The sequence below is a fragment of the Janibacter terrae genome (assembly GCF_039636765.1).
In the GTDB taxonomy this organism is placed as follows: Bacteria; Actinomycetota; Actinomycetes; order Actinomycetales; family Dermatophilaceae; genus Janibacter; species Janibacter terrae.
Window position 1 is genome coordinate 3259815 of the sequence record NZ_CP144167.1, and the last position, 112772, is coordinate 3372586.

The window sequence follows — 112772 nt, forward strand, 5'->3', positions numbered from 1 at the left end:
GTGACGCAGGTCGCGGTGCCCTGCCGGCAGCCCGAGGACCTCGATGCGGCCGGAGTCGACCTGCTGGACGCCGACGACAGCTCGCATGACCGTGGACTTGCCCCCACCACTCGGTCCGAGGAGCCCGACGACCTGCCCCTCCGGGACGTGCAGGTCGAGGCCGGGGATGACGAGGCGGCCGCCCCGCGTGACCCGGAGGTCGGTGATCTCGATCGCTGAATTCACCATGTGATGAATTGTGGACCTCGTCGCGAGCGGGCGGCAACCCCCTTCGCCCCGCTCTGCGCCGAACGGCCCCCGGACCCCGCATTCCCCTAGGGCAATGCAGACGAGCGGTCGCCCGAGGGCGCATTGCCCTAGGGGAATGCGGATTCAGGTCGGGGGTGCGAGGAGGCGCTGGACGGCGGGGCCGACGACGGCGACGAGGTCCTCCGGGTCGGCCTCGACCATCGCCGGCAGGCGGACGACGTAGCGCAGCATCCCGAGGCCGACCATCTGCGCACCGACGGCGGCGACCGCGAGCTCGTCGACATCCTCCCCATCGGCGAAGTTGGCGGCGATCCGGACGAAGACGGTGCGCACGACGAAGTCCTGCAGCAGCCGGGCCGCTCCCTCGTGCGTCGCGACCGCGCCGATCATCGCCTGGAAGTGGGCCCGCCCCTGGGGGCTGTCCCAGACCGCGAGGAAGGTGCGCACGATGCGTTCCCCCGCGCCCTCGCGCGGGCCCTCGACCGCGGCGACGATCTCGTCCTCGAAGCCCGGCGGGACCCCGACGACCTCGGCGAAGAGGCTGGCCTTGCCGGCGAAGTAGTGGTGGACGAGTGCCGGGTCGACCTCCGCCTCACGGGCCACGGCGCGCACGGAGGTGCCGTCGAACCCCTTCGTCGCGAAGAGACCGCGCGCCGCGACGAGGATGTCGGCCCGGGTGTCGCGCTCGCCGGGGCGCCGGCCGCGTGCCATCAGGACGCCGGGTCGTCGACGTCCGCGACCGGTTCGTCGCCTGCCTGGCCGAGATGACGACGCGCGAAGTCCAACGACTCGCGCAGGTCGGCCTCGCGCTCGCGCGGCCGCTTGCGGGTGCCGACCTCCAGCACCACCGACCCGGCGAAGTCGCTCCCGGCGACATGGGCGAGGACCTCGGCACACGGCTGGGACCCCCGGCCCGGGACGAGGTGGTCGTCCTTGTGCGTCGTGGGCAGCCCGTCGGCGAGGTGGACGTGCGAGAGCCGGCTGCCGAGGTCGGTGACCATCTGCATCGCGTCGCTGCCGGCCGTCGCGGTGTGCGACAGGTCGATCGTCACGTGGTCGTAGGGCTGGGCCACCGGGTCCCAGTGCGGCAGGTAGGCCTGCACCTGCCGGCCGCGGGCCGCCCAGGGGAACATGTTCTCCACCGCCAGGACGATGCCGCTGTCGTGCTCGCGCTCCGCGACGCCGTCGGCGAAGGTGCGGGCGTACTCCTTCTGCCAGCGGAAGGGCGGGTGGAGCACGACCGTCGGCGCGCCCACCTCGTGCGCGAGCTCGATCGACCCGTCGACCTTGCCCCACGGGTCCGGTCCGAGGACGCGCTGGGTGAGCAGCAGCGTCGGAGCGTGGATCGAGACGATGTCGAGGCCGTGGTGGTCGGCGAGGGCGCGCAGGGCACGGGAGTTCTGGGAGATCGGGTCGGTCCACACCATGATCTCGACGCCGTCGTAGCCGAGGGTCGCCGCGATCTCGAAGGCCGCCGCCGCCCCCTCGGGGTACACCGAGGCCGAGGACAGGGCCACGGGGACGTGGCGCAGAGCAGGCATGGATACGAGCGTAGACCGCGGCCGGGATCAGCTCATGAGGTCGAGGTAGCGCAGGAGCACGCCCTCGCGCAGCGCCCACGGGCAGATCTTCAGCTCCTGCACCCCGAGGAGGTCCATCGCGGCCTCGGCGACGATGCCACCGGCGAGCAGCTGGTGGGCGCGCGAGGAGGACACCCCGGGCAGCTCGACCCGCTCGTGGGCGGTCATCGGGGTGATCCGCGCGATGGTCGAGGTGACATCGGCCAGCCGCAGCCGCCGGGGGACGTAGGGACCGTCGGCGCTCGGCGCGGCGCCGGCCACGCGCGCGAGCGAGCGCATCGTCTTGCTCGTGCCGAGCACCGTGTCGGGGGCACTCGCCTTGGCGTAGGGCCGGATCTCCTTGGCGAGCGTGGCCCGCACGTGGCGCCGCGCCTCCTTGATCTCCCTCGCCGTCGGGGGGTCGCCGGCGAGCAGCTCGCGGGTCACCCGGCCGGCGCCGAGCATCAGGGACTTGGCGATGTCGGGGTCCTCGTCGTCGCCGAGGGTCAGCTCGAGCGAGCCGCCGCCGATGTCGATGACGAGCAGCTTGCCCGCGGACCAGCCGGCCCAGCGGCGGGCGGCGAGGAAGGTCAGCCGCGCCTCGTCCTCACCGCTCAGGACGCGCAGGTCGACCCCGGTCTCCGCGCGGACCCGGGCGAGCACCTGCTCGCCGTTGGGGGCCTCGCGGACCGCGCTCGTGGCGAAGGCGAGGATCTCCTCGGCGCCCTGGTTCTCCGCGACCTCGAGGCACTCGGCGACGAAGCGCGCGAGGTCACGGGCGCCGGTCTCGTCGATGCAGCCCTCGTCGTCGACGTGCTCGGAGAGCCGCAGCAGGATCTTGTGGGAGGTCGCCGGGATGGGCGCCGCACCGTGGTGGGCGTCCACGATCAGCAGGTGGACGGTGTTGGAACCGACGTCGATGACACCAAGGCGCACGGGGCAACAGTAGACGCACGCCGTCGTCCGGCCGCACGGGCAGCGACATAGGCTGGCGGGCGTGAGTGACGAGACCCCGCAGCACGCGGGCGAGACCGGCCTGCAGGTGGCCCGCACGTGGGTCGAGTTCGAGGACCCGGCGGACGACGGCCAGCGCTTCCGCTGCGACCTGACCTGGCTCACGTCGAGGTGGACGTGCGTCTTCGGCTCCGGCTGCCACGGCATCGACGCGGACAAGCCGGACTTCGGCTGCTGCGTCCTCGGCGCGCACTTCACTGACAAGGACGACGTCGCGCGCGTCAAGGCGGTCGTCGACGAGCTCGGCGAGGACGAGTGGGAGCTGCACCCCGGCTCCACCCGCAGGTCCGCGTGGACGGAGAAGGAGGACGGCGACCTCAAGACCAAGGTCGTCGACGGCGCCTGCATCTTCCTGAACCGCCCGGGCTTCCCCGCCGGCGCCGGCTGCGCCCTCCACCAGCACGCGGTGCTCACCGGGGTCGAGCCGCACACGGTCAAGCCCGACGTGTGCTGGCAGCTGCCGATCCGCCGCACCTACCGCACCGTCGAGCTGCCGGACCAGAGCAGCTACCTCGAGGTCAGCATCGGCGAGTACGACCGCCGCGGGTGGGGGCCCGGCGGGCACGATCTCGACTGGTACTGCTCGGGCAGCCCCGACGCGCACGTCGCCGCCGACCCCGTCTACGTCACCGAGGGTCCCGGGCTCGTCGAGCTCATGGGCCAGGAGGGCTACGACGAGCTCGCCGCCCGCTGCGAGGCCCACCTCGCCCTCGTCGAGGCGGCCACGACGACGGAGGGGAGGTCCCGCCCTTCGCCCTCCGGCCGGGCGCTGCTGCCGCTCCTCGTCCACCCCGCCACGCTCGCCGCTCGAGAGGCCTGACCATGTCCCCCTTCGTCACGGCCGACACCGTGCGGGCCGAGCTCGGCCCGCTGCTCGGGGAGGGGGTCCTCGCCACCGACCCGGACGTGGTCGCCGGGCACTCGCGGGACCAGGCCCTGTGGTGCCCCGGCGAGGGCGCCGTCGCGCTCGTCCGGGCCCGGACGGTGTCGGACGTGCAGGAGACGATGCGCTTCGCGACCCGCCACCGTGTGCCGGTCGTGCCGCAGGGCGCACGCACGGGCCTGTCCGGCGGCGCCAACGCCGTGCCCGGCTGCCTGCTGCTCTCGCTCGAGCGGATGACGCGGGTGCTCGACGTCGACACCTCCGAGCGCACGGTCACCGTGGAGCCGGGGATCATCAACCAGGACCTCAAGGACGCGCTCGCCCCCCACGGACTGTCCTACCCGCCGGACCCGGGGTCGGTCGCGATCTCGTCGATCGGCGGCAACGTCGCGACCGACGCCGGTGGCCTGTGCTGCGTCAAGTACGGGGTGACCCGTGACTACGTGCGGCAGCTGAGGGTCGTGCTCGCGGACGGCACCCTGACGACGATCGGCACGACGACGACGAAGGGGGTTGCCGGGCTCGACCTGCGCGGTCTCTTCGTCGGGTCGGAGGGGACGCTCGGCGTGGTCGTCGAGGTCACGCTGCGCCTCGTGCCGGTGCTGCCGGAGCCGCTCACGGCGGTGGCGACCTTCGCCGACGTGCGGCACGCCGCGGCGACCGTCGCGGCCCTCATGGCCTCGGGCGCCCAACCCTCCCTCGTGGAGTCGATGGACCGCACGACGCTACGGATGATCAACGCCTACCGCGACGTCGGGCTCGACGACGGGGCCGGGGCGATGCTGCTCGTGCAGTCCGACGGGAGCGGCAGCCCGGACGCGGCCCGGGCGGAGGTGGAGGCCTTCGCCGGCTTCGCCGAGGCGCACGAGGCGATCGACGTCGTCCTCTCCGAGGACCCCACGGACAGCGCGGCGCTCGTCGCCGCCCGCCGCATGGCGCAGCCCGCGTACGAGCACCACGCCCAGACCCACGGCGGCGGGCAGCTGCTCGACGACGTCTGCCTGCCGCGGCACCGGCTGCCCGAGTTCTACGACCGGCTCGACGAGATCGCCGCCGAGTCCGGTCTGACGATCGCCGTCGTCGCGCACGCGGGTGACGGCAACACCCACCCGTCGATCTTCTTCGACGCCTCCGACCCCGCGGACGTGGCGCGCGCCGACGCCGCCTTCGACCGGATCATGGAGGTCGGGCTCGCGCTCGGCGGCACGATCACCGGCGAGCACGGTGTCGGCTACCTCAAGCGGCAGTGGCTGGCGCGCGAGCTCGACGAGGGCAGCCGGCGGGTGCACCGCGCGGTCAAGGCGGCGCTCGACCCGCTGGGGATCCTCAACCCGGGCAAGATGCTCGACGCGCTGTGAGCGCGAGGCTGTCGGACCCGCCACGTAGGTTCTGACCCATGGCGACGAAGAAGGGCGGACCGAGCTACCGCTGCAGCGAGTGCGGCTGGACGAGCGTCAAGTGGGTCGGCCGCTGCGGCGAGTGCCAGGCCTGGGGCACCATCGAGGAGATCGGCGGGGTCACCGCCCGGACCACCGCGGCTCCCTTCGTCGAGCGACCGGCCGTCCCGATCCGTGAGGTCGACGGCGCGCAGGCGACCCATCGCAGCACGGGGGTCCCGGAGTTCGACCGGGTCCTCGGCGGCGGGCTCGTGCCCGGGTCGGTCGTCCTCGTCGCCGGCGAGCCCGGCATCGGCAAGTCGACGCTGCTCCTGGACGTGGCTGCCCGCGTCGGTGAGGCCTCGCGGGTGCTCTACGTCTCCGGGGAGGAGTCGGCCGCCCAGGTGCGGGGCCGGGCCGAGCGCATCGACGCCGTGACCGACGGCCTCTACCTCGCGGCCGAGACCGACCTCGCGAGCGTCCTCGCCCAGATCGCCCAGGTGAAGCCCGACCTCGTCGTCGTCGACTCGGTGCAGACCGTCGCCTCGAGCGAGGTCGACGGCGCCCCGGGCAATGTCGGCCAGGTCCGCGAGGTCGCCGGTGCGCTCATCAAGGCCGCCAAGAGCGGCGGGTTCGCGATGCTCCTCGTCGGCCACGTGACCAAGGACGGGTCGATCGCCGGCCCGCGCGTCCTCGAGCACCTCGTCGACGTCGTCGTCGCCTTCGACGGCGACCGCCACACGCGCCTGCGCATGGTGCGCGCGGTCAAGAACCGTTTCGGGCCGACCGACGAGGTCGGGTGCTTCGACCTCTCCGACGTGGGCATCGTCGGCCTGAGCGACCCGAGCGGTCTCTTCCTCTCCAGCCGCCACATCAACGTCCCGGGCACGTGCGCCACCGTGACGCTCGAAGGGAGGCGACCGCTCGTCGTCGAGGTCCAGGCGCTCGTCGCGCCGTCGGCGATCCCCACGCCGCGACGGGCCAACGTCGGCCTCGACAGCGGGCGCCTGTCCATGGTCATCGCCGTCCTGGACAAGCGCGCCGGCGCCCCGATCGGCAACCAGGACACCTACGTCTCGACGGTAGGCGGCGTGAAGATCACCGAGCCGTCCAGCGACCTCGCGGTCGCCGTCGCGATCGCGAGCGCCGTCCTGGACGAGCCGGTCCCCCACGACCTCCTCGCCCTCGGCGAGGTGGGCCTGAGCGGCGAGGTGCGGCCGGCCGTCGGGGTCTCCCGGCGGCTCACCGAGGCCGCGAGGTTGGGCTTCCGCACGGCGCTCGTGCCGAAGGGGGTGCTCGCGGACGCGGCCGCCCCGAGCGGCATGGACGTCGTCGAGGTGCCCGACGTGGCCTCGGCGATCGCGCAGATGCGACGTCGCCGCCCGGCACCGGGCCGTCACCTGCGCTCCACCACCTAGACTCACCCTCGTGTCAGAGCCCGACGACGAACTCTTCCGGACGACCCTCGCCGCGGTCGCGCCGGGCACGGTGCTGCGCGACGGGCTCGAGCGCATCCTGCGGGGCAACACCGGTGCCCTCGTGGTCCTCGGCCACGACAAGCTCGTCGAGTCGCTGAGCACCGGCGGGTTCGACATCAACATCGAGTTCTCCGCCACCCGCCTGCGCGAGCTGGCCAAGATGGACGGCGCCGTCGTCGTCGACGGCTCGGTCTCGCGGATCATCAAGGCCGCCGTGCAGCTCGTGCCCGACCCGAGCATCGAGACCCTCGAGAGCGGCACCCGGCACCGCACGGCCGAGCGGGTCGCGCGTCAGACCGGCTACCCCGTCGTCTCGGTCAGCCAGTCGATGCACATCATCGCGCTGTACGTCGACGGCCGCCGCCACGTGCTGCGGACCACGCCCGAGCTCGTCTCCCAGGCCAACCAGGCCATGCAGACCCTCGAGCGCTACACCAACCGGCTCAACGAGGTGACCGGGTCGCTCTCCGCCCTGGAGATCGAGGACCTCGTCACCGTGCGCGACGTGGCCGTCGTCCTGCAGCGGCTCGAGATGGTCCGCCGCATCCACGCCGAGATCGCCGAGTACGTGCTCGAGCTTGGCGTCGACGGGCGCCTGCTCACGCTCCAGCTCGAGGAGCTGACCGCCGGTCTCGACGACGACCTGCACGCGGTGATCCTCGACTACCTCGACCCCGAGGGGCCGGTCGCCTCGAGCCAGAGCGTCCTCGACAACCTCTCGGCCCTGGACGCCACCGAGCTGCTCGACCTCGGGCACGTCGCCAAGTCCCTCGGGTTCCCCATCGTCGGCGAGTCCCTCGACGCCTCGGTGAGCCCGCGCGGCCTGCGCATCCTCGGCAAGATCCCGCGCCTGCCGGGCGCGATCGTCGAGCGTCTCGTCGGGCAGTTCGGCTCGCTGCAGCGCCTGCTCGCCGCCGGCATCGACGACCTGATGACCGTCGACGGCGTCGGCGAGCTGCGCGCCCGCACCGTGCGGGAGGGGCTGTCGCGCCTGGCCGAGTCCTCGATCCTCGAGCGCTACGTCTGAGATGCAGGGGTGAGTGCTGCCTCGTCCCCGGCCGCGAGCGCTCAGCTCCACGCGACGGTCCTCGCGTGGTTCGAGCGCGTGGGGCGCGACCTGCCGTGGCGTGACCCCGGCTGCTCGGCGTGGGGGGTCTACCTCTCCGAGGTGATGTCGCAGCAGACGCCCGTCGCCCGGGTGCAGCCGGTGTGGGAGCGGTGGCTCGAGCGCTGGCCCACCCCCGCCGACCTCGCCGCGGACTCCCCCAGCGAGGCGGTGCGCATGTGGGACCGGCTCGGCTACCCGCGCCGCGCGCTGCGCCTGTGGGAGTCGGCGCGCGTCATGGTCGAGCAGCACGAAGGGGAGGTCCCCCGCGACCACGAGGACCTCCTGGCGCTGCCGGGCGTCGGGCCGTACACCGCCGCGGCCGTGGCGTCCTTCGCCTTCGGTGACCCGCGCACGGTCGTCGACACCAACGTCCGGCGGGTGCTCGCCCGCACGGTGAGCGGCACCCAGTACCCGGCCCCGGCGCTCACCGCCGCCGAGATGCGCCTCGCCGAGGCGTCGATGCCCGCGGACCGTGACGACGCCAACGCCTGGAATGCCGCGTCGATGGAGCTCGGCGCGCTCGTGTGCACCGCGCGGGCGCCGCGCTGCGAGGAGTGCCCCGTCGCGCACCTGTGCGCGTGGCAGCTCGACGGCCGCCCCGACTACGCGGGACCGCCGCGACGCGGGCAGGCCTGGCACGGGACGGACCGCCAGGTGCGCGGACGGGTCGTGCAGCTGCTGCGGGAGTCGGCCGACCCCCTTCGCCGCTCCGATCTCGACGCGGCCTGGCCGCAGGACCCGGCCAAGGTCGAGCGCTGCCTCGCCGGCCTCGTCGACGACGGTCTCATCGAGCCGGTCGAGGGCGGCTTCGCCCTGCCCCGCTAGCTCAGAGCTGGCGGAGCATCCGGGTGTTGCCGAGGGTGTTGGGCTTGACCCGCTCGAGGTCGAGGAACTCGGCGACGCCTTCGTCGTAGGAGCGCAGCAGCTCGACGTAGACGTCCGGGTCGACGGCCTGGCCCTCGATCTCGGTGAAGCCGTGGCGGGTGAAGAAGTCGACCTCGAAGGTCAGGCAGAACAGGCGTCGGACGCCGAGCTCGACGGCCTCCTCGGCGAGCGCCTCGAGGAGGCGACCGCCCACGCCACGACCGAGCACGTCGTCCGCGACGGCGAGGGTGCGGATCTCCGCGAGGTCCTCCCACATGACGTGCAGGGCGCCGCACCCGACGACGCGGCCGTCGACCTCCGCGACGCGGAACTCCTGCAGTGCCTCGAAGTAGGCCACGGTGTCCTTGCTGACGAGGACCCGGCGCTCGGCGAGCGGCGTGACGAGGGCACGGATCTCGCGCACGTCGCTCGTGCGCGCGCGGCGGATGGTGACGGTCACCGGACAAACCTACGCCCCCGCCGGGGAGGCGAGGGCGCAGGTCGGGGGTGGTGCTGGGTCGTGCGGTGCGAAGGGGGTCAGCGCACCTGGTACTCCGGCTGCGACTGGACGTTGAGCTCGCCCATGCGGATCGTGTCCGCTCGCTTGACCGCCGGGTCGTGGAACTTCAGCGTGTCGAAGCCCCGCGCGATGTCCGACGAGTAGATGTGGCCGTTGTAGTAGTACGACGACCACGTGCCGCCGATGCCCTCGTCCGCGGGCAGCGGACCGCGCTCGAAGTAGCCCAGCTCGCGCGGGCTGTCCGAGTCGGTGAAGTCCCACACGCTGACGCCGCCCTGGTACCAGGACTGGACCATGAGGTCGCGGCCCGCGACCGGGATGACCGAGCCGTTGTGCGCGACGCAGTTCTCCGTCGACGTCTGGTGCCGCGGGATCTTGTAGTACGAGCGGAAGGTGAGCTCGTGGTCGGAGGACAGGTCGTAGATCGCGTTGGCCCCGCGGTTGGGCCCGGTCTCGGCGTCGCAGGTCGCGGCGCCACCGCCACCGAGCTCGTCGGTGAAGACGACCTTGGTCGCGTCGGCGTTGAAGGTCGCCGAGTGCCAGAAGGCGAAGTTCTCGTCGTCCCGCACCCGCTCGATGACCTCCGGCGCTGCCGGGTCGGAGATGTCCATGATGATGCCGTCACCCATGCAGGCGCCGGCCGCGAGGTCCTGGTGCGGCAGGGCCGTGATGTCGTGGCAGCCGGTCGTCGCCGAGCGACCCGCGATCGGGGTCGGGCCAGGACCGCCGGGGTTGCCGCCGTCCGGGAAGAGGTTGGGCGTGGCGATGACCTCGGACGCGGTCGGGTCGGCCGTGTCGACCTTGACGATCGAGATCAGGTCGTGGGGGGTCTGGCAGTCCGGGTACTGCGCCCGGGGCGAGTAGCTCGAGACGTAGAGGTAGTCGGTGCCCTTGTCGGCGCCCTTGCCCGGGACGAGCGTGTGGGTGTGCGAACCGCAGGCGGTCTCGACGGACTGGATGTACTTCGGGTTCTCCAGGTCGGAGATGTCGAAGATCTTGATGCCCTCCCAGCTCTCCTTGACGGTCGCCGACTGCGAGGTGGACGCGCACGAGTCGTCGCTGCGGGAGGAGTCGGTCGAGAGGTAGAGCAGGTCGCCGGAGACGGAGATGTCGTTCTGGCTGCCGGGGCACCTGACCTGGACGATGGTGCGCGGCGTGCGCGGGTTCTTCACGTCGATGATCGAGAACCCGTCGTAGTTGCCGACGAAGGCCTTGTCGTCCTGGAAGGCCATGTCGGTGCCGATGCCCTCGGCGAGCGCGCCCGAGGGAGCGAGGTTGGCGAGGTGCTTGAGGTTGGCGCTGCGGCCGATCTCGTCCGTCTGCAGGTCGGTGCCCGAGACGCCGATCCGGTCGCCCGGTCCGGAGGCGCTCGCGGTGCCGATGCCGGCGCCGGAGATGGCCATCGCCGCGATCGCGGCCAGGGCCAGGGTGGGTCTACGCATGTGTCCTCCCAGGTGGCTTCCGGCGGGGACGGGTGTGCCCCGCGCGGGATCCGCCCAGCCTCCCGCGCCACCGGGGCCTGGTGACCCCGGTCACTGCCCGGAGTTGGTCAGGTCTTGGTCAGCTCGCCGCGTCGTCACCCGTCCGCCCGCCGAGCACGGACGAAGGGAGATACCGTCGGGCAGATGATCCGCCGCCTCGCCCCCTTCGTCCTCGTGGCCACCCTGGGACTGGGAGCGTGCGCGTCGGACGGGTCACCGCAGGGCACGGCCACCTCCCCGGACGCGCCGGTGCTCCAGCCGGGCACCCCCGGTGAGCCCAATGCCTCGCTCTCCGGCACGTCGGCGGAGGCGACGCCCACGTCGAGCCACAACGCGGCGGACGTGGAGTTCCTCCAGGACATGGTCGTCCACCACGCGCAGGCGGTCGTCATGAGCGAGCTGGTGGGCGGTGACCTGCAGGACGCGCGGGTGAAGAAGATGGCCGAGCGCATCAAGGCGGAGCAGAAGCCGGAGATGAAGGGCATGGCGACCACGCTGCGGGCCTGGGGCGAGAAGGTGCCGATCCAGGCGACCAACCCGGGCGCCCACACCGGTCACGGCCAGCACGCGGACATGCCGGGGATGGCGACGCAGGCACAGCTCGACGAGCTCGGCGAGGCGAAGGGGGCCGCCGCCGACCGCCTGTACCTCGACCTGATGATCAAGCACCACCAGGGCGCCCTGTCGATGTGCACGACCTTGGGGGAGAAGGGGGCCGACGAGCGGACGAGCGAGCTCGGCGATGACATCTCGGTCACCCAGAGCAAGCAGATCGACCAGATGAAGGCCATGCGCACCCGCCTCTGAGAGGCACCCTTGACGTCCGTCGGCCGACAGGCCTAACCTTGTATTCAACCAATTGGTTGACTAGAGGTGACCGTCGTGCCGGACCCGACGCAGGACCAGCTGTCCAAGGCCTTCGCGGCGCTCGCCGACCCGACCCGACGCGACATCGTCGCCCGGCTCACCGTCGGGGACGCCACCGTCTCCGACCTCGCCGCCCCCTACGACGTCAGCCTCCAGGCCGTGAGCAAGCACCTGAAGGTGCTGGAGGACGCCGGGCTCGTCACCCGGCGCAGGGAGGCCCAACGACGCCCGGTCCACCTCGAGCGAGGTGCCCTCGGCCTGATGACCGACTGGATCGAGCGCCACCGACGACGGGCCGAGGCACGCATGGCCCGCCTCGAGGAGGTCCTGGCGGACCTCCCTTCGCCCGGCACGCAGGCCGGCACGCACGACACCTGAGGAGCAGGACCATGGACCAGACCACCGATCACACCACGACCGACCACATCACCACCGCCACCATCGAGGCCGACCCCGAGGTCCCCGTCATCCGCATCACGCGGGACTTCCGGGCCACCCCGGCGCAGCTCGTCACGGCCCACACCGACCCCGAGGTCTTCGCGAGGTGGGTCGGCCCCGACTCCGTGGGCACCGTCATCGACCACTGGGACGCCCGCACCGGCGGCAGCTACCGCTTCCTCAACACCCGCGGGGACGAGGAGTACGGCTTCCACGGCAGCTTCCACGAGGTCTCCCCCGAGCGGATCGTCCAGACCTTCACCTTCGAGGGGTTCCCGGAAGGGGTCTCGCTCGAGACGATGACCTTCGAGGACCTCGGCGACGGCTGGACGCGTCGGCACGGCCACTCGCTCGTCGCCACCTTCGAGGCCCGCGAGATGATGCTCGCCTCCGGCATGGAGGTCGGCGTCCACGAGGGCTACGCCGCGCTCGACCGCCTGCTCGAGGCCGGAGAGGTCGCGTGACCTCGCTGACCAGCATGTCCGTCGCGGACCGCTACCGGTCCGCGGCGGGCACCTTCTCCGAGCGGGTGGCCGGCACCCGTGACTGGGACGCCCCCACCCCGGTCGTCGAGTGGCGGGCCCGCGACGTCGTCGGGCACCTCACGACGTGGCTGCCGGCGCTCGTGTCGTCGGGGAGCCCGGTCGTCCTCGACCCGGTGCCCTCGGCGGACGAGGACCCGGTCGGCGCGTGGTCGCGGACCGACGCCCAGGTCCGCCAGCTCCTGGCGGACCCGCGGAGCGCGTCGATCACCTTCTCCCACGAGCGCATCGGCGAGCTGGCGCTGCCGGTGATGCTCGACCAGCTCTTCACCAGTGACGTCGTCTTCCACACCTGGGACCTCGCCCGGGCCACGGGGCAGGACGACCGGCTCGACGAGGACTTCATCGCCGGCGCGCTCGCGGGGATGTCCGCGCAGGCCGAGATGATCCGGGGGTCCGGGCAGTTCGGGCAGGCTCAGCCGCTCCCGCCGGACGCCACGGTGCAGGAGCGCTTCTTCGCCTTCATCGGCCGCGACCCCAGGTGGTCACCTCCGGCCTGACGACGCGACCGGGCACGACGAAGGGAGGGCCCCACCAGCTGGTGGGGCCCTCCCTTCGTCATCGTGGCTCAGTCGCCGGAGCCGTCGCCCGCCTGCACGAGGGGGACGTCGAGCTCGCCCGGCTTGTGGGCACCGGTGAAGGTGAAGACGGCTTCCTTGCCCTCGCCCTCGACGCCGACCGCGACGATGTCGCCGGAGACCAGCTCGCCGAAGAGGATCTTCTCCGAGAGCACGTCCTCGATCTCGCGCTGGATCGTGCGCTTGAGCGGACGGGCGCCGAGCACCGGGTCGTAGCCGCGCTTGGCGAGCAGCTCCTTGGCCTCGGTCGTGAGCTCCAGGCCCATGTCCTTGTCCTTGAGCCGCTTGTCGAGCTTGGCCAGCTCCAGGTCGACGATCTGGACGATCTCCTCCGGGCTCAGCTGCGGGAAGACGATGGTGTCGTCCACGCGGTTGAGGAACTCCGGGCGGAAGTGGTTCTTCAGCTCGTCGGTGACCTTGGCCTTCATCCGCTCGTAGCTGGACCGCTGGTCGTTGCCCGAGGTGAAGCCCAGCGAGCCCTTGGAGATGTCCCGGGTGCCGAGGTTGGTCGTCATGATGATGACCGTGTTCTTGAAGTCGACCATCCGACCCTGGGAGTCGGTGAGGCGGCCGTCCTCGAGCACCTGCAGCAGCGAGTTGAAGATCTCCGGGTGGGCCTTCTCGACCTCGTCGAAGAGGACCACCGAGAAGGGCTTGCGGCGCACCTTCTCCGTCAGCTGGCCACCCTCGTCGTAGCCGACGTAGCCGGGGGGCGAGCCGAAGAGACGGCTGACCGTGTGCTTCTCGGAGTACTCGGACATGTCGAGCGTGATGAGGCTGTCCTCGTCACCGAAGAGGAACTCCGCGAGGGCCTTGGCCAGCTCGGTCTTACCGACACCGGTCGGACCGGCGAAGATGAACGAGCCGCCCGGACGACGCGGGTCCTTCAGGCCGGCGCGGGTGCGACGGATGGCCTGCGAGAGCGCCTTGATCGCGTCGTCGTTGCCCACGACGCGCTTGTGCAGCTCGGCTTCCATGTTGAGCAGTCGGGTCGACTCCTCCTCGGAGAGCTTGAAGACGGGGATGCCGGTCGAGGCGGCGAGCACCTCGGCGATCAGCTCCTCGTCGACCTCGGCGACGACATCCATGTCGCCGGCCTTCCACTCCGCCTCGCGCTTGGCCTTCTCGTTGAGCAGGTTCTTCTCGTCGTCGCGCAGCCCGGCCGCCTTCTCGAAGTCCTGGCCGTCGATGGCCGACTCCTTCTCGAGGCGGACCTTGGCGATCTTCTCGTCGAACTCCTTCAGCTCCGGCGGCGCGGTCATCCGACGGATGCGCAGGCGCGCGCCGGCCTCGTCGATGAGGTCGATCGCCTTGTCCGGGAGGAAGCGGTCGTTGACGTACCGGTCGGCCATCGTGACGGCCGCGACGATCGCCGCGTCGGTGATGGTGACCTTGTGGTGGGCCTCGTAGCGGTCCCGCAGGCCCTTGAGCATCTCGATGGCGTGGGCCAGCGAGGGCTCGGCGACCTGGATCGGCTGGAAGCGACGCTCGAGCGCCGAGTCCTTCTCGATGTGCTTGCGGTACTCCTCGAGCGTCGTCGCGCCGATGGTCTGCAGCTCACCGCGCGCGAGCATCGGCTTGAGGATGCTCGCGGCGTCGATCGCGCCCTCGGCGGCACCCGCACCCACGAGGGTGTGGATCTCGTCGATGAAGAGGATGATGTCGCCGCGGGTCTTGATCTCCTTGAGCACCTTCTTCAGGCGCTCCTCGAAGTCACCGCGGTAGCGGCTGCCGGCGACGAGCGAGCCGAGGTCCAGCGTGTACAGCTGCTTGTCGCGCAGCGGCTCGGGCACGTTGTCGTCGACGATGTCCTGGGCGAGGCCCTCGACGACGGCCGACTTGCCGACGCCGGGCTCACCGATCAGGACCGGGTTGTTCTTGGTGCGTCGCGAGAGCACCTGCATGACGCGCTCGATCTCCTGCTCGCGCCCGATGACCGGGTCGAGCTGTCCCTCGCGGGCTGCCTGGGTCAGGTTGCGACCGAACTGGTCGAGCACGAGGGAGCCGGCCGGCTGCCCCTCGGCGGGACCGGCGCCGGCGCCGACGCCCGCGCCCTGCCCCTCCTTGCCGCCCTGGTAGCCGGAGATGAGCTGGATGACCGTCTGGCGCACGCGACCGAGGTCCGCGCCGAGCTTGACGAGGACCTGCGCGGCCACCCCTTCGCCCTCACGGATGAGGCCGAGCAGGATGTGCTCCGTGCCGATGTAGTTGTGGCCGAGCTGGAGGGCCTCGCGCAGCGAGAGCTCGAGGACCTTCTTGGCGCGCGGGGTGAAGGGGATGTGCCCCGAGGGCGCCTGCTGGCCGGGACCGATGATGTCCTGGACCTGCTCCCGCACGGCGTCGAGGGAGACGCCGAGGGACTCGAGGGCCTTGCTGGCGACCCCTTCGCCCTCGTGGATCAGGCCGAGCAGGATGTGCTCGGTGCCGATGTAGTTGTGGTTGAGGAGGCGTGCCTCCTCCTGGGCGAGGACGACGACCCGGCGGGCCCGGTCGGTGAACCGTTCGAACATGGGATCTTCCCCTTCACGTGGTGCTCAGACCTCGATGCTATCCGCCGCCGCCCCCTGAGCCCGGGGCGTGGCGCTTCACGGGGCACAACGCAGGCATCCCCACCCCTGTTCCATGCGGCGAAGGGAGGTGCCGCGTGTTCGCTCTCAGCGGATCGCGCTCCTCAGGCTCCGGGAGCCGGGACGTCGAGGACGACGTCGAAGCCGAGCAGCTCCGCGCCGGTGGCCACCGGCTGCTTCGCCTCCCCGGAGTGCGCGGCGCGGGCGTCGCCGTCGCGCCACGCCGCGAAGGAGTCCTCGTCGGCCCAGCGGGTGACGACGAAGTAGCGGTCGCCCCCTTCGGTCGGTCGCAGGAGCTGGAAGCCCTCGAACCCGGGCGCCCGGTCGACGGTGCCCTGCCGCGCCGCGAAGCGGCGCTCGAGCTCCTCGCGGGCCTGCTCGGGGACGCTGATGGCGTTGATCTTGACGATGCTCATGGCACGACCGTAGGGGTGGGGACGCGGGCGACCGCACACCGGGTCGCAGCGTCGGTCATCGACCGGACGACGCGGACCCACAGCGCACCGCTGACCGCCGTGGCCAGGGCGGTGACCATGGCCGCGACCAGGAAGGGCGTGGCGTCGTCGACCACGAGGAGGGCCGCGACCGCCTCACCGGCGACGACGACCTGGAGGGTGAGCCACGCCGCCCACCACCATCCGACGACGCGGGTGGGCGCCCCGACGGTCGCCGCCCCGTCGCGGACCACTTGGTAGGGGAACCACAGCGACACGATCGGGGCCACCCAGCCCAGGAACGCCCAGTACGGAGCGCGGTCGTGCCAGCCGTCGGGGTTGAGCGCACGGGCGGTGGTGACGTGCAGGTACAGCCAGACGCAGCCGAGGCCCCCGGCGAGCAGCTGGACCAGCATGGTCAGGCTCGTCAGGGCACCGACGGCCGTGACCGCGGCCGACGGCTGGTCACCGACCCACGCCAGTTGGTCTCCTCCTGCGACCACCACGGCCGCGGCTCGGACGAGCATGAGCACCGCCAGGGCGACGGTGAGGACCTGCGTCACGGTGGCGAGGCCGGTCGGTACGGACGGCGGGAGTGGCTGCGGAGCGGGGTGCACGGGTGCGTGTTCAGTCGTCATGCCGTCGAAGGTAGGCAGCCGCACGTCGCGCCGCGCGGCGATGACCGGCCTGCTGTGGACAACCTAGGCTGGCGCTCATGCGCACGGTCTTCGACACCACCGACCCGGACACCAACGCCTACGCCTTGCTCACCTCCGTCGTGGTGCCCCGGCCGATCGCGTGGATCACGAGCGTCGGGGCCGACGGGGTCGGCAACCTCGCACCGCACTCCTTCTTCAACGTCGCCTGTGCGCGCCCGCCGGTCATCAGCTTCGTCTCCGTCGGCCGCAAGGACACCCTGCGCAATGTCCTCGCGACCGGGCACTTCGTCGTCAACCTGGTCACCGAGGACCTGCGCGACGTCGCCAACGCGAGCAGCGCCCCCTTCGACCCGACCGTGGACGAGGCGGAGGCACTCGGCGTGCGGCTCGAGCCGAGCGAGAGCGTCCCGGTCCCCCGCGTCGCGGACTCACCGGTCTCCATCGAGTGCACGCTCCACTCGAGCATCAAGCTCGGCAACAGCCACCTCGTCCTCGGGGACGTCCGCACGATCACCGTCGCCGACGACGCGCTCGTCGACGGGCGCCCGGACATCGAGCTGCTGCGCCCGACGTCCCGCCTCGGCGGTGACGCATGGGGCCTCTCGCCCGAGGTCGTCCGCATGAGACGGCCCGAGCGCCCCTGACCGTCAGCTGCGCCGCTGGCAGTTGCCGCACCAGTAGAGCGTGCGGCCCGCGATGTCCTTGGCACGCACGGTCGACCCGCACACGACGCACGCCTGGTCGGTGCGCTTGTAGACATAGCTCGTCCGCTCGGTCAGGTGCACGTCCTCCCCCTTCGCCAGGGCGGACTCGACCTCCTCGACCTGGTCGTCGACGGTGACGATGCGGCTCGTCGCGACGCCGAGCGGGAGCAGGCGGCGCAGGTCCGCCCAGACGAGCTCCCACGACGCGCGCTTGAGTCGCTCCCCCGGCGTCATCGGGTTGATCCGGTGCCGGAAGAGCACCTCGCAGCGGTAGACGTTGCCCACGCCGGCGAGCACGTCCTGCTCCATCAGGAGCGCGGCGATCGACTTGCGGGAGCGGTGGATCCGCTCCCACGCGAGCCCACCGTCGGTGTCCCGCAGAGGGTCCGGGCCGAGCTTGGCGTGGACGGCGTCCTCCTGCTCCGGGGTGATGACCGCGCACGTCATCGGGCCGCGCAGGTCGGCGACGTGCTCTTCGGTCGCGATGCGGCAGCGCACCTGGCCGATGACCGGGCGCTCGCCGACGTACGCGGCGGCGTCGATGGTGAAGGTCCCGATGAGCCCCAGGTGCACGTGCAGCACCCGCTCACCCTCGAGCTCGACGAAGAGGTGCTTGCCGTGGGCGCGGGCCTCGAGGAGCTCGTGGCCGGTGAGCAGCGCTGCGCCCGCGGCGAACCGGCCCTGCGGGGAGGTCACCTCGACGACCTGTCCGGCAAAGGTGGCGTGCAGGTCGCGGGCGATGCGGTGGAGCGTGTGGCCTTCAGGCATGGCGAAGGGGGCTCAACTCGCCTTCTTCTTCGCGGCAGACTTCTTCGCGGTCGACTTCGTGGCGGCGGCCTGCTTGGCCGCGGTCTTCTTGGCCGCCGTCTTCTTGGCCGCAGTCTTCTTCGTCGTGGACTTCGCCGCCGTCTTCTTGGCCGGGGCCTTCTTCGCGCTCGCCTTCGCCGGGGCGGGTGCCTCGCCACGCGAGGCCTTGGCCTTCTCGACCGAGCGGGCGAGCGCGGCCAGCAGGTCGACGACCTCGCCGGACTCCTTCTCGTCCTCCTCGACCGCCTGGACCTCTCCCCCTTCGACCTTGGCGCGGACGAGGGCCTCGACGGCCTGCGCGTAGTCGTCCTCGTACTCGTCGGGGTCGTAGTCGCCGGCGAGCTCGTCGATGAGCATGCGCGCCATCGACATCTCGCGCTCGGAGAGGTCCTGGTCCTCGATGTCGGCGAAGTCCGCCGCCCGGATCTCGTCGGGCCACAGCATCGTCTGCATGACGATGACACCCTCGCGCACGCGCAGCACCGCCATCGTCATGCGCGTGCGGATCGAGACGGTGACGATCGCCATGCGCCCCTGCGCCTCGAGGGCCTCGCGGAGCAGGACGTAGGGCTTGGTCGCGGCCTTGTCCGGCTCGAGGTAGTAGCTCTTGTCGAGGAGCATCGGGTCGATCTGGTCCTCGGGGACGAACTTCTCGACGCTGATCTCCTTGCTGGAGCGCGTCGGCAGCTCGGCCATGTCCTCGTCCGTGAGGACGATCATCGCGCCGTCCTCGGTCTCGTAGCCCTTGGCGATGTCGTCGTAGGCGACCTCTTCGCCGTCCTTGGTGCAGAACCGCTTGTACTTGATCCGGCCGCCGTCGGTGCGGTGCACCTGCCGGAACTGGACGTCGTGGTTCTCCGTCGCCGAGTACAGGCGGACCGGGACGTTGACCAGGCCGAAGGAGACGGCACCCTTCCAGATTGCACGCATGGGTCCAGCATGCCCGTTCGGGTCGACGACGTCACGGTCGAGACCGCCGACGGGTCTGGCGGTCTCGCGGCGCCGGGAGTAGCGTCGTCACACGCTCGTCGGGCGCACCCCCTCGTGCACGGAGGACACCATGATCGGTCGACGCCTCGCCACCCTCGCCGCAGCCATCGCGACGACCGCTCTCGGACCCGGGCCGGCCCTCGCCGGGGCCGCTGCGCCGGCCACCGAACCCCCGCACGGGATCCCGGTCAACTGCGCGGCGAGGTCCTACTCCGTCAGCTCCGCCGGACGCCTCTACAAGGTGGTCATGAGGTCCGGCTACCTGCGCACGTGGGACATCGAGCAACGACCGCTGTCCGTCTGGCCCCGGCATGTCGCGCAGTCCTCGGCGACGTGGACCGGCGACGGCACAACGACCAAGCAGCTCGCCGTCGACGACCGAGGTCGCGTCTTCGTGTGGACCCAGTGGCTCAGCGACCAGGACGACACCGGCCGCTACGCGATGCGACGGGTCCCGGGCGACTGGTCGAGCACCCGTGCCCTCACCGCGAGCCGGACGTACTACTACCGCCTCGCCGGGCGGCACCTGGTCCGCTACGAGATCGCTCCCGGAGGTGCCCCTGTCAGGGGCCGGGTCATCAGGTGGTCGACCCTCGCCGACGTCAAGACGATGAGCCTGGACCGCAGCACGCCCTGGGCCGACACGGTCATCGCGACGACGACGAAGGGAGAGCTCCTCCAGGTCAAGGTCCGCCGGGACAGCACGGCGACGGTGACGCGCACGACCCTGGGCCGCACCGGCTACCAGAACTTCGTGACCTTCGCGTCAGGGCGCTGCATCGAACGACCGCGGGCGGGCGCGTACCTGGGGGTGACGCGGATCGGAGGGGTCTACGGCTACTACGACCCCGACCGCACCGACGCGAGGGCATCGTTCATCGGCGGTCGGATCGGCTCCTGGCGCCACCGGACCTACTGACCGTCCTCAGCGTCCCGAGCGACGGGCCATGGCCTCGGCCACGACGTGCTCGGCGATCGCGAGCGCCGAGGTCGCGCCGGGCGAGGGCGCGTTGCGCACGAGGACGACCCGGTCGGTCCCGGTGATGACGAAGTCGTCGACGAGGTGTCCGTCCTCGCCCATCGCCTGCGCACGCACACCCCTCGTGCCGCGGACGGCACCCGAGGTGTCGAGCCCGGGCACGTACTTGCGCGCCTCGGCGACGAACTGTCGCGAACTGAGCGCGGTGCGCGACTCCCGCACTGCCGCAGGCAGGTTCGCCGCGGCGAAGCGCCAGAACCCCGAGAACCCCACGACGTCGAGGACGTCCGCGGGCACCGGCGCGCGCCGCCCGTAGGACTCGCGCCCGAGCGAGAGGAAGGCATTGGGACCGAGCGTCAGCACACCGTCGACGCGCGGAGTGACGTGCACGCCGAGGAAGGGGTAGCGCGGGTCCGGCACCGGGTAGACCATCCCCCGCACCGCCGCGCGCTGCTCGCGCGGCAGCACGAAGTAGTCCCCGTAGAAGGGCACGATCCGCGGGCTGCGGGACTCGCCGAGCATCGCGGCGAGCCGGTCGCTCTGCAGACCGCCGCACGCGATGACGAGGTCGTACTCGGCGCCGTCGGCTGCACCCTTCGTCACCGTCTCGACCCGCACCCCGGTGCCGCGGTCGACGAGGCCGGTCACCTCGTGGCCGAGCCGCACCTCTCCCCCGGCGTCCGTGAGCTGCGCGCCGAGCGCCCGCGTCACCGCCGGGTAGTCGACGATCGCCGTCGTGGGCGAGTGCAGGGCGCGCACCCCCGTGGCGCCGGGCTCGATCTCGCGCAGACCGTCGCCGTCGACGAGCCGCGCCCCGGGCACGCCGTTGGCGACTGCGCGGGCGTGGAGCGCGTCGAGGCGCCCGGCCTGGACCTCGTCGAGCGCGACGACGACCTTGCCGCACTCGTCGTAGGCGATGTCGTGCTCGTCGACGAACTCCCGCAGCAGCCCGACACCCCTGCGGCACAACGTCGCCTTGAGGCTGCCGGGCTCGTAGTACAGGCCCGCGTGGACGACCCCGCTGTTGTGCCCGGTCTGGTGGGCTGCGAGGTGCCCCTCCTTGTCGAGCAGGGTCACCGTGGCGCCGTGCTCGCGGGCGAGCAGGCGCGCCACGGCCGTACCGATGATGCCGCCGCCGATGACGGCCACGCGCAGGGTCATGGTCGGGTCTCCTCAGGGGACGAAGGGGGGTGGCGCCGTGCGGTAGGTCGCCGGCGTCCGCGACATCGAGATCGGGTGGGACACGGTGGGCACGGGTGCCCGACCGTCCTCCCCCGGCACCTCGTGGACCGGGTCGAGGCCCAGCGTACGGGCCAGCTCGAAGGCCTGGCCGAGGTCGTTGATCGGGCCGCAGGGCACGCCCTTGGACGAGAGCAGGTCGAACCAGTGGTCCGCGCCGTGACCGGCCAGCGCGTCCTCGAGCTCCGCCGTGAGCACGGCCCGGTGGGCCACGCGCTCGGCATTGCTCGCGAAGCGCGGGTCGTCCACCAGCTCCGGCCGCCCGATGCCCTCGGCGAGGAGCCGGAAGAGCTTGTCGTTGGCCGCGGCGATCGCCACGGGGCGGTCGGCCGTGGCGAAGACCTCGTAGGGCGCGATGCTCGGGTGGAGGTTGCCCATGGCCTGCGGGACCGCTCCCGTGACGACGTGGGTCGACGCCTGGTTGGCGAGCGCCGAGAGCAGCGAGGAGAGCAGGTTGACCTCGACCCGCTGCCCCTCGCCGGTGCGCTCCCGGTGCCGCAGCGCGGCGAGGATGCCGATGGTCGCGTGCAGGCCGGTGATGATGTCGACGAGCGCGACCCCGGACTTGAGCGGGCCGGAATCCGGCGAGCCGGTGACCGACATCAGCCCGCCGACGGCCTGCGCGACGAGGTCGTAGCCGGGCAGGTCGGCGCCGGCCCCCGAGCCGAACCCCGTGATCGAGCAGTAGACGAGCCCCGGGTCCCTCGCGGACAGCTCCTCCCAGCCGAGACCGAGACGCTCCATGGTCCCGGCGCGGAAGTTCTCGACGACGACGTCGCACCCGGCGACGAGGTCGAGCGCCTCCGCCCGGTCGACCTCGGAGCGCAGGTCGAGCACCCGCGACTCCTTGTTGCGGTTGACCGAGAGGAAGTACGTCGACTCCCCGTCGTCGGACCAGGGCGGACCCCAGGCGCGCGTCTCGTCACCCCCGTCGGGGCGCTCGACCTTGATCACCTCCGCGCCGAGGTCGGCCATGAGCATGGTCGCGTACGGAGCGGCGAGGACGCGGCTGAAGTCCGCGACCCGCACGCCCGCGAGGGCACCGGGGGCGATCACCGGAAGGCGGCCTCTCCGGTGAGCGCCCGCCCGATGACGAGCTGGTGCACCTCGCTGGTGCCCTCGTAGGTGAGGACCGACTCGAGGTTGTTGGCGTGCCGCATGATCGGGTACTCGAGCGTGATGCCCGCGGCCCCGAGGATCGTGCGGCACTCGCGCGCGATGGCGATCGCCTCGCGCACGTTGTTGAGCTTGCCGAGCGAGACCTGCTCGGGCACCAGGCTCCCTTCGTCCTTGAGCCGGGAGATCTGCAGCGCGAGCAGCATCCCCTTGCCCAGCTCGAGCGACATGTCAGCGAGCTTGGCCTGCGTCAGCTGGTAGCCCGCGAGCGGCTTGTCGAAGATCTCCCGCTCCCGGCTGTACGTGATCGCCGTCTCCAGGCAGTCGCGTGCCGCGCCGAGCGCACCGAAGACGATCCCGAAGCGCGCCTCGTTGAGGCAGGACAGCGGGCCGGAGAGGCCCGCGACCTCGGGCAGCACGGCGTCGGCGGGCAGCCGCACGTCCTCGAGCACGAGCTCGCTCGTCACGGAGGCGCGCAGCGAGACCTTGCGCTTGATGAGCGGCGCGGAGAACCCGGGGGTGTCGGTCGGCACGACGAACCCGCGCACCTTGTCCTCGGTCTGCGCCCACACGACGGCCACGTCGGCGACGGAGCCGTTGGTGATCCACATCTTGTTGCCGGTGAGGACCCAGTCGTCGCCGTCCCGGCGGGCACGCGTGCGCATGCCCGCCGGGTTGGAGCCGAAGTCCGGCTCGGTCAGCCCGAAGCAGCCGATCGCCTCACCGGCGGCCATGCGCGGCAGCCACTGCTGCTTCTGCTCCTCCGACCCGTGCTTCCAGATGGCGAACATCGCAAGCGACCCCTGGACGCTGACGAGGGAGCGCAGGCCGGAGTCACCGGCCTCCAGCTCCATGCACGCCAGGCCGTAGGCCGTCGCCGACGTCCCCGCGCACCCGTAGCCCTCGAGGTGCATCCCGAGGACGCCGAGCGAGCCGAGCTCGCGCGCCAGCTCCCGGGCGGGGACCTGGCCGCTCTCGTACCAATCGGCGACCTGGGGCTTGATCTTGGACTCGACGTACTTACGGACGGTGTCGCGGATCGCGCGGTCCTCCTCCCCGATCAGGGAGTCGGTGGCGAAGAGCTCGAGCGGCGTCACTTGGTCTCCTCCAGGGCGCGCTCCGAGCCGGGGTGCAGCGGGATGGGGCCGGTCTCCTTCATCGTCTCGGGCTCGATCTCCTTGGCCGCCGGGTGGACCTGCGCGAGCGCGTCCTTCTCGTCGATCATGAGCTTGGTGATCGCGCAGGCGACGTTGTCGGGCATGTCGTTGCGGACGACGATGACATTGGGCACGGCGATGGTCTTGACGTCGGCGTCGAGGTCGTAGGTGGCCTTGGGGATCGTCGACTCCTCGTAGACCTCGTTCAGCTCCTGCATCTTGCCCAGCTGGGGCGTGACGTCGACGAACTCGACGTCGTCGCCCATCGAGGTGAAGAGGTCGGTGATCGCCGGGGTCGGCAGGCCGCCGGACCACACGAGCCCGTCGATCGAGCCGTCCTTCATCCCGTCGACGGTCTTGGTGAGGTCGAGGCGCTGGCGCTTGACGTCCTTGAGGTCCAGGCCGCTCGTCTCGATGAGGCGGTTGGCGATGACCTCGGTGCCGGACTTCGGCGAACCGGTCGAGATCGTCTTGCCCTTGAAGTCCTTGACCGAGTTGATCCCGGACTTCTTGCTGACGACGACGTGCGTGTAGTTGGAGTAGATCCGGCCGAGGGTCGAGACGTCGGCCTTCTTGTCCTTGAAGTCGCCCTTGCCGGCCACCGCGTCGGAGGCGGTGTCGGCGAGCGAGAAGCCGGCGTCGTAGTCGCCGCTCACGACCTGCTGGATGTTCTGCACGGACGCGCCGGTCTCGGCGGAGGTGGCCTGCAGGTCGGTCTTGTCGTTGACGAGCTTGGCGAGGCCTCCGCCGACGACGTAGTAGACGCCGGTGGAGTTGCCGGTGGCGATGTTGAGGCGGCCCTGACCGGCGTCACAGCTGCTCTCGTCGGCCCCGCTCTCGCCTCCGCTGCGGTCCTGCTGGCCGCCGCAGGCGGACAGGGCGAGTGCTGCGGCGAGGGAGAGTCCGGTGATGGTTGTGGTGCGGCGCATCGTCGAGCCTTTCGGTTGCGGTGTGGGTGGTGCGGTGCCCGGGCGGGCGAAGGGGGTGGAGCTCGGGTGGGTCAGGTGGTCGCCTCGACCGGGGTCGCGTCGCGGCGAACCCGGCGTCGGACGAGGTGGAGGACCACCGCGACGGCCAGCACGGCGAAGCCGATGGCGATCGAGGTGGGCACCAGGTAGAGGAGCAGGAGCGCGGCCGGGACGCAGAGCGCCCGCTCGAGCAGGGAGGTCGGGCCGAACATCCAGCCGGTGGTGGCGACGGCCAGCGCGCCGACGGCGAAGCTGGCGACGACGAAGGCCCACGCGACGTCGCGGAAGGAGCCCTCCGCGATGAGCAGCGCACCGTTGTCGGTGACGACGAAGGCGAGCGGCGCGAGGAAGGCCGGCAGCGTGTACTTGCAGGCCTGGATCATCGTCGGGATGACCCGGCCGCCGGTGATGGCGGCCGAGGCCACGGCGGCCAGGGCCGTCGGCGGCGAGACCTCCGAGAGCACGGCGTAGTAGAAGATGAACATCGCGACCTGCGGGGCCTCGACGCCGAGCGCGATGAGCGCCGGCCCGATGATCACCCAGCTGAGGATGAAGGACGCGGTGACGGGCACCGCGAGGCCGAGGATGAGGATCGCGATCGCGGAGAAGAGCGCCGACAGCACGATGAGCGAGGCGTCGTTGAAGGCCAGCGCGTCGGCCGCCTGGATGAGCACGTCCGAGAGGATCTGCCCGAGGCCGGTCTTGGCGATGACCGAGGTGATGACGCCGGCCGCGGCGCAGACCGCGATGACCGGCAGCGCCGAGCGGATGCCCGAGCTGAGCGCCGAGTACAGGCGCGTGCCGTAGTCCTTGAGCGAGTCGCCGAGCTCCATGCGCTCGAGGTCGACGTCGTGGTCGTCGAACCCGCTCACGACGCGGCGCCGGGAGAGCACCGCCTCGGCGAGCCCGAAGACCGCGGCGGTGGCCGTGGCGTAGACGACCGCCTTGAAGGGCGGCACGTCGATCGCGAGGAAGAAGACGATGACGCCGAGGCTGATGAAGTGGTAGCCCGAGCGGGCCAGCAGACGAAGGGGGTTGCCGATGGCCAGCTCGACGCGGCGGGCACCGAAGCGCCGGGCGTCGATCTCGACGGCGAGGAAGATGCCGAGGTAGTACAGCAGGGTCGGGACGATGGCCCAGATGAGCACCTCGATGTAGGAGACGCTCAGGTACTCGGCGATGATGAAGGCCGCGGCACCCATCGTCGGCGGGGAGAGGATCGCGCCGATGCCGGCCGCGGCGAGCATGCCACCGGCGGCCTCCTTGGGGTAGCCGGCCCGCTTGAGGATCGGCCAGGCGAAGGACCCGAGCGTCACCGCGGTCGCGGTGCCCGACCCGGAGACCGTGCCGAGCAGGAAGCCCGAGGTCGCGGCGGTGCGGCCGGGGGCCGAGGCGGACTTGCGGAAGAGCGAGAAGCTGAACTCGACGAAGAAGCGCCCCGCGCCCATCCGGTCGAGGACGGCGCCGTACATCGTGAAGAGCACGATGTAGGTCGCGGCGACGTCGAGCGGCACGCCGAAGAACCCGGAGGCCTCGTTGTAGAGCGCGTTGATGATCTGCTCGAGGTTGAGCCCGATGTGGCTGATCGACCAGCCGACGGGGAGGAACCCGCCGTAGTAGGCGTAGGCGAAGAAGATCAGGCAGACGATCGGCAGGACGAGGCCCGTCGTGCGCCGGGTCGCCTCGAGCACGAGCACCATGAGGACCAGGCCGGCGACGACGTCGAGCGTGAGCAGCGAGCCCTGCCGGTCCAGGAAGCCCTCGTAGCCGCCGAAACCGATGTCGCTGAGCGGCACCGGCAGCACCGGGTAGAGGCCGACGAGGAGCGCGACGAGCGCGAGGACCCAGTCGATGATCCCCGGGTTGTCCGATCGCGCGGGACGACCGGCGGTGTCGGTGACGGGGTCGATGTCGGCGGCTGCCTCCCTTCGCCCCCACATGCGGTAGGTGAGGAAGACGAGCGGGAGGGTCGTGGCGAGGAAGAAGACGAGGTAGTACTGGCTGCCCAGCTCGAGCGGGTCGAAGACCTGCCGGAGCACGAAGAGGGCGACCAGGAAGCACCAGACCCCGACGAAGAGGTCGAGGCGCGGTGAGAGCTGGCGCGAGGGCCGCTCCTCGTCGTAGTCGGCAACAAGGTTGTCGACGTCGACGGGCTCGGGGGTGAGCTTGTGCTCACGGGCGACGCTGTCCGTTGGCATGCGGGTAACGTAGGTGCGATCCACCTCCCATCCGGGCGGATCGCGTCGGACTTTACATACATCTGACGCTCGACCCACCCCCAGCTGCCACGAGGGAGACCGTGCGAGTCCTGCTCGTCGAGGACGATGACCGGGTCGTCGCGGCCCTGGAACCCGCGCTGCGCCGGGCCCAGCTGATCGTCACGCGAGCGGCGACCGCGGCCGAGGCGATCGGCCGCTACGAGGACGTCGACCTCGTGCTCCTCGACATGGGTCTGCCCGACCAGGACGGCCTGGCGCTGGCCCGCCAGATCCGCCAGCTCACCGGGGTGCCGATCATCGCCGTGACCGCCCGCCGGGACGAGGCCTCCGTCGTCTCAGCGCTGCGCGCCGGCGTCGACGACTACGTCACCAAGCCCTACCGCCTCGCCGAGCTCATGGCGCGCATCGACGCGGTGATGCGCCGCTCCGGCCATGCCGTCCCGGTGCCCGTCGAGCAGGTCGGCGACGTGCGGCTCGACCACGGCGCACGCCGCGTGTGGGCCGGGGAGGTCGAGGTCTCGTTGACCCGCAAGGAGTTCGACCTGCTGGCGGCCCTCGTGCAGGCCGGCGGTGACGCCATCACCCGCGAGGCCCTCATGGAGTCGATCTGGGACACCTCGTGGATCGGTGCCTCGCGCACCCTCGACGTGCACGTCTCCGCCCTGCGCACCAAGCTCGGCCGGCCGGGCCTCATCGAGACCGTGCGCGGCATCGGCTACCGGATCCGGGACGGGGGCTGATCCGTGCGCCGTCGCATGCTCGCCATCGCCCTGCCCCTCCTGGCGATGCTCCTCATGGCGCTCATGGTCCCGCTCCTCGCCGCCTACGCCGCGGACCGCACGCAGGACCAGTTCGTCGGTCGGCTCGGTGACGTCGCCCGCTTCGCCGTGCTTGCCGAGGACGCCATCGAGGACGACGACGTCGTCAGCCTCGAGAGCGAGCTGCGGCGCTACACCGAGGTGTACGGCGGCTCGGTCGTCGTCACCGACGCCAACCGTGAGGTCGTGACGAGTGCCGGGACCGACCCCGCCGGCCCGCGCACCGAGGCGGCGATCACCCGGGCCCTGACCGGCGCCACCACGCACCCGCCGGAGACCGCCTGGCCCTGGCACGAGGAGCAGATGCTCATCGGCTCGCCGGTCGGCCGCGACGCCCAGGTGCTCGGAGCGGTCGTCGTCGTGGCCCCGACCGACGAGGTGCGCTCCGACGTCCTCGTGCGGCTGCTCGTGCTCGGTGGGCTCGGCGCCGCGACCGTGCTGCTCGCCGCCTACGGTGTCGTCGTGCCCGCCGTCGGCTGGGTCCTGCGGCCGGTCCACGCCCTCGACGTCACCGCCAGGCGGCTGAGCTCCGGGGACATGGACGCCCGCGCCAACGAGACCGGCCCGGCCGAGCTGCGCGAGCTGGCGCACTCCTTCAACGGGATGGCCGACAGCGTGCAGGCCTCCCAGGCCCAGCAGCGCGAGCTCGTCGCCGACGCGGCCCACCAGCTCGGCAACCCACTCACCGCGCTGCGCCTACGGGTGGAGAACCTCGCCTCCGAGGGCGTCGACCCGGACGACGTCGAGCCGGTCCTCGAGGAGACCGACCGGCTCAGCGCGACCGTCGAGTCGCTGCTCCACCTCTCCCAGGTCGGTGCCGCGACCGTCACCCGCACCCGCGTCGACGTCGCCGTGGTCGTGCGCCATCGCTGCGAGATGTGGGCACCGGTCTTCGACCGGCTCACGGTCCACGCCCCGCCCGAGGCGCCCGCCCTCGCGACCGTCGCGGTCCTCGACACCGCCCTCGACGCGCTGCTCGACAATGCCGCGAAGTTCGCGCCCGGCTCACCGGTCGAGGTGACGGTGACGCAGGCGGGGGGATCCCCCTTCGCCGGACCGGTGCGGGTGCGGGTCGTCGACCACGGGCCGGGGCTCCACCCCGACGACCTGGCCAGGGTGGGGGCGCGGTTCTTCCGCGGACGGGCCCACCAGAACGTGCAGGGCACCGGCCTCGGGCTGGCCATCGTGCGCGCGCGGCTCACCGAGTGCGGCGGTGACGTCGAGGTCTCGCAGACCCCCGGGGGCGGGCTCACCGTGGACCTCACCCTGCCCGGCGCCGACTAGCGCTGCTCGCGGTAGTACCGCAGCGCGCCGGGGTGCAGCGGCAGCGGGCTGGTGTAGATCGCCGTGCCGACGTTGGGCTGGCGCAGGCCGGGCGCGAGCTCCTCGATCGCCGGCTGCTCCTCGAACATCACCCGGGTGAGCGCGTAGACGAGGTCGTCGTCGAGGTCCGGCCGCACGAGCACGTGGTTCTGCACGCTCACCGTGTCGACGGCGCGCTCGAGCCCGTAGGTCGACGCGGGGATGGAGGACCGGGAGAACTCGGCGCCGTGGTCGCGGGCCAGGCGCGGGGCCATCGTGCCGAGCGGGACGAGGCGGATCGGTACCTGCTCCGACAGCCGCAGCACGGCGGTGTTGGGCAGCCCGCTCACGAAGAAGAAGGCGTCGAGGGTGTCCTGGGCGACCGCGTCCGCGGACTCCTGCAGGGTCTCGGCGATCTGCTCGATGTCCTCGTCGCCGAGACCCGCCGCGCGCACGACCCGCCAGGCGATGCCGCGCGTACCCGAGCCGGTCGCGCCGAGGCTCACGCGGCGGCCGCGCAGGTCCTCGAGCGAGCGGATGCCGGAGTCCGCGCGCACGACGAGGTGGACGAAGCTGTCGTACGCGCGGGCCATCGCGACGATGTCGACCGGCTCACGGAACTCACCGCGCCCGCGGCGGGCGTCAGCCGCGACGTCGGCGAGGGTGAAGCCGATGTCGCTCACCCGCTGCGACACCTCGCGGACGTTGTCGATGCTCGCATTGGTCCCGCGGGTGCGGACGGTGAGGCCCAGCCGCTCGGCGAAGACCTCCGCGAGCGCCTCGCCGTAGCGGTGGAAGACCCCGCCGGGGTTGCCGGTCGCGATCGTCAGCCGGGCGTCGGGCAGGTCGTCCCAGGAGCGTCCTCCGCACGCCGTGAGCGCGGGCGTGCCGAGCAGCGGGGCGGCGAGGCCCGCGCCGAGCACGGCGCGACGGGCGGGGGGCATGCGCGCCAGCATCCCACGCGCCCGGGGTGGGTATCCCCACGGCAGGATGGGGCCATGCGCCCGATGCTCGCCACCGCGACCGAGTCCGTCCCCGCGGGTCCCGGCTGGGCGCACGAGGTCAAGTGGGACGGGATGCGGGTCATCGCCGAGGCGAAGGGCGGCGGCCTCACGCTGACGAGCCGCACCGGCCGGGACGTCACGGTCTCCTTCCCCGAGCTCGTCCCCCTCGCCGACCTCTACGACGACATGGTCCTCGACGGCGAGGTCGTCGCGCTCGAGGACGGGCGGCCCTCCTTCGGCGCGCTCGCCGAGCGCATGCACGTGACCGACGCGCGCCGGGCCGCGCGGGCGGCGGTCGCCCGACCGGTGACGTACATGGTCTTCGACGTCCTGCGGCTGCTCGGGCAGGACCTCACGGGGCAGCCGTGGACCGCACGGCGGGCCCTCCTGGAGCAGCTCGAGCTCGAGGGCACGCGCTGGCAGACGCCGCCGGTCCACGACGACGGTGCCGGCCTGCTCGCCGCCACCGCCGAGCAGGGCCTCGAGGGCATCGTCTCCAAGCGCCGCACCTCGCTCTACCACCCTGGCCGCCGGTCCACGGACTGGCTGAAGCTGCCCCACCGCGCCAGCGAGTCCGTCGTCGTCTGCGGCTGGCGCCCCGAGACCGGCGGCGTCGCCCTGGGGTCCGTGCTGGTCGGCGAGCCCGGGGCGTCCGGGTGGGAGTTCGCCGGGCGGGTCGGCTCCGGGCTCGCTGGACGTGCGGGGGCGAGTCTCCTCACGCGGCTGCGTCCGCTAGGGCGAGCGGGGTCTCCCTTCGTCACCGAGGTGCCGCGCGAGGACGCGCGCGGGACCACGTGGGTGGAGCCGGAGGTCGTCATCGACGTGGCGAGCCTGGGCCGCAGCAGCGGTGGCCGGCTGCGCCAGCCGTCCTACCTGCGCGTGCGGTCGGACCTGACCGCCGCCGACCTGAGGGAGACGAGCGGTGCCTGAGACGTCGGCGACGCGGGTCCAGGTCGCGGGGCGCACCCTGCGCCTGACCTCGCTGGACAAGGTCATGTACCCCGCGACCGAGACGACGAAGGGGGAGATCCTCGACTACTACGCCCGCGCCGGAGAGACCCTCCTCGCGCACCTCGCCGAGCGGCCGGTGACGCGGGTGCGGTGGCCGCACGGTGTGGGCGGGGAGAGCTTCTTCGAGAAGAACCTGCCCTCCGGCGCGCCCTCGTGGCTGCCGAGGGTGACGATCGACGACGTGACGTACCCGCTCGTGCAGGATCTCGCGCAGCTGACCTACCTCGTCAACCTCAACAGCGTCGAGCTGCACGTGCCGCAGTGGCGCGTGGACGCCGACGGGCAGCGGATCAACCCCGACCGCCTCGTCATCGACCTCGACCCCGGCAAGCCGGCCGGCCTGCACGAGTGCGCCCGCGTGGCGCTGCTGCTGCGCGAGCGGCTCGGCTCCCTCGGGCTCGACCTCCACCCCGTCACCTCGGGCAGCAAGGGGATGCAGCTCTACGCGGCGCTCGGTGGCGACCTCACGAGCGACCAGGTCCGCGACCTCGCGCAGCAGCTCGCCCAGGAGATGACCAAGAAGCACCCCGACCTCGTGCTGTGGAAGATGACCAAGACCCTGCGCCCGGGCAAGGTCTTCCTCGACTGGAGCCAGAACGTCGCCGCCAAGACGACGATCTGCCCCTACTCGATGCGCGGACGTGACGACCCCTGGGTCGCGGCGCCCCGCACGTGGGACGAGGTCGAGGCCGGCGCCGAGGACCCGGACGCGCTCGTCCAGCTCGACGGCGAGCAGGTCCTCGACCGGCTCGCCGAGCACGGAGACCTCCTCGCCCCCCTCCTTCCCTGACGCCCCGTCCCCCGAACCTGCATTCCCCTAGGGCAATGCAGCCTCAGGGGGCCGCGAAGCGGCGCTCGACGAAGGACCGGTGGGCCATGCCGATGTGCGCGGCCATGAGGTCGCCGGCCAGCTCGGCCTGCCCGTCGGCGACGGCGCGGGAGATCATCCGGTGGAACTGCACGCTGCGGTCGATGTCCTCGTCTTCGTAGTCGAAGAAGCTGCCCGGGGTGAGCGAGGTGCGCGCGAGGGCCGTCGTGATCCTGAACTGGCGCGGCGACTCGGCGGCCGCGAGGACGAGCTCGTGGAAGTCCCGGTTGTTGTGGTGCAGGTCGTCGAGCCGGCTGCTGCCCTCCTGGGCCGCAAGGGCGCTCATCTCCTCGACGAGCTCGGACAGCCGCGCGACGTGGTCGGCGCTGCGGTGCACCGCCGCCCGGGCGGCCGCGCGGCGCTCGAGCAGCCCCCGCAGCTCGAAGACCTCGTCCACGTCCGCCCGGGTGAACTCCGCGACGAAGGCGCCCCGTCGTGGCTCGAGGGTCACCAGCCCCTCGTCGGCGAGGCGGTGCAAGGCCGAGCGCACGGGGGTGCGGCTCACCCCGAGCGCCTCGCTCAGGGCCTCCTCGGGCAGGCGGCTGCCCGGCGCGTGCTCGCCGGAGAGGATCCGGCTGCGCAGGCTATCGTAGACGCCGTCGGCGCGGGCCACCGGCTCAGGATGCGGCGCGCGCGTCGTGCCGCGCGAGCCGCCGCAGCAGGTGGTCGACCTCCGCGCGGGCGGTCGGCGTCAGGCCGCGCGAGGGCGAGCGCTGCGCGTCGGAGGCGAGGACCCCACGGCGCTGCAGGACGTACTTGCGCACCGCGAGACCGACGCCCGGCTGCTGCTCGTAGCGCATCAGCGGCAGGTGCGCGTCGAAGAGGTCGTGCGCCGCCTCCCGCTCCCCCGCCCGCGACATCCGCACGACGTCGACGAGCAGGTCGGGGAAGCAGTAGCCGGTCATCGCGCCGTCCGCGCCGCGCTCCATCTCGTAGTCGAGGAAGAGCCCGCCGTTGCCCGTCAGCACGGACAGGCGCGGCATCTCCCCCTTCGCCTCGAGGTCACGCAGGGCGGTGATCTTCTCCAGCCCCGGCCAGTCCTCGTGCTTGAGCATCACGGCACCCGGGTTGTCGCGGGCGATGCGCGCGATGGTGCCCGGCGACATCTGCACGCTGAAGGTGAGCGGGTAGTCCTGGATGACGAAGGGGGTCCCCTCCCCGATCGCGTCCGCCGCGCCGGCGTAGTACCCGACGACCTGGTCGTCGGTCCGCAGGGTGTTGGGCGGGGCGATCATCACGCCGGCGGCACCGGCGTCCATGACCGCGGCGGTGAGCGAGCGCATCGCGGCGAAGCCGGGTGCGGAGACCCCGACGACGACCGGCAGGTCGGCCCGCTCGATGACCCGGCGCGCGATCTCGACGGCCTCGTCCTGGTCGAGCTTGGGCGCCTCGCCGAGCTGGCCGAGGACGGTGAGCCCGTCGACGCCGACCTCGCCGTAGAAGTCGACGAGCCGGTCGAGGGAGGCGTGGTCGACGCTGCCGTCGGGGGCGAAGGGGGTCGGCGCGATCGCGTAGACGCCGGCGGTGGTGCGGGAGAGGGTCATCGTGGCTCCTGGTGTGGTGGGTGGTTCAGATCGCCGGGACGTAGCCGCCGTCGACGCGCACGACCGACCCGGTGATGTAGCCGGCGGGCACGCCGGCGAGGAAGGCGACGGTCTGGGCGTACTCGCGGGGATCGCCGTAGCGGCCGGCGGGGATCGTCGCCAGGCTCGCGGCCGTGACCTCCTCGGCAGTGCGGCCCTCGCGCTCGGCCTTGGCCGCGTCGAGGAAGGCCACGCGGTCGGTCGCGATCCGTCCCGGCACGACGACATTGGCCGTGATGCCGTCGGCGGCGACCTCGCCGGCGAGGGTCTTGGACCAGCCGAGCAGCGTGCTGCGCAGGGCGTTGGACAGCCCGAGCCCGGGGATGGGCGCGACGACACCCGAGCTCGTCGAGGTGATGACCCGCCCCCAGCCGCGCTCGCGCATGCCGGGCAGCACGCGGTTGGTGATGGTGATGACGGAGAGGACCATCGAGCGGAACTGGGTCTCCCACACCGACGCGTCGGCGGCGGTGACGGCCCCCGGCGGCGGCCCGCCGGTGTTGCCCACGAGGATGTCGACACCGCCGACGGTCTCCTCGATCCAGCCGATGCGGGCGTCGACGACGTCGAGCTCGCCGAGGTCCCAGACGAGCGCATGAGCCCGGCCGCCGGCGGCGGTGATGTCGGCGACGGTCGCGTCGAGGCGCTCGCGGCTGCGGCCCGCGACGACGACGGTTGCGCCCTCCGCGGCGAGCTCGCGGGCGATGGCCCCGCCGAGCCCACCACCTCCGCCGAGGACGAGTGCGGTCCTGCCGGTGATCCCGAGATCCATGTCAGCTCCTGTCGGTCGTGCGGGTGGTCGTCGCGAGCCAGGCGAGTGCGTCGTCGAGGCTCGTGGTCGTGGGTGGGTCGCCGGCGGCGGCCTCCGCCGTGCCGGCGAAGCGCGCCTCCACCTCCCGGAGCAGCGGTGACGGACGACCGCTGTCGGCGAGCTGGTGGGCCGCGCGGGCGACCTCGTGGCGACGTCGTGCGGCGTGCTGCGGGTGGGAGCGCACGACCGCCTCGACGAAGGGGGTCAGACCACCCTCGTCGATGTCGGCCAAGACGGAGGCGAGCTCGTGGCGGACCCCGAGCTCCTCGGCCGCGAGGAGGCACTCGACACCGAGGGCCTCGAGCCCCTTGGTGAGGACGCTGCGCAGCAGCTTGAGCGCCGCCGCGTCCCCAGGCCCCGCGGCGGGGAGGTGCCGCACGGGCGCGCCGAGGTCCTCGAGCCCCTCGAGGCCGGCGGGTGGGCCGGCGACGAGGAGCGGGGTCGCGGCGCCGGTCAGGCCGACGGCTCCCATGATGACGGCATCGACGTAGCCGGTCCGGCCCGCCGCCGCGTCGGCGGAGCGGCGCTTGTCGGCCGGGGAGGCGGTCGTGAGGTCGACGACGACGGCCCCGACGAGCAGGTGGTCGACGAGTCCGCGGACGACGTCGTGGGCGAGCTCGCCGGCGACGCAGACCCAGGCGCGCTGGACCTGCGCGAGCCACGGCCCGAGGGACTCGTGGAGCGGGACGTCGTGCTCGCGGGCCCACTTCGCGAGGGCCGCTCCCGGCGCCGGGTCGCACAGCACGAGCTCGTGGGCGCCCCCGTCGACCAGAGCGCGGGCATAGGTCGTCCCGACCTCTCCGCACCCGACGACGGCGATGCGCACGGCTCCTCCTCGATACAAGATCAAGACAATCGGAGCGAGATCATCGCTGATCGTGCCCGCTGACCAACGAACCGTATCCCATGCGGTCTCCCCTGCCCCTTCCCGCCCGTCGGCCACTTCGTCTGCATTGCCCTAGGGCAATGCAGACGAACGGTCGGAAGAGGTCGCATTGCCCTAGGGCAATGCGGGGGGGGGGGCAGCGGGTCAGGCCCCGGCGGTCCGCGGGCAGCCGGCGCAGGGCAGGCAGCCCGGGAGGGCGTACATCAGGCAGCACGAGAGCCGGCGCGGTGGGGTGCGGCCGATGGTGCGGGCGAGCGCCTGCTCCCACATGTCCTCGACCATGCCGAGGCGCTGGCGGCTGCTCATCTTCGTCGGGGTCGGCAGGCCGGTCGCGAGCCCGGTCGCGGCGGCGCGGTAGGACTGCCACGCGGCCTCGTGGCGCTCCAGGTCGTCGGCGATGCGCCGGTGACCGTCGGCACGCACCTGCACCGCCACCGGGTAGGCGTACACCGGGTCCAGGTCGAGGGACCACAGCCGGGCCTCCGCCGACAGCGCGAAGGGGGTGCGCATCGCCGCCGTCGCGACGACCGTCGCGAGCGGGTCGAGCAGGTACTGCAGGACGAAGGCTGCCGGCATCCCGGGCGGCGCGACCCCGGACTGCGCGATCGTCAGCCGCTCGTAGCGCTCGATCCACTCCGGGGCGATCTGGAGCGCCTCGGCGAGGGGGACGCCGAGGTCCGGGTCACCGACGTCGGCGACCCGGACCGTGAGGAAGGCGAGGTGTCGGTCGAGCTGCGCGAGGCCCTCGCGCAGCTCGACGACCGTGGGTGACCCGCTCAGCCGTTGGCCTTGGCGTAGGCGTCGCGGACCTTCTGGCTGATCCGGCCGCGGTCGGACACGTCGTGGCCGTTGGCGCGGGCCCACTCGCGGATCTTGGTGAGCTCGCCGCTGTTGCTGCGCGAACCGGAGGGGGCGCCGCTGCTGCGGCGACCCGAGACGCGACGGCCGGCGCCGATGTAGCCCGCGAGGGCGTCACGCAACGTGGCGGCATTCTTGTCGCTGAGGTCGATCTCGTAGGTCACGCCGTCGAGGGCGAAGGTGACCGTCTCGGTGGCCTCGCCACCGTCGAGATCGTCCTCCAGCAGGATCTGGACACGCTGAGCCATGGAAGTCTCCGTAAAGGTGGTGAATGAATGTCTGTCATTCACCACCTTAGGCTATTCGCCGCCCTGCGGAGAATCCCCGGAAATGTCCTTCTTCTCGTGCGCATCCTTGCGCTGCTCCGCATTCCACTTCGCCAAGGCCTTGCGCTCGCTGCGATCGGCCTCGAGCATGTATCGGATGATCCAGTAAAAGAGGAATGCGACCCCGACGGTCGGCAGCAGGGCCGCGGCATAGGGCCAGTACTCGTTGATGAATTCCATGATCAGGCCTCGGGCTTGGTGTGCGGGAAGAGAATGGTCTCCCGGATCCCGGCACCCGTGAAGAGCATGATGAGCCGGTCGATCCCCAGACCAAGACCGCCCATCGGCGGGGCGCCGAACTCCAGGGCGCGCAGGAAGTCCTCGTCGAGCTGCATGGCCTCCTCGTCGCCGGCCGCGGCCCGCCGCGACTGGTCCTCGAGGACGCGGCGCTGGATCACCGGGTCGATGAGCTCGGAGAAGGCCGTACCCCGCTCGACGCCGCCGATGAAGAGGTCCCAGGCCTCGATGAGACCGGGCTCGTCGCGGTGCGGGCGCGCCAGAGGCTGGGCGATCGCGGGGTAGTCGCAGATGAAGGTCGGCTGCACGCACGTCGGCTCGACGAGCTCGGCGACCAGCTCCATGGCGATCTTGCCGGCGTCCTCCCACGACGGGTCGAGGTCGACCCCCTTTGCCGCCGCGATCTCGCGCAGCCGCTCCGCGGGAGTCCTGACGTCGATGCTCTCGCCCACGGCCTCGCTCAGGGCCTCGTAGAAGGGCAGCCAGCGCCACTCGCCGTCGAGGTCGACCTCTCCACGAGGCGTCTGCACCACGCGCGTCCCGGCCACATCGGCGGCGGCCAAATGCAGGTCCTTGATCAGCTCGGCCATCGTGAACTGGTCCCCCCAGGCCTCATAGGCCTCGAGCGAGGTGAATTCCGGAGAATGCGTCGAGTCGACGCCTTCGTTGCGGAAGAGGCGACCCATTTCGTACACGCGGTCGATGCCACCGACGACCGCCTTCTTGAGCGGCAGCTCGAGCGCGATCCGCAAGGACATGTCCTGACCGAAGGCATTCATGTGCGTGTTGAAAGGACGGGCCGCGGCGCCGCCGTGCACGGTCTGCAGCACCGGCGTCTCGATCTCGATGAACGAGCGCGCGTGCAGGGTCTCGCGGATGGCGCGCACGATGCCCGCGCGCAGCCGCACCATGTCACGGGCCTCCTGGCGCACGACGAGGTCGGCGTAGCGCTGACGCACCCGCGACTCCTCGGACAGCTCCTTGTGCAGGACCGGCAGCGGCCGCAGTGCCTTTGAGGCCATGACCCATGACGTCGCCATGACCGACAGCTCGCCGCGACGGGAGCGGATGACCCGGCCGGTGACGGCGACGTGGTCGCCGAGGTCGACGTCGGCCTTCCACGCCGCGAGCGCGTCCTCGCCGACCTCGGCCAGGGAGAGCATGACCTGCAGACGCGTGCCGACGCCCTCCTGGAGCGCGGCGAAGGCGAGCTTGCCGGTGTTGCGCACGAACATCACCCGGCCGGCGACGGTCACGACGTCCTGGGTCTCCTCGCCGGTCTCGAGGTACGCCCAGCCCTCGGTGACCTCGGCGAGGGAGTGGGTCCGGCCGATGCCCACCGGGTACGCCTGCCGGCCGTCGGCGAGGAGCCGGTCGCGCTTGTCGCGCCGGATGCGCATCTGCTCCGGCAGCTCGTCGTCGGCAGGGGTCTCGATGGGGGCGTCACTCACGGGAGACCACGATATCCGCGCCCCCTGCCCCGCCCCGAATCCACGTCAGTCGCGAGGGCGCAGCACCTGCCACGCGAGGAGTGCCGCGCAGACCGCGAGCGTGATCGGGCCGGCGTCGGTCGCGTCGCCGATGAGCACGAGCGCGGTCCCCGCGAGCGCCAGGTCGGTCCCGAGGACGAGCCGCTGGACGAGCCCGACGTGCAGCGCCCCGCCGGGGGTGGACAGGGCGACCCCGAGCCCGGGCGGCGGGTCGCACGCCCGCATCGCCCCGGCGAGCGCCGCGAGCGCGATCGCGGGCGGGGCCCACCACGGCAGGCCGAGCGCGCCCACGGCGACGAGGGACCCCACGAGCGCCGCGACGAAGGGGGGTCCCGCCAGGACCGCGGTCACCGCGGCAGGGTGCGCGGGCAGGGCGCGACGCAACCCGGGCGTGGTGAGCCACGTCGAGAGCCCACCGGCCGCCGTGCGCGCGACGGCGAAGACTGCCAGCGCGGCGAGGACGGCACCGGCGAGCCGACCGAGGAGGAGGCCGGCGACCAGGGCCCCCACGCAGCCGAGCAGTGCGGTGACCAGCTGGCGCGAGCGGCGGGAGAGCGCGTGCAGCTCGTGGACGAGGACGCCGGACAGCGCCCCGCCGGCCCCGGGGCGGCTCGGACGGGTGCCCCGCCGGGCGAGCCGACGACGGGCCGCCAGGACCTCGAGGGCGACGCCGTCGAGCATCAGCGTCGCCGCGGTGACCGCCTGCACGACCTGCCCGGCCCTCGCGAGCTCGACGTCGGGGACGGACCGCGAGGCCGGGCCGGGCCGCCAGGACCCGCCCTGGCGGCGCAGGGCGAGCGGCCCGAGCACCAGGCACACGAGCAGCCCGACGGCGGCGCACCCGAGGACCGGGACGACCGGCGGCGCAGCCGACCCGGACCCGCCCGCGAGCGCGAACCCGACGAGCACGCCCCACGAGGCCCCCGCCACCGCCGCGACGAGGAGCACCCGCAGCACGGTGCCGCGCAGCAGCAGCCCCCGGTCCGCGGGTGTCGACAGCAGCCACGTCGCCTGCCCGGGGTCGGCGGAGACCGGTCCGACCGCGCGCAGCCCTGCCCAGGCGGCGAGCACTGCCAGCGCGGCGGCCCCGACGGCCACGAGGTCGTGGCCACCCGGGCCGAGGCACACGGCGGTGTCGCAGTCGGGGCGCAGGATGGCCGGCCCGGTCGCCGCGAAGAGCATCGTCAGCAGCGTCGCGGCGATGAAGAGCCCGACGTACCAGTCCTGGACGACCTGCAGCGGGCTCGGTGCGCGGGAGGCGCGGCGACGCGTGCGCAGCACCTCCCGGGCGAGCACCCGGTCACCCGCACGGTCGCCGGCGCCGCCGCTCACCTCAGACATCGCCCTCGAGGGCCACGACGCGGGCACCGCTGCGCCGCACCACCTCCGGGTCGTGGCAGGCCACGAGCACCGCACGCCCTGCGGCGGCATGGCCGGCGAGCCAGTCACCGAGCCAGGCCCGTCCTGCGTCGTCGAGCCGCTGCTCCGGCTCGTCGGCGAGCAGCAGCGCCCAGGGCCGCACCATCGCCGTCGCGAGCGCGAAGCGCTGCGCCTGGCCCGACGACAGGGTCCCCGGCAGCTGGTCGGCGACGTGCTCGATGCGCGCCTCGTCGAGCGCGCCGGCGACCACGGCCTCGGGGACGTCCACGCCGTGCCCTCGTGCCAGCAGGTCCAGGTGCTCGGCGACCGTGAGGTCCGGCAGGACGCCGAGGTCCCCGAGCACCGCGCACAGCGCGCGCCGGGTCTGCGGCTGGCGGGTGTCGAGACGGTGCTCGCCGAGGAGGACCTCCCCCTCGTCCGGTGTCTCCGCGCCCACCACGCACCGCAGGGCGGTGGACTTGCCGACGCCGTTGGGCCCGACGAGGGCGACGACCTCGCCGGCGGCGACCTCGAGCTCGAGCGTGTCGAGGACGGTCCGCTCGCCGTAGGCCTTGCCCAGGCCGCGCACCGTGAGCATCAGAGCAGGTCGAGCGCGAGGTCGACGATCGGCGAGGAGTGGGTGAGGGCACCCACGCTCATCCAGTCGATTCCGGTGGCCCCGTACGCGGCCGCGACCTCGAGCGTCAGACCTCCGGTCGCCTCGATCTCGACGCGCTCGCCACGCTCGTCGGCCCACGCGCGGGCGGCGTCGACGGTCGCCCGGAGCAGGTCGACGGGCATGTTGTCGCACATGAGGAACCGAGACCCTGCCTCGAGCGCCTCGAGCGCCTGCTCGGTGCTCTCGACCTCGACCTCGATCGTCACCTCGGGGTAGCGCGCGCGGATCGCGGCGTAGGCGGCGGCCACTCCCCCGGCGGCGTGCACGTGGTTGTCCTTGACCATCGCGACGTCGTAGAGGCCCATGCGCTTGTTGGTGCCGCCGCCGCATCGGACCGCGTACTTCTCCAGCGCGCGCAGGCCCGGCGTCGTCTTGCGGGTGTCGAGGACCGTGCACCCGGTGCCCTCGAGCGCGTCGGTCCAGCGCCGCGTGTGGGTCGCCACCCCGGTGAGCCGCGACATGATGTTGAGCAGCGTCCGCTCGGCCATGAGGACCTGGCGCAACGAGCCGCGCAGCTCCGCGACGACGTCCCCGCGGGCCAGGGCGCTGCCGTCGGCGATCCGCACGTCGAGCGAAGGGGAGGTCCCCCCCGTCCTCGTGGCGACCTCGTCGAGGACGAGGGCGATGACCGGGCCCCCGGCGAGCACACCCGCCTCGCGGGCGACCACCTGACCCGCACCCACCTGGTCGGCGGGGATCGTCGCGGTGCTCGTCACGTCGAGCGCCTGCGGCCCGAGGTCCTCGTCCAGGGCCGTGGCGACGAGGCGGCGGGCGGCCTCGTCGGGGAAGACGAGCTCTCGGTCGGGCTGCTGGTCGGCGGTCACGGAGCGAGGCTAACGTGAGCGCCCGCGCGGGGAGGGGGGGGACAATGGGACCACCACGAGGAGGTGGGCGCAGTGACCGGACCCCAGCCCGACCCGGCGGAGCACGTCGAGCGCGAGGTGAAGCTCGAGGCGGAGCTCGACGCGGTGCTGCCCGATCTCGCCGGTGTGGCGACGACCGGCGAGCGACGGGTCCACGACCTGGCCGCGACCTACCTCGACACCCCCGGGCTGGCCCTGCAGCGGGCGCGGACCACCCTGCGCCGACGCACCGGCGGCGACGACGCCGGCTGGCACCTCAAGCTGCCCCGCGAGGACGGCGCACGCACCGAGCGGCATGCGCCCCTCGGCCGCACCGCCGCCCGGGTGCCGCCCGAGCTGCGCGAGCTCGTCACCGAGGTCGTCGGGGCCGCACCGCTGCTCCCGGTCGCGACCCTGCTCACCCGCCGCGCCGAGACCGACCTGCTCGACGACTCCGGTCGGGTCGTCGCCGTGCTCTGCGACGACGTCGTGCTCACCGCACCGGCGGGCGAGGGCTGGCGAGAGCTGGAGGTCGAGCTGGCCCCCGGCGCCGACGCGGCAGTGCTCGAGCGCGCGGTCGCCGCGCTCGTCGGCGACGCCCGCACCGGCATCAGCCGTTCGACCCGGGCCTCCAAGGTCGCCCGGGCCCTCGGCCCGCTGCCCGACCCGCCACCGCCCCGCTCCCCCGCCTCCTCCGCCGCCGAGGTCCTGCTCGACTACCTGCGCGTGCAGGTCGGCGTCGTCCAGGCGCGGGAGGGCGGGGTGCGCACCCACGACCCCGACGCCGTGCACAAGACCCGCGTCGCGCTCCGACGCCTCCGCAGCACCCTGCGGGTCTACCGACGGCTGCTCGACCGGGAGGTCACCGACCCCCTGCGCGAGGAGATGCGCTGGTACGCCGGCGTGCTCGGCGAGGTCCGCGACATCGACGTGGTGCGCCAGCACCTTCGCGCCATGACCACGGCCCTGCCCGGACCACGACCGGAGGCGGTCCGGGCCCGCATCGAGAGCACCCTGGACGAGGCCCACGAGAGTGCGACCGAGCAGCTCGACGAGGCCCTCGGCTCCGAGCGCCTCGACCGGCTGGCCGAGCAGCTCGCCGACCTCGCCGTCACTCCGCCCTGGCGTGGCCGTGCCCGGCGCCGTGCCCGCGCGGTCCTCCCCCGCCTGGCGGGGCAGGCGGTGCGACGGGCCGAGCAGACGGCTGCCGAGGCCGCGGCGGCCACCGACGCGGACGACCAGCAGCGGCTCGTCCACGAAACCCGCAAGCGCGCCAAGGCCGCCCGCTACGCCCACGAGGCCCTCGTCCCCGCGTGGGGCGGACCCGCCGACGCGGCGGCCGCGGGCTGGGAGCGGGTGACCGAGCTCCTCGGCTCCACCCAGGACGGCGTCACCGCCGCCTCGTGGTTAGCGCGCACCCGCTCGGCCGCCGCGGCGGACGGTGAGGAGGTCGCCCCCTTCGACGTCCTCGCGGAGCGGGTCGCCCGGGAGGCGGCCGCCGCGCAGGACGCGGGCGGTGACGCGCTCGACGGGGCGCGCTCCGTGCCCCGCCTGCGCTGACGCCTACTGCTCGCCCTCGTCCGACCCGTCGTCGACGAGGTCGTCCTCGTCCTGCGGCCACGCCAGCGCGACGTCGAGCTTGATCGTCGTGAGCTCGCGGTCGGGGTCTCCGGGGTCGACGACGTGCACGAGGTGGGCCGCCCACTGCGCGTCGTCGTGGTGCGGGTGGTCGCGCCGCACGTGCCCACCGCGGGTCTCCTCCCGCAGGTGGGCCGCGGTCGCGAGCGCCTGCCCGAGATGGAGCAGGTTGGTCGTCTCCCACGAGCGCGGGCCGGGCTCGGCCTCCTCGCTCGGGCGACCGGCGAGCTCGGCCAGCTCGGCCAGCGCCGCCCGGGTCGAGTCCTCGGAGCGCAGCGGCCCGACGCCCCTCGTCATCACCTGCTGCAGCTCGCGGCGGTGGCGGCCGTCGAGGATCCCGGTGCTGCCCGCACCCGTCGTCGTGACGAGCGGGAGCTCGCCGGCGCCGAGGCGCGCGGTGAGGTCCTCGGCGATGCGGTGGGCGAAGACGAGGCCTTCGAGCAGCGAGTTGCTCGCCAGCCGGTTGGCTCCGTGCACCCCGGTGCACGAGGCCTCGCCGCACGCGTAGAGGCCGGGCAAGTTGGTCCGACCGCGCAGGTCCGTGCGGATGCCACCGGAGGCGTAGTGCTGGGCCGGCGCGACGGGGATCGGCTGGGTCGCGGGGTCGATGCCGAGCTCGCGGCAGCGGGCGACGATCGTCGGGAAGCGCTGCTCGAGGAACCCGGCGCCGAGGTGCCGCGCGTCGAGGTACACGTGGTCGGTGCCCGTGGCCTCCATGCGCTCGAGGATCGCCCGGGCCACCACGTCGCGCGGCGCGAGGTCGGCCATCGGGTGCAGCCCGGTCATGAAGGCCTTGCCCTGCTCGTCGACGAGCACGGCGCCCTCGCCGCGCACCGCCTCGGAGACCAGCGGCTGCTGCCCGGTCGCCCCCTCGCCCAGGTGCATGACGGTCGGGTGGAACTGCACGAACTCCAGGTCCGCGAGCGCGGCACCGGCGCGCAGGGCAGCGGCCATGCCGTCGCCGGTGGCGACGGGGGGGTTGGTCGTCGCGGAGTAGATCTGGCCGAGGCCGCCGGTCGCGAGCACCACGGCCCGGGCACGGGCGGCGCCCACCCCGTCGACCTCACCCTCGCCGATGACGTGCACGGTGGCCCCGCCGACGGTTCCCTCCTCGTCGGTGAGCAGGTCGACGACGAGCGCGTGCTCGATGACCTCGATGCCGGGGTCGGCGCGCACTGCCTCGAGCTGCGCGATGAGCGCCCGCGAGATCTCGGCGCCGGTGGCGTCGCCGCCGGCGTGGGCGATGCGGTCGCGGTGGTGGCCCCCTTCGCGAGTGAGGGTGATCTCGCCGTCGGCCCCGCGGTCGAAGCGCGCACCGAGGCCGATGAGCTCACGCACCCGGGCGGGACCCTCGGTGACGAGGACCTCGACGGCCGTCTCGTCGCAGAGGCCGACGCCCGCGACGAGGGTGTCGTCGAGGTGCTCCTGGGCTGAGTCCTCGGGGGCGAGGGCGGCGGCGATCCCGCCCTGCGCCCACTGGGTCGACCCCTCGGACAGCCGCGTCTTGGTCACGAGGAGCACGCGGTCGACGTGCTCGCGCAGCCGCAGGGCGCAGGTGAGCCCGGCGATGCCCGAGCCGACGACGAGGACGTCTGCCTCGGCGGCCCACCCGGGCGCCGGGGAGGTCAGGAACCTCGGCAGGACGACCGGCGCGGGGTCACGCACCGACGGAGCCACCGCCCGGGTGCTCTCGGTGGGTGACCGCCGAGGTCTTCAGGCCGAAGCCGTCGGGCACGTCGCCCGCGTCGTGGTACTGCTCGACGATCCGGTTGTCCCCGTCGACGAAGACGACATTGGGCTCGAAGGTCCGCGCCTCGTCGTCGTCCATCGCGGCGTAGGCGATGATGATGACGAGGTCGCCGGGCGAGACGAGCCGCGCGGCCGCGCCGTTGATGCAGACGATGCCGCTGCCCCGCTCGCCCTCGATGGCGTAGGTGGTCAGGCGGTTGCCGTTGTCGATGTCGACGACGTCGACCTGCTGGCCGGGGAGCATGCCCGCGGCGTCCATGAGGTCCATGTCGATCGTCAACGACCCGACGTAGTGCAGGTCGGCCTGGGTGACGGTGGCCCGGTGGATCTTGCTGTGGAGCATGAAGCGCTGCACGAGGATGTCCTTCGTCCGATGCGGATGACCGCCGGACAGTCTCTCAGACCGCTGGCCCCGCCCCGATGTGACGCCGCTCGCGGTCAGTCCGAGAAGACCTGCTGTGCGCCGCCCCCCGGCCCGACGAGCACCGGGGTGTTGTCGATGAGCCGGGTCGTGCCGACGCGCGCCGCGACGGCGAGCAGGGCCTCGCCCTTGTACCACTCGGGCACGTCCTCGAGCGTCGTCGGGTGGACGAGCACGAGGTAGTCGACGAGGGCGAGCGGCTCCTCGATGAGCACCTCGCGGGCAGCGCGCCGGATGGCGGACGGCCCCTCGGCGGCGCGGGCGGCACCGGCCCACAGGGCGCGGGAGAGCGTCAGCGCGGTCTCCCGGTCGCTCGGTGAGAGGTAGGTGTTGCGGCTGCTCATCGCGAGCCCGTCCTCCTCGCGGACGGTCGGCACGGCGACGACCTGCGCGGGGAAGTCGATGTCGCGCACCATGCGACGGATGAGGAGCAGCTGCTGCGCGTCCTTCTGCCCGTAGTAGAAGAGGTCGCCGGCGGTCAGGTGCATGAGCTTGGCGACGACGGTGAGCATCCCGTCGAAGTGGCCCGGGCGCGACTGCCCCTCGAGGACGTCACCGAGCGGCCCGGCGGAGATGCGCACGCCCGGGTCGCCGTCGGGGTAGACGACGTCGGGCGTCGGCGCGAAGACGACGTCGACGCCCTCGCGTGTGCAGATCGCGAGGTCGTCGTCGAAGGTCCGCGGGTAGCGCGAGAGGTCCTCCTTGGGCCCGAACTGCAAGGGGTTGAGGAAGATCGTGACGAGCACGTGGCGGGCGCGCTCGCGGGCGGTGCGGATGAGCCGGGCGTGGCCCTCGTGGAGGGCACCCATCGTCATGACGACGGCGACGTCACCGTCGGTGAGCTCCGCGCGGGCGGCGGCCAGCTCGTCGCGGCTGCGGGCGACGACGGGGGCGGTGGTCATCGGGTCTCCTCGTCGAGGACGGTCAGGACGGCGCGGGCGGCGTCCGGGCGCAGGCGTCCGGCGCGCTCGGCCCGCAGGGCGGTGGCGCGCGCCTGCGCGAGGTACGCCGGTCGGAGGTCCTCCGCGAGTCCGGCGAGCTCGTCCAGGTGCGCGGCCACCGTACCGGCATCGCCGCGGGCGACCGGACCGGTGAGTGCGGCGTCACCCGAGGAGAGCGCATTGTCCAGGCTGGCCTGCAGGAGCGGGCGCAGCACCCGGTCGGCGGGCTCGATGCCGGCCGAGCGCAGGATCTCCATCGCCTGGGCGACGAGGGTGACCATGTGGTTGCTGCCGTGGGCGAGGGCCGCGTGGTACCGCCCTCGGGCCTCCTCGGCGACCCACACGGGCTCTCCGCCCATCTCGACGACGAGCGCCTCGGCGACCGGACGCAGCGCCTGCGGCGTCGTGATCCCGAAGCAGCACTCGGACAGCCGCGCCAGGTCCAGGCTGGTCCCGGTGAAGGTCATGGCCGGGTGGATGGCCATCGGCAGCAGGTCCGCGGCCACGGGGGCGAAGGGAGCCAGACCGTGCCGGCCGGAGGTGTGGGCCACGAGCTGGCCCGGTCGCCACGTGCCGGTCGCGTGCAGCCCGGCGACGAGATCGGTCAGGGCGTCGTCGGGCACGGCGAGCAGCACCAGCTGGGCGGCCTCGACGACCTGGGGCACGGGGGCGACGGGGACGCCGGGGAGCAGCATCTCGGCGCGCTCGACGGACTCCTCCGAGACCGCGGAGACCGCGACGACCTCGTGGCCGGCGGCGCGCAGCGCGGCGCCGAGGACCGCGCCGACCCGGCCTGCGCCGACGACCCCGATCCGCAGGGTCGGGCGGGAGGGTGCACGGGGGTGCTCGGGACTGCTCACCGGCCCGACGCTACCCGGGCGCGGGTCGCCCCCTTCGCACGTCCCTAGGGTTGACCCATGGACCGGACGTGGGAGCAGGCGTGGGCGCACGCCCTGTACGGCGAAGGGGGCTTCTACCGTCGCCCCGAGGGCCCGGCGGGGCACTTCGGCACGTCGGCGCAGGGACCGGCGGCCGATGTCCTCGCCGCGGCGCTGCTCGAGCTGGCGCGACGCGAGTCGCTCACGACGATCGTCGACATCGGCTGCGGCCGGGGTGAGTTGCTGGGCGCCCTTGCGGCACAGGCCGACCCGACGACCACCCTCGTCGGTGTCGACGTCGTCCCGCGCCCTGCCGACCTGCCCGGCCGCGTCGGCTGGGTCGTCTCCCCCGGCGGCGCCGACCTGCCCGACCTCGGCGGCCCAGGCGACGCCCTCGTCCTCGCGCACGAGTGGCTCGACGTCGTCCCGTGCCCGGTGGCGCGCGCGGACGAGCGCGGTGAGCTGCGGGTCCTGCACGTCGATGCCGGGGGTCTCGAGAGCACTGGTGGGCCGCTCCCTCCGGCCGACGCGGACTGGGTCGAGCGGTGGTGGCCCGGTCCGCACCCGCCCGGCACCCGCGTCGAGGTCGGGCGCACCCGCGACGAGGCCCATGCCGCGCTCGTGGCGCAGGTGCGCACGGGCCTCGTCGTCGCCGTCGACTACGGGCACCTGCGCGGGCAGCGACCGCCGGCCGGCAGCCTCCTCGGCTACGCGGACGGCGCGCTCTGCGCCCCCGTGCCCGACGGGTCCTGCGACCTCACCGCGCACGTCGCGATGGACTCGCTCGGCGCCGACGAGGTCCGGACCCAGCGCGAGGTGCTGCGCGGGCTCGGGGTCGACGGCACGCGACCGCCGCTCGAGCTGGCGCGCACCGACCCCGCCGGCTATCTCGCCGCCCTCGCCCGCGCCTCCCGGGCCGCGGCGCTCACGGGGGCGGGACCCGGCGACTTCCTGTGGGCGTTCACCCGGGTGGCTCGTCCGACGTCCCCACCGACCGCGGCACCAGCACCTCGATGAGCGCGTCGGCGATCAGCTGGTGGCCGACGTCGGAGGGGTGCAGCGCGTCGATGTAGGCGCCCGTCGCGGGGTCGGCCCGGGGCAGGACGACGGACAGGTCGACGTAGCTCACGCCCGCGTGCCGGGTGCGGGCCCGCATCTGGGCCAGGTAGTCCGGCCACGACGGCCCGACGCTGCCGATCCCGGGGTTGAACCAGCCGACGAGCAGCACCGGCCCGTCGTACCCCTCATCGCGCACCTGCCCGAGCAGCTCGTCGAGGCTGCGCCCGAAGTCCTCCGGTGCGATCTCCGCCCGCCGGTCGTTGAACCCGAGCGGCACGAGCAGCAGGTCGGGGTCGAGCGAGAGCGCGTCGGCCACGTACCCGGGGCTCTGGGTGATCGTGCGCACCGAGACCCCGGAGCGCGACGCGTCGAGCACGTGGACGCACCGGCCGCGGTCCCCGCGGAAGGGGGTGAGGTCCGTGACCGTCGCGGTGAGGTCGCTGCCGGCGGGCATCGCGTTGCGGACGGTGACCGTGTGCGTGCCCGGGGCGAGGTCGGGCGAGGACCACACGCGGCGCTCCCCCTGACCCGAGCCCCCAGCCCCCGCGGCGGAGTCGGTCGAGACGGCCACGCCGTTGAGGGGTACCCGACCGTCGACGCTCACCTGCAGGGGTCCACCGCCCGCGGTCGTGCGGTAGCCGACGTCGAAGGAGTGCGCGTCCACCCGCCAGGTGATCTCCGCGCCCGGCTCGAGGATGAGCGCACGGCCGCCGGGACCCACGTCGCCGGCGGGCCGGGTCGGGCCCTGCACCTGCGGGTCCGGCAGGCTCGGCGCGCGGTAGTCCGCGGGGACGAGCGACGTCGTGCCGTGCCAGCCGCCTGGTGTCCTCGGGCAGGCCGGCGCGCCGGCCCGCTGGCGCAGCCGCGACTGGACCCGATCGCCCCACCGGCGCTCGAGCCGACCCTCGAGCCCGTACCCCTCGCTCACCGAGTCCCCGAGCACGACCAGGTTGGCCGCGGCGCCGTCGGACCCGCGGGCCGCCTCGTACCAGGGGTCGAGCACGCTGCGGTCACCGACGCTCGCGGTGCCGGTGAGGTGCGGACGGGGCTCGTCGCCGTCGTCGGTGCACCCGGACAGGCTCGTGGCGCCGAGCACGAGGGCCACCAGCCCGGCGCGCACGGCCCTCGATCCCCGGGGTCGCCTCACCCGGCCATCGTGCCAAAGCGGCGGGACTCCCCTTCCCTGGCGCATACTGGCGGGCATGACGAGCACCCCGGGGACCCGGACCCTCGACGTGGGGGTCGGCGACGGGTCGCTCGCGAGCGCGGACATGGTGCTCAACATCGGCCCCCAGCACCCCGCGACCCACGGCGTCCTGCGGCTGCGTGTCGTCCTCGACGGCGAGCGCATCGTCTCCGCGGACCCGGTCGTCGGCTACATGCACCGGGGCGCCGAAAAGCTCTTCGAGGTGCGCGACTACCGGCAGATCACCGTGCTCGCCAACCGGCACGACTGGCTCTCGGCCTTCGGCAACGAGCTCGGCGTGGTCCTCGGCGTCGAGGCCATGCTCGGCATGGAGGTCCCCGAGCGGGCGACGTGGGCGCGCACGCTCCTCGCGGAGCTCAACCGGGTGCTCAACCACCTGATGTTCCTCGGCTCCTACCCGCTCGAGCTGGGCGCGATCACGCCGATCTTCTACAGCTTCCGTGAGCGCGAGGAGATCCAGGCCGTCATGGAGGAGATCTCCGGCGGCCGCATGCACTTCATGTTCAACCGCGTCGGCGGCCTCAAGGAGGACCTGCCCGCCGGCTGGCTCGACCGGGTCGGCGCCGCGGTCGCCGCCGTGCGCGCCCGCATGCCGCAGCTGGAGAGCCTGATCTCCGGCAACGAGATCCTCGAGGGCCGGACGCGGGGCGTCGGGGTCCTCCCCCCTTCGCTCGCCGAGGCGTACGGCGTGTCCGGGCCGATCGCCCGGGCCAGCGGCGTCGACCTGGACCTGCGTCGCGATGCGCCGTACCTCGCGTACGGCGAGCTCTTCGGCGAAGGGGGTCCCGGCCGGGTCGTCACCCGCACCGCCGGCGACTCGCTCGCTCGCCTCGAGGTGCTGCTCGAGCAGACCCACGTCAGCCTCGACCTGGCCGACGCGTGCGTCGAACGGCTGCGGGCCCTGCCCCGGGGCCCGGTCAACCAGCGCCTGCCCAAGGTGCTCAAGGTCCCCGAGGGCGAGCGCTACACCGCCACGGAGAACCCGTTGGGGCTCAACGGCTACCACCTGGTTTCCCGCGGCGAGAAGACACCGTGGCGGCTGAAGCTGCGCTCCGCGTCCTTCAACAACGTGCAGGTGCTCCGGGAGCTGCTGCCCGGCTGCCTCGTCGCCGACATGGTCTCGGTGCTCGGCTCGATGTTCTTCGTGGTCGGGGACGTCGACAAGTGACCGGCCGGCAGGTGACCCGCGGGTAAGGAAACCTGACAAAAGGTTGTGAGGGCTCCCAGCGGCCGGTAAGTTGCGGGCGAAGGCGCCGTCGTCTCGGGGGGCGCGACACGACTCACAGGGGAACCACACATGGCCAAGCGCCGCACCACACGTCTGTCCGCAGGGGCCGCTCTCGTCACGGGTCTGGGGATGATCGGCCTCGCCGCTGCCGTCCCGGCCCACGCCGACACGGACCTGGTCTACAGCTGCACGACGCCGATCGGCCCGCAGAGCTTCGACATCTCGCTCAGCGCCACCGACACCGACACCGCGACCGTCGGCGACACCGTCACGCTGACCCCCTCCGGCACGCTGACCCTCAACGACGGCGTCTCCAACGCCATGGCCGGCGCACTCGGCTGGCACTACGTCGAGGGCGACGTCGACGACATCGAGGCGACCGTCTCCAACGGCAGCGACCAGGCGCCCGTGACGACCGACCTGTCGATCACCCGCACGCACATCTGGACCGGCACCTCGTGGGTCCAGGACTCCACCCCGGACCTGCCGATCACCGGCACCGGCGGCGAGGTCGTCGCCGACCAGGCAGGCACCTACACGGTCAGCGCACCGACCACCTTCAGCGCCACCTTCCGCGGCTACGACGCCGACCAGGTGCAGGTGGGCGAGGCGATCGACTCCACCTGCACCTATGTCTCCGGCGTCCGGGTCATCGACAGCATCAGCGTCTCCGACGAGCCGACCACCCCGCCGAGCACGACCTCCAGCACGACGAGCTCGACCTCCAGCACCACGACCTCGCGCACCTCCGAGCCGACGGCCGAGACCAACGACTGGTTCTCCGAGCCCAGCACCCTGCCCATCACCGAGGACGGCAAGCGCTTCACCGTCGCGGGCACCGCCGAGCAGGCCGGCACCGTCCAGGTCCTCCTGCTCGACGGCGACAAGCAGGTCCTGCGCACGATCACGTGGGAGGTCACGCGGGGCAGCAACACCCGCGACTTCGCCTTCGCCGAGGGCACGGACTACGTCCGCCTCGTCTCGCAGGACTGCGTCGACTCTGAGGGTCGCGACGAGTCCGTCGCCGGCGGCTGCAACGTCGAGTACTACGCCCCCTGGACCAACCCGGACTCCTCGACCACGGACGACGGTGAGACCCCGGCCGGTGGCCCCGAGACCCCGGGCGTCGTCCAGACCGACGGCTTCACCCGCGCCGAGGCCCCGACCAGCGACAGCACCGCCGCCGTCCTGCTCGGTGGGGCCCTCTTCGCCGGGGCCGGCGCCGGCACGGTCGTCCTGGCGCGCCGCCGCCTGAAGGCCCAGCACTGAGGCACGACGCCGACCACGGTCGGTGACCGACGGGTCGTCGGGCCGGGACCCATCCCGCCCGGCGGCCCGTCCGCCTTCCCGCCGAGGGAACTCACAGGCACCCCTCGGCGTTCCACCCCTCAGGGACACCGCCACCAGGCAGGAGGATCGTGTGACGACGCCACCGACGCGACGAGAGCGCGGGGAGAAGAAGCGCTACCAGCGCGGCACGTGGCTCCTGGCCGCCGCGGTCGCGCTCGTCATCGGCGGGGGCGTCGCCGGCGGCGCCTGGTGGACTCAGCGCGACGACGAGGCCGGGGTCTCGCTGCCGACGGGGACCTACGTGCCGCCGAGCGAGATCATGCCGAGCTCGAGCACGCCGAGCTCCAGCACGCCGAGCTCCTCACGCACGACCCGCCCCAAGCAGTCCTCGACCCCCGACCCCAGCCCCTCGGCTGCCCAACGCAGCGAGGGCACCGTCCCGGCCGCCGCGCCGGCTCCGGCGGGCGAGCCCACTCGGGTGCAGGTCCGCTCGGGCGGCACCTCGATCGTCGACGCCAGCCTCGTGGCGACCCGCCTCGATGCGCAGAAGGTGCTGGCTCCCCCCTTCGGCACCGCCGGCTGGTACGCCGAGCCGGGCTGGCCCAAGCCGGGCCACCGGGGAGCGAGCATCCTCGCCGGCCACATCAACCACGGCAACGAGCCCGATGTCTTCTGGAACCTGCCGCGCGTCAAGGTCGGGGACATCGTCACGGTGACGTACGGCGACGGCCGCACGGTGAAGTTCTCGATCACCCGCTCCGAGGCCATGACCAAGGAGGCCGTGCCCCGGGACGACTCCATCTGGGACTGGGGCAACCCCGAGCCGGTGCTGCGCCTGATCACCTGCGACCCCGAGACGCCGCTGAACGGCGGCCACTACGAGGGCAACTGGGTCGTCTGGGCCGAGCAGGTCGTCAGCTGACGCCCGGTCGCTCCCGACCGTCGGGCGGCTCGTCCTCGTCGCCGCCGATGCGGCACCAGGACTGCACGAGCAGCCCCGCTGCCACGAGGGCGAGCGCTCCCGCGCCGCCGAGGGCCCACCACAGGGCGAGCTCGCCCCGTCCGGCGAAGTCGCGGTCCGGCAGCAGCACGAGGGCCTGACCGAGGTCGAGGCCGGCCATCACGGCACCCGTCAGGGAGCTGGCCTGCGCCAGGCCGAGGATCCGCGCGGCGACCACGGGCGCGACGTGGGTGCGTCCGTGACGCATCCGCCACATGCGCGCCCCGGCCGCGACGACCACCACGGCCATGCCGAGCAGGAGCACCCCCGCGAGCCAGCCGACCCGCAGCGGTGCGTTGCCGCCGGCGAGCCACCACCGGCCGACGGACCAGCTGAGCACCCCGGTGCCGACGACCACGGCGAGGACGGTCGGGAGGCGCAGGCCACGGCTCAGCACCCGGTCTCCCGGATGTCGGCGGTGTCGATCCCGGCGAGCAGCTCGGTGACGGGCACGACCCGCTCCCCCACCCTCAGCACCGCGTCCGGGTCGACCCGGCTCCACGGCCGCAGCACGAAGCCGCGCTCGTGGGCCCGCGGGTGCGGCAGCGTGAGCGTCGGGTCGTCGCTGACGACGTCGTCACCACGCGCCGGGTCGCCGTACTGGACCAGGTCGAGGTCGAGCGTGCGCGCCCCCCAGCGAACCTCGCGCACGCGACCGTGGCGGGCCTCGACCGCGTGCAGCCGCTCGAGCAGGGTGCGGGGGTCGAGCGCCGTCGTGCCGACGAGCACGGTGTTGGTGTAGCGCGGCTGGTCGGGTCCGCCGACCGGGTCCGTCGTGACGAAGGGGGCCCGACGCACCGTGCGCACGGCGTCGCCGAGGTCGTCGATCGCGGCCTGCAGTGTGGCCGCCGCGTCCCCGAGGTTGGCGCCGAGGGCGATGACCACGGGCACCGCGCGGGTGCGGGTCACGCTCACCGCGACGTCGCCGAAGGGCACGCCGACCGGCGCCGACGGCTTGTGCACGGTGACCTCCACGGAGCGGACGCCGGGGCGGGCGAGGGCGTCGCCGGCGATCTGCTCGGCGAGGCTCTCGATGAGGTCGAGCGAGGGGCCCTCGATGCGGGCGACGACGTCGGCGCCGACCTCCGCGTAGTTGATCGTCAGCGCGAGGTCGTCGGTGCGGCCGGCGGGGGCGAGGTCGACGTGGAGCACGACGTCGACGACGAACTCCTGCCCGTCGCGCTTCTCGTCGGCGAGCACGCCGTGGAACCCGCGGGCGCGCACGCCGAGCAGGCTGATCCGGTCGCTCACGCGAGCTCGCCCAGGGCGGTCACGACGTCGATGGCGTCGACGGTGGCCGTGACGTCGTGGACGCGCACGCACCAGACGCCGGCGCGGGCGGCGCGGGCGCTCGTGGCGGCGGTGACGACGTCCCGCGCGTCGAGGGGACGCGCATCGCCCGGCGCGCGCCCGACGGAGCCGAGGAAGCCCTTGCGGGAGGTGCCGAGCAGCACGGGGTGGCCGAGGTCGACGACCCGCTCGAGGCCCGCGAGCAGCTGCCAGTTGTGCTCGGCGGTCTTGGCGAAGCCGATACCGGGGTCGAGGATCAGCTGCTCCCGGGTCGCCCCGGCCGCCAGCAGGGAGTCGACGCGCGCGACGAGCTCGGTGCACACCTCCCCGACGACGTCGTCGTACTGCGCCCGCGTCTGCATGTCGTGGGCGTGGCCCCGCCAGTGCATGACGACGAAGGGAGCCCCGCTCGCCGCGACGAGGTCGGGCATCGTCGGGTCGGCCAGCCCGCCGCTCACGTCGTTGATGATCGCCCCGCCCGCCTCGAGGGAGGCGGCGGCCACGGAGGCGCGCATGGTGTCGACGGAGACGGCGACTCCGGCGTCCGCAAGCGCGGCGACCACGGGGACGACGCGCCGCAGCTCCTCCGCCTCGGAGGGTCGCTCGGCGCCGGGGCGGGTGGACTCCCCGCCGACGTCGACGATCTGCGCGCCGGCGGCGACCAGCTCGCGCCCGTGGGCGATCGCCGCGTCGGTCTCGATCCACCGTCCGCCGTCGCTGAAGCTGTCGGGCGTGACGTTGACGATCCCCATGACGACCGGCCCGGGCCGCTGCGCCCCGGCCGCGAGCTGCTCGAGGACGACGTGGGTCACCGAGCGGCCCCGGTGAGCAGGGCCATGGCCTCCGCGCGGGTCGTCGGGTCGCGCAGCTGTCCCCGAACGGCGGAGGTGATCGTCTTGGCGCCGGGCTTGCGGACCCCGCGCATCGACATGCACAGGTGCTCGGCCTCGATGACGACGATGACCCCGGCGACGTCGAGGTGCGTGACGAGGGCGTCGGCGACCTGGCTCGTGAGCCGCTCCTGCACCTGCGGCCGCTTGGCGAAGATGTCGACGAGGCGCGCCAGCTTGGACAGCCCGGTCACCTGACCGCCGTGCCCCGGGACATAGCCGACGTGGGCGAGCCCGTGGAAGGGCACGAGGTGGTGCTCGCACGTCGAGTACAGCTCGATGTCCCGGACGATGACCAGCTCGTCGTGGTCGATGTCGAAGGTCGTCGCGAGCAGCTCCTCGGGCGACTGGCGCAGCCCGGCGAAGACCTCGGCGTAGGAGCGGGCCACCCGAGCCGGCGTGTCCACCAGCCCGTCGCGGTCGGGGTCCTCCCCGACCGCGAGCAGGATCTCGCGCACGGCGGCCTCGATGCGCGCCAGGTCGACGTCGCCCATGGCTCAGTGGCGCCCGTCGCCGTCGACGGTCCCGCCCGGCGGCACCTCGCGGACCTCGGTCGGCGGGTGCTCCTGCGGGTAGATCGTCGCGCCCTCCTCGGCGGCCCGGTCGATCGCCTCGGTCACGTCGGGGTCGGTCGCCGGGGCGGAGCCGGCGGCACGGGCGTGCTCGCTCTCACGGGAGCGCATCGCGGCCTGCTCGGCGGGGGTGAGCACCGGCGGGATGTCGGAGATCGTGCGGTGCTCGCTGCTCAGCCACGTCGGGCGCACGGGCCGCTTGCGCACGTCGGTGAAGATCACCGCGAGCTCCTTGGCGTTGAGCGTCTCGTGCTCGAGCAGGTCGAGGACGAGGCGGTCGAGCACGTCGCGGTTGTCGTTGAGCGCGTGCCACGCCTCGTCGTGGGCGGCCTCGATGAAGCGGCGCACCTCCTCGTCGACGATCGTCGCGACGTTCTCGGAGTAGTCGCGCTGGTGGCCCATGTCGCGGCCGAGGAAGACCTCGCCCTGGGACTGGCCGAGCTTGACCGCACCGACGCGCTCGCTCATGCCGAACTCGGTGACCATCTTGCGGGCCATGCCCGTGGCCTTCTCGATGTCGTTGGCCGCGCCGGTGGAGGGGTCGTGGAAGATCATCTCCTCCGCGACGCGGCCGCCGAGGGCGTACGCGAGCTGGTCGAGGATCTCGTTGCGCGTCGTCGAGTACTTGTCGTCGAGCGGCATGACCATCGTGTAGCCGAGGGCCCGCCCGCGCGGCAGGATCGTGATCTTGGTGACCGGGTCGGTGTGGTTCATCGCCGCGGCGACCAGGGCGTGACCACCCTCGTGGTACGCGGTGATCTTGCGCTCCTGCGCGCTCATGATGCGCGTGCGCTTCTGCGGGCCGGCGATGACCCGGTCGATGGCCTCGTCGAGGATCGCGTCGTCGATGAACTGCTTGTCCGTGCGGGCCGTGAGCAGCGCGGCCTCGTTGAGGACGTTGGCCAGGTCGGCGCCGGTCATGCCGGGGGTGCGCCGGGCGACGGCGAGCAGGTCGACCCCGGGGGCCATCGGCTTGCCGGCCGAGTGCACCTCGAGGATGCGGTGGCGGCCGATCATGTCGGGGTTCTCGACGGCGATCTGGCGGTCGAAGCGGCCCGGGCGCAGGAGCGCCGGGTCGAGGATGTCGGGCCGGTTGGTCGCCGCGATGAGGATGACATTGGTCTTGACGTCGAAGCCGTCCATCTCGACGAGCAGCTGGTTGAGCGTCTGCTCGCGCTCGTCGTGACCGCCGCCCAGGCCGGCGCCGCGGTGGCGGCCGACGGCGTCGATCTCGTCGACGAAGACGATGGCCGGCGAGTTGGCCTTGGCCTGCTCGAAGAGGTCACGCACGCGGCTGGCGCCGACGCCGACGAACATCTCGACGAAGTCCGACCCGGAGATGGAGTAGAAGGGCACGCCGGCCTCGCCGGCGACGGCCCGCGCGAGCAGGGTCTTGCCGGTACCGGGCTGGCCGTACAGCAGCACGCCCTTGGGGATCTTGGCGCCGACGGCGAGGAACTTGCTCGGGTCGCGGAGGAACTCGACGATCTCGTGGAGCTCCTCGACGGCCTCGTCCGCGCCGGCCACGTCGGCGAAGGTCACCTTGGGGGTGTCCTTGCTGGCGAGCTTCGCCTTGGACTTGCCGAACTGCATGACCTTGGAGCCGCCACCCTGGGCCTGGCTGATGATGAACCAGAAGAGGCCGACGAGGAGGAGCAGCGGCAGGATCGAGAAGAGCAGGCTCTGCCACACGCTCGGCTGCTCGACGGTGTCGTTCTGCACGCCCTCGACGTTGTCGTCGACGAGCTTGAGGATCTGGTCGGCGCGGGCGTCGATGAACTCGGTCTCGACCTTCTCCGCGTCCTTGACCGTGTCGCCGTCGCTGTAGGTCTGCCCGTCCTTGAGGTCGAGCTGCAGCAGGTTGTCGGTCGTGAAGTGGGCGTCCTTGACCTTGCCGTCGGTGACGAGCTTTTCCGCGGCGGAGGTGTCGACGCGCGCGTACTCGTTGTTGCTCCGGTTGAGGAACATCAGCCCGAAGACCAGCACGAGCAGCAGCCCCCAGAAGGCGGGGGAACGGAAGAATTTCTTGGCGTTCATACGGGTACGGGGGCTTCCCGGACTTCCTGACTCGACGACGTGGCGGCCACCGGCACGGCCGGGGGATCAGGACGAAACTACCCGAACCCCGTGCCCTCCCGGCTCAGTGGCCAACGAGCACGTGCACCGCGGTGTTCCCGGGTCAGGAGTAGACGTGCGGCGCGAGGGTCGCGACGTCCCGCAGGTTGCGGTAACCCTCGGCGTAGTCGAGGCCGTAGCCGACGACGAACTCGTTGGCGATGTCGAAGCCGACCCAGCGGGTGTCGATCTCGACCTTGGCGGCCTCGGGCTTGCGCAGGAGGGTGAGGATCTCGACCGACGCGGGCGAGCGGGAGCCGAGGTTGGCCCGGATCCACGACAGGGTGAGGCCGGAGTCGATGATGTCCTCGACGATCAGGACGTGCTTGTCCGTGATGTCGGTGTCGAGGTCCTTGAGGATCCGCACGACGCCGGAGGACTTGGTGCCGGAGCCGTAGGAGCTCACCGCCATCCAGTCCATCGGCGCGGAGCCGGGCAGGTGGCGCATGAAGTCGGCCATGACCATGACCGCTCCCTTGAGGACGCCGACGAGCAGCACGTCCTTGTCGCGGTAGTACTCCCAGACCTCGGCGGCGAGCTCCGCCAGCCGTGCCTGGATCTGCTCCTCGGTGATGAGGACCTCGACGAGGTCGTCCTTGATGTCCTGGGAGTCCACAGCTCTCCTTCGCAAGCGGTCCGGGCCACCCTCATTGTCCACCAGTCGCACGGCCGATGTGCACCCGGCCGTCGGCCCGGCGCACCCGCAGGTCGCCGGGCAGGTGGAGCGGCCCCTGACCGTGCCAGTCCACGAGCAGCCGGTCGCACTCGGCGACGTGCTGGGCGGTGAGCGCCCCGGCGGGCGCGCCGGCCCGCACGAGCAGTCGTCGCCACACGCGCGAGCGAAGGGCGGGGGCCAGCTCCGTCAGGTCGGTCACCGGCAGGCCGGCCGGGTCGTCGTCGGGCACGGCCCGCCCGGCGAGGTCGTCGAGGAGGTCGGCGTCGTCACGCAGCAGGTCGGCGCTGCGCGTCAGGGCCTCGGCGAGGCCGGGGCCGAGGTCCGCCTCGAGCGCGGCGAGCGCCTCGCGGGCGCGCACCCGCGTGAAGGCGCGGTCGGCGTTCATCGGGTCCTCCCACGGCACGAGTCCCCATGCCGCGCAGGCCTGCTCGGTCGTCGTGCGCGGGAGGTGGAGGAGCGGCCGGACGAAGGGGACCCCCTCCCGGACCACGAGGGGCGCCATGCCGGCCAGCGAGCGGGCGCCGGAGCCACGGGCGAGCCCGAGCAGGACCTGCTCGGCCTGGTCGTCGCGGGTGTGCCCGAGCAGGACCACGACCGCGGGGTGCTCCTCCCCCATCGCCGCAGCGGTGTCGACCAAGGCCACGTACCGGGCCTCGCGGCCCGCGGCCTCGAGCCCGCCACCCGTGGAGGTGACGACGGCCTGGACGATCGCGACCGGGGCCAGCCCGAGGTCGCCGCACTGCTGGGCCGCGAGGAGGGCGGTGTCGGCGGAGCCGGCCTGCAGCCCGTGGTCGATGACGATCGCGCCGACGGTGACGTCGTGGGCCGGGCCCTCGGCAGCGAGCGCGCCGGCGAGCGCGAGGGAGTCGGTCCCCCCGCTCACCGCGGCGAGCGCCAGCGAGCCCGGGGGCAACCCCTCGAGGACGGCGCGGACCCCCCTTCGGCAGTCCGCCTGCGCGGGGTGGCCGGCGCCCACCTCAGCCGTGCACCCGACGCACCCACGTGGTCGGGTCGGTGATCTCGCGGGCGGTCGGCAGCGTCTCGGGCGAGGTCCAGACCGCGTTGAACCCGTCGACGCCGACGACCTCCTGGACGGTGCGCACGAAGGTCGCGCCGTCGCGGTACTGGCGCATCTTGGCCTCGAGGCCGAGGAGGCGGCGCAGCAGGCGGTCGACCGCCCCGGCGCCCTTGCGGCGCTGGCTGAACCGGGCGCGGATCTCCGCCACGCTCGGGACGTGGGCCGGCCCGACGTCGTCCATGACGACGTCGGCGTGGCCCTCGAGCAGCGACATGACGGCGGTGACCTCGGCGAGGCGCTCGCGCTGCTCGGGGGTGATGACGAGCTCGGCGAGCCCCTGCCCCTCGCCGCTGAAGACCTTGGGCAGCTGGCTGGTCACCTGCTCGAAGCGCGAGCGCAGCGCCTCCGAGTCGGGCATGAGCTCGGTCGCGAGCCCCTGCGCGCTGGTGATGAGGTGCTCGCGCAGCCACGGGACAGCGGTGAACTGCACGCGGTGGGTCTCCTCGTGGAGGCAAACCCAGAGGCGGAAGTCGCGGGGTTTCACCGCCAGCTCGCGCTCGGTCGTCACGATGTTGGGCGCGACGAGCAGGAGGGCCGGGGTGCCGCCCGGTGCGATGTCGTACTGGCCGAGCACCTTGGTCGAGAGGAAGGCGAGCATGCCGCCGGCCTCCGCGCCGGTGAGCTTGGAGCCGACCGCCTGGGCCGGTCCCCACGGCTCCCGGTCGCGACGCCTGGCCGCGGCCTCGAGCGCGGGGGTGAGCATCGCGGCCATCGAGTCGGCGTTGACCTCGATCCACGTGGGGCGGTCCACGACGAGCGGCGCGGGTGCGTCACCCGGCGCGTGCATCCGCGACGTCGCCGCGACCGGGGCGACGGCCGCGTCGGCGTGCTCGTGGATCTCACCGACGATCTCGGCGGCCTCGTCATGGCTGACGTCAGGGCCGGGCGGCACGAGCCGGGCACCGGCGGTCTTGGCGAACTTCCAGTCGACGTATTGCGTCACGCGCTCATCCTCACAGTCCGGGGCCCATCAGCGACAGCCGCAGGCGGTGATGTCGGCGACCACGCGGTCCAACGCGGCCCGCGCGCCGAGGGTGCCCGTCGTCGACGGGACCCGGTCGGCGACGACCACGTAGGTGAGCAGCCGGCCCTCGGCGGTCGTCGTCGTGCCCGCGAGCGCCGAGGTGCCCGTGAGCGTGCCGGTCTTGGCGCGGGCGACGCCGGCGGCCGAACGGGTGTCGTCGGTGTGGAAGCGGTCGTGCAGGGTCCCCGTGAGGCCCGCGACCGGCAGCTCGGAGAGGACCTGGGTCATCGTCGTGGCCGACCCGGTGATCCCCAGCTGCATGACGTCGGAGATGACGCGGGCCGGGACGACCTGGCCGGAGGAGAGCCCGCAGCTGTCCTTGAGCCTCACCCCCGTGAGGTCGACGCCGGCGCCCTCGAGGGTCGACTGCACCCAGCCGGCGACCTGCGCGAAGGAGGCGCCGGCGCCGTCGGCGACGGCGGTCTGGCGGGCGACGTTCTCGGTGAGGGCGTTGTCGCTGTCGTCGAGCGCGAGCGCGAGCACGTCGCCGAGCGGCGCGGAGTCGACCGCGCCGAGCGCCTCGGCGCCCTGCGGCGCGGGCCGGCGCCAGGTGCTCGCCGAGTCGTCGACGGAGACCTTGACCCCTTCGGCCTTGAGCGCCTTCGCGAAGGCGGTGAGCACCGAGCGCTCCGGGTATCGCGGTGAGGCACGGAAGGGGATCGGGCGCTCCCCCGCCAGCCCGATCATCGTCACGCCCTGCGTGTAGCCGGCGGCGACGTCGGCCATGTCCCAGGTCGGTGCGTAGCGCTCGCCGGCCGCGTACGTGGCGTCGAGGCGAAGGGTGTGGCGCTGCGCCCCCTTCGTCCCGAGCGAGGCGGCCACCTCCTCGGCGAGGTCGGCCAGACCCGCCCGGCCCTCGACCTGGGTCGGGTCGCCGTGGCCGGGCGCGAGCATCGTGTCGCCCGAGGCCACGAGGACGAGCTCGTCGCCCTCGCCCTGCACGACCTCGGTCGTCATGACGCGGCTGAGGTCGGCGCGCTCGGCGACCGCTGCGGCCGTGAGCAGCTTGGCCGTCGAGGCCGGGGTCTGCGCCCGGTCCTCGCCGCGGGCCAGCAGCACCTCGTCGGTGAGGGCGTCGCGCACGACGATGCCGACGCGGGAGCCGAGGGCCTGGTCCTCGAGGTCGGACCGCAGGGCCGTGGCCAGCCCACCCTCGGTGGGGGCGGGCGCCTCGGTGGAGGCGGGGGGCAGGACGGGGTCGACGTCGACCGGCTCGGGGGCCTGCTGCGACACCGGCTCGTCGATCGTGAGGACACCGGGCACCCGGTCGTAGGCATCGGCGGCGCCGTACCCGACGACGAGTGCTGCGACGGAGGTCACGGCGATCAGAGTGCGTCGCACGCGCGGCCCCCTGCGGTGTTGTGGCTGTGGTGGTGGAACACTGGGGCCGAGAATAGTTCACCCATCACGGACAAGAGGTACACCTGTGGAGTTCGACGTCACCATCGAGATCCCGAAGGGCCAGAAGAACAAGTACGAGGTCGACCACGAGACCGGTCGCATCCGCCTCGACCGCATGCTCTTCACCTCCATGGCCTACCCGAGCGACTACGGGTACATCGAGGACAGCCTCGGCGAGGACGGCGACCCGCTCGACGCGCTCGTGCTCCTCGACGAGCCGACCTGGCCCGGCTGCCTCGTGCGCGCCCGGCCGATCGGCATGTTCCACATGCGGGACGAGGCCGGTGGCGACGACAAGATCCTGTGCATCCCGGCGGGCGACCCGCGCAAGGAGCACATCAAGGACCTCGAGGACATCAGCGAGTTCGACCGTCTCGAGATCCAGCACTTCTTCGAGACCTACAAGGACCTCGAGCCCGGCAAGTCCGTCGAGGGCGCCCACTGGGCCGGCCGCGACGAGGCCGAGACGACGATCCTCGAGGCCATCGAGCGCGCCAAGGCCGCCGGCATGACCACCGCCCGGTGGACCATGCCCAGCTCGGGCCACGTCCCCGCGCAGGACATGGGTCACTCCGAGGAGGACATCAAGGCCGCCGCCGCCAAGGCGCGCGAGGAGCTGGCGACGAAGGAGAACCCGCTCACCGACGAGGGCTGAGCTCGCGAGCCAACCCGGCGCGGCCCTGCCGCATCATCCACGCGTGGTTGGCGCGCAGCACCGCAGGCGCGAGGGTCGCCGCCCGGGACCACCGGGCGGCGACCCTCACGTCTTGCTCGAACAGCGCCCGGCTGCCGCCCGGGGCGGTATCGACCGACCACCTCGCCCACCCGACGAGGTCACCGTCGAGGCGGACGCGCAGGCGCCCCCCTTCGTGGTCCTCGGTCTCGCGCAGCAGGAGCAGGTGGAGCGTCAGGGGCAGGAGGCTGCGGATCACCGCGCGCCCGGAGCCGTCGCCGAGCGGCTCGACGGATCTGACCTGGGGCCACCACCGCGAGTAGTGCTCCACGTCGGCGAGGGCCTCGACCACGTCGCCCGGGGGGCCCGGCAGCTCCCAGACGTGCCGGAAGACGAATCGCGGTGAGGTCACGCAGCCATCCTGCCCGCCCGCGGGTTAGCGTGCAGTCGTGCGCTACTACTCCCGTGACGGACTGACCTTCGACGTCGACGACTCCGGCCCCGAGGGCGCCGATCTCGTCGTCCTGCTGCACGGCTGGCCGCAGGACCGCACCTCGTGGCACGCCGTGACGCCGCGCCTCACGGCCGCCGGGCTGCGGGTCATCGCCCCCGACCTGCGCGGCTACTCCCCCGGCGCACGCCCGGGCAACCACCTCGACTACGAGCTCACCGAGATGGTCGACGACGTCGTCGCCCTGCTCGACGAGGTCGGCTGCGAGCGCGCGCACGTCGTCGGGCACGACTGGGGCGGGGCGCTGGCCTGGGCCGTCGCCGCGCGGGCGCCCGAGCGGGTCGAGACGCTCACGGTCCTCTCCACCCCGAGCGGGAGCGGCATGGCGCACGGGTTCCGCCACGGCGACCAGGCCAAGCACAGCCTGTACATGGCCGGCTTCGCGCTGCCGGTCGTCCCGGTCGTGTTCTTCCGGCTCTTCGGCCAGCAGGTCCTCGAGAAGATCGGGATGCCCCGCGAGCGCGCCGCGTACGACGCCAAGCGACTCAAGACCCCGGGCGCGGCCGAGGGCACCTTCGCCTGGTACCGGGCCGCCCTCTCCCCCACCCTCATGTGGCGCAAGCGCAGGGCGAAGGGGGGCCCCCGCCCCAGCGCGCACCGTCGCGTCATCCCGACCGCGTACGTGTGGGGACGCAAGGACGCGGCCTTCGCCGACGCGTCGACCTCCTACACCGCCGAGCAGGTCCGTCGCCGCGCCGGCGACCGGCCGGAGCTGGCGATCACCCGCGAGCTCGACGCCGGGCACTGGCTCATGGAGACCCACCCCGACGTCGTCGCCGACGTCGTCCTGGAGCTCATCGCCACAGCCGGCGAGGTCCCGTCCGACTCGATTACGCCACCCGGCCGCTGATCCGTATACTCGTGCCTCGCGTCCACGGGCGCACGCCGCCTTAGCTCAGTCGGCTAGAGCGTCTCACTCGTAATGAGAAGGTCGTCGGTTCGATTCCGACAGGCGGCTCCACACGAAACCCTCGAGAAATCGGGGGTTTTCGTCATTTCCGGGGCCCGTCCGGTCACGACTGCTCCCCCGTCGCGCGCGGCTTGGTACCCCCCTGGTACCCCCACCCCAAATTCAGCCTCTCGAGACCCGCACGATCGGCCCCCGTTCCGAGGAAGTGCAGGTACCGGTTCGTCGTCGACGCGGACTCGTGCCCCATCCACGCCTGGACGGTCCCGAGGTCGACCCCGCGGGCGAGCCAGAGGCAGGCGGCGGTGTGCCGCAGGTCGTGCAGGCGCCGGCCCCGGCCGGTCTCCTCCCACTTCAGGGTTCGGATGAAGGCGGTGCGGTTGAGCAGTCCGCCCGCGTCGGTCGTGAACAGCGGGTCTCGATCGTTCTTCGCCTGCGCCAGGGCCTCGAGGTGCGGGACGATCCCGTCTGCGACAGGCACCCTGCGCCACCGGCGGCCCTTGGTCGACTTCGTGTCGATGCCCTCGGACCTCGAGCGGCGCACCATCAGGCCGGCCGTCGGCAGCTGGACGACGTCACCGACCGTCATCGCTCGAGCCTCGCCCCAGCGCAGCCCGGTCCAGCCGAGCACGAGGACGATGCTCGCCAACCGTTCGTTCTTCGCGCGGCAGTCCTCGAAGACCTCCCAGAGCTCGTCCTCGGTGAAAGGCCTCATCTCGGCTCGCTCCTCGGAGCCCTTGGGGACCTTGGCCGACGTGACCGGGTTGGTCAGGATCAACTTTTCGCGGACACACCAGCCGAAGAAGGACGACAGGCTGGCCCGGTAGCGGACCACCGATGACTCGACCAGCCCGTCGGCCAGGAGCTTCACGAAGGCGCGGCTCACTTCCCTTTCGGAGATGGCCGACAGATGCAGCGCCAACATGCTGGGCGGGGTCAGTCGCATCAGATCGCCGTCCGCACGATGCGTCTTCACGGCGACCGTGGTCCGGCGGATCTCCAGCCACCGCTTCAACGCCTCCCGCATTCGCTCGCGACCGGCTCGAGGGTCGACACCACCGTCCAAGGCGGCACGTTCCCGAGCCAGCCAGGCCTTGGCCTCGCGCTGGGTGTCGAAGGTGCGACCGGCGATGAAGTCGCGCCCGGACTTCAACTTGGCGTAGTACCGCCCGTTTCTCTTGATGATGGTCATCTCAGGCCGCCGCGTGCTTGAGCCACTTCTGGACGTCGTCCCACAGGTAGCGCGGCATGGTCGGAGACAGCCAGGTCACGCGCGGCCCCTCTCCTCGCTGGCGCCATCTGCACACGGTGGAGGCATCCACCCTTGCCAGTGTGGCCACTTCGGCTGTCGTCAGGTAGATCGGCAGCTCCAGGTCCTGCAGTTCTTTCGTGCTCATCGTCGTGCCCTTTCCCCTTGTCTGGTCACTTCGTCGCTGCTGCGCGGTGCTGTGCGTACTCGCGCGCTCGAGCGGCCGCGGCCGTGGCGATCTCCGCTTCCCCTTCGTTGGCCCAGCCGGCACCGACGAATTCCCAGACGCCGACGACGAGGGTGGCCGATTCTTCGGCTTCCTCCCGGAGGGCTTCCTCGACGGACTTCGGGTCAACGGGCCGGCCGGCTCGTCGGGCGCGCTCGGCCTCGTCGTGCATGACCTGCTGGAACCGAGCGCGCCGGCGGCGAAGGGTTCGGTAGGTGACGCTGTAGCGGCGCGACTTGGACGAGTAGTGCCCGCGGTAGCCGAGCTCCTTGGCCCACTTGCCGATGAGCGCGTAGTGGTCCCGCCCCTCAGCGTCGACCGGGACCTCGAGGACTTCGCCAGCACGTCGACGCTCAGCCCGAAGAATGGCGAGATCGTGCACGTCCTGGCACGTGGTTTGCAGCCGACGCGCGTGCTCCCCATCGGGCACCGACAGTGAAGTGTCCTTGGTCGAGTACTTCGCGAGGTAGGCGGCAACCTGTTCGCCGGTGATGGGCCCGTCCGGGTCATCGGTCCGGCATCCATCACGCACGACACGCACGTCGATCTGACTCCCCCACTTCAGAACCCGCTCGAGGTCCTGCTCTCCGGTCTTGGGTGCGACGACGCGGGTTCGAGCGAAGGCCGCGTGAATGGCGTCGACCATGACGTCGACACCCACGGGACAGGCCGCCCCGATGCCGTCTTCAGCAGGACCATCGAGGCGAAACAGCGCGTGGAAGTGCACCGCTCCTCGAGCCTGCATCTCGGCGGTGCGGCCGTACTGGCGCGAGGCAAACTTCGAGACCTTCGAGACCGGGACGCCCAGGCGCGCGGCGAGTTGGCGGCTGACGTCCTGGACGGCTCGGCGCCACAGCTCGGGTGCGTGGAACTGCCACACGACGTGGCCGAGGTAGTCGTAGCAGTCGTGGCAGATCGGCGAGCCGACGAGGTCGTCGTTCTTGTCGTGGCGTGCTGTGCATGAGAGGGAGCGGCCGTGCTCGCAGGTCTCGCGTCCCCGGGGGTGGCACATGCGGCCCCCGCGGGTGGAGTGGACCGCGCCGAAGGAAGGTGCGGTGACCGTGACGAAGACGAGGGGGTTCTCAGCGACCGCGCCGGGGACGCCCTTTCCGCCCTCGAGGCCGCATCGGATCAACTCGAAGGTGTCGCGCGCATAGACGCGGGAGCACGAGGTGCACACGGACTCGCGCCGGTTGCCGCAGCGGGTCAGCAGGACGCCGGTCGGCGCTTGGTCCGAGGAGAAGGTCGACAGCACTTCACCGGTGGCCTTGTCGACGCTCGAGGAATGCCCGGCCAACCGAATGGGCCGCTGGCAGAAGCCGACTCGGCTAGCAGCCTGGGCGAAGCCCTCGAGGTGACGACGCGACAGCAGCTCTTGGACCGCCTCCAGTGAATGCTCGGTCAGGCCCGAGAGGGCACCGTCGAGGCGTTGGCCGCTGATCATGCCGTCCACCAGCCCAAGAGGTGCAGGACAACCCGCGCGATCGAGAGCACCGCGAAGGCGACAGCAACCCACCGCATCCGTCCCCGGGTGCTTGAGTCCCGCATGGTGTTCACGCCTTGCAGACCGGAATGGCCCGGGCAGCGGAGTCCGGTCCAAGGACCAGCGGCGTGCACATCAGAACTCGCCCACAGCGCCGCGCGCGACCACGCAGTCTTCGCACACGAGATGGTCGACACCCTCGCCGACGACATACGCCCAGCCTTCGCAAAAGGTCGTGGCCGCCGCGATGGCATCCGAACTCGTCGGGAAGATCACCCGCCCGTCCACACGCCGCACGAAGACCGTCTGACACTCGTCGCAGGCAACGGCTGCACCCCGGCCGAGTCCAGAGCGAAGGGGGAGCACCTGCGATGGCGCGACGGCCAGCATCCAGCTCATGCGGTCTCACCCAGCTCGAGGCCAGGAAGGGTCATGTCAGCCCATTCCGCAGGGATGGTGAAAAGCTGCCGCTCGTGCCGCTCGTCGTCGGTGCTGCCTCCCCAGACGCCCCGGTCGTCCCACGTCTGCGCGTAGTCACGGCACATGCGCCGCACCGGGCACTTGTCGCAGACGAGGAGGGCCTTGTCGGTGTCGTCGTGGCCGCGCTCGGGAAACCACCAGTCGGGGTGCGGGTGGCCGACGCAGGCGCCGTGAGTGTTGAGGGTCGCGAGCGTGCGCGTGGCTGCACGGGTTCGATCATTCGGGAGCATCGCGGATTCCTTCCAGTGAAATGACGTTGGCTTCATCGGTCGTGTGCGACGGGCGTCGCGGTGATCTCTTGCGTGGCGTTCGCTGTCTGGGCGGTCGACCCCCTTCGTCGGGCTGTGTGGCGGCCGCCTGGACGAACTGGACTCCTGCCGTGGAGGACTCCTCGAGCGGTGGCACCCAGCGCTTGGCGGCGGGGTAGTGGGCGGCCGTGGCCTTGATCAGGTGATCCGGCCAGTAGTGGGCACGCACCCGGGCCACCGCGCCTTCCTCGGTCACGAGGTAGCCAGCGCCAGGCATGTTCATCGGGATGCGGTGGGCGGGGGCTTCGTCGCTCATGCCCTGCCCGAGGACCATGCGGACCTCGTCGGCGGATGCGAGGCGCAGGGCGATCGTCTGGGTGAAGAGGCCGCGCGCGGGGACGGTCTCCTTCTTGGGGTCCTGGACGAAGGCGACGACGACCACGCCCATGGCCCGGCCCTGCGTGAGGATCTCGGCCAGGAGCCGGTTCCCCTCCTTCTTCACGTCGGCGTCTGCGTAGGCCGTGAGCGCCGCGAGCTCGTCGATGACGAGGACGTGCAAGGGGTCCCCGGGCAGGGCCTCGTGAAGACGGGACTGGCCGACCATGCGGGTGGCCCGCTCGTCGATGATCGTGAGCAGGTCACGCAGGACCGTCAGGGCCTGCTCAGGTCGGTAGGCGGTTCGGTACATGAGCCCGTCGCCCATGGCGATCTCAACCCCGCGCTTGAGGTCGACACCGTGGACGCGCACGGTGTCTTGGGCGATCCATGGAGCCAGGGAGGCGACGGCACCCCAGAGGACGGAGCCCTTGCCGGAGCCGGAGCGACCAGCGACGAGAGTGTGGCGGCCGACGAGCGAGAGACGCCACGGCATCCCGGACTCATCACGGCCGACGTCGACGGGGGTGAGCATGGACCCGACGTCGACCTGTTCCGGTAGATCCGCGACCGTCGACCGAGCGAGGGCGTCGAACATCGTCAGGCGGAGCTCGGCCACGGACGGGGAGACGAGCGACGCACGGTAAGCGGCGGCGCCCACGCCGGCGGCGATCTTCTCAGCCACCGCAACGATTTCCGTCCCGGACTGCCCCCGACGAGCACGGATCCGAGCGATGACGACCCCCCCACGGGACTTCACACGCACGAGCCGCGGGTCGGTCCACCGCACGTCGTCGACGCCGTCCACACGCTCAGACAATCCGCACGACCGAGCCACATCGACGAAGGAGCGGCGAACGTCGCGGCGGCCAATCCACGCAGCGGCCGAGTCGGGCAGGCACGTCGCCCACGCGATGGAGGCGACGAGGACCCCGACAGCGAGCCAGACGACCGCGGTCGAGATCCTGCGGGCGGGCGCTTCCCACCCGGCCAACCAGGAGACGTCCCACGGGCCGACCGGCAGGATCTCGAAGTCACCGATGGACGCCGGGGCTGACTTCGCGACGATGGAGACCACCACAAGGGCGAGCCATGTCGCAGCAAGCCACCCGAGTGCAGGGGTGACCGCCCGCCCCGCCAGCACCAGCCCACGAGCCAGACGGCCGCCCCATGCACCGAGCGTCTTCATCAGGCAGCCGCCGACTCCGCGCGACCGGCACCCGAGGACTTGGACGGCTTACCCGGGGCGGTCATGCTCTTGGCCCGGAAGGACCACGCGAGTTTGGGTCGCACCCCGTTGTCGTCGATCCACGGGGTGAGCGTCAGCCCCTCGAACTCGACGGGCACGAAGGGCAGGTCGCCCGGGTTGGCCGGCGGGACCGGCTGCTGACGAGCGGAGATCTTGACGTTGATCGTCTTCTCGTTCTTGCGGGCCTCGGGGTCGGCGTCGAGCACCGGGACCGTCCAGACCAGCTCCCCCGTCTCCGGGTCAGTCTGCTGCGGTCGGGTCCCATCCGGCCGCGCATCCTGGTTGAAGTCCCCCACCGGCTCGACGTCTCCCACGAGGTAAGCCCCGTTGGGGAAGACCGACCCGAACACCACTTCCATCCTGCGGCTGACAGCCATGATGCACTCCTTGTGTAGTAGGCCTAAACAACTGGTGTGTTTAGAAGCCCTAAGCGATAGGGCGTGAGTTCAAAGTAGGCCCATTCCGAGACCGCGTCAAGACCTTCTAAACTGACCCTGTGGACAACGACCCCTTCGAGTCGGTTCGGCGCGAGCCCGACCCCCTAGAGCGCGCCCGCATGGCCGGCGACCTCATGGCGCTGTACCGACAGCGCGGCTACGACCTTGCCCGTATCCGGCGCGATGCGATCAACGAGGTCGTCTCCCAGCGCGGGGTGACCTTCAGTGCCGTGGGCGCAGAGCTCGGGCTCACAAGGGGCCGAATCTCCCAGATCCGCAAGGACGCGCCAGCCACGGAGCGAGCCTTCTTCGGCGTCGGTCCGATCGACGTCGCCACGCCCACGCGCACCTCAGCAGATCGCCCAGAAGGCGTCATCGCCGTCGAGGATGCGGAGTCTTCGCGCATCATCACGGATCTCCTCCGGGACCTGGCCTTCGAGGTCCGTCCCGTCGCGATTCCCCTCGACGGGTCCTGGGCGCCCCGGCACGAAGCGGTCGCCATCTGCGGCCCGAAGTCGTCGCACGTCTCCGCCGAAATCCTCGAGCAGGACCCAAAGCTGCGATTCCACGAGGTCGATGGCCGGTGGGTGATCGAAGACCGCCAGACCAGCCAGCGATTCGAGTCACCCCTCGACGACGGGGCGAAGGGGGAAGACGTCGCCTACATCGGGCGCGTCACCCGCGCCGGCAAGACGGTCCTGGTCATCGCCGGCGTGCACGCCCTGGGGTCCGTGGGTGCCGCGGCATACCTTGCGGAGAACCTGACGGCGATCCACGATGCGGTAGGGGCCGACGACTTCTCGATGGTCGTGCGGTCCGCGTTCGATGGCCTGACCCCGACGACCAAGGAGGCCGCATGGGGACCGGTGGCCCACCGGTAACCGTCCGAGCAGCCACGCTCGCGGGCGGAGAGAAGAACCAAGACCGCTACGCCTATGGCGATGGGTGGGCCTTCGTGCTCGACGGCGCTTCGTCCTTCGCGACCGAACAACCTGAGCACGACGGCGGCTGGTATGCCGAGCGACTCAAGAACGCCCTCGTGCATGAACTGACGTCGCACGGGGACGACGCGACTGTCGACATCGTGGCACGGGCCATTGAGGCTGCAGCCTCTGCGCACCTAGATCCGAAGACCTGCCCCACGAGCACGATCGCCATGGCTCGGTGGTCGATCGAGACCATGGAGGTTTACGTCCTGGGCGACAGCACCGCGGTGCTCATCAACAGTTGCGGCGAGCAGGAGTTAACGGACTCCCGCCAAAGTGACATCGCCCCCGAGATCCGGGACGAGTACAGATCTCGGCTTGCAAGCGGCCACGGCTTCGACGAACGCCACCGAGAGCTTCTGCAGAAATTGCAGGCTCGCCAAGCATCAGTGCGCAACCAACCGGGCGGCTACTGGATTGCTGGCGCGCACGCTGGCGCCGCCCTTCAGGGCCTGACAGCGCGTTGGCCCGTCACCCACACCGCCGTCCGTGTCGTCCTCGCGACGGACGGCGCAGTAGCCGGTTTCTCCTACGGGTCCTTCGACGGATGGAGATCGCTATCAATGGACAACCTGCAGTCAACCCTGAACGCCGTCCAACGCGCCGAGGCAGAGGACGCCCAGGCTTCACGCTGGCCGAGGTCCAAGCGTCACGACGACAAGACCATGGTCGTTCTGCAGGTGGATCCGCGCCCATCGCGGCCGCTGGCACAGCCTGGGGCTCTAAGGTAACTCCATGGATCTGCGAGAGCTTGGCGGCAGGGAGGCACGCAGCCTCCTTCGGGAAGACGAAGGAACCTTCCTCGACTTCAAGGGCACGGACATCAGCGGCCGGAAGGTCCAGCAGGTTGCCTCTTCGTTTGCGAACTCAGACGGAGGCGAATTCTATGTGGGCATTCGTGACAAAAAGGACGCGTCTGGCGATTCACGCTGGAGCGGCTTCAAGGATCAGGAGTCTGCGAACTTCGTATTCTCTTCACTCACTCGCGAAATCCAGCCCGCCGTTCCATACCAATACGAGTGGCTGATCTGCCCCGAGATTAACGACTCTTTGGTTTTGCGTGTGCAAGTGTTCAAGAGCGACGACGTACACGACACCGCAGACAAGAAGACATACGTGCGCAAAGGTGCGAGTTCAATCCCGATTGACGCCCCCGCACGCACGGCGCTCGAACTTTCCAAGGGAGTTCGCTCGTATGAGAGCCAACTCCTCAAAAGCTACTCGGAGACGGAACTCGTCGCAGAACCAGAACTGAGATCCTATCTCCACGGCATCAATCCGGTCGTTGATGCTCAAAAATTCGTCCGACGAGAGAGGCTTGTCGACCAGGAAACTGGAGCTGTGAAGGTGTCAGCGGCGGTCCTCTTTGCAGATAACCCTTCCGCCATATCTCCACGCAAATGCGCCGTGAAGGTCGTCCGCTACGAGACGAAGGGGGAGAATGCAGAGCGGCGTCATCTCAAGGGGACGCCAATCAGCATCGAGGGACCCGCGATGCAACTCATCGAGGAGAGCCTCCGGACGGTCCAAGACGTCATCCAATCGGTCAACGTCGTCGACACGAAGGGTCGACCCGCGCGGATGAAGTATCCCCCTGACGCACTAAAGGAGATCGTTGTAAACGCCGTCATTCATCGTGACTACAACGTCTCCGACGACATCAAGATCTTTGTCTTCGACAACCGCGTTGAAGTCCATAGCCCAGGACGGCTCCCCGGACACATGACGGTTGACAACCTGTTAGAAACTCGATTCTCAAGAAACCCCGTCATAAATCGCCTCATCAACAAGTACCCCGAACCCCCAAATCAAGACATTGGGGAGGGCCTGCAGACCGTCCTAAGGTCCATGGCAGCCGCAAAGTTGCAGCCTCCAAGTTTCGCCGAGGTGGGGACCCAGTTCGTCGTCACTCTCCCCCACGCACCCCTCAAGCGCCCAGAAGCCCTGGTGCTGGAGTACCTCGAAGACCATGACGAAATCACAAACTCTATCGCCAGAGACATATGCGGGATATCCTCGGAGAACTCCATGAAGGATGTCTTCTACTCCCTAAGGTCAATGGGGCAACTGGAGCGCGTCCCCGGTAAGGGCGGAAACAAGGCCGCATGGAGGAAGCCTCGGCCCAAGCCCAGCCAACGGTGGCAGCCAAAGAGGGTCAGTCGCGCACGTCGCCGTCAGAAGAACAGCCCTATCAAGCGCCGAACTGCGTAAACCCGCGGGGACAAACTTCGCACGTTCCGCCCGAGGCTCCGATCACGACGCTCCCGCCCGCCCAAGCGCCATCAATCGTCCTGAAGATAAACAAGGGCGGCCGCGGCCACGACGCATTCATTTGGCCCTGGGTAGCGGGCATGACGTTCGTATTCATGCCACGCCGCCTCGGTACAGAGAAGCGTTTCCCACCCGGCCCCGCTCGTCGGTTCGTAGTGTTCGACGAGAACGCGAAGGTCCAAGACCCACTCAGTGGAGTACGAAACCACTGCCTTACGGCCAACATTTCCGCGGCGGGCACCCAGCAACCTGATGAACTTGGGCACCGGAGGTGGGGCGACTGGCACCCACATCGAGCCGTCCTCCCGGACCTCGGGATACCTCGGGATGCTCCGCACGGTCATCGCCTCCTCAGCGCGACTGCTGAGCCTTCAGGATGCCGTACCGCACGCCACTCGTGCCGACTCTGCCGCCGACGGCGTCACTGATCCGGCTGGCCGAGACTCCTTCGGAGGCGATCTCGAGGAAGAGCGCGTTGCGCTGCTCCAGGGCAGCAGCCAAGGACGCCTCGAGCTTCTCGACCTCAGCCGAGGCTTCGCGAGCCTGCTTCAGCAGCTTGGCCACGTCACCCTTCGTCATGACCACAGCGTATCGACGCACGTTCTCCCACATCAGGAGTCCTTCCCTGTCAGATCGAGCCCCTTGTCCTTCAGCCAGGGCAGCGGGTCGACAGCTTCTTCGCGCACGCGCACCTCGAGGTGCAGGTGGGCACCGCTGGACTGGCCGGTGTTCCCGACGGCACCGATCGCCTGCCCGGCCTTCACTGACTGGCCGGCCTTCACATCGACGCGGCTCATGTGCGCATACCGGGTCGTGATCCCGCCGCCGTGGTCGATGATGACGAGGTTCCCGTAGCCACCCATCGCGCCGGCGTGGACGACTTTGCCTTGATGCATGGCCGTGATCGGCATCCCTTCGGGCGCCGCGAAGTCAGTGCCCTCGTGCATCCGAGCCACGCCGGTGATCGGGTGCACGCGCATCCCGAAGGGCGAGGACTTCACGAGCCCGTCATTTGGCAGCGGGGCCTTCCACTTCCCGGAGCCCCCGACAGACACTTCGTTGCACAGCCCCGTGTCCCCGCTGGCAGCTTCGACGATGGCGACGGACTGGGCCTCGTGCTTGGCATATGCCTCAGGGAACCCAGAACCCTGGACAGTCTGCGCTGCGACCGTGACCGGGAGCGACGTCCATCCCTTGACGTCGAGCAATCCCGGATTCTTGGTGTGTGCGGCCCGGCCGAAGAAGGCCATCGTGGACTTGTCGACGTCTCGGATCTGCGCTGGCGTGCCCCAGCCCTGGCTTGGCCGCTGCTGGAAGAGGCCCAGCGAGTCGCGGTCTCCGTTGTCGAGGTTGCGCAACGAGCTCTCCTGCAACGCGGTGGCGATGGCGATCACCTGACCCTTGGCAGGGATCTTGAGGCGTTGTGCCACGGCAATGATCTTGGCGGCGTTGCCGGCCTGTTCCTGCGTCAGGATGGTGCCCTTCACGGTTGCGCCCACGCACGTCACCGACGCGCCGGACATCGCTGGTTCCTCCTCCGTCGCAAAGCCACCGCTGACGGCAGCAACCACCATGAGGAGGAAGAACCACGTCCCGACGACGAAGACGACCAAGGCGGCGATGATGGGTCCGCGGAACCGCCACACCAGACGAGACCCGGCAATCCACGGGTCCATTACTGCCCCCTCTCGCTGGTGACCGGCTCGAAGCCGGTGACCCGAAGCCGGCCCTGATCCGTGGCCGACACCGTGACGTCCACCGCAGCCACGTCACCGTGACGAAGGGGGAAGCGCATCACTCCACCCACTTCGGCGGTCTGCTGGACTTCGCCAGGGCCAAAGGTGCCCGAAGGGATGTTGGCCAGCCGGACCGTCTTCAAGCTGCTGTAGAGGTCATCACTGACGACCGGGCGGAGCCTTCCCAGCCAAGCCGCCTTCCCGCCTCGAGTGTTCGGGTAGCGGCTGATGAACGATCGAGCCCTCTTCTGCCAGAGCGAACTACCCCGCCGCCGATCCGTGGAGGGGGTGGCGTCGCCTGCGGCGGCCCGGGTGGAGCTGGACGTGGTCGGGCTCGGCGGGGTCGCCGCTGCTGCGGTAGGCAGCGGGCGGGACTCCGTTCCTGGCTGCATCCGGACGACGACGATGGCGGCCAGGATCGACAGGGCAATGACCGCCGCCCGAAGGGCTTTGCTCTTGCTCATGACGCCTCACCTCGCTCGGTCTCGTCGTGGCCGTTGCTGGCGACGAAACTCTTCGTCGACGCGTCGTAGAAGACCCACCCCGCCTCGTCCGGGTTGCCTAGAGCGTTCTGCTCGAGACCCGCGTCGTCGTAACGTCGGGGCGCAGCCTCGATCACCGTCTCGGCCGGCTCGGCAGAACCGACGGGGACCTCGTCCTCACCCGAGGAGTGCTGGACGATGACGACTGGCGCTGGGGTCTCCCTTCGGTCTCGCTCGGGCTCGCTGCTGCGGTCGCTCGATGTGTCCGCAACGACCACGGACGAGACCACGTCGTGCTGACGGCTCTGTCCGCCCTCGGAATCGGGCACGGACCGATACGTCGGCGCATCCGCGGCCGCCGGAGCCAAGGAGTGTTGCGCTGTCGGTGCGGCCGCGATCTGCGGAGGTTGCTCCGACTCGGGGCTGGCCTCGGTGTCCTCGTCCGTGCGACCTTCCTTCCACTGGTGGGTCGACTTCTCCTTCGGCCCCTCCTCCTCCTTCTCTTCTTCCTCGTCTTCGTCGTCGGTGGCGCTGCGCCCGATGGCCGTGCCGGCGGCGATGGTGAGGACCGTCTTGGCGACGCTGATGACACCCGATGCCTGCGAGCTGTCTGCTCCTGGCATGTTCAGTGAGGTGAAGCGGGTGAGGGCCCGCACGGGGTGGAGCACGATCCAGCCGACGAGCGTCAGGACGGCAATGCACAGGCATTGCCAGCCGAAGGCCAGTTCGTCGGTCTGCGTGATGTACGTAGCCAAGGAGATGTAGACCGCGGCCCCGAGACCGAAGATCACCGTGTTGAGGACGACAGCGACGAGCTTGCGCGCCACCGAGCGGGCGACGGACGGCATCATCGCCATCACCGTGCCGAGCATCGGCCCCAGGATCACGGTGAAACGCCAGTAGAGGAAGCACAGCAGCAGCAAGACGAAGGCGATGAAGGGCAGAGAGAACGCCGTCGGGGCAACGAGCGAGCCGCCCAAGGCGAGCCCCATCCGCTGCCCGAAGTTCGAGTTGGTCAGGGTGTCGTAGGCACCCGGGTCTTCCTTCTTGATCTTGCCGGCGACGTCCTTGAAGTCCTTCTTCTTCTGCTCGTAGATCTTCTTCCCCGCGCCGCTGGGGTCGCGGTTGATCTCTGCCTTCTCGGCGTAGGTAAGGGTGCGGGCCGCATACAGCTCGTAGCCATACTTCTGCGCCACCGCGGAGTCGTCCGATCCGAGTTGCCCGCGAAGCCAGACGTCCCAGACGAGCGACTTGTAGAGCGAGCCGACGAAGACGGTCCCCGGCTGCTCCCGGTCCGCATCCGAAGGCAGTTCGTCCTTGCCGTTGATGATGTTGTTCTGGCCCACGAGGACGACGCTCGAGACCGTGTCGTCGGCCGCCTTCGACGCCTTGATCGGCCACCCGACGGTCAGGCCGACAACGCACAGGCCGATGAGGACGAAGGCCAGGACACGCAGCGTCTGGCTGACCTGACGTCGAGCCGCCAAGACCAGGGCGGACAGCGCAGCTACGAGCACGAAGAGCGGCATCAGCGGCTCGGTGAACGCCTGGGCCATAGCCGTCGACGTGTGCTGCAAGACCGGGTCGAGGAAGTCCAGCCAATCGGGGTTGCCGAAGGCATTGCCAGCCGAGACGGTGACGGCTGCTGCAAGCACCGCAGGGAGGAAGAGCGTCGAGGCGATGCCGTCGGTGACCTCAGCCGGCTTGTCGGTGACGTCGCCCGTCCCGAAGTCGCAGTCGTCGTCGAAGGTGAACCACGACAAGCCAGCGACGCCGTAGTTCTGCAGGAGGCTCGCCCCGGATGTCGGCTCGACGGTCTTCGGCGGGCTCTTGGGTGCAGGAAGTACCCATCCCCCGAGACCGTCTGTCGGGGACTCGGCCACCGGGACCGTCTCGCAGCCGAAGGGGTCAGGGGCCGCAGCTGCGGGCGAGGCGCCCCAGACGAGGAGCCCGAGGACGCCGACGATGAGGGTCACGAGGCCTCGCGTTGCCGTGCGCATCAGACCCACTCCAGTTCGCTGGCGGTCCCGCCCAGGGCACGGCGCTCCTGCCCCTTCGGGCGGGTGTCGAGCAGTTCCCACAGCCCCGGCAGCAGGTCCCGGTTCACGCGGAAGCGCCCCACCTTGCCGTTGATCCGAGCGACAAAGTCGCGGTACTCGGCGCTTTCTGGCGTGCCCTCCGGGGATCGAAGATTGCCGAGGGTCCGCTCGTACCCCACGCCGGTCTTGACGCCGATCAGGCGAAGGGCGTCCTCCTGCTGGTCCGGGTCGTCCAGGGCGCCGATGAAGGCGTCGCTGATGAGTGCCTTCGAGGCCGACTGTGCCGACAGTGCGGTGTGGCGGTCCTGCGAGCTGGTGACGATGCGCGCGTTCCACTTGCGGCTGTCGCGCTCGAGTCGGGCGAAGAGGTTGCGCCCGGACGCCCATTCGGAGAGGCGGTGCGCCTCGTCGAGACCGACGAACTTTCGCTCGTTCATCCCGCCCGAGTAGATCCGCGAAGAGGCGAACTGCGCCGCGAGATTGAGCACCGCCACGGACAACCGCTCGTCCACGGACCACGACGAGCGTTCCGTCTCCTGCTTCGGCAGGCCCATACCCGGAAGGGTGATGACGAGGAGCCGCGAAGACGACTGCTCCTGCGCGCCCGGGTTGAAGAACAGCCGCGTCCGCGGGTGGTCCATCATCTGGTGCAGGCTCTCGTAGAGCGTGCGAGCCATGTCCTCGGGGAAGAGGCCGCGGTCGGCCAGGAGCTCGACGACGTCGGCGAGGGATGCGTCCTGCCGACTGGTCTGCTGAGCCAGCGCCCGGGAAAGCAGGACTTCCGTCATTGCGCCGGACATGACGCCCTCGGGGAGGATGCTGCGCATCGCATCCAGAGCCAGTGCGGTGCGCTCCATGCGTGCGACCTGCTGCGCATCGCGCCACTTCTGCTCGAGGTACTCGCCTCGTTCCCGCCGAGTGACGATCGCGCGAAGCTTCTCCTGGACTGCGTCGTCGGCCTCGACCGATTCGAGCGAGGGGTCGACGACGACGCCGAAGGGGGACAACGTCCCCTCGGCAGCGTCGAGCAGGTTCAGCGAGCTGGAGACGGACGCGATCGGCTCCCACTTGGTGATCCTGGCCAGCGGCCCGGACGGGTCGAAGATCGTCGTTGAGACGTTCGACAAGGTTTCGAGCGCGGCGAGTAGACCCATGAGCGTGGACTTGCCACCGCCCAGCCCGGAGACAAGAGGCGTCAGGCCGGAGCGGGAGAAGCGCTCCATGCCCTGGTGCATGTCCCAGATAAAGGGATGCCCACCGGCGCCCACAGTCGAGCCGATCAGGTGGCCCTCTCGATTCGCCGAGACGGCTCGAGATGTTCGGCAGTCCAGCCGCATAGGTGATGACCGGCATGTGCCGCAGGTGGGCGGTCGTGGAGATGCCTTCTCCCGGCACGAACTCGCGATAGGCACCCTCGACGTTCCGCATGAACTTCAGGTCGATGCGCTCGGCCTCGTAGTGCTTGATCAGGCCCTGCGCACGCTCGAGCGCCTGCTTGCTCGTCGGCGCAGCGACGGCGAACCGCACGTAGGCGTAGACGCGAGTGGCCTCGGTTCCGTAGCCCTCTTCCATCTCGTGCTTCATGGCGCGGGCGGCCTTGTGGGCCTGCCCGAGCATCGGCGGTTCCATGCGGGAGTCGACCCGCTGGAACTGGTCCTTCTGGTCGTGGATGAGCTGAAGTCGCTTCTCGACGTCCTTGGCCGCTCCACGGCCATCGCGCACGACGAAGTGCGAGGACATCTCGAAACCACCGAAGCGCCGCGCGTACGCAGCCCAGGGCGGGGAGGTCTCTGGGATCGAGCGATCCTCCATGCGAGCCATGGAGAGCACAGCCACGTGCGTTTCGACGGGGTCGACGGTCTTGGACCGGTCGGGCGAGCCCACGAGTCGGAGCGTGCGCGAGCCGACCGAGCCAGGGTGCACCTCGACCTGATCCATGACGCCAGCGAGGTCGAAGACGTCCACCGGCTCCGCGCCCGCGACCCACGAGGGAGAGGGGTTCGGCAGGCCGAGGCCACGCGACCTCGACACGAGCCACTCCACCTCACGCTGGGTGGCCGGGCGACCGATGGACTCCATGAGCGCATCGAGATTCTCGATGTCACCGCTCAGCCGATCCGAGGCCCGTCCGGCCCGGTCGCCCTTGCCGAGTCCGGCGAGGAACCGCGACACCGTCGACTCGTTGCCGACAGACACACCCCACAGGACCGGTGTCGCCGAGAGCGACCTCGACGCAAGGACCCGCTGGCCGCCCGTGAGGTACCGACGCCACGCGTCCTCGTCGACCGGGCTCGGTGTCCCCGCGTCGAGGGCAGCGGCCCACATCGACGCTGCGAAGGGCATCGACGACACCCGCTCGTGCACGCTGCGACCGGCGAGGCCGGCCAGGACGCGGCCGGCGTTGTGGATGTGCGCTTCGCGCTGGTCCGTCGAGAGAAACTCCCAGTCGACCTCGCGCAGGACATACCACGCGCGGACCTCGCCCCGTGCGGTCGTGACGTGCCCAGAGATGCCGGTCAGCTGCCAGTCGTAGGACTTCGGGAGCGAGGTGTCGAGCCCCTCCCCCTTCGCCCGCTTGTTGTTTGCCCGGCCAAGCTTCATCGCAGGCCACCCACCTTCGCGTTGTAGTCCAGGCGGTCGCGGCGGAACCGCCGCCGCGCCTCGACCTCGGACCGCATGATCCGGACCCACGCCCCGAAGGGGACTTCACCGGTGACGAAGTCGGCGAGGATCCATGCGCCGATCCCGCCGAAGACCGCTCCAGAGACGCCCGCGAGGAACCACCCCAGCGGTGAGAACACGAGCGCTAGCACCGGAGCCAACGCCAAAAAGATGAAGACGGCCACGTATCGCGGGTGCATCGGGATCTCGATCCCGTCCACCTCGACCAACCGCCCCTGAAACCGCCACACGCGGTCGTCCGTCGTCAGTCGCACGGCAGCCCACCTCAGAAGTTGAAGATGGCCGAGACCATGTCGCGGCCCGTCGAGGTGCCGACGAGGCCGGCTAGCCCGACGATGAGGAAGACGATCAGCACGCCGCCGAGCGTCGAGAGCAGGTCACGCACGCCGGACTTCTTGGTGCCGAAGGCGAAGAGGGCGACGAGGCCCACCGCGATGATGCCGATGCCCAGGAGTCCAAAGAGCTCGTCCTTGAGGCCACCGGTGTTGACGATGTCTGCCGGCAGCGCGGCCGGCAGGGAGGAGAGGTTGAAACCCATCATGTTGAACACCCCTTGCTGATTGGTTGTCGGGACGATCGCCCAACAACAACGGTACGCAGCGCACAGTGCACTACGCATCTTTCGCGAGCAGGTTGGTGTCCGACAACGCGGCGCCCCCTGCCCGCACACTCAGCACACCAGACACGGGCTGGAGTTGCAGGCGGCTATCCACAGCCCCTTACGGGCAGCACGTCAAGCACCCAGAGTCCCGAGCGTGATGGCTTCTGAGCCAGACTGCTACTGAGCCAAGGTTTCTGGGCCGCGATCTGGGTGCCGCCGGCAAGCAGTCGCACCCGGCCCGGAACCTGACGTCACCGAGTCGGGCCCACCTATCCAGCCTCTGGCGCCGCGTGACTTGTCGGTGAACGAGATAGTCTCATTCATCGATATTGGTCGTTTGGCGTAGGCCGATCCATCCTGCGGTCGCCGCAGCGAGGAGGAGGGTGGCGCCGAGGTAGTAGACGGCGCGGATACCAAGCGTGTCGGCGAGCAGCCCGCCGGCTAGCAGGGACATGAGCCGACCGGACTGCCACAGCATGTCGAAGCCGGCGAACACTCTGCCACGCAGTTTCTCCGGGGTCTCGGTCTGGAGCAGGGAGTTGAAGGTCACGGCACCCGTGGAGGTGCCAATGCCATAGGCGAGTAGGGCGCTCATGGCGGCGACGAGGCCGGTCACGGTGGCGAGTACTGCATCGACGGCGGCCCGCAGGACGAAGGGTCCGAGGACGTAGACCGGGTGGCGCGGGTCGTCGGTCAGTCGGGACAACAGCAACGGGCCGAGGGCCGCACCAACCCCGATCGCGCCCAGTAGCAGCCCATAGTCACTAGGGCGCAGGGCCAAGTGCGCTCGAGCCAGCACGACGAGCAGAGCACCCGTGGCCCCCGCGGACAGCGCCGCCAAGAACTGGCCAGCGGCCAGGGCCCGCAGCAGCCGGTGCCCGGCCATGGCCGCAATCCCGGCGGTGGCATCGGCGTACCACGAGGTGCGCGTAGCCACCGCTGGCGCGGCAGGGATGGTCAGGCGTCGCAGGGCCAGCGCGGACAGCAGGTAGCTTACGGCGTTGATCCAGAACGCCCAGGTGTAGCCGAAGCTGACAACCACGATCCCAGCGAGGGGCGCGAGTACGACCTGCGAGATGACCGCGGCGGTCCACAGCCCGCTGTTGGCGGCGACCAGGTCCCGTTCGCGCACAATCGCGGGGAGAACGGACTGCGCGGCGGGGTTGAAGAACACCGCCGCCGCCGACAGGCCGACCGCGACTGCGTACACCGCGGCCACGTGCCCTTGGACGAAGGGCAGCGCGAAGGCCAACCCGGCGCGCATCAGGTCGGCGCCGATCATCACCGGGATCCGCGGCAGCCGGTCGACCACTGCGCCGGCGATCGGAGCCAACATGAGCACCGGGATGATCTCCGCGATCACCACGCCCGAGACGCCCAAGCCCGAACCGGTTAGGGAGTAGACAAGCAGAACCAGTGCGACAGTGTTGAACGCGTCTCCCCACTGCGAGACCGTCCGCGCCACCCACAGCCGCCGGTACCGCGCCTGCCGCAGCAGCGCTGTCACCGTTGTCCGCCTCGCCACTGTGGCCCCTTGCCCTCTCTGCTTCGTACCGCAGTCGCCGCTCATGCCCGCTGTCCGGTTCGAACTCGCGTAAGACACCCGAGCTCACGTAAGACACACTGGGGGTTCCAGTTAAGGGCAAGGTCAAGTCGAGGAAGTCGAGCACGTGGGGAGGCGGCAATGCTGATCGGAGAACTAGCTGCGGTGAGTGGCACGACGGCGAAGACGATCCGCTTCTATGAGGCCAACGCCCTGCTCCCCCGAGCCGCGCGTACTGCCAACGGCTACCGAAACTTCACCCCGGAGAGCATCGCCCGCCTGGACTTCATCCGCCGCGGGCGCGCCGCCGGTCTCGCCCTGGCGCAGATCCGCGAGGTCCTCCGGATCCGAGACGCCGGCGATGTCCCGTGCCAGCACGTCCAGGGCCTGCTCGCGGAGAGGCTGGCCGGCTTAGATGCTCAAATCACCGCCCTGCAGGACCTCCGTGACACGGTGTCCCAGTTGCACGACAGCGTTGCCGCGGGACCCGACCGCAGCGACTCCGTTCGAGTTTGCCGCTTCCTGTGACGGCACCGGTGCCCACCCGTGGCACGCCCGCAAGAGGAATGTCACCACACACCCATCACTGGCTGAGAATCGAACTCAGTAAGCCGAGCACCGTCCGCTCCCTCAAATCCAGCGGAGGGTGCCGTTAATCTGCAGGTCGCAGGCGCTGGAGAAGCGTCCCGGCCTTGCGTATGTGATCGTCGCCGTCGGCTTGCGGTGACGAAATCACGGGCCCTTGTCCCGCCTAATGATCCGCCGTACATCGTCTCTAGTCGAATGGTGGCGAGTGGTCGAAGGAGATCGGGAAGTGTTCCTTCATGCAGGAGCGGATCTGCTCGAGGATCTGCGGTGCGTGTCCGGATTCCGAAGCATGCGTCGTCAATCACCACGTGGGCGGAGATGACGGGCGGGCCCGTGGGTCATATGCAGCACTGCATCAGGATTTCGGCGAATTCGTTTCTTTCAGCGCACGAGCGGGAGGGAGATGGTGAAGCACGAGCCCTTGTCCAGGCCGGGGCTGGAAGCGGTGAGTCCTCCGCGATGGGCGTCGATGATGGCCTTGCTGATGGTGAGTCCGATGCCCGATCCTCGCCGGTCGTTTGTGCGTGCCGAGTCGCCGCGATAGAAGCGTTCAAATGCGTGCTGTACCTGGTCCGGGGTCATGCCGTCGCCGGTGTCGGTGACGGTGATGATGGCCTCATCGCCTTCGCGTCCCGCCGCAAGGGTGACTGTTCCACCCGCAGGGGTGTGCCTGTGTGCGTTGGTGAGGAGGTTGCTCATGACTTGGGCGAATCGGACCGGATCGACGAGGGTCTCGAGTCCTGTTGCCTTGCCAACGTCCAGGACCAAGTCGAGGCCCTTCTCGGAGTAGCTCTCACGCACCCCCCCGTAGGCCGCCCACAACAGGTCAGCAATCTTGTGGTGCTGGACGTCGAGGGCGAGGCGGCCTTCTTCGGCTGTGGAGACCGCGGTGATGTCCTCGGCCAGTCGCGCCAGCCGTTCCGTCTGAGCGGTCAACGCGAGCCGAGAGTCATCACCGAGTGCCACGACGCCGTCGTGGAGTCCCTCGTGGTAGGCGCTGAGGGTCGCGATCGGCGTGCGCAGTTCGTGGGCGAGGTCGGACAGCATCCTTCGTCGGGTGTCCTCGACCCCTTCCAGCCGGGCCGCCATCACGTTGAAGGCGCCGGCGAGGGTCTCCAGCTCTGTCCCCGCACCGACGTGTGGCACCCGGGTGGAGTAGTGGCCACGACTCAGTTCGCGGGCGGCGTCGGTCATCAACGCCAGCGGTTGGCGCAGCCGTCGGGCAAGGAACCAGGCCACCGCGGTGGCCCCCGTCAAAGAGATGAACAGGCTCACACCCAGGGCGATGAGCGACGCGTCCCGATAGGCCATCTCGATGTGGACCAGCTCGGGTGTGTTCTGCTGGTGCCCGGCCTGAAGGAGGTGGTCGTGGAAGATCGGGGGGCCGATGACCGCGGCGACGAGCCCAGCGGTCAGTGCCCCCGCAAGCAGTACCAGGATCTGTCCCACGAGCAACCGCGGCGCCAAGCCTCTGGAGAGTGTGTTGACGCGCTTGTTCATCCCGACCCCATCCGGTAACCGATGCCGCGCACCGTGGCGATGTAACGAGCCAGATCGGGGTTGTCTCCGAGCTTGCGTCGCAGGTGAGCGATGTGGACGTCGACCAGGTGCTCGTCGCCGACCCAGCCGCCACCCCAGACGTCCTCGATGAGCTGCGTGCGGGTGAAGGCCATCGAGGGTCGTTGGGCCATGGTCATCAGCAGATCCCGCTCTGTAGGGGTCAGCGGCACTGGCTCCCCCTTCAGGTGAACCTGCTGCCCGAGCGGGTCGACCTGAAGATCGCCGAACACCCATGGGGTTGCCGCAGCGGTGGAGTTGCCGGGGTTCCCGCCCCGGGGGCGACGCAGGACCGTCTGGACGCGTGCCACCAGCTCGCGCACGCTGAAGGGTTTGGTGACGTAGTCGTCGGCGCCCACGGACAGGCCGATCAGGGTGTCCACCTCGTCCGTGCGGGCAGTGACGACGATGACGTAGCAGTCGCTGAAGGTGCGGATCTGGCGGCAGACCTCGATGCCGTCCAGTCCGGGTAGTCCCAGATCGAGGATCACCACGTCTGGGGACTGCTCTCGTGCTGCGTGCACTCCGGCAACGCCGTCGTTCTCCACGGCGGTCTGGTACCCGCTACGGGCGAGATAGGCGGCAATCATCTCAGCCAGCGTCTTCTCGTCCTCGATGACGAGCACCTTCGCCAACGGCTCAACAGGGGGTCGTGTGCTCACGACAGACAGTCTCGCCCGAGGGCCTCGCCGCGACAGACATCAGCGGTGAATTGACGACGATCTTCGTCAAACCTCAACGCGGAGACCACCAATCCATGACGTTCCTCCGAGAGTCTGTCCGTATGCCGGCTGAAGGTCGGCGCCAGGAAGGAGTCTCCCGATGATGTGGAACCAGGGCTGCGACATGATGTGGCTGGGCATGACCGCGGGGGTCCTCACCTTCTGGGTGATCGTCGTACTCGCCGTGCGTGCCCTCTTCCCCGGGCAGAAGAGGGCCGGCTCAGAGCCCCCTCGACCTGACGCCTTGACGCTTCTGGACGAAGGGCTGGCCCGCGGTGACCTGAGCGTCGATGAGTACGAGAAGCGACGTCATCTGATCATTCACGGCCGCTGACGTGCGTCGGCACATCGACACTTGGAAGGGAACTATGAACACCATCACTCGCCGTGGCCTGCTGATCGGCGGCCTCGGTGCCGCCGGCACAGTCGGTTTGGGAGCCTATGCCGCCACCCAGGGATCGAGTCCAAGTACACCGAAGGGCCCGTTCGGTGCCCCGACGCCTGTCTCACCTGACCGTGGCCAGGCGGTGGTGACCAAGACGTTGACCGCCAAGCCGATCACCCTCGACCTGGCGGGCCGCACCGTCTCGACCTGGGGATACGGCGACGCCGTGCCGGGCCCGCTTCTGCGAGCCAACGCCGGCGACTTCCTGCGCGTCACTCTCGACAACCAGCTGCCGGACGAGACCACCATCCACTGGCACGGTATTCGTCTGCGCAACCAAGCCGACGGGGTCCCCGGCATGACCCAGGACCCGGTGAAGCCAGACGCCTCCTACGTCTACGAGTTCACTGCGCCCGACCCGGGCACGTACTTCTTCCACCCCCACGTAGGCGTCCAGCTCGACCGTGGGTTGTACGCCCCGTTGATCATCGACGATCCGAAGGAGCCAGGGGACTACGACACCGAGTGGGTCCTTGTCCTCGATGACTGGATCGACGGAACGGGCACCACACCCGAGCAGGTCCTGGATGAGCTCGTGGCCAATGATTCCGGATCCGGTGGCATGGATGGCATGGACCACGGCGAGATGGATGGCATGAGCCGAGGCACCACGGACGAGGCCGGGCCTTGGGGTGACGCCGGAGATGTGACCTATCCCTACTTCCTCATCAACGGGCGCCCGCCCGCAGACCTTGAGACGCTCACTGCCAAGCCTGGGCAGAAGGTTCGTCTGCGATTCATCAACGCCGCCTCCGACACCATCTTCGCCGTCGCTCTCGGAGGGCATCGGATGACGATCACGCACAGCGACGGATTCCCTGTCCAACCGACCGAGACAGATGCGTTCTACATCGGGATGGGTGAACGGTACGACGCGATCGTCACCCTTGGCGACGGGGCCTTTCCCCTGGTGGCCAAGCCGGTCGGCAAGACCAGCGGTGGCCAGGCCATGGCCCTGATCCGCACCGGAAGCGGCAGTGCACCCGGTGAGGGCGCCAACCCACGAGAACTGTCCGGGAAGGTCCTCATCGGCTCCGACCTCCGACCCACCCAGGCTGCCAAGCTACCCAGCAGGACTGCTGATGCGACCACGCGGCTGACCCTCACCGGATCGATGCAGCCCTACGCGTGGGGGATGAACGGGGCGCCGTTCGGCGAGAACGAACCGTTGACCGTCCAGGCCGGGCAACGACTGCGGATCAACGCCACCAACATGACGATGATGACCCACCCGCTGCACGTGCACGGGCACACCTTCGCCCTGCCCTCCGGGCTCAGGAAGGACACTGTCCTCATGGCCCCGATGCAGTCATTCGCCATCGACCTCGACGCTGACAACACAGGTGACTGGATGATCCACTGCCACAACATCTACCACGCCGAGGCTGGCATGATGATCGCCCTGAAGTACACCACATGAGGCCCCTTCGACGACGTGCTGTCCTTGGTGTCGCTACCGCCGCTGTCGTGGCGTTGCTGGCCGCCTGTTCGTCCACCTCCGAGACCGGGACGCCCCAGTCCGCCGGTAGCCAGTCGTCGACCCCTGCAGGAGGCGCTGCGGCCGAACAGCCCACACCCATGCTTCATGTTCACGGGATCGCCCGACATCCGCTCACCGGCGACCTTCTCGTGGCCTCACACCAAGGCTTGTTCCAGAAGGTCGATGGCAAACTCGCCCGCATAGGGCCTGCCATCGACCTCATGGGCTTCACCATCGACGACGACGGCACCCTGTACGCCTCCGGCCACCCAGCGCCCGGCACCGATCTGCCCCAGCCAGTCGGTCTCATCACATCCCAGGACACAGGCCGGACCTGGCAGGTCGCTTCACTCGGTGGACGCTCGGACTTCCACGCCCTGACGGTCGGCCCAGACGGCGTCATCGGGTTTGACGGAACGCTCCGACACACCAGCGACAACACGACCTGGACCACGCGGGACATCCCCTCGCCGCCACGAGTACTGGCCGCTGCTCCGACGTCGGGGAAGGTGCTGGCCACCACGAGCGCTGGCCTGCTCATGAGCCAGGATCAAGGGGCGACCTGGAGCTCTCTCGACCCACCGCAGACCGCCGTCCTCGTCGCTTGGGCCGACGAAGAGACCATCGTGACCTCGTCAGCCGAAGGAAGACTGGCGACCAGCAGGGACGCCGGCCAGACCTGGACCCTTCATCCCGAGAGCATCGGTCAGGCCGAAGCGCTGTGGGCGGGCCGCACCAGCGACGGGCAGCTGGAGATCATCGCGTCTGTCGATGGGCGCGTGATCAGCACCACGGATGCAGGAACGACCACTCAGACACTGGTTCAGTGACCCGTCGTCGCCGTCCCTGTGCATCATCGGGTGGCCTTCATCCAGACCTTGATGGTCCGTCTGGCCGGACCGGGGGTGGCGCACGATTCGCGCCCGGTGGACAGTCAATTGAGTGAGTTGATCAGCTCGCGGCACGCCTGCTCGCACCGCCGGCACGCCTCGGCGCAGATGCGGCAGTGCTCGTGCATCGAGGCATGCTTCTCGCAGCTGTCGCCGCACGACGTGCACGCTGTTGCGCAGACCTCAAGAAGGGCCCGCGTGACATTGGCGTCATAGCCGGTGTGGCGCGAGAGCGCCGATCCGGTGGTCGTGCAGATGTCCGCGCAGTCGAGGTTGGCGCGGATGCATTTGGTGAGGTCCGCGACCGTGTCTTCGCTCAGACAGGCATCGGCACAGGCAGTGCAGGTCTGGGCACATTCGAAGCAGGCTTGGATGCATTCGGTCCACTTGGCCCTGTCGATGTTCCCCAAGTCCTTCGGGTAGGCCTCGAGCATTTGCTCCACGGTGTGCATGCTTGGCTCCTTCATACGGTCGAGCGACGCGAAGGCCGACCTTGCGGCGCGTAGCGAGTTCGGGAAGTACCCGAGCGAGGTATCCCGAAACACGCGGCCGGTTCGCTGGCCACTCACCAGCACGATTCACGATACCCCGAAGGGGTATACGGTTGAGAAGACACAAGTGAAGGGAGAGGGTATGACAACGGCCAATCGGAAGGTTTGCGCGGTCGCGATTGCTGCTGCTGCAGCAGTCGCGCTGCTTGCAGGGTGCGGAGGCGCTGCTGAGGACGACTCGCCGCAGTCGTCGATGACGTCCCACTCGTCTGCGTCCGGCAGTGAAACGAGTGGGGCAATGGGAGGCCATGCCCACAAGCCCGAGGGCGGGCCTCCTCCGGAGGGTATGGAGAAGGCGAACTCGCCGACGTATCCCGTCGGCACCACGGTGACGCTGACTGCTGACCACATGCCGGGAATGAAGGGAAGCGAGGCGACCATCTCGGGCGCCTTCGACACAACCGCCTACTCCGTCAGCTATACACCCACGGACGGCGGTGAGCGGGTCACGAACCACAAGTGGGTCGTTCGTGAAGAGCTCGAGAACCCCGGCAACGCGCCGCTGGAAGAGGGTACCGAGGTCGTCCTGGACGCCGATCACATGGCCGGCATGGATGGCGCCGAGGCGACGATCGACAGCTCGACCGACGAGACGTCGTACATGGTCGACTTCACGATGGATGGCATGAAGATGACCAATCACAAATGGGTCGTGGAGAGCGAGATCCAGCCACTCAAGTGACCTGAACGGTGAGATGCTGCTGAGTGCGCAGGCAGTGGCAGACGACGCCCTTTTTGCGTTGATCCTCTGCTGCCTCACAGAAGTTTGTTGTCTCCAGGTCAAGAAGGGCGGATCGCGGTGTACGGGATCGTGGCTATGGCGCTGGTAGCTGTGTTCGCTGTGGCGTTCCTGTATGCGCTTCACCGGACTGTCAGTGTGCTGGCCGAGCCACTGACGGTGCTCCCGGCGCAGTCGGGGTGGTTGCCCCAGGAGCATGCGCTCTCCCGATTCCACGCCCGCTGGTATCCCGCCTCCATCGTCTTCCTCGCCTTCGACGTCGAGATGCTGTTCATGTACCCGTGGGCAGTGATCGTGGCCGAGGAAGGGATGACTGCGGTGGTGGAGATGTTCCTCTTCCTCGGAGCCCTGCTCATCGCAGTGACGTGGGCCTGGCGGGAGGGGGTCTTCCGATGGGCCTGATCCGGGTCCTCGCCCATCTGGCGGTCAACTCCACCCGTGTCCTGATCGTCGAGGCACCGGGTCACTGGCTCACGCGCGTGGAGCTCGAGCAGCAGATGGCGCTCCGAGGCTGGCGTGCGGCATGGACGCCGGCAAATGCGGACGTGCTGGCCGTCTGCGGTGTGCCAGGTCCCGAGCTGGCAGAACTCGCGGAGCGCCTGTGGGAGCAGATGCCCGGCCCGCGGGCGCGCGCCGATGTCCTGTCGCCCATAGCTGTGGGCGATGCCCTCGATGCCGCCGCAACGCTTTTGCTCGACATCCCGCATCAGCGGATGGACGCCCAAGCACGGGTGCGAGAGCCTCAGATTCCGGACGATCACGGCCAGATGGACGACGGCGGGCACGAAGGCATGGACCACGGGGACCACGGCGGGCACGAAGGCATGGACCACGGGGACCACGGCGGGATGGACATGGCCCCGGCCGGGATCGCGCTGGCCGAAGGTGGTCAGGACCGGGACGGTCTGGAGATGGATGTCCTGCATCTCCCACTTGGTCCTGTGCTTCCGTTTTGGCCGGCTGGACTGGTGCTGCTCTGCTCGCTACAGGGTGATGTCGTGGTCGATGCCGTGGCGTCCGTCGTCGACGGTGCGGGCCAGGCAGCCAACAGCAAGGAGCCCCAGACCTCACCGGTGCCTGCGTCTGCAGTGCGGTGCGATGGAGTCATGGCGCTGCTGGCGTTGGCCGGGGCGGATGATGCGGCCGCGCGTGCTCGCCGGGCTCGGGACGCCCTGGTGCGTGGCGATCAGGGTGCCGCCCGGGATGCCGTCGAGCGGTTGCACCGCACGATCCTGAGGTCCTGGATGCTGCGCTGGTCCCTGCGGGGGGTACTGGTCCTCGATCAGTCCGATCTGGCACGGCACGACCTGCCGGAGGTTTGCCGAGGAGACGCCCACGACCGCCTGTCGTCCATGGTGGAGGCGCTTCGGACCGAAATCGGCGGCGCAGGTGTGGTGTCGGCCGTGACGGGCACAGTGCCGTGGGAGGCTGTGCCGCAGCTGGTGGTCGGGTTGGAGCTGGCCACCGCGCGACTGGCCGTGGCCAGCTTGGGTCTGGAACCGTTCACGCTCGCCCAGGGGGTGGGGCATGCCTGAAGGTGTGCTGGTGACCATTCCCGTGGGGTGGGCCGTGCTGGCCGGCATCGTCCTGTGCGCTCTGGCTTACTTCGCGGTGGCGCTGGACGCGGTGCTTTCGGCCCGTGAGCGCGGCGTTGGCGGCGGGTGGGCCGCGCCGCTGAGCCGCGCTGCGCGGCTGTTGCGGCAGCGGCGACGCGCCCCCGTGGCCGCGGACATTCTGCTGTGGCGGATCGGTGGCGCCGGGATGTTCATCGGCGCGTTCTTGACGGTCGCGGTCATTCCGATGGGCCGGTGGGTGCTGGCCGATCCCGATGTGGGCATCGTGTGGTTCAACGTCGTCGACGTCATGGTCTGGGCCCTGGTGTGGCTGACCGGGTGGGGCGCAAACTCCGCCCACAGCTTGGTGGGCGGCTATCGCTTCCTGGCCCATGGACTGGCCTACGAACTGCCGCTGATGTTCGCCCTGGTCGCTCCGGCGATCGCCGCCGGCAGCCTGGGTGTCGGGGACGTGGTGGCCGCCCAGGACGGCGCGTGGTTCGTGGTGTGGATGCCGGTCGCCTTCCTCGTCTACCTGGTGGGCGTGACGGGGTTCTCCGTGTGGGGACCGTTTGCTCCCGCGCTGGCAGCGGACATCGCCGGCGGGGTGCTGGCCGAGCTCTCGGCCGTGGACCGTCTCGTCTTTCAGGCTGGGCGCTACCTGTTCCTAACCGCTGGAGCGGCCTTCTCAGTGCCGCTGTTCCTGGGCGGTGGCGCCGGGCCGGTGTTGCCCGGCTGGGCTTGGGTGCTGGTCAAGACCGTGGTGGTGTTGGCCGTGCTGGTATGGCTGCGCCGAAAGGTTCCACTGTTGCGCCCGGACCGGTTCATGGAGATCGGGTGGATGGTGCTGCTCCCGGCGGTCGTGGCCCAGGACCTATTGGTGTCCCTCATCGTCGTCCGGGGAGGGTGACCCGTGCTGATCGGAGTGGCGTTCTGGGTGGTGGCCGTGATGGCCGTGGCCTCGGGCGTGGCCGTGTTCGTGGTGAACTCCATGGCACGAGCCACGTATGCCCTAGCCCTGTCGTTCATCGCCGTGGGAGTGCAGATCCTTCTGCTGGAGCAGGGCTACCTGGGGTTGATCACAATCTTGATGATGGTGATGGAGATGGCGGTGATGGCCGTCTACATGGTGATGTTCATGGGGATGAATCCTGCGCTTATGCCCATGGACATGACCCACGGGAAGAAGACCGCTATCGGTGCATCGGTCGGAGCCTTCGTGCTGCTGGCCAGTGGTTCGCTGTTCATCCCTTGGCCGCAGCGCCGTGGCGCCGCTTCCGAGGATCTCACTCGCGCGCTCGGTCTGGAGATCATGGGCGAGAAGATGCTGGTCATGGCCGTGCTGGGACCGGTCATGGTCGCGACCATCGTGGCCGGGGTGGTCCTGGCTACCCACCGCACCCGCTATGAGCGGTTCGGCGACGATCTGCGCCGCCACCCGGCCAACGACCCCCGACAAGGAGGTGTCGGCCGGTGACCCTCGAGGCTGTGCTGGTGGTGGCTGCCGCCCTGTTTGCGGTGGGCCTGTATGGCGCCCTGTCTCAGCAGGTCGTCGTGATGGTGATGATGGGCCTTGAACTGATGATCAACGGGGTGCTCCTGGCTGCCGCCGGGTTCTGGTTCTTCTTGGCCCCGGACCCGACTGGGCAGGTCCTGCTGCTGGTGGTGCTAGCCGCGATGACGGTGGAGATGGCCATGGGCTTCGCGGTGGCCACGCTGCTGCACCGACGGGCACAGACGGACATGACCGACATGGCCGAGGAGCTGTCCGGATGAGCGGGCCCCAAACTGCGCTGCTGGCGATGGTGGTACTCCCGGCCACCGTGGGTGGCGTGCTCGCCCTCGCCCGCCCGCACCGTGGTGCGGTACCGATCGCGCTGGTGACCTCCGGGCTCACGACTGTCTTGGCGTTCGCCACTGCGCTGGCGCGGCCGGCCGTGTCCTACCCCTTCGTCGCCGGCGCCGACTTTGCCCTGGACGTCGATGCCCTCGCGGCGCTGGTCGTGCCGATGGTCGCCACCGTGACCTTCCTGGTGCTGATCTTCGCGGCGGGAAACATCCGGGAGTCCCGGGCTCGATTCCACGGGCTGATGCTCATCTTCGCGGCGGCCGCCCTGGTCACGGCGACCGCCGCGACCATCCCGGCGCTGCTGTTCGCCTGGGAGGTGATGGGCGCGACCTCCTACGCCCTGATCGGGTTTTGGTGGCGCGACTCCGAGCGTGTCTCAGCGGGGCTGACGGCCTTCATCACGACGCGCACAGCTGACTTGGGCCTCTACGTCGCTGCGGGCGCTGCCCTGGCCGGTGGGGCGGGCATGGCCTTGGCTGACCTGCCGTCCGCGCAGGGGCCGTGGCGGGATGTCGCCGCCGCCGGGATCCTGGTGGCGGCACTGGGCAAGGCAGCGCAGCTGCCCTTCTCCTTCTGGCTCTCCGGAGCGATGAAAGGGCCCAGCCCGGTCAGCGCGCTGCTGCACTCCGCTGCGATGGTCGCCATGGGTGGCTACCTGCTGTTGCGCGTGGAGCCCCTGTTGGCCGCGACCGGGTGGGCCGGTCCGCTGACCGCGTGGGTCGGCGTGCTCACGGCGGTGCTCATGGGGCTGGTGGCGTTGGCGCAGCGGGATCTCAAGCAGTTGTTGGCCGCTTCCACGGCCGCCCAGCTGGGCTTCGTGGTGCTCGCCGCCGGTGTCGGCGCGGTCAGTGGCGGCGTTGGCCACCTGGTGGCGCACGCCTCGGTCAAGGCACTGCTGTTCCTGGCTGCGGGCGCCTGGCTGACCGCGTTGGGGAGCGAGGACCTGACGAAACTGCGGGGTGTCGCCCGTCGGTGGCCGGTCGTGGGGGTGGCCGCGAGCGTGGCGGCGCTGGCTCTGGCCGGGATCGCACCGCTGTCCCTGTGGGCGACCAAGGATGCCGTGCTCACGGCCGCGCTCGAGTCATCCCCGTGGCTCTACGCTGCAGGGCTACTGGCCGCGGCATTGTCGGCGGCATATGCCGGCAAGGTCCTGTGGGCGATCTGGTGGCGCGGTGCCCGCGCCGAAGCGCGGGCCGACCACGCCGGCGAGGTGGGCGCCTGGGAGCAGGCCCCGCTGGTCGTGTTTGCCGTTGGCGCGGTCGTGCTGGGTGTGCTCGTCCTGCCTCCGATCAGTGGCATGCTCGTCGGCACCCTGGGCGGCCACGCTCAGATCCCGACCGTCGAGCTGGCCGTCTCTGCCGTGACCGCAGTGGTCGTGGTGCTGCTGATGCTGCGAGTGCGTGCCCCCGCGCCGAGGTGGGCTCGGCGGTGGCTGGGGCTGGAAGCGGCGGCGCAGGCCGTCGTGGTGCGCCCGTCCTTGACCGTGGCGCACGCTCTGGCGCGGTTCGACGACCACGTCCTGGACCGGGCCGTGAATGCCGTGGCCGGATCGGTCCTCATGCTGGCGCGGTCAGCTGCCCGCGTCGATGACCACGTCTTGGACCGGACCGTTGCAGCCGTGGCCGGGTCGGTCCTCATGCTGGCGCGGTCAGCTGCCCGCGTCGATGACCACGTCCTGGACCGGGTCGTGTCGGCTATCGCTGGCCGGGTTCGCCGACTCGGGCACCTGGCGCGGGCCCCGCAGACAGGGGCCATCCACCAATACTTTCTCCAGACCGTCGCCGTCCTCGCCGCCGGCGCCGTGGTCTGGTCCGTCTACGCCGTGATGGGTTGAGCATGCTGAGTCTGATCGTCTTCCTTCCCCTGGTCGTCGCCGTAGTCGTGGCTACGGTTCCCTCGCTCGGCGCCGCGGCTGCGCGGTGGGTGTGGGTCGCGGTCAGCGCCGTGGACCTGGTGCTCGTCGGCGTCCTCTGGGCCGGGTATGAGGATCCGGGGCCGAACGGGTTGGCGTTCGAGGAGCAGGTGCCGTGGATCCCGGGGGTCGGCAGCAGCTACCACGTCGGCGTGGACGGGCTCTCGTTGCCGCTGGTGGCCATGACGGCGGTCATCTTCCTGGCGTGTGCCGTCTTCGCTCTTCGGGACGGTGAGCGGCCCCGTGCGCAGACGGCTCTCTTCCTGTTCCTGCAGGCCGTAAGTCTCGGGGTGTTCGTGGCTGCCGACCTCATCGTGTTCTTCGTCTTCTTCGATCTGTCCATCGTGGGCATGTACTTCGTCATCGCTGGGTGGGGTCACGGGAATGCCGCCCGTTCGGCACTGAAGTTCTTCCTCTACACCTTCCTGGGGTCCCTCGCCCTCCTGCTGGGCTTCATCGGCCTGTACGTGGCCTCGGACCCACACACCTTCGACATCCCCGAGCTCGTCGCGGCCGCCCCGCTGGAGGACAGCCCGCTGGCCGGAGGACTGGTGCTGGCGGCGATCCTGGTGGGTCTGGCCGTGAAGACCCCCACCGTGCCCTTCCATACCTGGCTGCCCCCCGCCCACACCGACGCCCCGGCCACCGGTTCGGCGGTGCTGGCTGGGGTGCTGCTGAAGATGGGCACCTATGGCTTCGTGCGCATCGCCATGCCGATCCTGCCCGAGGCGTGGCGGGCATGGGCCTGGGTGATCGTGGTGGTCGGCATCGTCTCGGTGCTGTATGGAGCATTCGTGGCACTGGCCCAGACCAACCTCAAACGCATGATCGCCTACACCTCCGTGAACCACATGGGCTACATCGTCCTGGCCCTGGGCGCGGTCGGCCTCATCGCCGGTGACACCGCCCAGGCCCGATCCGTGGCAGTCACCGGCGCGGTTGTGCAGATGATCAGCCACGGGCTGATCACTGCCGCGCTCTTCCTCCTGGCCGGGGTGATGCGCACCCGCGCCGGCACCTACGACATGGGTGCCTACGGTGGCCTGGCTACACCCGCGCCGCGTTTCGCGGCACTGTTCGCGATCGCGGCCTTCGCCTCACTGGGCCTGCCCGGGTTCTCCGGGTTCATCGCTGAGTTCCAGATCTTTGCCGGCAGCATCGCCGTCGCCCCGGTCACCGCGATCGCTCTGCCGGGCATCCTGCTCACTGCCACCCTGTTCCTGCTGGCGCTGCAGCGAGTCTTCACCGGCCCCACGCAGGGCCAGTCACCCGGGTTCGCGGACCTGCACGGTCGAGAGCTGTGGTCGATCGGCCCACTGCTGGCCCTGTCCCTGCTCATCGGGGTGCTACCGCAGGTGCTGCTCGGGGTGATCGAGCCGGCCTCGGCCGCCCTCGTCGACCTGGTCGGCAGGTAACCGTGGACGCCTCGATGCAGATGCGCCCCGAACTGTTGCTCCCAGAGATCATCACCTTCCTCGGTGGCCTGATTGTCCTGCTGGGCGGCTCGTTCCTGCCCAGACACCGGCAGTGGATCGCCCGCGCCGTGGCCGCCCTGGCGCTACTGGCTGCCGCGACCGCGGCGGCCATGGCCATGGCCGGGCCCGCGCAAACCGCATTCTCGGGAACCTTCGCCGCGGACACCGCCACCAGCGCCGCCCGGGTGATCGCCGCGTTGGCCACCCTGCTGGTCCTGGGCGTGGCCTCCGGAGAGATCGCCAACTCCCCGCGCGAGTCCGACACCTACGCCCTGCTGCTCTTCGCCACCACCGGGGTCATGGTTCTGGCCGCGGCCACCGACCTGCTCGTGCTCATCGTCGGATTCCTGCTGGCCAGCATCCCCCTGTACGGGATCGTGGGCCTGACCGGCGGTCGCTCCGGGGCCGAGGCCGCCATGAAGACTTACCTCATGGGCGCGCTGTCCGGGATCCTGCTCATGCTCGGGGTCACCCTCCTCTACGCCCTGACCGGCGCCACCGACTACGCCCAGCTCAAAGACGAACTACCTGGCGCCCCGGCCGCAGCCGTGGGCGCGGGCGTGCTGTGCGTGCTCACCGGGCTGCTGTTCAAGGCCGGCGGAGCGCCCGTCCACTTCTGGATCCCCGACGCCGCACAAGGTGCCGGTGTGACCGCCGCGACCTTCCTCACCACCGTGCCCAAGATCGGAGCGCTGGTGGCCGTTTACCGGCTCATGGCCATGGTCTCTGCCGGGAACGAGTCCTGGCTGGTCGTCGTGGCGGTGCTGGCCACGGCATCGATGTTCCTGGGCAATCTGGCCGCCTACTGGCAGCGCGATCCTCGCCGACTGCTGGGCTGGTCGACGGTCTCCCAAGTCGGGTTCCTGCTCGTGCCCGTGGCCGCCGCCGGCCGCAGCGATCTTGCCCTGCCCTCGCTCCTTTTCTACCTGGCCGCATACGCCCTGACCAACGTTGCCGCCTTCGCAGTGACTGCGACGCTTCCCGATCACCGCGAACTGGACACCTACCGTGGGCTGGCCAGGACCCGGTCCGGGCTCGCACTGGCACTGCTCGTCGCCCTGCTGGGCTTGGTCGGCACCCCGCCCACGGCCGTGTTCGTCGGCAAGCTCGCCGCTGCCACCGCCGTCTGGGACGGCGGACACGGATGGCTTGCCTTGATCGTGATGATCAACAGTCTGCTCAGCCTCTTCTACTACCTGCGCTGGCTCGGCCCCGCTTTCGCACCCCCGACCCAACCCTGTCCGGAGACTTCTCGAACGGACGAGGTCGCGGCTTGGCCTGCGGCGACCGCCGCTGTCGCTGCCACCGCGAGCCTGGGGCTCGGCATCGGTGCAGGATTTCTGTGGGCAGCCTTGGACGGCCCGTCGCTGCTCTAAGAGCCAGTAATCGCCTCCGTGACGGGATCTCACAAGGCCAACGAGGACCGCGGAAGACAAGTCCAAGGAACTCGCCGTCGTCTATCGCGTCAACAAGGTGGGGACGCGTTCATCACCTGCGAAAGCTTGGGCATCTGGATGATCGTCGATGCTATTCTCTTGGCGATGCGAACAAGGATCTACGCGAGCAGGCGCGCGGTGCGATGAGCGGTGCGACGTTCCCGTACCGACGCCGGGTGCACCACGCTCGGGGGGTGCAACTCGCTTCGCGCATCGTCGTGCTCGGGCTCGCGGCGCTCAGCGCGACGGCGCTGGTGATCGCGCGTCTGTGGCCCGTGTACTCCGTGGACTCCGGACCGACGACGTGCCTGTTTCGGATCCTGACAGGGCTGCCCTGTCCGGCCTGCGGGATGACTCGCTCCTGGGTCCACCTGGCCCACGGGGACGTCGCTACGGCGTTCGAGTACAACCTGTTCGGGCCGCCGGGCATGGCGGTAGCGGTCGGCATTGTGGCGTACACAGCGGTCGCGCTCGTGCGGCGGCGGCGTCCGGAACGACTGCTCGACGTCGTCAGCCCGAAACTTGCACTGGGCCTCGTGGCCATGTGGATCGGGTACTCCGTCGTGAGGATGGTCAGTATCGGGATGGGGCAGGAGTACTTCGCGCTGGTCGTCTCGTGAGTCGAGGACGGCGCGTCCATACCAGGCTCGTCCTTGCAAGAGTGCAGTGCGGGAAATTGATGCGGTGGCGCAGCCGCGCTCGGATGATCCCCATCGTGAATGGGCGCATCGAGTGGCGATGATCACCCCACAATCACGGACGGCCCGGAACCGGACGTCACCGAGCCGCACGTTGAGGTGCCGCAATTGACGATTTTGCCGTGCAAGCACCTTCATCCGCTTCGGGCCTAGATCATTCAGCATCTGCTGTATAGTCACCAGATGCTGACCATTAATACCCGGCTGGACGCGATGCATCGTCTCGGCCGTGCACTGGCCGACCCGACCAGATCCCAGATCCTCCTGACCCTGCTCGACAGTCCCGCCTACCCGGCAGAGCTAGCCCGGGACCTGGACCTGACTCGCTCGAACGTGTCCAACCACTTGGCCTGCCTGCGCGACTGCGGCATCGTAATTGCTGAGCACGAGGGCCGCAGGATGCGCTATGAAATCGTCGACTCACATCTCGCAGAGGCACTGGCGGCGCTGGTCGACATCACCCTGGCTGTCGACGAAAGCTCCCCATGCATCGATCCAGGCTGCTTGGTCCCGGACTGCTGCGCAGGAGAGGTGGACGCCTGATGCTCACCACGACACTCCAGGCCATCGGCCTGTTCATGGCCACCAACATCGACGACATCATCGTGCTGTCACTCTTCTTCGCTCGAGGCGCGGGCCAGCGCGGCACCGCCACCCGCATCCTGGTCGGCCAGTACCTCGGGTTCGCTGGCATCCTCGGCGCGGCAGTGCTGGTGACCATCGGAGCCGGCGCCTTCCTGCCCTCCGAGGCCATTCCCTACTTCGGGCTCATTCCCCTCATCCTCGGTCTCTGGGCTGCATGGAACGCCTGGCGCGGCGACGATGATGATGACGACGCGAAGGTCGCTGGCAAGAAGATCGGCGCGTGGACCGTCGCCGGTGTCACCTTCGCCAACGGCGGAGACAACATCGGCGTCTACACCCCCGTCTTCCTCAGCGTGGATCCCCTAGCGGTCGTCGCCTACTGCATCGTCTTCCTCGCGCTGGTCGCCGTCTTGGTCGCACTCGCCAAATTCGTCGCCACCCGCCCACCAATCGCTGAAATCCTCGAACGCTGGGAACACATCCTGTTCCCCATCGTCCTCATCGGCCTCGGCATCGTCATCCTCGTCACCGGCGGAGCATTTGGTCTCTAGCAATGAACGAGACCGGTCAGGTCCGTCCGGTGGTGGTCCGGCACAGGATCGTCACCGCATTACCCTCGGCTCAGTGACAGACGTCACCGAGCCACCCAAGCAGGGCAGCCTCGGTGTCGCGTCTGACGATGGTCTCCGAGGCCGCGGCACACTTTCATTCTCGTGTTGCGAGGGGTCGGCGAATAGATCATGCGCGGCCACGCCGTCGAGCGGCCAAGCGGCTGGTGCGCCCCGCTGTCGGTGGCGCCCTCTAGCCTCTTGTTGAACCCCAATGGCGGAGAGGCGAACCGTGCAGCACCTGATGTACAACCTGAAGCAGCAGAAGAAGGGTGCCGGGACTGGGCCTCCTAGTGACTACCGCCCGCCTGACGGCGCCGGCCCAAAAGGAGCTGTTCGGCTTCCAGCCCACCATCCGGGTTCTCTCGGACCAAAAGTTCCTGAAGTGGGTCCGTGGCTCCCGACGCCGCGCTCCGTACAAGGTGGACGGCCGGCGACCGCCCAGCCCAGAGCAACGTGTGCCAGCGGACACTTCGTGTGATGACTTTCCCTACTGACTCAAGGCGGGCCTTCGGCCCGCGCGCCCGCCGCCGGCGGGCGCTCCGGTAGGGACCCCCGCGCTCCGGGCTCGTTCCTCGCCCTCCGCGCACCCCCACCTCCGCGCCCTTGGCGTCGGCACGCAGACATGGGTCGAGCCCGGACCATCACCCCGGGCGGGCAACGATCCGAGCTCGTCGAGAACCGGTCAAGGCCGTAACTGGTCAGGTGGTCCAGGTATGTCCTCCCGGACATGCGGTACCCAAGTGGTCGAGGCTGGCGACCCTGACCGAACCTCGACGTGCTCTTCTCTGCTCCGCTATCGGGGCGATGGGCCTCCCTGGCGCTTGGTACCCCCGTGGTACCCCCTTCGCGCACGAAGCCACTCCCCCGGCACCAAACGCAGCGCCTGCACCGGCTGCATCCGGGCACCTGATGACGACGGTCGTGCTCGTAATGAGAAGGTCGTCGGTTCGATTCCGACAGGCGGCTCCACGCAAGGCCCCCGAGAAATCGGGGGTCTTCGTCATTCCCGGCCCCGGTGCCGTCATGACCGCTCTCCCGCCGCGTCCGAGTTGGTACCCCCGTGGTCCCCTCCGCGCTGTGGTTCCCCGCGGCGTCCTGCTTCCGTGGCCGTCGCGGTTTCATTCACGACCCTGCGGGTAGCCATGAGGGACCACCAAGCACGACCAACTTCTGGAGGTTGCCATGGGCACCATCACGATGCTGCTGGCCGGCACTGCCGGCCACGTCCTCGTAGGTGACCTGCGCTTCGCGGCGCCTCCACGTCCTGCAAGGAGAGCCGCATGACTGAGATCCCACCGCCCCCGCCGTTGGACCCCACGCGCCGGCCCGAGCCGCCGCAGACGGCCTTCCCCTCCCACGGCTTCGACGAGCCGGACCGTACGCGCGACGTCGCCAAGGACGAGGCCACCACGGTCGCATCCGATGCGAAGGACAGCGCGCAGCAGGTCGCGAGCACCACCAAGGAACAAGCGGCCGAGGTCACCCAGGAAGCCAAGACCCAGGCCCGCGCCCTCTACGACCAGACCAAGGGCGAGATCGGTCAGCAGGCCACCGACCAGCAGGCACGGGCCGCGAGCGGGCTGTCGACGCTCGCTGACGAGCTGAGCACCATGGCCGAACGCTCCGACGGCGGTATGGCCGCCGACCTGGCCAGGCAAGCGGCCGATCGGGCCCACACCGCGTCGCAGTGGCTCGAGCAGCGCGAGCCCGGTGACGTGCTCGCCGAGCTCACGAGCTTTGCCCGCCGTCGCCCGGGCGCCTTCCTCGCGGGCGCTGCAGCCCTCGGGTTCGTCGGCGGACGCCTCGTCCGTGGTCTCGCTGACGACGCCCGGGACGACTCCGGCGACGACGGCGTGCCCGCTCCCCCTTCGCCCGGCACCGCTCCCACCGGCGCCGTGCCGCTCGCGACCGTCCCGGTCAGTGCTGTCCCCGTGGCCGACCCTGGCTTGGTGGAGCCCACCGTCGGGATCGGCGAGGTGCCCGGCACGGCCGTGCCCGGCACCCCCGGCGGATCCGCGCTCCCCCCGCCGCAGGAGGGCCGATGACAACCAGTCACGGCGCCGGCAGCGGCGAAGAGGCGTTGACCGGCCGCCCCCGCGAGTACGCGCACGTCTCGGACGCGGTGCCCGAGCCAGAACCGCTCCGTGGAGCGCACGAGACCTACGCGAAGGGCGAGGTCGGGTCGATCGGCCAGCTCGTGGGCGACATCGCAGGCGACATGTCGGTGCTCATCCGTCAGGAGGTCGCCCTGGCCAAGGCGGAGGCACAGCAGTCCGCGAGCCAGGCGGGCAAGGGCGCAGGGCTCCTCGGTGGCGCTGGGCTGGCGGCTTGGTTCGCCCTGTTGTTCCTCTCGATCGCGCTGTGGTGGGCCCTGGGCTCATGGATGGACAACCGCGGCTGGGCGGCCGTCATCGTCGCCATCATCTGGGGCATCCTCGCCGCGATCCTCGCGGTCAGCGGGCGCGCCCAGCTCAAGCACGTCAAAGGATTGCCGCGCACGGTCGAGACCGCCAAGAAGGTCCCGGACGCGCTCAAGGGAAACGAGGATCACGCATGACCAGCAACGACCCCGACCAGATCCGAGCTGAGATCGAGCGGACCCGGTCCGACCTCAGCACCAACGTCGACGCCCTGGGCGAGGCGGTCACCCCCGGCAACATCGCCCGTCGGCAGGCCGACAAGGTCAAGGGCGGCATGACCGGCTTGAAGGACAAGGTCATGGGGGTGGACGACCCGACATCGCCGACCGTCGCGGAGCGCGGGAGCGACCGGGCCGACGAGGCGCGCCGCCAGCTCAAGAGCAAGACCAGGGGCAATCCCATGGCCGCAGGGCTCATGGCCTTGGGAGCCGGGTGGCTGCTCGGCTCGCTGCTGCCGGCCTCCGAGAAGGAGAAGCAGGCCGCAGTCACCGCCAGGGAGAAGGCCGCGCCGATCCTCGACGAGGCGAAGTCCATGGCCCAGGAAGGCGCCGAGCACCTCAAGGAGCCGGCTCAGGAGGCGGCCCAGTCGCTCAAGGAATCGGCGCAGGACGCTGCCGAGACCGTCAAGGCCCAGGGCCAGCAGGAAGCCGACAAGGTGAGCACGAGCGCCGCCGAGTCACGCGACGCAGTGCAGCAGCACCAGCAGCGACCGGACACCAACGTCTGAGCGATCTGACGAGCCGTAAGGTCAGCACGGGCCGCGCACCAACAGGTGCGCGGCTCGTGGTGTGAAACCACTCAGTCGGGGGTAGAGACGCTCTCGGGCAGGAGCTGCGAGCACGCAGGTCGTCTCCCCTGCGCCGAGAGGAGAGGGATGACCGAGCGATCGCCAGTGCAGGCGGGTGCCGTCGACACGGGCGAGGACGGGCCGATCACGGTCGCCTCCGTCCCCGCCTCGCACGTCTACGTCCGGCACATCGCCGCGCTCGACGGGGAGCCGACCCACGTCCAGCGCTTGGCGGACCCGGACCCGGACGTCCCCGGCCGCTCCACCATCGAGAAGTGGTGGCCACCGGTGATGCTGGACCCGGCGTGGCTGGCTGAGGCGGAGTACGACCTGCTGCACGTCCAGTTCGGCTTCGACGCGCGGGACCCCGAGGAGCTGCGCGAGGCGATGTCCGTCGTACGGGGGCGGGGCGCCCCCTTCGTCTACACGGCCCACGACCTGCGCAACCCGCACCACCCCGACAGCACCACCCACGGGCGCCAGCTCGACGTGCTCATGGAGTACGCGGACGCCGTCATCACCCTCACCCCCGGCGCCGCCGACGAGATCCGTCGCCGGTGGGACCGGGAGGCGATCGTCCTGCCGCACCCGCACGTCGTCGACTTCGCGACCATGCACGAGCACCGCACCCGCAGGATGCAGCTGGGGTCGCGGGAGGAGTTCCGTGTCGGCCTCCACATCAAGAGCCTGCGGGCCAACATGGACCCGATGGCGATCCTGCCGGTCCTCGAGGAGACCGTCGCCGGGCTGCCCGGCGGGGTGCTGCAGCTCAACGGGCACCGGGACGTGCTCGACCCGGACGGCAACCGCCGCGACGCGGTGCTCGCCGCCCACCTCACCGAGGCCGCGGACCGAGGACTGCTCGAGCTGCGCGTGCACGACTACTTCGACGACGACGCCCTGTGGGCCTACCTCGGCTCGCTCGACGTCTCGGTGCTGCCGTACCGCTTCGGCACCCACTCGGGGTGGCTCGAGGCCTGTCGCGATCTGGGGACAGCGGTCGCGGCGCCCACCTGCGGGTACTACGCCGAGCAGGGCCCGGTGCTGTCCTACGAGCTGGACGAGGACGGCTTCGACCCCGAGACCCTGGCGCGGGCCATCACCCGTGCCCACGAGCAGGGGCCCGTCGCGGCGCTCACCGTCGACGAGCGCCGCCGCCAGCGCACCGAGATCGCCGCGGCCCACGAGTCCCTCTACCGGCGGTTGCTCCGATGAGCCGCCCGCGCCGGGGACTGCGCATCTGCCTCATCGCCTCCAGCCGGTTCCCCGTCCGGGAGCCCTTCGCCGGAGGCCTCGAGGCGCACACCCACGGGCTGGCGAAGGAGCTGCGACGTCGGGGACACCGGGTGACCCTCTTCGCCCGGTCCGGGTCCGACCCGGACCTGGACGTCCATGAGCTGCCGCTGGCCCTCTACGCCCCCGACGAGACGGCCCGCAAGGACGTCGCCGCCCCGCCGGAGATCTGGATGGAGGAGCACCACGCCTACCTCGGACTGATGCTGGACCTGATGCGCAGCGGGCGGAGCACCTACGACCTCGTGCACAACAACAGCCTCCACCACCTGCCGGTCGCCATGTCGTCCGCGCTCCAGATCCCCGTCGTCACCACCCTTCACACGCCGCCGCTCCCCTGGCTGACCTCCGCCGCGCAGTTCGCGGGGCCCAACTGCCACTTCGTCTCCGTCAGCACGGCCACGGCGAGGGCCTGGGCGGACGTCGTGCCGAGCGCCGCGGTCCCCAACGGGGTCGACCTCGACCAGTGGACGCCCGGGCCGGGTGGCGGGCCCGCGATCTGGTCGGGACGCATCGTCCCGGAGAAGGCCCCGCACCAGGCGATCCTCGCGGCGCGCGGGGCCGGAATGCCGCTGCGGCTGGCCGGTGAGGTGCTCGACAACGGCTACTTCGCGCGCGAGGTCGAACCGCTCCTCGGCGACGACGTCGAGTACGTGGGTCACGTGTCGCACCGCGAGCTCGTCGGGCTCGTCGGGCAGGCTCGGGTCGCTCTCGTGACGCCGGCCTGGGACGAGCCCTTCGGTCTCGTCGCCGCCGAGGCCATGGCGTGCGGCACGCCCGTCGCGGCCTTCTCCCGCGGCGCCCTCACCGAGCTCGTCACGCCCGAGACCGGTGCGCTCGCCGACGCAGGCGACGTCCCGGGCCTGTCGGAGGCCATCAGGACCGCGGTGGCGCTGGACCGGCACGAGGTCCGGCGCGCGGCAGAGACCCGCTTCTCCCACCGAGCCATGGTCGACGGCTACGAGGACGTCTACCGCGACGCCCTGGAGGCGGCCGGCGCGTGATCGGCTACTACGTGCACCACCAGGGCTCGGGGCACCTCCACCGGGCCCATTCCGTCGCCGCGGCGTGGGGCGAAGAAATCACCGGACTGTCGACCCTGCCTCGGCCCCCGGGGTGGCCCGGGGAGTGGGTGCAGCTCGCGGACGACGCACCCACGGACGGAGCCGAGGGGTGCACGGACGTGACCGCCGACGATCACCTGCACTGGGTCCCCGTCGGGCACCGCGGCCTGTCGGAGAGGATGTCGCAGCTGTCGTCCTGGCTGGACGCAGAGCGCCCGAGCCTCGTCGTCAGCGACCACTCCGTCGAGGTCACCCTGCTCGCCCGGCTGCACGGCGTCCGCGTCGTCGGCGTCGTCCTGCCCGGCGCGCGGTCCGACCGTGCGCACCTGCTCGGATACGGGGTGTGCGACGCGCTCGTCGCGATGTGGCCCGAGTCGGCCGGCATGTCGACCGGTCTCCCGTCGGAGCTGCACTCGCGCCTGCGCTGCCTCGGCGGGCTCTCCCGGTTCGCCCCCGTGTCGCCGCCGACGCCCCCGGCGGGCGAGCCGGTGCGGCCACACGTCGTCGTCCTGTGGGGTCGCGGCGGTGACGGCCCGCCCGCGCGGGACCTGGCGGCGGCACGCGAGCACACACCCGGGTGGACCTGGACGGTGCTCGGCGGTCAGGACTGGGTCGACTCCCCCTTCGCCGTCCTGCGCTCCGCCGACGTCGTGCTGACGCACGCGGGGCAGAACGCCGTCGCCGAGACCGCCGCCGCGCGCCGACCGGCCATCGTCCTCCCGCAGCCGCGGCCCTTCGACGAGCAGGAGGCGATGGGGCACGCCCTGCGGGACGAGCAGTGGCCCGCCCTCGTGCTCGCGTCCCTGCCCACCGACCCCACGCTCTGGGCGGGTCTGCTCGAGCGAGCCCGCGCCCTCGACGGCGAGCAGTGGCGCGGCTGGTGCGACGGCGGCGCTGCCGAGCGCTTCGCGCGCGTCCTGCGCGAGGTCGACGCGGCATGACCGTCGCGACGATCACCATCGTGCACGGTCGCCGGCGCCACCTGGCCAACCAGGCGCAGACCCTGGCGCGCGGCACCCGCCGGCCGGACCACCGCGTGGTCGTCGCCATGGACGACCCGGACCTCGAGGTGCCCGGCGCGCGGGTGCTCCACCTGCGCACCGGTTCGCCCGAGCTCCCGCTCGCCGCCGCCCGCAACCTCGGGGCGCAGGAGGCGCGCGAGCTCGGGGCCGAGGTCCTGGTCTTCCTCGACGTCGACTGCCTCGCGGGAGCGGACCTCGTGGAGGCGTACACCGCGGCAGTGGCCGACGAGCCGGACGTCGTGTGGTCGGGACCGGTGACCTACCTGCCTCCGCCTCCCCCGGGCGGGTACGACCTCACCGCCCTCGAAGGGGCGGACGCGCCCCACCCCGGTCGTCCGGCACCCGAGCCCGGCGAACGGCTCCCCAACCCCCGTCCCGAGCTCTTCTGGTCCTTGTCCTTCGCGCTCGCGCAGGACACCTGGTCACGCATCGGCGGGTTCTGCGAGGAGTACACGGGCTACGGAGGGGAGGACACCGACTTCGGGCGACTCGTGCTCGAGCGCGGCGCACGCCACGGCTGGGTCGGCGGTGCGCGGGCCTACCACCAGCACCACGAGGTCGAGTCCCCGCCCGTGCGTCACCTGGACGCCATCCTGCGCAACGCCGCGGTCTTCCACGAGCGGTGGGGCGAGTGGCCGATGACCACCTGGCTGCACCAGTTCGCGGACCTGGGCCTCGTCGAGTGGCGCGACGGCCGGTGGCAGCGCGCCCGCGGCTAGGGGCGCGCGTGCCGACCCGTGCGGCCGGTGGGACCGGTAGCGTCGCCGATGACGCCCCGACGAAAGGCCACCCGTGCGCGCACCACACGAGATCGACCTGCCCGTCCACTCCCCCGCAGACGCCGTCTTCGACGCGGCCCTCGGGGTCGTGCAGAACACCAAGAACCTGCAGGTCCTCGCCGTCCACACCCAGGGGCACAAGCTCGTCGCCCTCGAGAAGTCCAAGATGTCCAACCCCAAGATCTTCGTCATCGGCGTCGGCGGGCAGGGCGACCAGAGCCTGCTGCGCGTCGCGGTCGGGTCCGACCCGCGCACGCGCAAGGCGCTGATGGACGGCAAGTTCAACAAGACGGCTGCCACCAAGTACGTCGAGTCGGTGCAGGCAGCGCTCTCGGGTGCCGCCCCGGCCCCGAGCTCGCCGGTCGCCAACCACTACGTGCAGAAGAAGAACGAGGTGCCCTGGGAGGACCCGGCGGCGGAGCCGGACATCGACCTCGGGTTCTCGTGGCTCGGTCTCGTGGCCCACATGCGCTGATGCGACCCCGCACTGCAGCCTCGCCGCACGGCGGTTAGCGTGTCCGGTGCCCATCGGACCCAATCCCCTGTGAGGTCTCCTCGTGAGCTCCCTTCGTCGTGCTCTCTCCCGCTTGACCGTCGCCGCCACGGCGACCTCCCTGATCACCATCGTGCCGGTCATCGACACGAGCGCTTCCCCCAAACCCGTTCCGGCTCAACGGGATTCCATCCGGATCGGCGGCATCGACCGCTCGGCGCTCAAGGCGGCGCCCGCCGTCCCCCAGCGCGGGAGGTCCGACGACAAGGTCGTCGGCATGACCGCCCCGACGGCCACCCGCGACTTCCGCGTCGCGGGCGTGACGTGGAGCGGCGAGCGCACCGACGTCGAGGCCTTCGTCCGCACCCGTGACGCGGCGACCGGCCGGTGGACCGGGTGGAGCCTGCTCGAGGCCGAAGGGGGTCCGGACGCGGGGTCCGCCGAGGCCGCCTCCCAGCGCGGCGGCACCCAGCCGCTCGTCACGGCCGAGTCCGACGGCGTGCAGGTGAGGGTCGAGTCCGCAGGCGCGAGGCCGTCCGACCTCGAGGTCGACCTCGTCGACCCCGGGACCTCCGACGCGGACGGTGACGTCGGCTCCGCCCCGCCCGCCACGGCGCACGGCGTCCAGCGCCGTCCGACCGTCCACACCCGGGCCGAGTGGGGAGCCGACGAGTCCATCCGCAAGGGCGAGCCCGACTACGGCGAGGTGCGGGGTGCCGTCGTGCACCACACCGCCGGCATCAACACCTACTCCAAGGACGACGTGCCGCAGATCCTGCGCGGGATCTACGACTTCCACGTCAACGGCCGCGGCTGGAACGACATCGGCTACAACGTCCTCGTCGACAAGTGGGGCCGCCTGTGGGAGGGCCGTGCGGGCGGCCTCGACAGGGCCGTCATCGGGGCGCACGCGCGGGGCGTCAACTCGCAGACGTTCGGCATCTCCGCGATGGGGGACTACGACGTCACGGCCGCGCCGACCGCGATGGTGACCGGCATCGAGCGCTTCATGGCGTGGAAGCTCGGCCGCCACCACGTCGACCCCACCGCCAAGGCCACCATCGGTGGCGTGTGGCGCCCGACGGTCCTCGGGCACCGCAACGTCGGGCAGACCGCCTGCCCCGGCCGGTACCTGCAGTCCAAGCTCTCCGGCATCCGGACCAACGCCAAGGAGCGGCAGTCCTCCGCCTTCTACCGGCCGAGCACGAGCCCACGCTGGATCACCTACGGCAGCGGCGGCTCGGCGCTCAACGTCAAGACAGGCGGCGACGTCACCTGGCGGGTGCGCATCCGCAGCGACGAGCACGGCGTCATCTCCGACCGCAGCAGCACCCGCACCGGCGACACCGACCTCACGGTGACGTGGAAGGGACGCCTCGCCGACGGCGAGTGGGCCACTCCCGGTGAGTACGAGGTCATCCTGAGCGGCAAGGACACCAGCTCCGGTACCTGGGTCCCGGGCTGGCGGGACACGGTCACCGTCACACCCTGACGCCTAGCGGGAACGCCACATCTGCTGGGCCTGCGCGATCTCGGCGCGGATCGCGCCCATGATGGCGTCGGTGACCTCGCGGGCGGCGGCGTCGTCCGTGCGGCCCGCCCACGCGGACAGGTCGAGCCGCGGCCCGACCGACAGGCAGGCCGTGTGGCGGTGCCAGATGTGGTGGTGGCCCTGCTGGGGCCCCCACGTCCCCACCGGGATGACGGCCGCGTCGGGGTGGCGCAGGGCCAGCCGGGCCGCGCCGGTCCTCGCGGGCCCGGGCATGCGGTCCGGCTCGGTCGTCAGCCGCCCCTCGGGGTAGAGCGCGACGAGCTGGCCCTGGTCGAGCCGCTCGGACGCGCTGTCGAGGGCCTGCGCCGCCGAGGACGAACCCCGCGCGACCGGGATCTGCCCGGTGGCGCGAGCCAGCGCACCGACGCCGGGCCAGCCGAAGACCTCCTGCATCGCGAGGAAGTGGGGGAATCGCCGGTGCCCGATCGCCGCCCGGGCCACGGCGAGGGGGTCCGTCATCGTGAGGTGGTTGGCCACGAGGATGACGGGCCCGGTGCGAGGGATCCCGCCGGCGCGGTACCTCACCCGGTGGACCGTCTTGGCCACGCACCACACCAGCGCGAAGCCCGCGGCGTTCTTCACGTGCTGACGAGGTGAGGTCACCTCACGCATTCTGGCCCACGACCCGCCCGCAGGTGGGGATCACTCCTTGCAGGTCAGCGCGTCGCCGTCCGGCGTCGCGCCGGTGAGCCAGAACTCGTCGACCGCCTTGTCCACGCAGTCGTTCTGGCGCATGTACGCGGTGTGCCCGTCACCCTCGTGGGTGATGAGCGCGGAGTCGGCGAGCTGCTCGTGCAGGCGCTCGGCCCACTCGTACGGCGTCGCCGGGTCGCGGGTGGTGCCGACGACGAGGATCGGGTCGGCCCCCTTCGCGTCGACCTCGTGCGGCGTGCTGGTGGACTCGACCGGCCACTCGGCGCACGGGGACTCCGAGGACAGCGCACGGCCCCAGATCGGCGCGGCCGCTACCGCCTCGTCCACGAGCGCGTCCTGGTCGACGTCCTGCTCCGGACGGTCCAGGCAGTTGACCGCAGGCAGTGCCTCGAGGAGGTTGGAGGCGTAGTCGCCACCGGAGTCGCGGCCCGCGTAGGTACGGCCGAGCTCGCTCAGCGGGCCGCCGTCACCGTCCTCCGCGCTCACCAGCGCGTCGGTCAGCTGCGACCACATGCCCTGGTCGTAGAGGGCCTGCGCGATGCCCCAGGTCGCCCACCCCTCGGTCAGCTCGATGCCGGCCGACGCGGGCAGCGGCTGGCCGTCGAGCTGCTGCAGCAGGTCCTGCACGCTCGCCACCACCTCGTCGACGGTGCCGCCGAGCGAGCAGTCGTTGTCGACGCAGTCCTGCGCCCACGCCCGGGTCGCGGTGTCGAAGCCCTTGGCCTGGCCGATGACGACCTCCTGCGCGGTCGCGTCCGGCGGGATGACCCCGTCGAGGACCATCCGTCCGGCACGGTCGGGGAAGAGCTCGGCGTAGGTGGCGCCGAGGTAGGTGCCGTAGGACTTGCCGAGGTAGGTCAGCTTGCCGTCACCGAGCGCGGCACGCAGGACGTCCATGTCCCGGGCAGCATCTGCGGTCGAGACGTGCCCGAGCAGCTCGCCGGTCCTGCTCTTGCAGCCGTCGGCGAACTCCTGCTGCTCCGCCCGGTCCGCGGCCCGCTCCTCGTCGGTGTCCGGCGTCGGGTCCTTGGCCAGGTAGGCGTCCATCCCCCGGTCGTCGAGGCAGTCGACCGGCTCGGAGCGCGCGACCCCACGGGGGTCGAAGCCCACGACGTCGAAGTTCTTGCGGATCCGCTCGCTGACGACGAAGTCGGCCGCGGCGGCGTAGTCGACGCCCGAGCCTCCGGGGCCGCCGGGGTTGACGACGAGCGAGCCGGCGGCCTCGTCCTTGGCCTTGACCCGCAGGACCGAGATCTTGAGGGTCCTGCCGTCCGGGTCCTCGTAGTCCATCGGCACCTCGAGCTGCGCGCACTCCCCGTCGCCGCGCTCGCACCCGCCCCACTGCAGGTCCTGCTCGTAGAACCGCTCCAGCCCCTGCGTCCCGGCGGGCGGTGCCTGGTCCCCTGTCGTCAGCCCCGTCGGACGGGTGTCGGGCTCGAGGAGCGAGCACCCCGCCACCGGCAGGACCACCGCCGCCACCGCAGCGACCAGACGGAGCGAGCGCGCACGAGACCTCATGCCGCAGACGCTACCTGTGGCCCGCGACGGCGCACGACGGCCACCGAGCGGGTCCTACCGCCGAGCAGGCAGCTGCAGGGACACCGCCATCGCCTCGAGGGCGAGCAGGGGCGCGACGTTGGCGGCGATCCGCTCGCGCGCGGTGGCGATCGACTCCATGGCGACGAGCAGTCCCTCGCCGCTGAACGAGCGCGCGACCTCCTCGACCACGGGCCTGGCGTCCTCGTTGACGAGAGCGACCGGGGAGCCGGCGTGCAGGACGAGCGCGTCACGGTAGATCGAGAGCAGGTCGACGAGCGCGCGGTCGATCATGTCGCGGGTGAACCGGGTGGCGCGGGTCTTCTGCTCCTTCTCCAGCGAGGTGACCTGGGCGCGGATGTGCGGGGGCTGCGTGCGCGCGGACGGGTCCGCGCCGAGCGTCTCCAGCAGACGCGCCTTCTCGGCAGCAGCGCGCGACTCGAGCGTGCGGTCGCGCTCCTGCTCGGCGATCTGCAGGAGGTCGGCAGCCGCGCAGACGGCGTCGGAGACACCACGGATCCGAGACGCGAGGGTGATCGTGTCGCGGCGCCGGATACGTGCGCCCTCGTCGGTCGCGAGGCGCTTGGCCAGCCCGATGTGGCTCTGCGCGGCGCGCGCGGCGTAGGTCGCCATGCCCGGGTCGATGCCGTCACGGCGCTGCAGCAGGGCGGCGACCTCGGCGACCGGTGGCGTGCGCAGCCGGACGTGCCGCGAGCGCGAGCGCACGGTGATGAGCACGTCCTCGAGGCTCGGCGCGCACAGCAACCAGACGGTGCGCGGCGTCGGCTCCTCCAACGCCTTGAGCAGGGCGTTGCCCGACTGCTCGGTCAACCGGTCGGCGTCCTCGATGAGGATGATCCGGTACCGCCCGACGCTCGGCGAGCGTCCGGCGAGCTGGACGAGGTCACGGGTCGCGGCGACGCCGATCGACAGCGCCTCGGTGGCGAGCACGTCGACGTCGGCGTGCGTCCCGTCGAGGGCGGTCCGGCACTCCCGGCACTCGCCGCAGCCGCCGCGCGGGCACAGCAGCGCACCCGCGAAGGCCCGTGCCGCCGTGGAGCGCCCGGACCCCGGCGGGCCGGTGAAGAGCCACGCGTGCGTCATGGACGTCGGGTCGGCGACCGCCCGCGTCAGGGTCTCGATCGTCTCGCTCTGCCCGACGACGTCCCGCCAGATCGGCGGCGCCGTGGCGCCCCCGAGGGCCGCACCGGCGCTCACAGCACTCCCTCGTCCACGAGCCGGGCGTGCACCCGCTCAGCGATCTCGTCCGGGGACGCGGTCCCGTCGACGACGAGGTACCGGTGGGGCTCCCCCTTCGCCATGGCCAGGAAGTGCTCGCGGACCGCCACGTGGAAGGCATCGGCCTCCGACTCCATCCGGTCGTCCGTGCCGCCGCGACGCTGCCGACCGGTCGCCGGGTCGACGTCGACGACGACGGTCAGGTGCGGGGTGAGGCCGCCGACCGCCCAGGCCTGGAGGTCGGCGACCTCCTGCGCGCCGAGCGCGCGGCCCGCGCCCTGGTAGGCGACGGAGGAGTCGACGTAGCGGTCCGTGACGACGACCGCGCCGCGGGCGAGCGAAGGGAGGATGACCTCCTCGACGTGCTGGGCCTTGTCGGCCGCGAAGACCAGCGCCTCCGCACGGGGGGTGAGCGCACCACCGTGGAGCACGAGGTCCCGCAGCGCCGCGCCGAGCGTCGTGCCGCCCGGCTGTCGGGTCACGACGACCTCACGGCCGGCAGCTTCGAGCGCCTCCGAGACCCGGCGCACCTGGGTCGACTTGCCCGCGCCGTCGCCGCCCTCGAAGGCGATGAAGTACCCGCTGTCCGTCACCCGGTCGACCCTATGGCACGCCCCGGACACCGCTCGCGCGGTCGCGCGCGGCCGTGCTGCGGAAGGTCACAAATCGGTCGCGGAAGCCCTCTGGGCGGGCACCGCCGCGCGAAGCACGCTTGGGTGGGAGGGCTCCGACCGCCGGGGCGCGAAAGGTGGGCCGTGGGCGAGTTCGTCTCCGACAAGTGGCAGGACATCCTCTACCGCGCCTTCCAGCACCTCTCGCTGGTCGTGCAGTCGGTGCTCCTGGCGACGGTCATCGCGATCCTGCTCGCGGTCCTCGTCACCAGCGTCCCGAGGCTCAAGCCGGCCGCCAACATGCTCAGCGCCATCGGCCTGACGATCCCCTCCTTCGCGCTGCTCGGCCTGCTCCTGCCGCTCGTCGGCATCGGCGCGCTGCCCTCGGTCATCGCCGTCACCTTCTACGCAACCCTGCCGATCCTGCGCAACGCCGTCGTCGGTCTCTCCGGCGTCAGCCCGACGCTGCTGGAGTCGGCGAAGGGGATGGGCATGGGCTCCACGTCCCGCTTCGTGCGCGTGCAGCTCCCGCTGGCGTGGCCCGTGATCATGGCCGGGCTGCGGGTGTCCGCTCAGATGTCGATGGGCGTCGCCGCGATCGCCGCGTACGCGCTCGGCCCGGGCCTCGGCCCGTACATCTTCACCGGGCTCGCCCAGATCGGCGGCGCCAACGCGCTCAACTACGCCCTCGTCGGCACGCTCGGCGTCGTCGTCCTCGCCCTCCTG

Annotated in this window: 116 protein-coding genes and 1 tRNA gene (2 of these 117 cut by a window edge); 52 read left to right on the plus strand and 65 right to left on the minus strand. The window is 70.9% G+C overall.

Going from position 1 to position 112772, the window contains the following annotated elements; translation table 11 throughout:
• The 4 genes from V3C34_RS16245 to V3C34_RS16260 all read right to left on the minus strand — a co-directional run.
• Positions 1 to 228 carry the 5' portion of an ABC transporter ATP-binding protein gene (locus tag V3C34_RS16245; protein WP_345912695.1) on the minus strand. It extends 495 nt beyond the left edge of the window, so the window shows 228 of its 723 coding nt (coding positions 1–228); its start codon is at positions 226 to 228; the stop codon falls past the left edge of the window.
• A gap of 144 nt (positions 229 to 372) precedes the next feature.
• Entirely contained in the window at positions 373 to 960 is a 588-nt protein-coding gene (locus V3C34_RS16250; protein ID WP_346007655.1) for a TetR family transcriptional regulator, read from the minus strand.
• Positions 960 to 1790, minus strand: a complete 831-nt coding sequence (locus V3C34_RS16255) for a sugar phosphate isomerase/epimerase family protein (protein WP_068321443.1) — start codon at positions 1788 to 1790, stop codon at positions 960 to 962. Before V3C34_RS16255 ends, V3C34_RS16250 begins: the two co-directional genes overlap by 1 nt.
• A gap of 27 nt (positions 1791 to 1817) precedes the next feature.
• Entirely contained in the window at positions 1818 to 2744 is a 927-nt protein-coding gene (locus V3C34_RS16260; protein ID WP_068321439.1) for a Ppx/GppA phosphatase family protein, read from the minus strand.
• Between the two features lie 61 nt (positions 2745 to 2805).
• Here V3C34_RS16260 and V3C34_RS16265 point away from each other — a divergent pair, with 61 nt between their 5' ends.
• The 5 genes from V3C34_RS16265 to V3C34_RS16285 are packed head-to-tail and all read left to right on the plus strand — an operon-like array spanning position 2806 to position 8492.
• Entirely contained in the window at positions 2806 to 3642 is an 837-nt protein-coding gene (locus V3C34_RS16265) for a hypothetical protein (RefSeq protein ID WP_346007656.1), read from the plus strand.
• 2 nt (positions 3643 to 3644) lie between these two features.
• Positions 3645 to 5063, plus strand: a complete 1419-nt coding sequence (locus tag V3C34_RS16270; RefSeq protein WP_346007657.1) for an FAD-binding oxidoreductase — start codon at positions 3645 to 3647, stop codon at positions 5061 to 5063.
• A 38-nt stretch (positions 5064 to 5101) separates the two neighbouring features.
• Positions 5102 to 6499, plus strand: coding sequence for a DNA repair protein RadA (gene radA, locus V3C34_RS16275; protein ID WP_068426282.1), 1398 nt, complete (start codon positions 5102 to 5104; stop codon positions 6497 to 6499).
• Between the two features lie 10 nt (positions 6500 to 6509).
• A complete protein-coding gene (gene disA / locus V3C34_RS16280) occupies positions 6510 to 7586 on the plus strand; it encodes a DNA integrity scanning diadenylate cyclase DisA (protein ID WP_068426280.1) in 1077 nt (358 codons plus the stop codon).
• 9 nt (positions 7587 to 7595) lie between these two features.
• Positions 7596 to 8492, plus strand: coding sequence for an A/G-specific adenine glycosylase (locus V3C34_RS16285; RefSeq protein WP_346007658.1), 897 nt, complete (start codon positions 7596 to 7598; stop codon positions 8490 to 8492).
• Position 8493: 1 nt separating this feature from the next.
• On the opposite strand, the gene V3C34_RS16290 is transcribed toward V3C34_RS16285, so the two are convergent.
• Together V3C34_RS16290 and V3C34_RS16295 are read right to left on the minus strand one after the other, a co-directional pair.
• Complete coding sequence (locus V3C34_RS16290) at positions 8494 to 8991, minus strand: amino-acid N-acetyltransferase (protein ID WP_068321423.1); 498 nt, start codon at positions 8989 to 8991, stop codon at positions 8494 to 8496.
• A 77-nt stretch (positions 8992 to 9068) separates the two neighbouring features.
• Positions 9069 to 10493 carry a hypothetical protein gene (locus V3C34_RS16295; protein WP_338537616.1) on the minus strand — a complete coding sequence of 475 codons (1425 nt, stop codon included), beginning with the start codon at positions 10491 to 10493 and terminating at the stop codon, positions 9069 to 9071.
• Positions 10494 to 10676: 183 nt separating this feature from the next.
• Here V3C34_RS16295 and V3C34_RS16300 point away from each other — a divergent pair, with 183 nt between their 5' ends.
• From V3C34_RS16300 to V3C34_RS16315, 4 genes are all read left to right on the plus strand, one after another.
• Complete coding sequence (locus V3C34_RS16300) at positions 10677 to 11339, plus strand: DUF305 domain-containing protein (RefSeq protein WP_346007659.1); 663 nt, start codon at positions 10677 to 10679, stop codon at positions 11337 to 11339.
• A gap of 75 nt (positions 11340 to 11414) precedes the next feature.
• Positions 11415 to 11777, plus strand: coding sequence for a metalloregulator ArsR/SmtB family transcription factor (locus V3C34_RS16305; RefSeq protein ID WP_346007660.1), 363 nt, complete (start codon positions 11415 to 11417; stop codon positions 11775 to 11777).
• Positions 11778 to 11788: 11 nt separating this feature from the next.
• Positions 11789 to 12301, plus strand: coding sequence for an SRPBCC family protein (locus V3C34_RS16310; protein WP_346007661.1), 513 nt, complete (start codon positions 11789 to 11791; stop codon positions 12299 to 12301).
• Positions 12298 to 12879: a TIGR03086 family metal-binding protein gene (locus V3C34_RS16315; protein WP_346007662.1), complete on the plus strand. Its 582-nt coding sequence runs from the start codon at positions 12298 to 12300 to the stop codon at positions 12877 to 12879. Before V3C34_RS16310 ends, V3C34_RS16315 begins: the two co-directional genes overlap by 4 nt.
• 68 nt (positions 12880 to 12947) lie before the next feature.
• Here V3C34_RS16315 and V3C34_RS16320 read toward each other — a convergent pair whose 3' ends face one another.
• The 3 genes from V3C34_RS16320 to V3C34_RS16330 form a co-directional block, all read right to left on the minus strand.
• Positions 12948 to 15467, minus strand: a complete 2520-nt coding sequence (locus tag V3C34_RS16320; RefSeq protein WP_068426263.1) for an ATP-dependent Clp protease ATP-binding subunit — start codon at positions 15465 to 15467, stop codon at positions 12948 to 12950.
• A gap of 161 nt (positions 15468 to 15628) precedes the next feature.
• Positions 15629 to 15940 (minus strand): antibiotic biosynthesis monooxygenase family protein, encoded by a 312-nt coding sequence (locus V3C34_RS16325; protein WP_068321409.1) that lies wholly within the window; start codon positions 15938 to 15940, stop codon positions 15629 to 15631.
• Positions 15937 to 16596, minus strand: coding sequence for a DUF4328 domain-containing protein (locus V3C34_RS16330; RefSeq protein ID WP_346007663.1), 660 nt, complete (start codon positions 16594 to 16596; stop codon positions 15937 to 15939). The genes V3C34_RS16325 and V3C34_RS16330 overlap by 4 nt, the downstream gene beginning before the upstream one ends.
• Positions 16597 to 16673: 77 nt before the next feature.
• Between V3C34_RS16330 and V3C34_RS16335 the strand changes: the two genes are divergently transcribed.
• Positions 16674 to 17261, plus strand: a complete 588-nt coding sequence (locus V3C34_RS16335; RefSeq protein WP_346007664.1) for a flavin reductase family protein — start codon at positions 16674 to 16676, stop codon at positions 17259 to 17261.
• A 3-nt stretch (positions 17262 to 17264) separates the two neighbouring features.
• On the opposite strand, the gene V3C34_RS16340 is transcribed toward V3C34_RS16335, so the two are convergent.
• Complete coding sequence (locus tag V3C34_RS16340) at positions 17265 to 18089, minus strand: Fpg/Nei family DNA glycosylase (protein ID WP_068321336.1); 825 nt, start codon at positions 18087 to 18089, stop codon at positions 17265 to 17267.
• A gap of 12 nt (positions 18090 to 18101) precedes the next feature.
• Positions 18102 to 19058 (minus strand): Ku protein, encoded by a 957-nt coding sequence (locus tag V3C34_RS16345; RefSeq protein WP_346007665.1) that lies wholly within the window; start codon positions 19056 to 19058, stop codon positions 18102 to 18104.
• Positions 19059 to 19188: 130 nt separating this feature from the next.
• Here V3C34_RS16345 and V3C34_RS16350 point away from each other — a divergent pair, with 130 nt between their 5' ends.
• Positions 19189 to 20037: a hypothetical protein gene (locus V3C34_RS16350; protein WP_346007666.1), complete on the plus strand. Its 849-nt coding sequence runs from the start codon at positions 19189 to 19191 to the stop codon at positions 20035 to 20037.
• A gap of 6 nt (positions 20038 to 20043) precedes the next feature.
• Here V3C34_RS16350 and lhgO read toward each other — a convergent pair whose 3' ends face one another.
• From lhgO to V3C34_RS16375, 5 genes are all read right to left on the minus strand, one after another.
• Positions 20044 to 21258 (minus strand): L-2-hydroxyglutarate oxidase, encoded by a 1215-nt coding sequence (gene lhgO / locus V3C34_RS16355; protein WP_068321327.1) that lies wholly within the window; start codon positions 21256 to 21258, stop codon positions 20044 to 20046.
• A 12-nt stretch (positions 21259 to 21270) separates the two neighbouring features.
• Positions 21271 to 22392 (minus strand): CaiB/BaiF CoA transferase family protein, encoded by a 1122-nt coding sequence (locus tag V3C34_RS16360; protein ID WP_245634846.1) that lies wholly within the window; start codon positions 22390 to 22392, stop codon positions 21271 to 21273.
• Positions 22389 to 23549, minus strand: a complete 1161-nt coding sequence (locus V3C34_RS16365) for an acyl-CoA dehydrogenase family protein (protein WP_068321323.1) — start codon at positions 23547 to 23549, stop codon at positions 22389 to 22391. The genes V3C34_RS16360 and V3C34_RS16365 overlap by 4 nt, the downstream gene beginning before the upstream one ends.
• A complete protein-coding gene (locus V3C34_RS16370; protein ID WP_068321320.1) occupies positions 23546 to 24538 on the minus strand; it encodes a TAXI family TRAP transporter solute-binding subunit in 993 nt (330 codons plus the stop codon). Before V3C34_RS16370 ends, V3C34_RS16365 begins: the two co-directional genes overlap by 4 nt.
• Before the next feature lie 71 nt (positions 24539 to 24609).
• Positions 24610 to 26775, minus strand: a complete 2166-nt coding sequence (locus V3C34_RS16375; protein WP_338537587.1) for a TRAP transporter fused permease subunit — start codon at positions 26773 to 26775, stop codon at positions 24610 to 24612.
• A gap of 101 nt (positions 26776 to 26876) precedes the next feature.
• Between V3C34_RS16375 and V3C34_RS16380 the strand changes: the two genes are divergently transcribed.
• Positions 26877 to 27536, plus strand: a complete 660-nt coding sequence (locus V3C34_RS16380) for a response regulator transcription factor (RefSeq protein WP_068321313.1) — start codon at positions 26877 to 26879, stop codon at positions 27534 to 27536.
• Between the two features lie 3 nt (positions 27537 to 27539).
• Entirely contained in the window at positions 27540 to 28898 is a 1359-nt protein-coding gene (locus V3C34_RS16385; protein ID WP_346007667.1) for a HAMP domain-containing sensor histidine kinase, read from the plus strand.
• Here V3C34_RS16385 and V3C34_RS16390 read toward each other — a convergent pair.
• Complete coding sequence (locus tag V3C34_RS16390; protein ID WP_346007668.1) at positions 28895 to 29860, minus strand: TAXI family TRAP transporter solute-binding subunit; 966 nt, start codon at positions 29858 to 29860, stop codon at positions 28895 to 28897. The genes V3C34_RS16385 and V3C34_RS16390 overlap by 4 nt on opposite strands.
• A 54-nt stretch (positions 29861 to 29914) precedes the next feature.
• On the opposite strand from V3C34_RS16390, the gene ligD (V3C34_RS16395) reads away from it, so the two are divergent.
• On the plus strand, positions 29915 to 30850 hold the full coding sequence (gene ligD, locus V3C34_RS16395; protein ID WP_346007669.1) for a non-homologous end-joining DNA ligase: 936 nt from the start codon (positions 29915 to 29917) through the stop codon (positions 30848 to 30850).
• Positions 30843 to 31721 carry a non-homologous end-joining DNA ligase gene (gene ligD / locus V3C34_RS16400; RefSeq protein WP_345912667.1) on the plus strand — a complete coding sequence of 293 codons (879 nt, stop codon included), beginning with the start codon at positions 30843 to 30845 and terminating at the stop codon, positions 31719 to 31721. Before ligD (V3C34_RS16395) ends, ligD (V3C34_RS16400) begins: the two co-directional genes overlap by 8 nt.
• 43 nt (positions 31722 to 31764) lie before the next feature.
• On the opposite strand, the gene V3C34_RS16405 is transcribed toward ligD (V3C34_RS16400), so the two are convergent.
• The 11 genes from V3C34_RS16405 to nadC all read right to left on the minus strand — a co-directional run bounded on the left by V3C34_RS16405 (position 31765) and on the right by nadC (position 40852).
• Positions 31765 to 32412, minus strand: coding sequence for a GntR family transcriptional regulator (locus V3C34_RS16405; RefSeq protein ID WP_346007670.1), 648 nt, complete (start codon positions 32410 to 32412; stop codon positions 31765 to 31767).
• A 4-nt stretch (positions 32413 to 32416) separates the two neighbouring features.
• Positions 32417 to 33343 carry a dihydrodipicolinate synthase family protein gene (locus tag V3C34_RS16410; RefSeq protein WP_346007671.1) on the minus strand — a complete coding sequence of 309 codons (927 nt, stop codon included), beginning with the start codon at positions 33341 to 33343 and terminating at the stop codon, positions 32417 to 32419.
• A gap of 25 nt (positions 33344 to 33368) precedes the next feature.
• Positions 33369 to 34154 carry an SDR family oxidoreductase gene (locus V3C34_RS16415; protein WP_068321291.1) on the minus strand — a complete coding sequence of 262 codons (786 nt, stop codon included), beginning with the start codon at positions 34152 to 34154 and terminating at the stop codon, positions 33369 to 33371.
• A gap of 1 nt (position 34155) precedes the next feature.
• On the minus strand, positions 34156 to 35019 hold the full coding sequence (locus tag V3C34_RS16420) for an NAD(P)-binding domain-containing protein (protein WP_346007672.1): 864 nt from the start codon (positions 35017 to 35019) through the stop codon (positions 34156 to 34158).
• A gap of 204 nt (positions 35020 to 35223) precedes the next feature.
• Positions 35224 to 35943 carry a hypothetical protein gene (locus V3C34_RS16425; RefSeq protein ID WP_346007673.1) on the minus strand — a complete coding sequence of 240 codons (720 nt, stop codon included), beginning with the start codon at positions 35941 to 35943 and terminating at the stop codon, positions 35224 to 35226.
• Positions 35856 to 36185, minus strand: coding sequence for a histone-like nucleoid-structuring protein Lsr2 (locus tag V3C34_RS16430; RefSeq protein WP_068321282.1), 330 nt, complete (start codon positions 36183 to 36185; stop codon positions 35856 to 35858). Before V3C34_RS16430 ends, V3C34_RS16425 begins: the two co-directional genes overlap by 88 nt.
• 51 nt (positions 36186 to 36236) lie before the next feature.
• Positions 36237 to 36443: a hypothetical protein gene (locus V3C34_RS16435; protein ID WP_068321279.1), complete on the minus strand. Its 207-nt coding sequence runs from the start codon at positions 36441 to 36443 to the stop codon at positions 36237 to 36239.
• A 2-nt stretch (positions 36444 to 36445) separates the two neighbouring features.
• Positions 36446 to 37900 (minus strand): lysine--tRNA ligase, encoded by a 1455-nt coding sequence (lysS, locus tag V3C34_RS16440; protein ID WP_345912660.1) that lies wholly within the window; start codon positions 37898 to 37900, stop codon positions 36446 to 36448.
• 96 nt (positions 37901 to 37996) lie between these two features.
• Positions 37997 to 39331, minus strand: coding sequence for a DUF6297 family protein (locus V3C34_RS16445; protein ID WP_169701779.1), 1335 nt, complete (start codon positions 39329 to 39331; stop codon positions 37997 to 37999).
• Positions 39324 to 39947, minus strand: coding sequence for an ABC transporter ATP-binding protein (locus V3C34_RS16450; RefSeq protein WP_338537582.1), 624 nt, complete (start codon positions 39945 to 39947; stop codon positions 39324 to 39326). The genes V3C34_RS16445 and V3C34_RS16450 overlap by 8 nt, the downstream gene beginning before the upstream one ends.
• On the minus strand, positions 39947 to 40852 hold the full coding sequence (gene nadC / locus V3C34_RS16455; protein ID WP_068321267.1) for a carboxylating nicotinate-nucleotide diphosphorylase: 906 nt from the start codon (positions 40850 to 40852) through the stop codon (positions 39947 to 39949). The genes V3C34_RS16450 and nadC overlap by 1 nt, the downstream gene beginning before the upstream one ends.
• A gap of 72 nt (positions 40853 to 40924) precedes the next feature.
• Between nadC and V3C34_RS16460 the strand changes: the two genes are divergently transcribed.
• A complete protein-coding gene (locus V3C34_RS16460) occupies positions 40925 to 42430 on the plus strand; it encodes a CYTH and CHAD domain-containing protein (protein ID WP_068321265.1) in 1506 nt (501 codons plus the stop codon).
• 3 nt (positions 42431 to 42433) lie between these two features.
• On the opposite strand, the gene V3C34_RS16465 is transcribed toward V3C34_RS16460, so the two are convergent.
• The 4 genes from V3C34_RS16465 to V3C34_RS16480 all read right to left on the minus strand — a co-directional run bounded on the left by V3C34_RS16465 (position 42434) and on the right by V3C34_RS16480 (position 46479).
• The gene (locus V3C34_RS16465; protein ID WP_211596847.1) at positions 42434 to 44173 is read right to left on the minus strand and encodes an L-aspartate oxidase; all 1740 of its coding nucleotides are present in this window, start codon (positions 44171 to 44173) and stop codon (positions 42434 to 42436) included.
• On the minus strand, positions 44166 to 44612 hold the full coding sequence (panD, locus tag V3C34_RS16470; protein WP_068321262.1) for an aspartate 1-decarboxylase: 447 nt from the start codon (positions 44610 to 44612) through the stop codon (positions 44166 to 44168). The genes V3C34_RS16465 and panD overlap by 8 nt, the downstream gene beginning before the upstream one ends.
• Positions 44613 to 44695: 83 nt before the next feature.
• The gene (panC, locus tag V3C34_RS16475) at positions 44696 to 45580 is read right to left on the minus strand and encodes a pantoate--beta-alanine ligase (protein WP_068321259.1); all 885 of its coding nucleotides are present in this window, start codon (positions 45578 to 45580) and stop codon (positions 44696 to 44698) included.
• Complete coding sequence (locus V3C34_RS16480) at positions 45577 to 46479, minus strand: Rossmann-like and DUF2520 domain-containing protein (RefSeq protein ID WP_068321255.1); 903 nt, start codon at positions 46477 to 46479, stop codon at positions 45577 to 45579. Before V3C34_RS16480 ends, panC begins: the two co-directional genes overlap by 4 nt.
• 57 nt (positions 46480 to 46536) lie before the next feature.
• On the opposite strand from V3C34_RS16480, the gene V3C34_RS16485 reads away from it, so the two are divergent.
• The gene (locus V3C34_RS16485) at positions 46537 to 47514 is read left to right on the plus strand and encodes an SAM-dependent methyltransferase (protein ID WP_346007674.1); all 978 of its coding nucleotides are present in this window, start codon (positions 46537 to 46539) and stop codon (positions 47512 to 47514) included.
• Here the strand turns inward: V3C34_RS16485 and V3C34_RS16490 are convergent.
• A complete protein-coding gene (locus V3C34_RS16490) occupies positions 47459 to 48703 on the minus strand; it encodes a GDSL-type esterase/lipase family protein (RefSeq protein ID WP_346007675.1) in 1245 nt (414 codons plus the stop codon). The genes V3C34_RS16485 and V3C34_RS16490 overlap by 56 nt on opposite strands.
• Positions 48704 to 48758: 55 nt before the next feature.
• Here V3C34_RS16490 and V3C34_RS16495 point away from each other — a divergent pair, with 55 nt between their 5' ends.
• From V3C34_RS16495 to V3C34_RS16505, 3 genes are all read left to right on the plus strand, one after another.
• Complete coding sequence (locus V3C34_RS16495; RefSeq protein WP_346007676.1) at positions 48759 to 49931, plus strand: NADH-quinone oxidoreductase subunit D; 1173 nt, start codon at positions 48759 to 48761, stop codon at positions 49929 to 49931.
• 129 nt (positions 49932 to 50060) lie between these two features.
• Positions 50061 to 51260 (plus strand): hypothetical protein, encoded by a 1200-nt coding sequence (locus tag V3C34_RS16500; RefSeq protein WP_346007677.1) that lies wholly within the window; start codon positions 50061 to 50063, stop codon positions 51258 to 51260.
• A gap of 151 nt (positions 51261 to 51411) precedes the next feature.
• A complete protein-coding gene (locus V3C34_RS16505) occupies positions 51412 to 52203 on the plus strand; it encodes a class F sortase (protein ID WP_346007678.1) in 792 nt (263 codons plus the stop codon).
• On the opposite strand, the gene V3C34_RS16510 is transcribed toward V3C34_RS16505, so the two are convergent.
• The 9 genes from V3C34_RS16510 to dacB all read right to left on the minus strand — a co-directional run bounded on the left by V3C34_RS16510 (position 52196) and on the right by dacB (position 61267).
• The gene (locus V3C34_RS16510; RefSeq protein WP_338537574.1) at positions 52196 to 52678 is read right to left on the minus strand and encodes a DUF3180 domain-containing protein; all 483 of its coding nucleotides are present in this window, start codon (positions 52676 to 52678) and stop codon (positions 52196 to 52198) included. The two genes, V3C34_RS16505 and V3C34_RS16510, sit on opposite strands and share 8 nt — an antisense overlap.
• Positions 52672 to 53532, minus strand: a complete 861-nt coding sequence (folK, locus tag V3C34_RS16515; protein WP_346007679.1) for a 2-amino-4-hydroxy-6-hydroxymethyldihydropteridine diphosphokinase — start codon at positions 53530 to 53532, stop codon at positions 52672 to 52674. Before folK ends, V3C34_RS16510 begins: the two co-directional genes overlap by 7 nt.
• Positions 53529 to 54383, minus strand: coding sequence for a dihydropteroate synthase (folP, locus tag V3C34_RS16520; RefSeq protein ID WP_338537572.1), 855 nt, complete (start codon positions 54381 to 54383; stop codon positions 53529 to 53531). The genes folK and folP overlap by 4 nt, the downstream gene beginning before the upstream one ends.
• The gene (gene folE / locus V3C34_RS16525; protein WP_338537571.1) at positions 54380 to 54955 is read right to left on the minus strand and encodes a GTP cyclohydrolase I FolE; all 576 of its coding nucleotides are present in this window, start codon (positions 54953 to 54955) and stop codon (positions 54380 to 54382) included. The genes folP and folE overlap by 4 nt, the downstream gene beginning before the upstream one ends.
• Before the next feature lie 3 nt (positions 54956 to 54958).
• On the minus strand, positions 54959 to 57070 hold the full coding sequence (ftsH, locus tag V3C34_RS16530; protein WP_068426204.1) for an ATP-dependent zinc metalloprotease FtsH: 2112 nt from the start codon (positions 57068 to 57070) through the stop codon (positions 54959 to 54961).
• Between the two features lie 142 nt (positions 57071 to 57212).
• Entirely contained in the window at positions 57213 to 57764 is a 552-nt protein-coding gene (gene hpt, locus V3C34_RS16535; protein WP_068426202.1) for a hypoxanthine phosphoribosyltransferase, read from the minus strand.
• A 31-nt stretch (positions 57765 to 57795) separates the two neighbouring features.
• Entirely contained in the window at positions 57796 to 58800 is a 1005-nt protein-coding gene (gene tilS / locus V3C34_RS16540) for a tRNA lysidine(34) synthetase TilS (RefSeq protein ID WP_346007680.1), read from the minus strand.
• Between the two features lies 1 nt (position 58801).
• The gene (locus V3C34_RS16545) at positions 58802 to 59845 is read right to left on the minus strand and encodes a zinc-dependent metalloprotease (protein WP_338537569.1); all 1044 of its coding nucleotides are present in this window, start codon (positions 59843 to 59845) and stop codon (positions 58802 to 58804) included.
• A gap of 27 nt (positions 59846 to 59872) precedes the next feature.
• Positions 59873 to 61267, minus strand: coding sequence for a D-alanyl-D-alanine carboxypeptidase/D-alanyl-D-alanine endopeptidase (gene dacB, locus V3C34_RS16550; RefSeq protein ID WP_068321216.1), 1395 nt, complete (start codon positions 61265 to 61267; stop codon positions 59873 to 59875).
• An 85-nt stretch (positions 61268 to 61352) separates the two neighbouring features.
• On the opposite strand from dacB, the gene V3C34_RS16555 reads away from it, so the two are divergent.
• Entirely contained in the window at positions 61353 to 61982 is a 630-nt protein-coding gene (locus V3C34_RS16555; protein WP_346007681.1) for an inorganic diphosphatase, read from the plus strand.
• Here V3C34_RS16555 and V3C34_RS16560 read toward each other — a convergent pair.
• Entirely contained in the window at positions 61966 to 62412 is a 447-nt protein-coding gene (locus V3C34_RS16560; RefSeq protein WP_068321210.1) for an SRPBCC family protein, read from the minus strand. The two genes, V3C34_RS16555 and V3C34_RS16560, sit on opposite strands and share 17 nt — an antisense overlap.
• A gap of 37 nt (positions 62413 to 62449) precedes the next feature.
• Between V3C34_RS16560 and V3C34_RS16565 the strand changes: the two genes are divergently transcribed.
• On the plus strand, positions 62450 to 63361 hold the full coding sequence (locus V3C34_RS16565) for an alpha/beta fold hydrolase (protein ID WP_346007682.1): 912 nt from the start codon (positions 62450 to 62452) through the stop codon (positions 63359 to 63361).
• Positions 63362 to 63395: 34 nt separating this feature from the next.
• Positions 63396 to 63472: transfer RNA gene (locus tag V3C34_RS16570), tRNA-Thr, on the plus strand.
• Between the two features lie 52 nt (positions 63473 to 63524).
• Here the strand turns inward: V3C34_RS16570 and V3C34_RS16575 are convergent.
• The 7 genes from V3C34_RS16575 to V3C34_RS16605 all read right to left on the minus strand — a co-directional run bounded on the left by V3C34_RS16575 (position 63525) and on the right by V3C34_RS16605 (position 69105).
• Positions 63525 to 64610 carry a tyrosine-type recombinase/integrase gene (locus V3C34_RS16575; protein ID WP_346007683.1) on the minus strand — a complete coding sequence of 362 codons (1086 nt, stop codon included), beginning with the start codon at positions 64608 to 64610 and terminating at the stop codon, positions 63525 to 63527.
• A gap of 1 nt (position 64611) precedes the next feature.
• Positions 64612 to 64815 carry a hypothetical protein gene (locus tag V3C34_RS16580; RefSeq protein WP_346007684.1) on the minus strand — a complete coding sequence of 68 codons (204 nt, stop codon included), beginning with the start codon at positions 64813 to 64815 and terminating at the stop codon, positions 64612 to 64614.
• Between the two features lie 25 nt (positions 64816 to 64840).
• Positions 64841 to 66337: a replication initiator gene (locus tag V3C34_RS16585; RefSeq protein ID WP_346008574.1), complete on the minus strand. Its 1497-nt coding sequence runs from the start codon at positions 66335 to 66337 to the stop codon at positions 64841 to 64843.
• 174 nt (positions 66338 to 66511) lie between these two features.
• Positions 66512 to 66775: a hypothetical protein gene (locus V3C34_RS16590; RefSeq protein ID WP_007930008.1), complete on the minus strand. Its 264-nt coding sequence runs from the start codon at positions 66773 to 66775 to the stop codon at positions 66512 to 66514.
• The gene (locus V3C34_RS16595) at positions 66772 to 67086 is read right to left on the minus strand and encodes a WhiB family transcriptional regulator (protein ID WP_346007685.1); all 315 of its coding nucleotides are present in this window, start codon (positions 67084 to 67086) and stop codon (positions 66772 to 66774) included. The genes V3C34_RS16590 and V3C34_RS16595 overlap by 4 nt, the downstream gene beginning before the upstream one ends.
• The gene (locus V3C34_RS16600; protein ID WP_346007686.1) at positions 67073 to 68668 is read right to left on the minus strand and encodes an FtsK/SpoIIIE domain-containing protein; all 1596 of its coding nucleotides are present in this window, start codon (positions 68666 to 68668) and stop codon (positions 67073 to 67075) included. The genes V3C34_RS16595 and V3C34_RS16600 overlap by 14 nt, the downstream gene beginning before the upstream one ends.
• The gene (locus V3C34_RS16605) at positions 68668 to 69105 is read right to left on the minus strand and encodes a plasmid replication, integration and excision activator (RefSeq protein WP_346007687.1); all 438 of its coding nucleotides are present in this window, start codon (positions 69103 to 69105) and stop codon (positions 68668 to 68670) included. Before V3C34_RS16605 ends, V3C34_RS16600 begins: the two co-directional genes overlap by 1 nt.
• Positions 69106 to 69224: 119 nt before the next feature.
• Between V3C34_RS16605 and V3C34_RS16610 the strand changes: the two genes are divergently transcribed.
• From V3C34_RS16610 to V3C34_RS16620, 3 genes are read left to right on the plus strand one after another with little or no spacing between them, the layout of a single operon-like run.
• Positions 69225 to 70046, plus strand: a complete 822-nt coding sequence (locus V3C34_RS16610; RefSeq protein WP_346007688.1) for a hypothetical protein — start codon at positions 69225 to 69227, stop codon at positions 70044 to 70046.
• Positions 70022 to 70882, plus strand: coding sequence for a hypothetical protein (locus V3C34_RS16615; RefSeq protein WP_346007689.1), 861 nt, complete (start codon positions 70022 to 70024; stop codon positions 70880 to 70882). The genes V3C34_RS16610 and V3C34_RS16615 overlap by 25 nt, the downstream gene beginning before the upstream one ends.
• 4 nt (positions 70883 to 70886) lie before the next feature.
• Entirely contained in the window at positions 70887 to 72362 is a 1476-nt protein-coding gene (locus V3C34_RS16620; RefSeq protein ID WP_346007690.1) for an ATP-binding protein, read from the plus strand.
• 411 nt (positions 72363 to 72773) lie between these two features.
• Here V3C34_RS16620 and V3C34_RS16625 read toward each other — a convergent pair whose 3' ends face one another.
• The 8 genes from V3C34_RS16625 to V3C34_RS16660 form a co-directional block, all read right to left on the minus strand.
• Positions 72774 to 73001 carry a hypothetical protein gene (locus V3C34_RS16625; protein WP_346007691.1) on the minus strand — a complete coding sequence of 76 codons (228 nt, stop codon included), beginning with the start codon at positions 72999 to 73001 and terminating at the stop codon, positions 72774 to 72776.
• A 32-nt stretch (positions 73002 to 73033) separates the two neighbouring features.
• A complete protein-coding gene (locus tag V3C34_RS16630; RefSeq protein WP_346007692.1) occupies positions 73034 to 74098 on the minus strand; it encodes a M23 family metallopeptidase in 1065 nt (354 codons plus the stop codon).
• Positions 74098 to 74622, minus strand: coding sequence for a hypothetical protein (locus tag V3C34_RS16635; RefSeq protein WP_346007693.1), 525 nt, complete (start codon positions 74620 to 74622; stop codon positions 74098 to 74100). Before V3C34_RS16635 ends, V3C34_RS16630 begins: the two co-directional genes overlap by 1 nt.
• A complete protein-coding gene (locus V3C34_RS16640) occupies positions 74619 to 76616 on the minus strand; it encodes a hypothetical protein (protein WP_346007694.1) in 1998 nt (665 codons plus the stop codon). The genes V3C34_RS16635 and V3C34_RS16640 overlap by 4 nt, the downstream gene beginning before the upstream one ends.
• Before the next feature lie 23 nt (positions 76617 to 76639).
• Positions 76640 to 77902 (minus strand): ATP-binding protein, encoded by a 1263-nt coding sequence (locus V3C34_RS16645; protein WP_346007695.1) that lies wholly within the window; start codon positions 77900 to 77902, stop codon positions 76640 to 76642.
• A gap of 1374 nt (positions 77903 to 79276) precedes the next feature.
• Positions 79277 to 79615 (minus strand): hypothetical protein, encoded by a 339-nt coding sequence (locus V3C34_RS16650; RefSeq protein ID WP_346007696.1) that lies wholly within the window; start codon positions 79613 to 79615, stop codon positions 79277 to 79279.
• 11 nt (positions 79616 to 79626) lie between these two features.
• A complete protein-coding gene (locus V3C34_RS16655) occupies positions 79627 to 79902 on the minus strand; it encodes a hypothetical protein (protein WP_346007697.1) in 276 nt (91 codons plus the stop codon).
• Between the two features lie 376 nt (positions 79903 to 80278).
• Positions 80279 to 81469 carry an MFS transporter gene (locus tag V3C34_RS16660; protein WP_068326513.1) on the minus strand — a complete coding sequence of 397 codons (1191 nt, stop codon included), beginning with the start codon at positions 81467 to 81469 and terminating at the stop codon, positions 80279 to 80281.
• 177 nt (positions 81470 to 81646) lie between these two features.
• Here V3C34_RS16660 and V3C34_RS16665 point away from each other — a divergent pair, with 177 nt between their 5' ends.
• Positions 81647 to 82033, plus strand: a complete 387-nt coding sequence (locus V3C34_RS16665) for a heavy metal-responsive transcriptional regulator (RefSeq protein ID WP_068326516.1) — start codon at positions 81647 to 81649, stop codon at positions 82031 to 82033.
• 441 nt (positions 82034 to 82474) lie between these two features.
• Here the strand turns inward: V3C34_RS16665 and V3C34_RS16670 are convergent, their stop codons facing one another.
• Together V3C34_RS16670 and V3C34_RS16675 are read right to left on the minus strand one after the other, a co-directional pair.
• Positions 82475 to 83593 carry a sensor histidine kinase gene (locus V3C34_RS16670; protein WP_068326519.1) on the minus strand — a complete coding sequence of 373 codons (1119 nt, stop codon included), beginning with the start codon at positions 83591 to 83593 and terminating at the stop codon, positions 82475 to 82477.
• A complete protein-coding gene (locus V3C34_RS16675) occupies positions 83590 to 84285 on the minus strand; it encodes a response regulator transcription factor (RefSeq protein WP_346007698.1) in 696 nt (231 codons plus the stop codon). The genes V3C34_RS16670 and V3C34_RS16675 overlap by 4 nt, the downstream gene beginning before the upstream one ends.
• Positions 84286 to 84472: 187 nt before the next feature.
• Here V3C34_RS16675 and V3C34_RS16680 point away from each other — a divergent pair, with 187 nt between their 5' ends.
• The 3 genes from V3C34_RS16680 (at position 84473) to V3C34_RS16690 (ending at position 87127) form a co-directional block, all read left to right on the plus strand.
• Positions 84473 to 84706, plus strand: a complete 234-nt coding sequence (locus V3C34_RS16680) for an SHOCT domain-containing protein (protein ID WP_068326527.1) — start codon at positions 84473 to 84475, stop codon at positions 84704 to 84706.
• A 34-nt stretch (positions 84707 to 84740) separates the two neighbouring features.
• Positions 84741 to 86237, plus strand: coding sequence for a multicopper oxidase family protein (locus V3C34_RS16685; RefSeq protein WP_346007699.1), 1497 nt, complete (start codon positions 84741 to 84743; stop codon positions 86235 to 86237).
• Positions 86238 to 86395: 158 nt separating this feature from the next.
• Positions 86396 to 87127 (plus strand): F510_1955 family glycosylhydrolase, encoded by a 732-nt coding sequence (locus V3C34_RS16690; RefSeq protein WP_255218317.1) that lies wholly within the window; start codon positions 86396 to 86398, stop codon positions 87125 to 87127.
• Between the two features lie 104 nt (positions 87128 to 87231).
• Here the strand turns inward: V3C34_RS16690 and V3C34_RS16695 are convergent, their stop codons facing one another.
• Complete coding sequence (locus V3C34_RS16695) at positions 87232 to 87639, minus strand: four-helix bundle copper-binding protein (protein ID WP_068326538.1); 408 nt, start codon at positions 87637 to 87639, stop codon at positions 87232 to 87234.
• A 181-nt stretch (positions 87640 to 87820) separates the two neighbouring features.
• Between V3C34_RS16695 and V3C34_RS16700 the strand changes: the two genes are divergently transcribed.
• The 21 genes from V3C34_RS16700 to V3C34_RS16800 all read left to right on the plus strand — a co-directional run bounded on the left by V3C34_RS16700 (position 87821) and on the right by V3C34_RS16800 (position 107946).
• Complete coding sequence (locus tag V3C34_RS16700) at positions 87821 to 88420, plus strand: YdhK family protein (protein ID WP_346008575.1); 600 nt, start codon at positions 87821 to 87823, stop codon at positions 88418 to 88420.
• Between the two features lie 117 nt (positions 88421 to 88537).
• On the plus strand, positions 88538 to 88879 hold the full coding sequence (locus tag V3C34_RS16705; protein WP_346007700.1) for an NADH-quinone oxidoreductase subunit A: 342 nt from the start codon (positions 88538 to 88540) through the stop codon (positions 88877 to 88879).
• Positions 88870 to 90012: a hypothetical protein gene (locus V3C34_RS16710; protein ID WP_068326543.1), complete on the plus strand. Its 1143-nt coding sequence runs from the start codon at positions 88870 to 88872 to the stop codon at positions 90010 to 90012. The genes V3C34_RS16705 and V3C34_RS16710 overlap by 10 nt, the downstream gene beginning before the upstream one ends.
• A 10-nt stretch (positions 90013 to 90022) precedes the next feature.
• Entirely contained in the window at positions 90023 to 90940 is a 918-nt protein-coding gene (locus V3C34_RS16715; RefSeq protein WP_255218318.1) for a complex I subunit 1 family protein, read from the plus strand.
• Between the two features lie 3 nt (positions 90941 to 90943).
• Positions 90944 to 91507 carry an NADH-quinone oxidoreductase subunit J gene (locus V3C34_RS16720; protein ID WP_346007701.1) on the plus strand — a complete coding sequence of 188 codons (564 nt, stop codon included), beginning with the start codon at positions 90944 to 90946 and terminating at the stop codon, positions 91505 to 91507.
• Entirely contained in the window at positions 91504 to 91806 is a 303-nt protein-coding gene (locus V3C34_RS16725) for an NADH-quinone oxidoreductase subunit NuoK (RefSeq protein ID WP_068326552.1), read from the plus strand. The genes V3C34_RS16720 and V3C34_RS16725 overlap by 4 nt, the downstream gene beginning before the upstream one ends.
• Before the next feature lie 56 nt (positions 91807 to 91862).
• Positions 91863 to 93713, plus strand: a complete 1851-nt coding sequence (locus V3C34_RS16730) for a proton-conducting transporter membrane subunit (RefSeq protein ID WP_346007702.1) — start codon at positions 91863 to 91865, stop codon at positions 93711 to 93713.
• Positions 93714 to 93715: 2 nt separating this feature from the next.
• Positions 93716 to 95206 carry a complex I subunit 4 family protein gene (locus V3C34_RS16735; RefSeq protein WP_068326558.1) on the plus strand — a complete coding sequence of 497 codons (1491 nt, stop codon included), beginning with the start codon at positions 93716 to 93718 and terminating at the stop codon, positions 95204 to 95206.
• Between the two features lie 2 nt (positions 95207 to 95208).
• Positions 95209 to 96642 (plus strand): NADH-quinone oxidoreductase subunit N, encoded by a 1434-nt coding sequence (locus V3C34_RS16740; RefSeq protein ID WP_346007703.1) that lies wholly within the window; start codon positions 95209 to 95211, stop codon positions 96640 to 96642.
• A 254-nt stretch (positions 96643 to 96896) separates the two neighbouring features.
• Entirely contained in the window at positions 96897 to 97322 is a 426-nt protein-coding gene (locus tag V3C34_RS16745; protein WP_169701967.1) for a DUF2752 domain-containing protein, read from the plus strand.
• Positions 97323 to 97583: 261 nt separating this feature from the next.
• Entirely contained in the window at positions 97584 to 97943 is a 360-nt protein-coding gene (gene cmtR / locus V3C34_RS16750; RefSeq protein ID WP_346007704.1) for a Cd(II)/Pb(II)-sensing metalloregulatory transcriptional regulator CmtR, read from the plus strand.
• Entirely contained in the window at positions 97940 to 98536 is a 597-nt protein-coding gene (locus V3C34_RS16755; protein ID WP_346008576.1) for a cadmium resistance transporter, read from the plus strand. Before cmtR ends, V3C34_RS16755 begins: the two co-directional genes overlap by 4 nt.
• A 1340-nt stretch (positions 98537 to 99876) precedes the next feature.
• The gene (locus V3C34_RS16760; protein ID WP_346007705.1) at positions 99877 to 100641 is read left to right on the plus strand and encodes a hypothetical protein; all 765 of its coding nucleotides are present in this window, start codon (positions 99877 to 99879) and stop codon (positions 100639 to 100641) included.
• On the plus strand, positions 100638 to 101153 hold the full coding sequence (locus V3C34_RS16765) for a phage holin family protein (protein ID WP_082807369.1): 516 nt from the start codon (positions 100638 to 100640) through the stop codon (positions 101151 to 101153). Before V3C34_RS16760 ends, V3C34_RS16765 begins: the two co-directional genes overlap by 4 nt.
• Positions 101150 to 101743 (plus strand): DUF3618 domain-containing protein, encoded by a 594-nt coding sequence (locus tag V3C34_RS16770; protein WP_068321200.1) that lies wholly within the window; start codon positions 101150 to 101152, stop codon positions 101741 to 101743. Before V3C34_RS16765 ends, V3C34_RS16770 begins: the two co-directional genes overlap by 4 nt.
• Positions 101744 to 101890: 147 nt before the next feature.
• Positions 101891 to 103018, plus strand: coding sequence for a glycosyltransferase family 1 protein (locus V3C34_RS16775; RefSeq protein WP_346007706.1), 1128 nt, complete (start codon positions 101891 to 101893; stop codon positions 103016 to 103018).
• A complete protein-coding gene (locus V3C34_RS16780) occupies positions 103015 to 104100 on the plus strand; it encodes a glycosyltransferase family 4 protein (RefSeq protein ID WP_338537565.1) in 1086 nt (361 codons plus the stop codon). Before V3C34_RS16775 ends, V3C34_RS16780 begins: the two co-directional genes overlap by 4 nt.
• Positions 104097 to 105101, plus strand: a complete 1005-nt coding sequence (locus V3C34_RS16785; protein WP_346007707.1) for a glycosyltransferase — start codon at positions 104097 to 104099, stop codon at positions 105099 to 105101. The genes V3C34_RS16780 and V3C34_RS16785 overlap by 4 nt, the downstream gene beginning before the upstream one ends.
• Positions 105098 to 105901 carry a glycosyltransferase family 2 protein gene (locus tag V3C34_RS16790; RefSeq protein WP_068426172.1) on the plus strand — a complete coding sequence of 268 codons (804 nt, stop codon included), beginning with the start codon at positions 105098 to 105100 and terminating at the stop codon, positions 105899 to 105901. The genes V3C34_RS16785 and V3C34_RS16790 overlap by 4 nt, the downstream gene beginning before the upstream one ends.
• Positions 105902 to 105974: 73 nt before the next feature.
• Positions 105975 to 106436, plus strand: a complete 462-nt coding sequence (locus tag V3C34_RS16795) for a hypothetical protein (RefSeq protein ID WP_345912613.1) — start codon at positions 105975 to 105977, stop codon at positions 106434 to 106436.
• Between the two features lie 82 nt (positions 106437 to 106518).
• Positions 106519 to 107946 (plus strand): peptidoglycan recognition protein family protein, encoded by a 1428-nt coding sequence (locus tag V3C34_RS16800; protein WP_346007708.1) that lies wholly within the window; start codon positions 106519 to 106521, stop codon positions 107944 to 107946.
• A gap of 3 nt (positions 107947 to 107949) precedes the next feature.
• Here V3C34_RS16800 and V3C34_RS16805 read toward each other — a convergent pair whose 3' ends face one another.
• From V3C34_RS16805 to tmk, 4 genes are read right to left on the minus strand one after another with little or no spacing between them, the layout of a single operon-like run.
• Entirely contained in the window at positions 107950 to 108618 is a 669-nt protein-coding gene (locus V3C34_RS16805; protein WP_346007709.1) for a lysophospholipid acyltransferase family protein, read from the minus strand.
• 30 nt (positions 108619 to 108648) lie between these two features.
• A complete protein-coding gene (locus V3C34_RS16810) occupies positions 108649 to 110178 on the minus strand; it encodes an alpha/beta hydrolase (protein ID WP_346007710.1) in 1530 nt (509 codons plus the stop codon).
• Positions 110179 to 110232: 54 nt separating this feature from the next.
• Positions 110233 to 111414 (minus strand): DNA polymerase III subunit delta', encoded by a 1182-nt coding sequence (locus V3C34_RS16815; RefSeq protein ID WP_346007711.1) that lies wholly within the window; start codon positions 111412 to 111414, stop codon positions 110233 to 110235.
• Positions 111411 to 112028, minus strand: coding sequence for a dTMP kinase (tmk, locus tag V3C34_RS16820; RefSeq protein ID WP_346007712.1), 618 nt, complete (start codon positions 112026 to 112028; stop codon positions 111411 to 111413). The genes V3C34_RS16815 and tmk overlap by 4 nt, the downstream gene beginning before the upstream one ends.
• A 162-nt stretch (positions 112029 to 112190) precedes the next feature.
• Here tmk and V3C34_RS16825 point away from each other — a divergent pair, with 162 nt between their 5' ends.
• On the plus strand, positions 112191 to 112772 hold the 5' portion of the coding sequence (locus V3C34_RS16825; RefSeq protein WP_068321164.1) for an ABC transporter permease. 60 nt of this gene lie beyond the right edge of the window; the window shows 582 of its 642 coding nt (coding positions 1–582); its start codon is at positions 112191 to 112193; its stop codon lies beyond the right edge, outside the window.

Excerpts from the sequence above, each read along its gene's own strand:
- V3C34_RS16345 (WP_346007665.1), bottom strand. The coding sequence starts at position 19,058 with ATGCGTGCAATCTGGAAGGGTGCCGTCTCCTTCGGCCTGGTCAACGTC.
- V3C34_RS16690 (WP_255218317.1), top strand. The coding sequence starts at position 86,396 with ATGCTTCATGTTCACGGGATCGCCCGACATCCGCTCACCGGCGACCTT.
- ftsH (WP_068426204.1), bottom strand. The coding sequence starts at position 57,070 with ATGAACGCCAAGAAATTCTTCCGTTCCCCCGCCTTCTGGGGGCTGCTG.
- V3C34_RS16580 (WP_346007684.1), bottom strand. The coding sequence starts at position 64,815 with ATGAGCACGAAAGAACTGCAGGACCTGGAGCTGCCGATCTACCTGACG.
- V3C34_RS16670 (WP_068326519.1), bottom strand. The coding sequence starts at position 83,593 with ATGAACAAGCGCGTCAACACACTCTCCAGAGGCTTGGCGCCGCGGTTG.
- V3C34_RS16325 (WP_068321409.1), bottom strand. The coding sequence starts at position 15,940 with ATGAGCATCGTCAAGATCAACGCCATCAGCGTCCCCGAGCAGGCCCGC.
- V3C34_RS16595 (WP_346007685.1), bottom strand. The coding sequence starts at position 67,086 with ATGCTCCCGAATGATCGAACCCGTGCAGCCACGCGCACGCTCGCGACC.
- lhgO (WP_068321327.1), bottom strand. The coding sequence starts at position 21,258 with ATGACCCTGCGCGTGGCCGTCATCGGCGGCGGCATCATCGGTACGGCC.
- V3C34_RS16620 (WP_346007690.1), top strand. The coding sequence starts at position 70,887 with ATGGATCTGCGAGAGCTTGGCGGCAGGGAGGCACGCAGCCTCCTTCGG.
- cmtR (WP_346007704.1), top strand. The coding sequence starts at position 97,584 with ATGCTGACCATTAATACCCGGCTGGACGCGATGCATCGTCTCGGCCGT.
- V3C34_RS16320 (WP_068426263.1), bottom strand. The coding sequence starts at position 15,467 with ATGTTCGAACGGTTCACCGACCGGGCCCGCCGGGTCGTCGTCCTCGCC.
- V3C34_RS16645 (WP_346007695.1), bottom strand. The coding sequence starts at position 77,902 with ATGGAGCGCTTCTCCCGCTCCGGCCTGACGCCTCTTGTCTCCGGGCTG.
- V3C34_RS16590 (WP_007930008.1), bottom strand. The coding sequence starts at position 66,775 with ATGAGCTGGATGCTGGCCGTCGCGCCATCGCAGGTGCTCCCCCTTCGC.
- V3C34_RS16630 (WP_346007692.1), bottom strand. The coding sequence starts at position 74,098 with ATGGACCCGTGGATTGCCGGGTCTCGTCTGGTGTGGCGGTTCCGCGGA.
- V3C34_RS16600 (WP_346007686.1), bottom strand. The coding sequence starts at position 68,668 with ATGAAGACGCTCGGTGCATGGGGCGGCCGTCTGGCTCGTGGGCTGGTG.
- V3C34_RS16700 (WP_346008575.1), top strand. The coding sequence starts at position 87,821 with ATGACAACGGCCAATCGGAAGGTTTGCGCGGTCGCGATTGCTGCTGCT.
- V3C34_RS16810 (WP_346007710.1), bottom strand. The coding sequence starts at position 110,178 with ATGAGGTCTCGTGCGCGCTCGCTCCGTCTGGTCGCTGCGGTGGCGGCG.
- radA (WP_068426282.1), top strand. The coding sequence starts at position 5,102 with ATGGCGACGAAGAAGGGCGGACCGAGCTACCGCTGCAGCGAGTGCGGC.
- V3C34_RS16695 (WP_068326538.1), bottom strand. The coding sequence starts at position 87,639 with ATGCACACCGTGGAGCAAATGCTCGAGGCCTACCCGAAGGACTTGGGG.
- V3C34_RS16300 (WP_346007659.1), top strand. The coding sequence starts at position 10,677 with ATGATCCGCCGCCTCGCCCCCTTCGTCCTCGTGGCCACCCTGGGACTG.
- V3C34_RS16680 (WP_068326527.1), top strand. The coding sequence starts at position 84,473 with ATGATGTGGAACCAGGGCTGCGACATGATGTGGCTGGGCATGACCGCG.
- V3C34_RS16270 (WP_346007657.1), top strand. The coding sequence starts at position 3,645 with ATGTCCCCCTTCGTCACGGCCGACACCGTGCGGGCCGAGCTCGGCCCG.
- ligD (WP_346007669.1), top strand. The coding sequence starts at position 29,915 with ATGCGCCCGATGCTCGCCACCGCGACCGAGTCCGTCCCCGCGGGTCCC.
- V3C34_RS16770 (WP_068321200.1), top strand. The coding sequence starts at position 101,150 with ATGACCAGCAACGACCCCGACCAGATCCGAGCTGAGATCGAGCGGACC.
- V3C34_RS16445 (WP_169701779.1), bottom strand. The coding sequence starts at position 39,331 with ATGTCTGAGGTGAGCGGCGGCGCCGGCGACCGTGCGGGTGACCGGGTG.
- V3C34_RS16450 (WP_338537582.1), bottom strand. The coding sequence starts at position 39,947 with ATGCTCACGGTGCGCGGCCTGGGCAAGGCCTACGGCGAGCGGACCGTC.
- V3C34_RS16350 (WP_346007666.1), top strand. The coding sequence starts at position 19,189 with ATGATCGGTCGACGCCTCGCCACCCTCGCCGCAGCCATCGCGACGACC.
- V3C34_RS16765 (WP_082807369.1), top strand. The coding sequence starts at position 100,638 with ATGACAACCAGTCACGGCGCCGGCAGCGGCGAAGAGGCGTTGACCGGC.
- V3C34_RS16805 (WP_346007709.1), bottom strand. The coding sequence starts at position 108,618 with ATGCGTGAGGTGACCTCACCTCGTCAGCACGTGAAGAACGCCGCGGGC.
- V3C34_RS16375 (WP_338537587.1), bottom strand. The coding sequence starts at position 26,775 with ATGCCAACGGACAGCGTCGCCCGTGAGCACAAGCTCACCCCCGAGCCC.
- V3C34_RS16340 (WP_068321336.1), bottom strand. The coding sequence starts at position 18,089 with ATGCCTGAAGGCCACACGCTCCACCGCATCGCCCGCGACCTGCACGCC.
- V3C34_RS16780 (WP_338537565.1), top strand. The coding sequence starts at position 103,015 with ATGAGCCGCCCGCGCCGGGGACTGCGCATCTGCCTCATCGCCTCCAGC.
- V3C34_RS16735 (WP_068326558.1), top strand. The coding sequence starts at position 93,716 with ATGCTGAGTCTGATCGTCTTCCTTCCCCTGGTCGTCGCCGTAGTCGTG.
- V3C34_RS16655 (WP_346007697.1), bottom strand. The coding sequence starts at position 79,902 with ATGATGGGTTTCAACCTCTCCTCCCTGCCGGCCGCGCTGCCGGCAGAC.
- V3C34_RS16390 (WP_346007668.1), bottom strand. The coding sequence starts at position 29,860 with ATGCCCCCCGCCCGTCGCGCCGTGCTCGGCGCGGGCCTCGCCGCCCCG.
- V3C34_RS16615 (WP_346007689.1), top strand. The coding sequence starts at position 70,022 with ATGGGGACCGGTGGCCCACCGGTAACCGTCCGAGCAGCCACGCTCGCG.
- V3C34_RS16500 (WP_346007677.1), top strand. The coding sequence starts at position 50,061 with ATGGCCAAGCGCCGCACCACACGTCTGTCCGCAGGGGCCGCTCTCGTC.
- V3C34_RS16575 (WP_346007683.1), bottom strand. The coding sequence starts at position 64,610 with ATGACCATCATCAAGAGAAACGGGCGGTACTACGCCAAGTTGAAGTCC.
- V3C34_RS16685 (WP_346007699.1), top strand. The coding sequence starts at position 84,741 with ATGAACACCATCACTCGCCGTGGCCTGCTGATCGGCGGCCTCGGTGCC.
- V3C34_RS16310 (WP_346007661.1), top strand. The coding sequence starts at position 11,789 with ATGGACCAGACCACCGATCACACCACGACCGACCACATCACCACCGCC.
- V3C34_RS16495 (WP_346007676.1), top strand. The coding sequence starts at position 48,759 with ATGACGAGCACCCCGGGGACCCGGACCCTCGACGTGGGGGTCGGCGAC.
- V3C34_RS16295 (WP_338537616.1), bottom strand. The coding sequence starts at position 10,493 with ATGCGTAGACCCACCCTGGCCCTGGCCGCGATCGCGGCGATGGCCATC.
- V3C34_RS16775 (WP_346007706.1), top strand. The coding sequence starts at position 101,891 with ATGACCGAGCGATCGCCAGTGCAGGCGGGTGCCGTCGACACGGGCGAG.
- V3C34_RS16335 (WP_346007664.1), top strand. The coding sequence starts at position 16,674 with ATGCGCACGGTCTTCGACACCACCGACCCGGACACCAACGCCTACGCC.
- V3C34_RS16760 (WP_346007705.1), top strand. The coding sequence starts at position 99,877 with ATGACTGAGATCCCACCGCCCCCGCCGTTGGACCCCACGCGCCGGCCC.
- V3C34_RS16430 (WP_068321282.1), bottom strand. The coding sequence starts at position 36,185 with ATGGCTCAGCGTGTCCAGATCCTGCTGGAGGACGATCTCGACGGTGGC.
- V3C34_RS16250 (WP_346007655.1), bottom strand. The coding sequence starts at position 960 with ATGGCACGCGGCCGGCGCCCCGGCGAGCGCGACACCCGGGCCGACATC.
- V3C34_RS16585 (WP_346008574.1), bottom strand. The coding sequence starts at position 66,337 with ATGATCAGCGGCCAACGCCTCGACGGTGCCCTCTCGGGCCTGACCGAG.
- V3C34_RS16485 (WP_346007674.1), top strand. The coding sequence starts at position 46,537 with ATGGACCGGACGTGGGAGCAGGCGTGGGCGCACGCCCTGTACGGCGAA.
- V3C34_RS16330 (WP_346007663.1), bottom strand. The coding sequence starts at position 16,596 with ATGACGACTGAACACGCACCCGTGCACCCCGCTCCGCAGCCACTCCCG.
- V3C34_RS16710 (WP_068326543.1), top strand. The coding sequence starts at position 88,870 with ATGGGCCTGATCCGGGTCCTCGCCCATCTGGCGGTCAACTCCACCCGT.
- V3C34_RS16605 (WP_346007687.1), bottom strand. The coding sequence starts at position 69,105 with ATGGCTGTCAGCCGCAGGATGGAAGTGGTGTTCGGGTCGGTCTTCCCC.
- panC (WP_068321259.1), bottom strand. The coding sequence starts at position 45,580 with ATGACCACCGCCCCCGTCGTCGCCCGCAGCCGCGACGAGCTGGCCGCC.
- folE (WP_338537571.1), bottom strand. The coding sequence starts at position 54,955 with ATGGGCGACGTCGACCTGGCGCGCATCGAGGCCGCCGTGCGCGAGATC.
- V3C34_RS16635 (WP_346007693.1), bottom strand. The coding sequence starts at position 74,622 with ATGAGCAAGAGCAAAGCCCTTCGGGCGGCGGTCATTGCCCTGTCGATC.
- V3C34_RS16410 (WP_346007671.1), bottom strand. The coding sequence starts at position 33,343 with ATGACCCTCTCCCGCACCACCGCCGGCGTCTACGCGATCGCGCCGACC.
- V3C34_RS16665 (WP_068326516.1), top strand. The coding sequence starts at position 81,647 with ATGCTGATCGGAGAACTAGCTGCGGTGAGTGGCACGACGGCGAAGACG.
- V3C34_RS16625 (WP_346007691.1), bottom strand. The coding sequence starts at position 73,001 with ATGACGAAGGGTGACGTGGCCAAGCTGCTGAAGCAGGCTCGCGAAGCC.
- V3C34_RS16370 (WP_068321320.1), bottom strand. The coding sequence starts at position 24,538 with ATGCGCCGCACCACAACCATCACCGGACTCTCCCTCGCCGCAGCACTC.
- V3C34_RS16435 (WP_068321279.1), bottom strand. The coding sequence starts at position 36,443 with ATGGAATTCATCAACGAGTACTGGCCCTATGCCGCGGCCCTGCTGCCG.
- V3C34_RS16790 (WP_068426172.1), top strand. The coding sequence starts at position 105,098 with ATGACCGTCGCGACGATCACCATCGTGCACGGTCGCCGGCGCCACCTG.
- V3C34_RS16255 (WP_068321443.1), bottom strand. The coding sequence starts at position 1,790 with ATGCCTGCTCTGCGCCACGTCCCCGTGGCCCTGTCCTCGGCCTCGGTG.
- V3C34_RS16415 (WP_068321291.1), bottom strand. The coding sequence starts at position 34,154 with ATGGATCTCGGGATCACCGGCAGGACCGCACTCGTCCTCGGCGGAGGT.
- lysS (WP_345912660.1), bottom strand. The coding sequence starts at position 37,900 with ATGCGCATCCGGCGCGACAAGCGCGACCGGCTCCTCGCCGACGGCCGG.